Annotated in this window: 107 protein-coding genes and 1 riboswitch (1 of these 108 only partly in view); of the genes, 48 read left to right on the top strand and 59 right to left on the bottom strand. The window is 56.7% G+C overall.

Annotated elements, in window-relative coordinates:
* Positions 1-371: 371 nt before the first annotated feature.
* Positions 372-1046: a DNA repair protein RadC gene (radC, locus tag ABJT94_RS19710; protein WP_348475013.1), complete on the bottom strand. Its 675-nt coding sequence runs from the start codon at positions 1044-1046 to the stop codon at positions 372-374.
* A 157-nt stretch (positions 1047-1203) separates the two neighbouring features.
* On the opposite strand from radC, the gene coaBC reads away from it, so the two are divergent.
* The 5 genes from coaBC (at position 1204) to slmA (ending at position 7315) form a co-directional block, all read left to right on the top strand.
* Positions 1204-2400: a bifunctional phosphopantothenoylcysteine decarboxylase/phosphopantothenate--cysteine ligase CoaBC gene (coaBC, locus tag ABJT94_RS19705; protein ID WP_348475026.1), complete on the top strand. Its 1197-nt coding sequence runs from the start codon at positions 1204-1206 to the stop codon at positions 2398-2400.
* Between the two features lie 43 nt (positions 2401-2443).
* Positions 2444-2902 (top strand): dUTP diphosphatase, encoded by a 459-nt coding sequence (dut, locus tag ABJT94_RS19700; protein WP_348475012.1) that lies wholly within the window; start codon positions 2444-2446, stop codon positions 2900-2902.
* A gap of 149 nt (positions 2903-3051) precedes the next feature.
* A complete protein-coding gene (locus ABJT94_RS19695) occupies positions 3052-5631 on the top strand; it encodes a phosphomannomutase/phosphoglucomutase (protein ID WP_348475011.1) in 2580 nt (859 codons plus the stop codon).
* Between the two features lie 155 nt (positions 5632-5786).
* The gene (gene argB, locus ABJT94_RS19690; protein ID WP_348475010.1) at positions 5787-6719 is read left to right on the top strand and encodes an acetylglutamate kinase; all 933 of its coding nucleotides are present in this window, start codon (positions 5787-5789) and stop codon (positions 6717-6719) included.
* Positions 6716-7315, top strand: a complete 600-nt coding sequence (gene slmA, locus ABJT94_RS19685) for a nucleoid occlusion factor SlmA (protein WP_348475009.1) — start codon at positions 6716-6718, stop codon at positions 7313-7315. The genes argB and slmA overlap by 4 nt, the downstream gene beginning before the upstream one ends.
* 72 nt (positions 7316-7387) lie before the next feature.
* Here slmA and ABJT94_RS19680 read toward each other — a convergent pair whose 3' ends face one another.
* Complete coding sequence (locus ABJT94_RS19680; RefSeq protein WP_348475008.1) at positions 7388-8359, bottom strand: hypothetical protein; 972 nt, start codon at positions 8357-8359, stop codon at positions 7388-7390.
* Positions 8360-8694: 335 nt separating this feature from the next.
* On the opposite strand from ABJT94_RS19680, the gene ABJT94_RS19675 reads away from it, so the two are divergent.
* Positions 8695-9651: a diguanylate cyclase gene (locus ABJT94_RS19675; protein WP_348475007.1), complete on the top strand. Its 957-nt coding sequence runs from the start codon at positions 8695-8697 to the stop codon at positions 9649-9651.
* Here the strand turns inward: ABJT94_RS19675 and ABJT94_RS19670 are convergent.
* The 5 genes from ABJT94_RS19670 to ectA form a co-directional block, all read right to left on the bottom strand.
* A complete protein-coding gene (locus tag ABJT94_RS19670; RefSeq protein ID WP_348475006.1) occupies positions 9648-10556 on the bottom strand; it encodes a hypothetical protein in 909 nt (302 codons plus the stop codon). The genes ABJT94_RS19675 and ABJT94_RS19670 overlap by 4 nt on opposite strands.
* Entirely contained in the window at positions 10544-11980 is a 1437-nt protein-coding gene (locus ABJT94_RS19665) for an aspartate kinase (protein ID WP_213678948.1), read from the bottom strand. The genes ABJT94_RS19670 and ABJT94_RS19665 overlap by 13 nt, the downstream gene beginning before the upstream one ends.
* A 232-nt stretch (positions 11981-12212) precedes the next feature.
* A complete protein-coding gene (locus tag ABJT94_RS19660; RefSeq protein ID WP_127558990.1) occupies positions 12213-12611 on the bottom strand; it encodes an ectoine synthase in 399 nt (132 codons plus the stop codon).
* Positions 12612-12683: 72 nt separating this feature from the next.
* Positions 12684-13961, bottom strand: a complete 1278-nt coding sequence (ectB, locus tag ABJT94_RS19655; RefSeq protein ID WP_348475005.1) for a diaminobutyrate--2-oxoglutarate transaminase — start codon at positions 13959-13961, stop codon at positions 12684-12686.
* 87 nt (positions 13962-14048) lie between these two features.
* Complete coding sequence (gene ectA / locus ABJT94_RS19650) at positions 14049-14534, bottom strand: diaminobutyrate acetyltransferase (RefSeq protein ID WP_348475004.1); 486 nt, start codon at positions 14532-14534, stop codon at positions 14049-14051.
* Positions 14535-14772: 238 nt separating this feature from the next.
* On the opposite strand from ectA, the gene ABJT94_RS19645 reads away from it, so the two are divergent.
* On the top strand, positions 14773-15324 hold the full coding sequence (locus ABJT94_RS19645; RefSeq protein WP_348475003.1) for a MarR family transcriptional regulator: 552 nt from the start codon (positions 14773-14775) through the stop codon (positions 15322-15324).
* Between the two features lie 15 nt (positions 15325-15339).
* Here ABJT94_RS19645 and ABJT94_RS19640 read toward each other — a convergent pair whose 3' ends face one another.
* Positions 15340-15897 carry a GNAT family protein gene (locus ABJT94_RS19640; protein WP_348475002.1) on the bottom strand — a complete coding sequence of 186 codons (558 nt, stop codon included), beginning with the start codon at positions 15895-15897 and terminating at the stop codon, positions 15340-15342.
* A gap of 297 nt (positions 15898-16194) precedes the next feature.
* Positions 16195-17430, bottom strand: coding sequence for a hypothetical protein (locus ABJT94_RS19635; protein ID WP_348475001.1), 1236 nt, complete (start codon positions 17428-17430; stop codon positions 16195-16197).
* Between the two features lie 228 nt (positions 17431-17658).
* Here ABJT94_RS19635 and ABJT94_RS19630 point away from each other — a divergent pair, with 228 nt between their 5' ends.
* On the top strand, positions 17659-18786 hold the full coding sequence (locus tag ABJT94_RS19630; RefSeq protein ID WP_348475000.1) for a GGDEF domain-containing protein: 1128 nt from the start codon (positions 17659-17661) through the stop codon (positions 18784-18786).
* A gap of 12 nt (positions 18787-18798) precedes the next feature.
* Here the strand turns inward: ABJT94_RS19630 and ABJT94_RS19625 are convergent, their stop codons facing one another.
* The 8 genes from ABJT94_RS19625 to gmk all read right to left on the bottom strand — a co-directional run bounded on the left by ABJT94_RS19625 (position 18799) and on the right by gmk (position 26484).
* The gene (locus ABJT94_RS19625; protein WP_348474999.1) at positions 18799-19674 is read right to left on the bottom strand and encodes a pirin family protein; all 876 of its coding nucleotides are present in this window, start codon (positions 19672-19674) and stop codon (positions 18799-18801) included.
* Complete coding sequence (locus ABJT94_RS19620; protein WP_348474998.1) at positions 19658-20326, bottom strand: flagellar brake protein; 669 nt, start codon at positions 20324-20326, stop codon at positions 19658-19660. The genes ABJT94_RS19625 and ABJT94_RS19620 overlap by 17 nt, the downstream gene beginning before the upstream one ends.
* 226 nt (positions 20327-20552) lie before the next feature.
* Positions 20553-21062, bottom strand: a complete 510-nt coding sequence (locus ABJT94_RS19615) for a disulfide bond formation protein B (protein WP_348474997.1) — start codon at positions 21060-21062, stop codon at positions 20553-20555.
* A gap of 90 nt (positions 21063-21152) precedes the next feature.
* On the bottom strand, positions 21153-22031 hold the full coding sequence (locus tag ABJT94_RS19610; protein ID WP_348474996.1) for an endonuclease/exonuclease/phosphatase family protein: 879 nt from the start codon (positions 22029-22031) through the stop codon (positions 21153-21155).
* A 16-nt stretch (positions 22032-22047) separates the two neighbouring features.
* A complete protein-coding gene (speE, locus tag ABJT94_RS19605; protein WP_348474995.1) occupies positions 22048-22911 on the bottom strand; it encodes a polyamine aminopropyltransferase in 864 nt (287 codons plus the stop codon).
* Between the two features lie 330 nt (positions 22912-23241).
* Positions 23242-25356 (bottom strand): bifunctional GTP diphosphokinase/guanosine-3',5'-bis pyrophosphate 3'-pyrophosphohydrolase, encoded by a 2115-nt coding sequence (gene spoT / locus ABJT94_RS19600; protein ID WP_348475025.1) that lies wholly within the window; start codon positions 25354-25356, stop codon positions 23242-23244.
* 156 nt (positions 25357-25512) lie between these two features.
* The gene (gene rpoZ / locus ABJT94_RS19595) at positions 25513-25722 is read right to left on the bottom strand and encodes a DNA-directed RNA polymerase subunit omega (protein WP_028670271.1); all 210 of its coding nucleotides are present in this window, start codon (positions 25720-25722) and stop codon (positions 25513-25515) included.
* A 102-nt stretch (positions 25723-25824) separates the two neighbouring features.
* On the bottom strand, positions 25825-26484 hold the full coding sequence (gmk, locus tag ABJT94_RS19590; RefSeq protein ID WP_348474994.1) for a guanylate kinase: 660 nt from the start codon (positions 26482-26484) through the stop codon (positions 25825-25827).
* A 269-nt stretch (positions 26485-26753) separates the two neighbouring features.
* On the opposite strand from gmk, the gene ABJT94_RS19585 reads away from it, so the two are divergent.
* On the top strand, positions 26754-27776 hold the full coding sequence (locus ABJT94_RS19585; RefSeq protein ID WP_348474993.1) for a CNNM domain-containing protein: 1023 nt from the start codon (positions 26754-26756) through the stop codon (positions 27774-27776).
* Positions 27777-27787: 11 nt separating this feature from the next.
* On the opposite strand, the gene ABJT94_RS19580 is transcribed toward ABJT94_RS19585, so the two are convergent.
* The gene (locus ABJT94_RS19580; protein WP_348474992.1) at positions 27788-28315 is read right to left on the bottom strand and encodes a lipocalin family protein; all 528 of its coding nucleotides are present in this window, start codon (positions 28313-28315) and stop codon (positions 27788-27790) included.
* A 108-nt stretch (positions 28316-28423) separates the two neighbouring features.
* On the opposite strand from ABJT94_RS19580, the gene ABJT94_RS19575 reads away from it, so the two are divergent.
* A complete protein-coding gene (locus ABJT94_RS19575; protein WP_348474991.1) occupies positions 28424-29020 on the top strand; it encodes a uracil-DNA glycosylase family protein in 597 nt (198 codons plus the stop codon).
* Positions 29021-29029: 9 nt separating this feature from the next.
* Here ABJT94_RS19575 and ABJT94_RS19570 read toward each other — a convergent pair whose 3' ends face one another.
* From ABJT94_RS19570 to ABJT94_RS19555, 4 genes are all read right to left on the bottom strand, one after another.
* Positions 29030-29881, bottom strand: a complete 852-nt coding sequence (locus ABJT94_RS19570; RefSeq protein WP_348474990.1) for a hypothetical protein — start codon at positions 29879-29881, stop codon at positions 29030-29032.
* Entirely contained in the window at positions 29878-30741 is an 864-nt protein-coding gene (locus tag ABJT94_RS19565) for a YicC/YloC family endoribonuclease (protein ID WP_348474989.1), read from the bottom strand. Before ABJT94_RS19565 ends, ABJT94_RS19570 begins: the two co-directional genes overlap by 4 nt.
* A 3-nt stretch (positions 30742-30744) precedes the next feature.
* Positions 30745-31467 (bottom strand): ribonuclease PH, encoded by a 723-nt coding sequence (gene rph, locus ABJT94_RS19560; RefSeq protein WP_348474988.1) that lies wholly within the window; start codon positions 31465-31467, stop codon positions 30745-30747.
* 70 nt (positions 31468-31537) lie between these two features.
* Entirely contained in the window at positions 31538-33016 is a 1479-nt protein-coding gene (locus ABJT94_RS19555; RefSeq protein WP_348474987.1) for a hypothetical protein, read from the bottom strand.
* A gap of 97 nt (positions 33017-33113) precedes the next feature.
* On the opposite strand from ABJT94_RS19555, the gene ABJT94_RS19550 reads away from it, so the two are divergent.
* The gene (locus ABJT94_RS19550) at positions 33114-35153 is read left to right on the top strand and encodes a M3 family metallopeptidase (RefSeq protein WP_348474986.1); all 2040 of its coding nucleotides are present in this window, start codon (positions 33114-33116) and stop codon (positions 35151-35153) included.
* Between the two features lie 57 nt (positions 35154-35210).
* On the opposite strand, the gene ABJT94_RS19545 is transcribed toward ABJT94_RS19550, so the two are convergent.
* Positions 35211-35558 carry a HopJ type III effector protein gene (locus ABJT94_RS19545; RefSeq protein ID WP_348474985.1) on the bottom strand — a complete coding sequence of 116 codons (348 nt, stop codon included), beginning with the start codon at positions 35556-35558 and terminating at the stop codon, positions 35211-35213.
* A gap of 156 nt (positions 35559-35714) precedes the next feature.
* Here ABJT94_RS19545 and ABJT94_RS19540 point away from each other — a divergent pair, with 156 nt between their 5' ends.
* The 5 genes from ABJT94_RS19540 to ABJT94_RS19520 are packed head-to-tail and all read left to right on the top strand — an operon-like array spanning position 35715 to position 43585.
* Positions 35715-37793: an EAL domain-containing protein gene (locus tag ABJT94_RS19540; RefSeq protein WP_348474984.1), complete on the top strand. Its 2079-nt coding sequence runs from the start codon at positions 35715-35717 to the stop codon at positions 37791-37793.
* Positions 37790-40042 (top strand): response regulator, encoded by a 2253-nt coding sequence (locus tag ABJT94_RS19535; RefSeq protein WP_348474983.1) that lies wholly within the window; start codon positions 37790-37792, stop codon positions 40040-40042. Before ABJT94_RS19540 ends, ABJT94_RS19535 begins: the two co-directional genes overlap by 4 nt.
* Entirely contained in the window at positions 40039-41262 is a 1224-nt protein-coding gene (locus ABJT94_RS19530) for an HDOD domain-containing protein (RefSeq protein WP_348474982.1), read from the top strand. The genes ABJT94_RS19535 and ABJT94_RS19530 overlap by 4 nt, the downstream gene beginning before the upstream one ends.
* Positions 41263-41294: 32 nt before the next feature.
* Positions 41295-41801 (top strand): hypothetical protein, encoded by a 507-nt coding sequence (locus ABJT94_RS19525; RefSeq protein ID WP_348474981.1) that lies wholly within the window; start codon positions 41295-41297, stop codon positions 41799-41801.
* 2 nt (positions 41802-41803) lie between these two features.
* Positions 41804-43585 (top strand): ATP-binding protein, encoded by a 1782-nt coding sequence (locus ABJT94_RS19520; protein WP_348474980.1) that lies wholly within the window; start codon positions 41804-41806, stop codon positions 43583-43585.
* Positions 43586-43606: 21 nt separating this feature from the next.
* Here ABJT94_RS19520 and ABJT94_RS19515 read toward each other — a convergent pair whose 3' ends face one another.
* Together ABJT94_RS19515 and ABJT94_RS19510 are read right to left on the bottom strand one after the other, a co-directional pair.
* The gene (locus tag ABJT94_RS19515) at positions 43607-44113 is read right to left on the bottom strand and encodes a chemotaxis protein CheX (RefSeq protein ID WP_348474979.1); all 507 of its coding nucleotides are present in this window, start codon (positions 44111-44113) and stop codon (positions 43607-43609) included.
* A gap of 66 nt (positions 44114-44179) precedes the next feature.
* The gene (locus ABJT94_RS19510) at positions 44180-44740 is read right to left on the bottom strand and encodes a response regulator (RefSeq protein WP_348474978.1); all 561 of its coding nucleotides are present in this window, start codon (positions 44738-44740) and stop codon (positions 44180-44182) included.
* A 118-nt stretch (positions 44741-44858) separates the two neighbouring features.
* Between ABJT94_RS19510 and ABJT94_RS19505 the strand changes: the two genes are divergently transcribed.
* Both ABJT94_RS19505 and ABJT94_RS19500 read left to right on the top strand, forming a co-directional pair.
* Positions 44859-46193, top strand: coding sequence for an HD domain-containing phosphohydrolase (locus tag ABJT94_RS19505; protein ID WP_348474977.1), 1335 nt, complete (start codon positions 44859-44861; stop codon positions 46191-46193).
* 15 nt (positions 46194-46208) lie between these two features.
* The gene (locus ABJT94_RS19500) at positions 46209-47417 is read left to right on the top strand and encodes an ATP-binding protein (protein WP_348474976.1); all 1209 of its coding nucleotides are present in this window, start codon (positions 46209-46211) and stop codon (positions 47415-47417) included.
* 171 nt (positions 47418-47588) lie between these two features.
* On the opposite strand, the gene ABJT94_RS19495 is transcribed toward ABJT94_RS19500, so the two are convergent.
* The 4 genes from ABJT94_RS19495 to ABJT94_RS19480 all read right to left on the bottom strand — a co-directional run bounded on the left by ABJT94_RS19495 (position 47589) and on the right by ABJT94_RS19480 (position 53278).
* The gene (locus ABJT94_RS19495; protein WP_348474975.1) at positions 47589-50678 is read right to left on the bottom strand and encodes an efflux RND transporter permease subunit; all 3090 of its coding nucleotides are present in this window, start codon (positions 50676-50678) and stop codon (positions 47589-47591) included.
* Positions 50675-51910, bottom strand: coding sequence for a biotin/lipoyl-binding protein (locus ABJT94_RS19490; protein WP_348474974.1), 1236 nt, complete (start codon positions 51908-51910; stop codon positions 50675-50677). Before ABJT94_RS19490 ends, ABJT94_RS19495 begins: the two co-directional genes overlap by 4 nt.
* A gap of 194 nt (positions 51911-52104) precedes the next feature.
* On the bottom strand, positions 52105-52914 hold the full coding sequence (gene aroE, locus ABJT94_RS19485; protein WP_348474973.1) for a shikimate dehydrogenase: 810 nt from the start codon (positions 52912-52914) through the stop codon (positions 52105-52107).
* 193 nt (positions 52915-53107) lie between these two features.
* Complete coding sequence (locus tag ABJT94_RS19480) at positions 53108-53278, bottom strand: hypothetical protein (protein WP_348474972.1); 171 nt, start codon at positions 53276-53278, stop codon at positions 53108-53110.
* Between the two features lie 228 nt (positions 53279-53506).
* On the opposite strand from ABJT94_RS19480, the gene ABJT94_RS19475 reads away from it, so the two are divergent.
* From ABJT94_RS19475 to ABJT94_RS19465, 3 genes are all read left to right on the top strand, one after another.
* Entirely contained in the window at positions 53507-54085 is a 579-nt protein-coding gene (locus ABJT94_RS19475) for a BLUF domain-containing protein (RefSeq protein WP_348474971.1), read from the top strand.
* 151 nt (positions 54086-54236) lie between these two features.
* Positions 54237-56255 carry a DNA helicase Rep gene (gene rep / locus ABJT94_RS19470; protein WP_348474970.1) on the top strand — a complete coding sequence of 673 codons (2019 nt, stop codon included), beginning with the start codon at positions 54237-54239 and terminating at the stop codon, positions 56253-56255.
* A gap of 52 nt (positions 56256-56307) precedes the next feature.
* Positions 56308-58932 carry an EAL domain-containing protein gene (locus ABJT94_RS19465; RefSeq protein WP_348474969.1) on the top strand — a complete coding sequence of 875 codons (2625 nt, stop codon included), beginning with the start codon at positions 56308-56310 and terminating at the stop codon, positions 58930-58932.
* Between the two features lie 10 nt (positions 58933-58942).
* Here the strand turns inward: ABJT94_RS19465 and ABJT94_RS19460 are convergent, their stop codons facing one another.
* The 5 genes from ABJT94_RS19460 to ABJT94_RS19440 form a co-directional block, all read right to left on the bottom strand.
* On the bottom strand, positions 58943-59569 hold the full coding sequence (locus ABJT94_RS19460) for a LysE family translocator (RefSeq protein WP_348474968.1): 627 nt from the start codon (positions 59567-59569) through the stop codon (positions 58943-58945).
* The gene (locus tag ABJT94_RS19455) at positions 59566-60735 is read right to left on the bottom strand and encodes a sugar efflux transporter (protein WP_348474967.1); all 1170 of its coding nucleotides are present in this window, start codon (positions 60733-60735) and stop codon (positions 59566-59568) included. The genes ABJT94_RS19460 and ABJT94_RS19455 overlap by 4 nt, the downstream gene beginning before the upstream one ends.
* A gap of 336 nt (positions 60736-61071) precedes the next feature.
* Positions 61072-62067: an aldo/keto reductase gene (locus tag ABJT94_RS19450; protein ID WP_348474966.1), complete on the bottom strand. Its 996-nt coding sequence runs from the start codon at positions 62065-62067 to the stop codon at positions 61072-61074.
* Between the two features lie 259 nt (positions 62068-62326).
* Positions 62327-63268 (bottom strand): aldo/keto reductase, encoded by a 942-nt coding sequence (locus ABJT94_RS19445; protein WP_348474965.1) that lies wholly within the window; start codon positions 63266-63268, stop codon positions 62327-62329.
* Positions 63268-64263 (bottom strand): aldo/keto reductase, encoded by a 996-nt coding sequence (locus ABJT94_RS19440; RefSeq protein WP_348474964.1) that lies wholly within the window; start codon positions 64261-64263, stop codon positions 63268-63270. The genes ABJT94_RS19445 and ABJT94_RS19440 overlap by 1 nt, the downstream gene beginning before the upstream one ends.
* A gap of 312 nt (positions 64264-64575) precedes the next feature.
* Between ABJT94_RS19440 and ABJT94_RS19435 the strand changes: the two genes are divergently transcribed.
* Both ABJT94_RS19435 and ABJT94_RS19430 read left to right on the top strand, forming a co-directional pair.
* Positions 64576-65469, top strand: coding sequence for a LysR family transcriptional regulator (locus ABJT94_RS19435; RefSeq protein ID WP_348474963.1), 894 nt, complete (start codon positions 64576-64578; stop codon positions 65467-65469).
* Between the two features lie 87 nt (positions 65470-65556).
* Positions 65557-66183, top strand: coding sequence for a hypothetical protein (locus ABJT94_RS19430; protein WP_348474962.1), 627 nt, complete (start codon positions 65557-65559; stop codon positions 66181-66183).
* Between the two features lie 34 nt (positions 66184-66217).
* Here the strand turns inward: ABJT94_RS19430 and ABJT94_RS19425 are convergent, their stop codons facing one another.
* From ABJT94_RS19425 to ABJT94_RS19400, 6 genes are all read right to left on the bottom strand, one after another.
* Positions 66218-67564 carry an MATE family efflux transporter gene (locus ABJT94_RS19425; RefSeq protein WP_348474961.1) on the bottom strand — a complete coding sequence of 449 codons (1347 nt, stop codon included), beginning with the start codon at positions 67562-67564 and terminating at the stop codon, positions 66218-66220.
* 97 nt (positions 67565-67661) lie between these two features.
* Positions 67662-68363: an SEC-C metal-binding domain-containing protein gene (locus tag ABJT94_RS19420; protein WP_348474960.1), complete on the bottom strand. Its 702-nt coding sequence runs from the start codon at positions 68361-68363 to the stop codon at positions 67662-67664.
* Positions 68356-68652 (bottom strand): DUF1244 domain-containing protein, encoded by a 297-nt coding sequence (locus tag ABJT94_RS19415; RefSeq protein ID WP_348474959.1) that lies wholly within the window; start codon positions 68650-68652, stop codon positions 68356-68358. Before ABJT94_RS19415 ends, ABJT94_RS19420 begins: the two co-directional genes overlap by 8 nt.
* 26 nt (positions 68653-68678) lie before the next feature.
* Positions 68679-69020 carry a translation initiation factor Sui1 gene (locus ABJT94_RS19410; RefSeq protein WP_348474958.1) on the bottom strand — a complete coding sequence of 114 codons (342 nt, stop codon included), beginning with the start codon at positions 69018-69020 and terminating at the stop codon, positions 68679-68681.
* Positions 69021-69079: 59 nt separating this feature from the next.
* Positions 69080-69736, bottom strand: a complete 657-nt coding sequence (locus ABJT94_RS19405; protein ID WP_348474957.1) for a DsbA family oxidoreductase — start codon at positions 69734-69736, stop codon at positions 69080-69082.
* Positions 69737-69788: 52 nt separating this feature from the next.
* Complete coding sequence (locus tag ABJT94_RS19400; protein ID WP_348474956.1) at positions 69789-70775, bottom strand: FAD-dependent oxidoreductase; 987 nt, start codon at positions 70773-70775, stop codon at positions 69789-69791.
* Positions 70776-71106: 331 nt separating this feature from the next.
* Between ABJT94_RS19400 and ribA the strand changes: the two genes are divergently transcribed.
* From ribA to ABJT94_RS19385, 3 genes are all read left to right on the top strand, one after another.
* Positions 71107-71733, top strand: a complete 627-nt coding sequence (gene ribA, locus ABJT94_RS19395) for a GTP cyclohydrolase II (protein ID WP_348474955.1) — start codon at positions 71107-71109, stop codon at positions 71731-71733.
* A 238-nt stretch (positions 71734-71971) separates the two neighbouring features.
* Complete coding sequence (locus ABJT94_RS19390) at positions 71972-72136, top strand: DUF2256 domain-containing protein (protein WP_348474954.1); 165 nt, start codon at positions 71972-71974, stop codon at positions 72134-72136.
* A 71-nt stretch (positions 72137-72207) separates the two neighbouring features.
* Positions 72208-73110, top strand: coding sequence for an alpha/beta fold hydrolase (locus ABJT94_RS19385; protein WP_348474953.1), 903 nt, complete (start codon positions 72208-72210; stop codon positions 73108-73110).
* A 205-nt stretch (positions 73111-73315) separates the two neighbouring features.
* On the opposite strand, the gene mnmE is transcribed toward ABJT94_RS19385, so the two are convergent.
* From mnmE to rpmH, 4 genes are all read right to left on the bottom strand, one after another.
* Entirely contained in the window at positions 73316-74677 is a 1362-nt protein-coding gene (gene mnmE / locus ABJT94_RS19380; protein ID WP_348474952.1) for a tRNA uridine-5-carboxymethylaminomethyl(34) synthesis GTPase MnmE, read from the bottom strand.
* Complete coding sequence (gene yidC, locus ABJT94_RS19375; RefSeq protein WP_348474951.1) at positions 74677-76371, bottom strand: membrane protein insertase YidC; 1695 nt, start codon at positions 76369-76371, stop codon at positions 74677-74679. The genes mnmE and yidC overlap by 1 nt, the downstream gene beginning before the upstream one ends.
* A 244-nt stretch (positions 76372-76615) precedes the next feature.
* Positions 76616-77032: a ribonuclease P protein component gene (rnpA, locus tag ABJT94_RS19370; RefSeq protein WP_348475024.1), complete on the bottom strand. Its 417-nt coding sequence runs from the start codon at positions 77030-77032 to the stop codon at positions 76616-76618.
* Positions 77033-77037: 5 nt separating this feature from the next.
* Positions 77038-77172, bottom strand: coding sequence for a 50S ribosomal protein L34 (rpmH, locus tag ABJT94_RS19365; RefSeq protein WP_028670321.1), 135 nt, complete (start codon positions 77170-77172; stop codon positions 77038-77040).
* 671 nt (positions 77173-77843) lie between these two features.
* On the opposite strand from rpmH, the gene dnaA reads away from it, so the two are divergent.
* Genes dnaA through gyrB form a run of 4 tightly spaced genes read left to right on the top strand, consistent with a single transcriptional unit; the run spans position 77844 to position 83989 of the window.
* Positions 77844-79328, top strand: a complete 1485-nt coding sequence (gene dnaA, locus ABJT94_RS19360; protein ID WP_348474950.1) for a chromosomal replication initiator protein DnaA — start codon at positions 77844-77846, stop codon at positions 79326-79328.
* Positions 79329-79352: 24 nt separating this feature from the next.
* Positions 79353-80459, top strand: a complete 1107-nt coding sequence (gene dnaN, locus ABJT94_RS19355) for a DNA polymerase III subunit beta (protein ID WP_348475023.1) — start codon at positions 79353-79355, stop codon at positions 80457-80459.
* Positions 80460-80484: 25 nt separating this feature from the next.
* Positions 80485-81585, top strand: a complete 1101-nt coding sequence (gene recF / locus ABJT94_RS19350; protein ID WP_348474949.1) for a DNA replication/repair protein RecF — start codon at positions 80485-80487, stop codon at positions 81583-81585.
* Positions 81578-83989, top strand: a complete 2412-nt coding sequence (gene gyrB / locus ABJT94_RS19345) for a DNA topoisomerase (ATP-hydrolyzing) subunit B (protein ID WP_348474948.1) — start codon at positions 81578-81580, stop codon at positions 83987-83989. Before recF ends, gyrB begins: the two co-directional genes overlap by 8 nt.
* 373 nt (positions 83990-84362) lie before the next feature.
* Here the strand turns inward: gyrB and ABJT94_RS19340 are convergent, their stop codons facing one another.
* Entirely contained in the window at positions 84363-84710 is a 348-nt protein-coding gene (locus ABJT94_RS19340; RefSeq protein WP_348474367.1) for an MGMT family protein, read from the bottom strand.
* Positions 84711-84885: 175 nt separating this feature from the next.
* Entirely contained in the window at positions 84886-85380 is a 495-nt protein-coding gene (locus ABJT94_RS19335; protein ID WP_348474366.1) for a peroxiredoxin, read from the bottom strand.
* A gap of 162 nt (positions 85381-85542) precedes the next feature.
* Here ABJT94_RS19335 and ABJT94_RS19330 point away from each other — a divergent pair, with 162 nt between their 5' ends.
* Positions 85543-86073, top strand: coding sequence for a GNAT family N-acetyltransferase (locus tag ABJT94_RS19330; RefSeq protein ID WP_348474365.1), 531 nt, complete (start codon positions 85543-85545; stop codon positions 86071-86073).
* 281 nt (positions 86074-86354) lie between these two features.
* Complete coding sequence (locus tag ABJT94_RS19325) at positions 86355-88640, top strand: 7TM diverse intracellular signaling domain-containing protein (protein ID WP_348474364.1); 2286 nt, start codon at positions 86355-86357, stop codon at positions 88638-88640.
* Between the two features lie 33 nt (positions 88641-88673).
* On the opposite strand, the gene ABJT94_RS19320 is transcribed toward ABJT94_RS19325, so the two are convergent.
* The 4 genes from ABJT94_RS19320 to ABJT94_RS19305 all read right to left on the bottom strand — a co-directional run bounded on the left by ABJT94_RS19320 (position 88674) and on the right by ABJT94_RS19305 (position 92571).
* The gene (locus tag ABJT94_RS19320; protein WP_348474363.1) at positions 88674-90110 is read right to left on the bottom strand and encodes a diguanylate cyclase; all 1437 of its coding nucleotides are present in this window, start codon (positions 90108-90110) and stop codon (positions 88674-88676) included.
* Between the two features lie 97 nt (positions 90111-90207).
* Positions 90208-91023: an endonuclease/exonuclease/phosphatase family protein gene (locus ABJT94_RS19315; RefSeq protein WP_348474362.1), complete on the bottom strand. Its 816-nt coding sequence runs from the start codon at positions 91021-91023 to the stop codon at positions 90208-90210.
* A gap of 121 nt (positions 91024-91144) precedes the next feature.
* Positions 91145-91777: a thiol:disulfide interchange protein DsbA/DsbL gene (locus tag ABJT94_RS19310; RefSeq protein ID WP_348474361.1), complete on the bottom strand. Its 633-nt coding sequence runs from the start codon at positions 91775-91777 to the stop codon at positions 91145-91147.
* A 161-nt stretch (positions 91778-91938) separates the two neighbouring features.
* Entirely contained in the window at positions 91939-92571 is a 633-nt protein-coding gene (locus ABJT94_RS19305; RefSeq protein ID WP_348474360.1) for a c-type cytochrome, read from the bottom strand.
* A 234-nt stretch (positions 92572-92805) separates the two neighbouring features.
* Between ABJT94_RS19305 and yihA the strand changes: the two genes are divergently transcribed.
* The gene (yihA, locus tag ABJT94_RS19300; RefSeq protein ID WP_348474359.1) at positions 92806-93453 is read left to right on the top strand and encodes a ribosome biogenesis GTP-binding protein YihA/YsxC; all 648 of its coding nucleotides are present in this window, start codon (positions 92806-92808) and stop codon (positions 93451-93453) included.
* Between the two features lie 15 nt (positions 93454-93468).
* Here yihA and ABJT94_RS19295 read toward each other — a convergent pair whose 3' ends face one another.
* Entirely contained in the window at positions 93469-94380 is a 912-nt protein-coding gene (locus tag ABJT94_RS19295) for a MaoC/PaaZ C-terminal domain-containing protein (protein ID WP_348474358.1), read from the bottom strand.
* Between the two features lie 206 nt (positions 94381-94586).
* Between ABJT94_RS19295 and ABJT94_RS19290 the strand changes: the two genes are divergently transcribed.
* Genes ABJT94_RS19290 through ABJT94_RS19280 form a run of 3 tightly spaced genes read left to right on the top strand, consistent with a single transcriptional unit; the run spans position 94587 to position 96442 of the window.
* Complete coding sequence (locus ABJT94_RS19290; RefSeq protein WP_348474357.1) at positions 94587-94847, top strand: YheV family putative zinc ribbon protein; 261 nt, start codon at positions 94587-94589, stop codon at positions 94845-94847.
* 35 nt (positions 94848-94882) lie between these two features.
* Positions 94883-95347 carry a 5-(carboxyamino)imidazole ribonucleotide mutase gene (gene purE / locus ABJT94_RS19285; RefSeq protein ID WP_127559544.1) on the top strand — a complete coding sequence of 155 codons (465 nt, stop codon included), beginning with the start codon at positions 94883-94885 and terminating at the stop codon, positions 95345-95347.
* A gap of 3 nt (positions 95348-95350) precedes the next feature.
* Positions 95351-96442 (top strand): 5-(carboxyamino)imidazole ribonucleotide synthase, encoded by a 1092-nt coding sequence (locus ABJT94_RS19280; protein WP_348474356.1) that lies wholly within the window; start codon positions 95351-95353, stop codon positions 96440-96442.
* A 3-nt stretch (positions 96443-96445) separates the two neighbouring features.
* Here ABJT94_RS19280 and ABJT94_RS19275 read toward each other — a convergent pair whose 3' ends face one another.
* Positions 96446-97054 carry a hypothetical protein gene (locus ABJT94_RS19275; protein ID WP_348474355.1) on the bottom strand — a complete coding sequence of 203 codons (609 nt, stop codon included), beginning with the start codon at positions 97052-97054 and terminating at the stop codon, positions 96446-96448.
* Between the two features lie 187 nt (positions 97055-97241).
* Positions 97242-98561, bottom strand: coding sequence for an MATE family efflux transporter (locus ABJT94_RS19270; RefSeq protein WP_348474354.1), 1320 nt, complete (start codon positions 98559-98561; stop codon positions 97242-97244).
* Positions 98562-98901: 340 nt separating this feature from the next.
* Here ABJT94_RS19270 and coxB point away from each other — a divergent pair, with 340 nt between their 5' ends.
* From coxB to ABJT94_RS19250, 4 genes are all read left to right on the top strand, one after another.
* The gene (gene coxB / locus ABJT94_RS19265; protein WP_348474353.1) at positions 98902-100032 is read left to right on the top strand and encodes a cytochrome c oxidase subunit II; all 1131 of its coding nucleotides are present in this window, start codon (positions 98902-98904) and stop codon (positions 100030-100032) included.
* An 11-nt stretch (positions 100033-100043) separates the two neighbouring features.
* Complete coding sequence (gene ctaD, locus ABJT94_RS19260) at positions 100044-101630, top strand: cytochrome c oxidase subunit I (RefSeq protein WP_348474352.1); 1587 nt, start codon at positions 100044-100046, stop codon at positions 101628-101630.
* Positions 101631-101656: 26 nt separating this feature from the next.
* A complete protein-coding gene (locus ABJT94_RS19255; RefSeq protein ID WP_127559136.1) occupies positions 101657-102223 on the top strand; it encodes a cytochrome c oxidase assembly protein in 567 nt (188 codons plus the stop codon).
* An 89-nt stretch (positions 102224-102312) separates the two neighbouring features.
* Complete coding sequence (locus ABJT94_RS19250; protein WP_348474351.1) at positions 102313-103224, top strand: cytochrome c oxidase subunit 3; 912 nt, start codon at positions 102313-102315, stop codon at positions 103222-103224.
* 54 nt (positions 103225-103278) lie between these two features.
* Here ABJT94_RS19250 and ABJT94_RS19245 read toward each other — a convergent pair whose 3' ends face one another.
* Positions 103279-103497: a DUF2909 domain-containing protein gene (locus ABJT94_RS19245; protein ID WP_348474350.1), complete on the bottom strand. Its 219-nt coding sequence runs from the start codon at positions 103495-103497 to the stop codon at positions 103279-103281.
* A gap of 54 nt (positions 103498-103551) precedes the next feature.
* On the opposite strand from ABJT94_RS19245, the gene ABJT94_RS19240 reads away from it, so the two are divergent.
* The 5 genes from ABJT94_RS19240 to ABJT94_RS19220 all read left to right on the top strand — a co-directional run bounded on the left by ABJT94_RS19240 (position 103552) and on the right by ABJT94_RS19220 (position 107545).
* Complete coding sequence (locus tag ABJT94_RS19240; protein ID WP_348474349.1) at positions 103552-104292, top strand: SURF1 family protein; 741 nt, start codon at positions 103552-103554, stop codon at positions 104290-104292.
* A 42-nt stretch (positions 104293-104334) separates the two neighbouring features.
* The gene (locus tag ABJT94_RS19235) at positions 104335-104916 is read left to right on the top strand and encodes a hypothetical protein (RefSeq protein ID WP_348493940.1); all 582 of its coding nucleotides are present in this window, start codon (positions 104335-104337) and stop codon (positions 104914-104916) included.
* A gap of 61 nt (positions 104917-104977) precedes the next feature.
* Complete coding sequence (locus ABJT94_RS19230; RefSeq protein ID WP_348474347.1) at positions 104978-105994, top strand: COX15/CtaA family protein; 1017 nt, start codon at positions 104978-104980, stop codon at positions 105992-105994.
* Complete coding sequence (cyoE, locus tag ABJT94_RS19225; protein ID WP_348474346.1) at positions 105987-106889, top strand: heme o synthase; 903 nt, start codon at positions 105987-105989, stop codon at positions 106887-106889. The genes ABJT94_RS19230 and cyoE overlap by 8 nt, the downstream gene beginning before the upstream one ends.
* Positions 106886-107545, top strand: coding sequence for an SCO family protein (locus tag ABJT94_RS19220; protein WP_348474345.1), 660 nt, complete (start codon positions 106886-106888; stop codon positions 107543-107545). Before cyoE ends, ABJT94_RS19220 begins: the two co-directional genes overlap by 4 nt.
* On the opposite strand, the gene ABJT94_RS19215 is transcribed toward ABJT94_RS19220, so the two are convergent.
* On the bottom strand, positions 107542-108399 hold the full coding sequence (locus ABJT94_RS19215; RefSeq protein ID WP_348474344.1) for a cobalamin-binding protein: 858 nt from the start codon (positions 108397-108399) through the stop codon (positions 107542-107544). The two genes, ABJT94_RS19220 and ABJT94_RS19215, sit on opposite strands and share 4 nt — an antisense overlap.
* Positions 108400-108452: 53 nt before the next feature.
* Positions 108453-108622: riboswitch (cobalamin riboswitch) on the bottom strand.
* Positions 108623-108813: 191 nt separating this feature from the next.
* Between ABJT94_RS19215 and pip the strand changes: the two genes are divergently transcribed.
* From pip to ABJT94_RS19200, 3 genes are all read left to right on the top strand, one after another.
* Positions 108814-109785: a prolyl aminopeptidase gene (pip, locus tag ABJT94_RS19210; RefSeq protein WP_348474343.1), complete on the top strand. Its 972-nt coding sequence runs from the start codon at positions 108814-108816 to the stop codon at positions 109783-109785.
* A gap of 85 nt (positions 109786-109870) precedes the next feature.
* A complete protein-coding gene (gene dtd, locus ABJT94_RS19205) occupies positions 109871-110308 on the top strand; it encodes a D-aminoacyl-tRNA deacylase (protein ID WP_348474342.1) in 438 nt (145 codons plus the stop codon).
* Positions 110309-110454: 146 nt separating this feature from the next.
* Positions 110455-112605, top strand: coding sequence for a diguanylate cyclase (locus tag ABJT94_RS19200; protein WP_348474341.1), 2151 nt, complete (start codon positions 110455-110457; stop codon positions 112603-112605).
* Positions 112606-112615: 10 nt separating this feature from the next.
* On the opposite strand, the gene ABJT94_RS19195 is transcribed toward ABJT94_RS19200, so the two are convergent.
* From ABJT94_RS19195 to ABJT94_RS19180, 4 genes are all read right to left on the bottom strand, one after another.
* Positions 112616-112957 (bottom strand): hypothetical protein, encoded by a 342-nt coding sequence (locus tag ABJT94_RS19195; RefSeq protein WP_127559159.1) that lies wholly within the window; start codon positions 112955-112957, stop codon positions 112616-112618.
* A gap of 72 nt (positions 112958-113029) precedes the next feature.
* Positions 113030-113764: a gamma-glutamyl-gamma-aminobutyrate hydrolase family protein gene (locus ABJT94_RS19190; protein WP_348474340.1), complete on the bottom strand. Its 735-nt coding sequence runs from the start codon at positions 113762-113764 to the stop codon at positions 113030-113032.
* 145 nt (positions 113765-113909) lie between these two features.
* Positions 113910-114587 (bottom strand): OmpA family protein, encoded by a 678-nt coding sequence (locus ABJT94_RS19185; RefSeq protein ID WP_348474339.1) that lies wholly within the window; start codon positions 114585-114587, stop codon positions 113910-113912.
* Between the two features lie 74 nt (positions 114588-114661).
* Positions 114662-114732, bottom strand: the 3' portion of a protein-coding gene (locus ABJT94_RS19180) for a winged helix-turn-helix transcriptional regulator (RefSeq protein WP_127559161.1). The gene runs 460 nt beyond the window's last position; only the last 71 of its 531 coding nucleotides appear in the window; its start codon lies beyond the right edge, outside the window; the stop codon is at positions 114662-114664.

Here is a 114732-nt window from a genome sequence, read left to right as displayed (position 1 = left end):
TGCCACCGAGGTTCAACATAAACCGATCGACCCCCCGACATGTATTGGTTCGGCCGCTTCTAGCCCCCGATCCGCACTTTTAATCCGGGGCCCGGATAAAATGAGGCGCGATTTATACCAGAACACGCCATCAAGCTCAAGAGAAAGCGGCGAATAAATGATCGAAACAGGTAATCGCCGCCTCCCAGGTCCCCGAGTTCAAATTGGCTGCAACGCCCTGAACCCGCGACGGGCAGCAGGGCCACTACTGCGAGGGCGCCGTAAATACCTCCATGTAGGCTTAACTTCGGCATCCATGCCTCAGATACCCTCGCAGAAGCAGCCCTACTACCCGTCGCTAGACGGTTTTGAACCCCCGCAACATGAGGCCCTCAGATCCAGCCCCGTTCGGCAAAGCTGACCACAACACCTGCACCTACCACCATGTGATCCAGCACCCGCACATCAATCGCTCGCAGCGACTCCACCAGCCGGTCGGTAATCTGCCGGTCGGCCTGGCTGGGCTCGGCGACACCACTCGGGTGGTTGTGAGCCAGAATCACCGCCGCGGCGTTGTGCTTCAGGGCGGTGCGCACCACCTCACGCGGGTAGACCGCCGCACCGTCGATGGTGCCCGTGAACAGCGGCTCATACTGCAACACCCGGTGCTGATTATCGAGCCAGATGCAGGCGAACACCTCGTGGGGCAGGCCGCGCATCTGTGCCAGCAGATACTGGCGGGTGTCTGAAGGCGAGGTGAGCGAGGGCGAGGCTTTCAGGTCATCCAGCAAATAACGCCGGCTCATTTCGAGCACCGCCTGCAGTTGCACGAACTTGGCCGAGCCCAGGCCCTTACCCTGGCAAAAGCGGGCCTGGTCGGCCGCCAGTAGCGTGCCCAGACTGCCGTAGTCGGTTAGCAGCTGGCGCGCCAGATCCACCGCGCTGACACCGGGCAGGCCGGTGCGCAGAAAAATGGCCAGTAATTCGGCATCGGTCAGGGCGCTGGCCCCGCGTTGCAGCAGTTTTTCCCGTGGCCGGTCTGAAGCCGGCCAGTCCTTGATTGACATGGTTGCGTCCTTTTTCGGGCAGACACCCTTGTCTGCCGGTCACGAAGCGGCAGTGCCAACTGCGTTGTCACCCGCCCCGCTGTGATGAACACCAATCCCTTATGGTATTCTTGCCATCTATTTTGAGTGGCAGAGCACGAGCATGCAAACCCCGAACCTGGAGACTCTGGCTGGCAAGCGCATCATTGTCGGCATTACCGGTGGCATAGCAGCCTACAAGGCGGCTGAACTGGTGCGCGAGCTGGTACGGGCTGAGGCCGAGGTGCGGGTGGTGATGACCGATGCGGCCCGGGAATTCATAACGCCGCTGACGTTGCAGGCGCTCAGCGGCCACCCGGTGCATCATTCCCTGCTCGATGAAGCCGCCGAAATGGGCATGGGTCATATTGAACTGGCACGCTGGGCTGATTTGTTGCTGATCGCGCCGACCACGGCCGACTTCATTGCGCACCTGGCGGCGGGCTCGGGCCACGACCTGCTCAGCACCCTCTGGCTGGCAACCACGGCGCAGCGTGCACTGGCACCGGCCATGAACGAGAAGATGTGGCTCAATGCCGCCACCCAGGCCAATGTCGCCCGGTTGCAACAGTTGTACCCGACGCTCGCCTGGTTCGGGCCCGATGCCGGTCAGCAGGCCTGTGGCGATATCGGCCCGGGTCGCATGCTCGAACCCCATAATCTGGCCGAACTCGCCGGCGGGTTATTTCATCGTGGCAGCCTGACCGGCAAGCGGGTGGTGATTACCGCCGGTCCCACCCGCGAAGCACTGGACCCGGTACGCTACCTGAGCAATCACAGCAGCGGCAAGATGGGCTTCGCCCTGGCGCAAGCGGCGGCCGAGGCCGGTGCCCGGGTCACCCTGATTGCAGGGCCGGTGCACCTGCCGACACCTGACCGGGTCAGCCGCATTGATGTTGTCAGCGCCCAACAGATGTACGAGGCCGCACTCGGTGAGCTGGGCGATGTTGATCTGTTTATCGGTACGGCTGCCGTCGCCGACTATCGACCTGCGGAAACGGCCAACCAGAAAATGAAAAAGACCCCGGGCTCAGAACAGCTGACGCTGCATCTGGTCCAGAACCCGGACATCATCGCCACGGTGGCCAGCCACGCCAAGCGGCCTGGCTGTGTGGTCGCCTTCGCCGCAGAGACTCAGGATGTGGAAGCCTACGCCCGGGCCAAGCTAGCCCGCAAACAGGTCGACTGGGTTGTGGCCAACGACGTGTCCCGCACCGACATCGCTTTCGGCAGCGACCAGAACGAGATATTGCTGGTCGGGGCCGATCATCATGAAGCCTTCGGGCCTGCCTCGAAAAGCGCGGTGTCACGCTTTATCATCGCGACCATTAGCTGACACCCCTGACCACTAAACCCAAACACCGGAACCTCGACTCTCCATGAAGAAACCGCTGAAGATCAGAAAACTCGATGCCCGTCTGGGCGACACCCTGCCATTGCCACACTACGGCACCGAAGGCTCGGCCGGGCTCGACCTGCGCGCCTGTCTGGATGAGGCACTGACGCTCAAGCCCGGCCAAACCGAACTGATCGGTACCGGGCTCGCCATCTATGTGGAAGACCCGGCCTACGCCGCCATGATCCTGCCGCGCTCGGGCCTGGGCCACAAGCACGGCATCGTGCTGGGCAATCTGGTCGGCCTGATCGACAGCGACTACCAGGGTGAACTGATGGTGTCGTGCTGGAACCGGGGCAACACCGAGTTCACCATTGAGCCTGGCGAACGCATCGCCCAACTGGTGCTGGTTCCGGTCGTACAGGCTGATTTTCAGTGGGTTGAAAGCTTCGAGGAAACCGATCGGGGAGCCGGAGGTTTTGGTCACACCGGTCGACATTAGTCGGAATTGTTCAACAAGGCTTAACCTGTCACTGAGCTTGGGCTAAAGTAGCTGAATGAAGTGAGCAATCACTGCACCCGCCAGTGCGCGGATAGGCCGGTTGCTCAACAGCACGATGTATTCAACCATCCTCGTTTAAGGAATTGTCTGTGGCGTTACTCGGCAACAAGAAGAACAAACCCAAGGCCAGTGAGAAGTCGACTCAGAGCACCACAGGCAATGCGGCCAACCGCAGTGTGTTCACCTATCTGATGGTGCCGATGCTGGCCATTGCCCTGTCGATCGGGGCTTCAGCCTGGTGGGTCATCAACCAGGCCATTGGCCCGGTTAACGAAACCCACCAGCAACAACTGATCAGTCAGGTAGGTGAACAATACGAAGCCTACTTTAATAATGTTCTGAACCAGCACCGCACACTGATGCAGCGCCTGGCCAGTGGCGACCAATTGGTCGACCTGATACAGAACGCCAGCCGGGCCGAACTCGATAACGCCGAGGCTCGTCTGGTCAACAACTTACCCTACGGTCTTGCGGTGCATCTGTTCCCGCTCGGCCAGGCTTCCCAGCAACCCAATGCCATGCCACCGCTGGCGTTCGCCGGCATGGACATGATCAGACGCACCGAACAGGGTCAGAACCTGCCATGGGAAGCCCACCAGCTCAACGGTGAACCATATTTGCATTCAGTCATCGCGGTGCGCAACGCAGCGGGCACCCTGATCGGCACCCTCAGTGTCAGCCAGGACATGGCCTTTCTGGAGGAATCCCTGAACGGTATCGACAGCACTCAGGGCAACGTCGTGGTGGTGCAGCAATTTCAGGGCAGTAGTCAGCAAACACTGCTGACGTACGGCGTAAAAACCTCAAACCCGGTGCGCACCCTGCGTTCGGACAACCCGAACTGGACACTGACCTTCCAGCCCTCCGACGAACTGGCGCAATCGACGGTCTTTGCCGCCACCAACCTCTGGGCCACCTTTGGGTTAATTTTCATCATCGCGCTTGCCTCAATGCTGATCGCCGCCAGCCGGTTGCAGGCCGCCATGCGGCACGATGCGAATCTGTTTGCCCGTTTTATTCAGCGGGTGCTGAGTAATCAGTCGGTCGACAATCAACCTTACCGGCTGGGCCTGTTCAACTCGCTGGCCAAAAGCGTTAACCGCTTGCGCATGGGCAAAGGTGCGCGCCCCAGCGCACCGGCCATGGTGTCTCAGGGCGGCCAGCCGTATGGTCAAACCCCGGCGCCGTTGCCAGTGGCCGAAGAAGCCGATGACGACTTCGATGTCAGCATGCTGGAAAGCGATGACGACCTGCTGGGTATGGATTCTCCGGCACCGATGCAAATGGGACACAGCTCGCCGGTGTCTGCCGACATTTTCCGGGCTTATGACATTCGCGGCATTATGGGCGAAACCCTAGACAGTGACGTCGCCCGCAAGATCGGCCTGGCCATTGGCAGCGAAGCGCTGGACCGCGGCGAACAGACCGTGGTAGTGGCGCGCGACGGTCGCCTGTCGAGCCCGGAACTGAGCAAAGCCCTCATCGCCGGACTGACCGCCAGCGGACGCGATGTCATCGATATCGGCGTGGTACCCACGCCACTGGCCTATTTCGCCACCCACACACTGGGCACGCCTTCCTGCGTGATGGTGACCGGCAGCCATAACCCCAGCAATTACAACGGTTTCAAGATCGTACTGGCGGGCAACACCCTGTCGACCGACGACATTCTGAATCTGCACAGGCGCATAGAGGAAGAACGCTTCCACAGCGGCAACGGCAGCAGCACCAGCAGCGAGATCACTCCCAGCTACATCAATCGGGTCACCGAAGATGTGAAGGTTTCACGGCCGCTGAAAGTGGTCATCGACTGCGGCAACGGGGTGGCTGGCAACATCGCACCCAAACTGATCAAATCACTCGGTTGCCACGTTCTGCCCCTGTATTGCGACGTCGATGGCAATTTCCCGAACCACCACCCGGACCCGAGCGATCCGAAAAACCTGCAAGATCTGGCGCGCACGGTCATCGAAACACGCGCCGACATCGGCCTGGCCTTCGATGGCGATGGCGACCGCATCGGGCTGGTGACCAACTCGGGCAAGATCATTCCGGCCGACCGGCTGCTGATGTTGCTGGCCAAGGACATCATTACCCGCAACCCGGGCGCGACCGTTATTTATGACGTCAAATGCAGCCGGCGCTTGCAGGGGCTGATTGTCGGCTACGGCGGCAAGCCGCTGATGTGGAAAACCGGACACTCGCACATCAAACGCAAGATGAAAGAAGTCGATGCGCTGCTCGCTGGTGAGATGAGTGGTCACATCTTCTACAAGGAACGCTGGTACGGTTTTGACGATGCACTCTACACGGCTTGCCGCCTGCTGGAGATCATCTCCACCCGCAGCGACAGCCTGGACGCATTGTTCGGCAGTTTCCCGGAAGACATCAACACCCCGGAAATGAACATCTCCGCGCCCGACGACCGCAAGTTCCGCATCGTCGAGCAACTGCAGCGCAATGCCGCCTTTCCCGGCGGACGCATCACCGACATCGATGGTTTGCGCGTCGATTTCCCGGATGGCTGGGGCCTGGTGCGCGCCTCCAACACCTCGCCCAAACTGGTATGCCGGTTCGAAGCCGACACCGACCAGGCGATGTCTCGCATTCAGGATGCCTTCCGCTCCCAGCTGCAAGCCGTTGACAGCCAGTTACAGATTCCCTTTTAATGCGGCGTTTTCTGGAAAGCGCCGGGCACCTCAGGTAGCCCGGCGCTAACCTTCCGGGCCGGGCTGGCTGCTATTGCCACGCCGGGCACACCCCATACCGGACAGGTTTCATTTTCCGGTCATCACCGCGCAGACAGTCATTAGTAGGTCATATCATGCCGCTCGATCGTAAAACCGCCCTGAACTTTGTGAACGTCCTGCACGAAGCCCTGCCGTACCTGCAGAAGTTTCAGGGCGCCACCGTCGTCATCAAGTACGGCGGCAACGCCATGGTCGATGACGTACTCAAAGCCAGCTTTGCCCGTGACATCGTTTTGCTCAAAACCGTGGGCATTAACCCGGTGGTTGTGCACGGCGGCGGCCCGCAAATTGGCGAATTGCTGACCAAGCTGAATATCGAGAGCAAGTTCGTCAATGGCATGCGCGTCACCACCAGCGAGACCATGGACGTGGTGGAAATGGTGCTCGGTGGCCTGGTCAACAAAGACATCGTCAACCTGATCAACCAGGCTGGCGGCAAGGCTTTTGGCATTACTGGGAAGGACGGACACACCATTCAGGCCCGCAAGCTCAAGGTCACGCGCAAGACGCCCGATCTAGATACATCGGAGATCATCGACATCGGCCACGTCGGGGAGGTGGATAAAGTCGATACCCGCCTGATCGAACTGATGACCGAAGGCGGCTACATCCCCGTCGTCGCCCCCATCGGCGTCGGTAAAGACGGGGCGTCCTACAACATCAATGCCGACCTCGTTGCCGGCAAGCTGGCCGAAGTGCTCGGTGCCGAAAAACTGATACTGCTGACCAACATCAGCGGTCTGCAGAACAAGGAAGGCCAGGTTCTGACCGGCCTGAGCACTGAGCAGGTGGATGCACTGATTGCGGACGGCACCATATACGGCGGCATGTTGCCGAAAATTCAGTGCGCCCTGGAGGCGATTCACAACGGCGTGACCAGCGCGCACATCATCGACGGCCGGGTAGCGCACGCAACGTTGCTGGAAATCTTTTCGAACGAGGGCGTCGGCACGCTGATCACAAACGACGCCGACATCCTCGACCAGACGCAGATGGAACCCTCATGACCGAAAGTAACACCCAGGAAGGCTTGTCGCGTCGCGATCAAATTCTGCAGGCGCTGGCCCACATGCTGGAAAGCAGCCCGGGCAAAACCATCACCACCGCCCGCCTGGCCAAGGCGGTCGGCGTGTCAGAAGCGGCGCTGTATCGACACTTTCCAAGCAAGGCAAAGATGTTCGAAGGGCTGATTGAGTTCATTGAAGAGACGCTGTTTTCCCGCGTTAGCCGAATTTTGCAGGAAGAAAGTCGGGCCGTGGCCCAATGCGAAGCCGTGCTAACCCTGCTGCTGCATTTCGCCGAACGCAACCCGGGCATGTGCCGCATACTGATCGGCGATGCCCTGGCGGGCGAAGTGGAGCGACTGCGGTCACGCGTCGCCCAGGTATTCGACCGGCTGGAAACCCAGATCAAGCAGATACTGCGCGAAGCCGAACTGCGCGAAGGCCTGCGCACAGAAATGACCGCCACACAGACCGCCAACCTGTTACTGAGCGTTGCCGAAGGGCGCATCAACCAGTTCGTGCGCAGCGAGTTCAAACGCTACCCCACCCAGGACTGGGACGCCCAATGGCGGGTACTGACTCAGGCGATTTTCAAATAGACCAGATCGTGTCAGGTGCCAACGGCACCTGACACTTCTCGTGCGCTCACGTCACACTGTTAGCGGCTCGTTTTAAAACCGAACCCGTAACCCGGTTCCAAACCGCGACGTATTTCCCTCGCTTTCTTCCGGCAGAAACACCTCGGCAAAGTTGTAGGCACTCACCTGGTTCGAGAACCGGATTTCATGCATACCGGCAAACATCAGCTGCGTTTCTTCAATGGTTTCAGCATCGTTTTCCTGAGCGGAATACCCACCCGTTAAACGCAGCCGATTCTGCCAGCGGGTGATGTCCAGCGGCAATTCAGCGAAACCGACAAAACTGGTGCCGTTGAGATCCTGATCCCCGTTACCGGCAAATTGCAGCAAGCCACCCACGGTGATTTCGTTCAAATAGTACTCGCCTACCAGACGAAACAACTGAGTGTTGGTATTTGCACCGTTAACTTCAAACGCACCGGACACACTGAACGCCTGCTGGGCCATGGTTGCCGCCAGTGAGATGCCCGTCTCACCATTGGGGTTCTGGGCGGGCAGCACCGCACCATCGAAACTCAGGCCATTGCCCAGGTCAGCGCTGGTGAAGTTAATGCCGGTGTTGTAGCCTTTGAACTTGGCACCCGTGGGCAAGTCAGCACCTGGTGCCTGCACGCCATCGCCCAGAATATTTGAAAAATTGATGGGGTCTTCATCCATCAGGTTCAGGTAAGACTGGGTCTTGGTCAGCGGTGTCGGGCCGCCAAAGAGACGCACCGTACCAAATTCACCTTCCAGGCCAACATGGCCCCGCAATGCCTGGGGTGCACCAGCCTCAACGATATCGCCATAGAACCGGGCATCGAAGACCGCCGTTATCGACGAATCTATTTCGGTGTCACCACGAAACCCAAAGTGGGACAAGCCACCATCAATGCCCAGACTGGTGCCGTCATCGTTGTTATTCACATAGGTATTGGCATTCGCCGAACCGTAAATCGTGGTCGCGGCCTGGGTAGCAGATGCTACACCCAACGCCAAAACAGGGACTGTCCACAATGTTTTCATAGAAACTCCTCATAAACGGTAGCAACGCACCAGAAGACCTGGTCTTAGGTTGCCGGTTTTCAAGTGTCAGGCGCCGGGTAGACCGATCCGGGGAAGTCCGCAGCAGGGATGCTGCGGCCTAGGCCCCAGGGATGGGTTCACGCCGACCCCGGATCGGTTTACCCGGTGTCTGACACGGCTATGTGACACCGAAAACTGGGTAACCGGTGAATATCTGTTTCTCAGGCTATTGAGCATACTCGCTCACAGTGAATGATTCTGAGAGGCAGGTCAAAGCAGCGAAATCTGTTGATTTAGCTATACTGTCATTACGCTTCCGACCTTAAACTGCTGCTATGGATAACTGGATCAGTCACTATCAACAACTTCCTCATGCCGACCAGCGCACGCAGTTCCTCAGTACCCTGGTGCATCACTACACCGAAGTGTTCGACGCTACCCAGAGCGGCTTCCTGCTGCTGGATGGCCAGTTAAGGGTTCTGTCGCATAATCAGCTGGCTGAAACCCTCTTCGGCTTTGTGCCACGGCCCGGCGACCCAATGCCCCAGCCAGGCGATTTGTTTGAAGTCGACAGCGATGCCGACCCGGACGGGCACGACTGCATACTGACGCGGGCACTGCAGGAAGACCGGCCGCTGTCGACCATTCAAACGGTGCGCCGCGACGGCGAACGCCACTGGCTGCGCCTGACCGCCATTCCCGTCACCCTGATGGCCGATGCGCAGGTGCTGGTCGTTATTCAGGACGTCAGCGCTGAACAGCGATTACAGCAGGATGTAGTGCAACAGCAGCAGGCGCTGGAGCAGGCCCGCACGCGGGACTCGCTGACCGGCCTGTTCAACCGGCGCTACATTCTCGACGAGCTCGGCCAGTTGAATGCCCTCGCCAAGCGCTACCGCTCCCGGTTCTGTATCGCGCTGATCGACCTCGATCACTTCAAAGGGGTTAACGACACCTATGGTCATGCCTTAGCCGACACGGTGCTGCGTACCCTGGGCGAGCTGATTCAGGACGAACTGCGTGACGCCGACATCAGCGCCCGCTACGGCGAGGAGGAGTTTATGGTGCTGATGCCGGAGACGGGCATCGACGCCGGCATCAGCACGCTCGACCGCCTGCGCCGACGTTTCAGTGAAACCCGGGTGCCCGGCATCAAACGCTCACTGACGCTGAGTGCCGGGGTGATTGAATGGCAACCGGGGCTATCGCTTGAGCAACTGGTGTTCAAGACCGACCAGCGCCTGGCCATGGCGAAATACGCCGGTCGTAACCAGGTGTGCGGGGATCTTTAGATCGCCGAGTCGGTGGTCAGCGCCTTGAACTCAGCATTGCGACGCAGGCTCTTGAACGAATCGTCGGTCTTAGCCTCGTCGCGATACGACGGTGTCAGGTTAATCGCCTTTTCCAGAAACTCCATCGCCACCGTCGGCTCATCACTCTGGGCGTAAGCACAGGCCATTTGGTAGTAGGCGTGGGCGTGGTCCGGGTCGATATCCAGAGCCTGCTGGCTGAGGTTGATTGCCCATTTGGTTTCATCGATTTCCAGCGCCGCATCGGCCTTGTAGGTCAAGGCCTCGGTGTCGAACGGGCGCAAGGTCAGAATCTGATCGTAGATCTGGATCTTACTGTGCGGGTTGGTTTCCTGGCTGGCGCGCAGCCACAACGAATGAATCTCGTTGGTCTTTTCGATCTCTTCCCGGTTTTCCTCGATCACCTGCGACTTCTGCTTCAGGTTACGCTCCAGCGCTTTCAGCCGTTTCTCGTAGGAGGCCACCAGCTTGGAGACTTCGCGGTCCGCATAGGTGTGGGCCTTTTCTTTGATGTCGCGAATGTTGGCATAGCCGACCACGACCAGCAGTGAGGTAACCCCGGCGATCAGGTAAAAGAAGTAGGTGACGGTATCGATGGAGTAGGTGACCGACTGGGTGGCCAGCTCCAACTGCTTGGCGTTCAGCTTATCGGAGTACTCGACCCGGAAATTGGCCATATCGAGCCGCAGCTGGCGGACTTCGTCCAGCAAGTAGCGTTCGATAAAGGGGTTGTACATGGCCTCATCGAGGTCTTCGATGGCTTCAACGACGTCGTCTTCAGTGTAGGTATCGGCTGCAGAGGGCAGCCGGTCAGCGGGTTCACCCCAGGCTGGCAGGGCCAGCACTGAGATGATGAGCAAGGGAATTAGCCCAGTCAGGCTACGCATTGGCTTTTGTCCTGTTTGTTCGGTTCGATCAGTGTCTCGTGCAGCAGCTTCAGCGCCGCCTCATACTGATCGTCCTCGACAACAAGACGAATGTCTACCTGTCGCATGCCCTGATGAATGGCCAGCACGCTGATATTGGATTCCGCCAGCGACTGACTGATGCGCGCCAGAATGCCCGGTACGTTCATGTCACTGCCAATGACCGAGACCATGGAGATCTTACGGCTGGAAATATCCGCCCCTGGATAGTAGCGTTCCAGGCGCGATTTGATGCGCTTGATCACCTTCAGGCCAGTATCGAGATACATGGTAACGGTGTTGGCGTTGTGTTCTTTGGCCAGCATCGGCACTTCGAAATCCTGCACCAGCTTCTGGATCTCCAGAAACTGATTCGGTTCGCCGACCATGTCCTGATCGAACACATCCAGTGCAAAAATATGCGGTTTGCCCGCTACGATTTCGACGCACGGCTTTTCACTGCGGTAATCGTTGGTGATCAGCGTACCGTCGTGATCCGGCTCAAAGGTGTTCTTGACCCGCAAGGCAATGCCTTTCTGGCGCAGGCCCTTGGCCGCTTTCGGGTGAATCGCTTCCATCCCGATCAGCGACAGCTGGTCAGCCACGTCGTAGTTGGTGCGACCGATGGGCATGACCTTATCGGCACCGACGACTTTCGGGTCGGCCGTCGACAGGTGGTATTCCTTGTGGATCACCGCTTCACGGGCGTCGGTCAGTTCGGCGACCTTGCTGAACGTAATCTCGCTGTAGCCCCGGTCGAAGGTCTTCATCAGGCCTTCCTTGCACTGGGTATAGCCAGTCACGATCGGCATTTCCTGGCTCAGGTCAAAGCGACTGAAGGTCTTGTGGATTTTCTCATCCATCATCAGGTTGTCCGGCTCGCGCCAGCCCGTCAGGTCGACAAAGCGGGCGTTGATGCCTTCGGCCTGCAGCAGCAGGGCGGTGTTAAAGGCACTGTGTGCCTCGCCGACACCGGCCAGCATTTCACGTACCGTAGCCAGATGCTCTTCGATCTGGAAATGGCCGAATGAACAGACCCGCTGTAAGTCGAGCAGACAGCTGCGGATGCCTTCCATACGCTCGGTAATGAACTGGTCGGCCTGTTTGCGCGAATGCGGCATTTCGAACATGCGGGCATTCACTTCACGCATCGCCTTGGCCGCATCGGTCAGGCGTTCACTCCACTCCCAGTCGGAGTCATCGTTGGCGAACAGGGCGTAGACACCGGGTTCCTTGCTCTTTTTATGCTCGAGCAGCAGGTTGGTAATACCGCCGTAGGCCGATACCACAAAGATGCGCTGGTAGAGCGTTTCCGGATCGCGGTGGATTTGTACAATATTATCGCGCACTGCGACGTAGTCGTTCATCGATGTCCCACCGATTTTCTCGACAGTATGCTGTGCCATTAACCTAAAACCTCCTGAGCTCTCACCGGACCGATCTGCATGCGGCATGTCCTGCCGCGGCTGGTCTGGCTGGCTCTGATTACACTGTATTGATTGCGCGCCGACGGCAGCGCTCTAATAAAACTGACCTGGATCGACCAAAAAACCGACTTCGGGCACTGATTGCTGACACCCAGTGCTCGAAAACGGTCTTGGAAGCCTGCTCGTCGGCAGGCTTCTCGATTATTGCGCCTCAGTCAGTAACGGCGTCCGCTTCGAGCGGGTAGGCACCGTCCGGGCCGTGAGTTTCCTTGCCATTCAACGGCGGGTTGAAGGCACAGGCCAGCTGCAGTTCTTTTTTGGCCTTCAGGATGTGATCGTCATGCTTGTCGAGAATGTAGATCGTTCCCGGCTTGATGTCATGTTCGATGCCGGTGGCCTTATCGAGAATCGACCCTTCACCGGAAATGCAGTACACCGACTCCAGGTGATTCTTGTAGTGAATCGGGGTTTCGGTGTTGGCATAAATGGTAGTGATGTGGAATGAAAAGCCCATGCCATCATCTTTCAGCGACATACGCACGCTTTCCCAGGTATCACTGGCAACACGGCGGTCGGATTTTCGGCATTCTTCAAGGGTACGTACAATCATTGACAATTCTCCTTTGGGCCTGCCCACAGGGCAGGCGAGTGTTTCCGCAACAAATGAGTGGGTAGCGCCGGCTCAGCTGGCTTTAGCGCGAGCTTCCGGCAATACCTTGGCAAAGGCCGACTCGAGAATGTCGATGCCCTTGTTCAGATCATCCAGCGGAATGGTCAGTGGGCACAGGCATTTGACGACCTCATCCCAGGGGCCACTGGTTTCAACGATCAGGCCATTGGCAAAGGCTTCTTTGCAAATCGCACCGGCAATATCACCATCAGCGACCGCGATACCGCGCATCATGCCACGGCCTTTCAGGTGCATTTCAGATTCACCGAAACGTTTGATGATGTCGGTGAAGCGTTTCTCAAGGATGTCAGCACGCTTGGCAATCTCGCCTTCGAAGGCGTTGTCTTTCCAGTACTCTTCCAGCGCGACCCGGGCGGTTACAAAAGCCAGGTTGTTGCCGCGGAAGGTGCCGTTATGTTCACCGGGTTCCCACTGGTCCAGCTCCGGACGCATCAGGGTCACCGCAAATGGCAGGCCATAACCCGACAGTGATTTGGACAGGGTAACGATGTCTGGCTTCACACCCGCCGGTTCAAAGCTGAAGAAGGTACCGGTGCGGCCACAACCCGCCTGAATATCATCAATAATGAACAGCATGTCGTGCTTGCGGCACAGGCTTTCCAGCTCCTGCAGCCAGTCCATGCGAGCGGCGTTCAGGCCACCTTCGCCCTGAACGGTTTCTACGATAACGGCAGCGGGTACTTCAACACCACTGCCCGGGTCGGTCAGCATCTGATCAAGCAACTTCAGACCCATGAAGTCATCGCCTTCATGGCCGTAGTTGTCATAAGGGATACGCGTCACATCGCCCAGCGACACACCGGCACCGCCACGCTGGCCCTTGTTACCCGTTACCGCCTGGGCACCCAGGGTGCAGCCATGATAGCCGTTGGTGAACGAAACAATGCCTGCACGCCCTTTGGCCTTACGGGCAATTTTCAACGCCACTTCAACAGCGTTGGTCCCGGTTGGGCCGGTGAATTGAACCTTATAGTTCATGCCACGCGGCTCCATGATGATGTCCTTAAACGCTTGCAGGAAGCGTTCTTTGGCATCGGTGTACATATCGAGACCGTGGGTTACGCCATCGCTGGCGATGTAGTCGATCAGTGGCTTTTTCAGCAAGTCGTTGTTGTGGCCATAGTTCAAGGTACCGGCGCCCGCCAGAAAATCGATATAGGAATCGCCGTCGCGGTTGGTCAGGCGTGCATTCTTGGCCGTGGTAAACACGGTGGGGAATGACCGGCAGTACGAACGAACTTGTGATTCAACCTGGTTAAAAATATCCATGTTGTGTCTCCAATGCTATGAATTCAAAAAGGGTTTGTTGACTAAACGTTTCAATAAAAGTCTCGAAGCTGCACCAGGCCGCGTGTCTCAGCGACGGATGGGCCCGATGCGATAGAGCTCTTCCGATTCGTGCTTGCCACCAAAATGCTGCTCTTTGTCGAACAGGACACCGACGTCCAGCTCGGCTTCCCACTCCCGGGCCAATGCCTTGAACAACCGCTGCGAGGGTTCGTTGTCCGGGGTGATGGTGGTTTCGAGCCAGCTGACGGCGTTCATTGAGTCGCGCGCCATCAGGTGCTGGATCATTTTCTTGGCCAGACCCTTGCCGCGTGCTGCCTCACCGACCACAACCTGCCACAAAAAGTAGGTATCCGGATTGCCCGGCTTTATATAGCCGGAGACAAACCCTACCAGTTCCCCGTCCAGCTCCGCTGCCACGGCGGTTTCGCCGAAATGCGTGGTCTGCAACAGGTTGCAGTACAGCGAATTGGTGTCCAGCGGCGGGCTTTGCTCTACCAGCCGATGAACGGCCAGACCTTCGTCGGACCGGGGTGTTCTCAATGTGATGCTCATCGTCAGTTGTTCACCTCGTTTGGCGACCCTATGCGGGCCGGGCTGAACGTTAATTATGTATCTAATCTTTAGTATGCGAATCATTTTAACACAATTACTGCCCTAAAGATCAAGCATGATGGCGACATCGTTTTGTGAAACCTTTCGCTTTCTAAAATTTAACTTGTGATGGAATGGGTAAAAAGGCTAATCTATATAGCGTCTCGAAATTGTTTCATTAGAGGACGAACCTTTTATCATGCGATATAATCTGGCCCTGATGGGCGACCAAACACCGTGGGTAAAGGACCAGACAATGAAACGAGTGGATGAAGTACTGGTGTCATTGCGACGAATCATTCGCGCTACAGACATTCATTCGAAGCAGTTAAGCAAGCACAGCGGGCTGACCTCTCCCCAGTTACTGATACTGATGGCTATCAGCAAGCTTGGTGACGTCACCATAGGTACCGTCGCCAAGGACGTGAATCTCAGCCAGGCCACCGTAACGACCATTCTGGATCGACTTGAAAAGCGGGATCTGGTGCGGCGGGTACGCAGTGAGGTCGATCGGCGCCGGGTGCACGCGCAACTGACCGAGGAAGGCAATAAGGTCGTGGAAGACGCTCCCAGCCCATTGCAGGAGAGCTTCGTCGAAAAGTTCGATCAGTTGCCGGAGTGGGAACAGACCATGTTGCTGTCGAGCGTTCAAAAGCTGGCTGAGCTGATGCAGGCGTCCGATATTGACGCGTCGCCTGTGTTGTATGTGGGCGATGTGACGCATCATCTGACGGGCACACAGGGACGGTAAGTCCCTGATGTCCCGTTAGACGGGTTCGCTGTCGGCGCTGTAGTACTCCTCCCGAAGCAATCCATAAAGCACCCCGGTTTCACCGTAATATCGGTCCGTTTCCTCGGTAAAACGCAGACCAATACGCTCCATCACCCGGTGAGAGCGATAATTATCCGTCGTTGCGATTGCCCACACCGCAGGCAGTTCCAATTGCTCGAATCCGTACGCCATCACCTTGCTGGCCGCTTCGGTTGCCACACCCTTGCCCCAGTCCGGCTCCGCCAGGTGCCAGCCAATTTCGATATGTTCCGAAAAAGAGTCGTCACCAAAAGGCAGCGCTTTGAGCAGGATGATGCCCGCCAGTCGGCCGCTGTCTTTCCAGCGGATGGTAAAGGTGCCGGAGCCCGGGGTATGAGCCTCCCAGCGTTCGGCACGATCAACATAGAGTCGGGTCATCAGGCTCAGGTCTGGCGGGTCGATCCAGCCCAGGGGCAGGCGCACGGCCTCTGACTGATACATCGCCTGATGTTCCAGCAAGTCGGTTTCTGGGTTGTAGCGGTTTAACCGAAAGCGTTCGGTATCCAGTTTCATGACCAGGGGCTCCCGTGCTGCACAAGACGGCATCGTGCCATTGCCGTGACGCTGCGTTCCATCCTGTGCATTTTTGTAAGGTGGGCTACCAATTGCGCAGCTCTGAACTACTTTCAACGGTGAGGCTTCGGAACTGAACCGGGCTTCACCTGTGATGGGGGGCTTACCCCTGTATGAGGGCGGTTGGGCTGGCTACTGCCGGGCTTAACGCCGGTGGTACCCACCGCCCCACTTTTCAGTACCTCTCCCAGCATAACTTTAATTGCTATAACCAGGTGCACGCCAATGCGCTCGTGTTTACTGCGGGCGCACGGTTAGCTGCGTACTGCTCAGACGCACCTGCAACCGCACACTGTCGTTGGCGGGCACCGGCAAACTGATGCCTGCCTGGTCGTTGCGATTCTGATCCCAGTGGGACAGATCCAGTACGGCTTCAACCTCATGGCTGTTGCGGTTGGTCAGCACCAGCTCCCATTGCTGCCCGCTTAACGATTCGGTACCCAGCGTCACCATGTCGGATGACCCTAGCGACAAGGTCGTCCGGGTTTCCTGTTCCGGCTGGTAATGCGTTTCAAGCAGGGCGACCTGTTGGTCCCAGACGGCGATCTGCAGCGGTCCGGCAATAGCGGGCAGAGCGTCGTCAGCACTGACGGTCATATGCCACTGGCCCGGCATACTGCCTTGCTGGCGAGTTGACCAGTTAAACCGATACTGGTGATCAACACTGTCCAGTGCCACTTCTTCAACCGGTATCCAGGCATGGCTGTTGGCCGGCATCCGGATAGGCTGGTCGGAGCTCAGGGTGGCCTGGCCGCTGCTGTCACCGGCCTGAGGTCGGCTTACGTCGGCCGACTCTGAGTCTGCCATGGCGTTTCTTGCCATCATCATCACCGGTTGCTGGCTGCTCTGGGCATAGCTGTAGCCCGGTGCATTCAGGTCGTAATCGGCGTCATTGTGAAGCACCAGTTGCTGCAACAGCACCGGGTTTTCAGCGCGATAATCGAGGCTGTAACGAACCTCAGCCGACACCCGATTATCAAACCAGGCATAGGCCAGGTCATTGGTGCGATCGTCTGGCTGATGCACCCGCAACGACAGGCTTTCTTCCTGACTCTGGCCAACAACCCAGCTCAGCCGGTCCCAGGCGGTCTTCGGCAAGGAGCGGCGCACACCGGCCTGCGACAGGATCAGCACATCTTCCGTTACGCTGATGACGGTCCAGGAGCCCGGCCAGTCGCCAACCTGAACCAGCGAGCCGTCGCTGACCCAGGAAGCGGCATCGGTCGATTGCCAGGTCACCTGTAGGTCTGGGTCGGTCGCCGACCACCAGAACGTTCCGGATGATAACTGGTCTACCGGCAGCGGCAGCGGTGTTTCGGCCTGACGCAGGGTGGCCGAGCGGGCCACCCAGCTGCCATTACCGGTCAAATAAAGCCAATCGGCGGCAACGGGCTCCTGGGCTGCCGCAAATGGGGTGGCACTGATCAGGGCGGCACTGAGCAGCCCTGGTCGAGAAATGCTTAACGGATTCATGTTGAATCTCCCTGCAATCCGGCGTAGCGGAAATGGTTCACGGGCGCCGGGTTGACCACGGACACCTCATCCGGTTCAGTGTAAAGCGCGCATTCGGGATTGTCTTCTCCCTTACAGTGATCATACGCCCGGCCCAAGCGCACTGGGTGGTGCATCATCCAATACCTGACAGCGCGGCGCCGTTGTGTTTTGCTTAGCGGGTGTATTCAAACGAGCGCCTGGCACACCGTGACCGACAGTCCGCTTTTCCACTATTCCCAGTTGCTGATCGACCAACTGCCCGAGGGCCTTGAGCTCGGTGTTCACGCCCTGTTCCTGGCCGTCACGGCGCTGGCCTTTTTGTTTCACCGGGTGCACTGGTTTTTGCTGGTGATCCTAGGCTGGGCTCTGTTCACTGTGCATCCCGACGCGCCAGGCACCCCGGTTCCGGTCTGGAGTATGGCGATTCTGTGGCTGGGCTGGCTGAGCGCCCAGTGGCGGGCTGACCATGCCCTGCGCCGCCCGACGATCTGGCTGCCGGGGCTGGTGCTCATCGCCTCCGCCGGAGCACAGGGCCTGTCGCTGCCAGCGGCACTGCTGGCGCCGGACCTCCCCGGGTTCAACCCACTGCCCGGCGTTGGTCTGCCCGGCGTTACGCTGTGCCTGGCGTTTCTGGCCCTGCTGTCCATTCTGTTCCGATATTTTCTGGCGCCCGGGGCCAGTTGGCCATGGCAATTGTTGGGCTGGGCGCTAACGCTGTGGTTGAGCCTGCAGCCTGCGGGTACGCCTCTGGTATGGGCTGGCTGGGCTGCGGTCATTGCGGCCTTGCTGATGACCGATGCCTACTCGGTCGCCTACCGCGACGCCCTGACCGGAATTCCCAACCGCCGGGCCCTGACCCAGATGCAGCGCACCCTTGGCCGGCACTACGCCATTGCCATGGGAGATGTCGACCATTTCAAGTCATTTAACGACACCTGGGGCCACGAGACGGGTGATCAGGTACTGAAGCTGGTGGCGCGGGTCCTGTCGCAGCATCGCTTGCCGGTGAAGGTGTTCCGGTACGGTGGGGAGGAGTTCACCCTGGTGTTCAGGGGGATGACGGCGGATCAGGCGACGCCGGTGCTGGACACCCTGCGCGAGCGCGTTGCCGCCTATCCGTTAACGGTTCGCAAACCCGGCCGACCGGCTTCCGGGCGCAAGGGCAAGCGCCAGCGCGGCCAGCCGAGCCCGGCCAAACAGGTCAGTGTGACGTTGTCATTCGGTGTGACCGATGCCTCCCGGGGGGATGCCGCTCCCGACGCTGCGTTGCAACGGGCTGACAAGGCGCTCTATAAAGCCAAACAGGCGGGGCGTAATTGCGTCAGGGCGGGTTAGTGTCTTGAGCCGCTATGTCTTGGAAGGATAGGGCACGTACCCATCATCGCCGGGTACCGTTTCAAACTGATGGTTTTGCCAGCGCTGCCGGGCGTCGTCGATCAACGCCGGGTCTGTTGCCACAAAATTCCAATCCATCCGTCGCGGGCCCAGGGGTTCGCCACCGAATACCACAAAGTGCGCGCCTGCTTCCCAGGTGATCGTCAGCGATTTACCGGTTACCAGTAACTGGTGTCTATCGATCGGTTGCTGCTGGGCACTGAGTTCACCTTTCAGTAAATAAAGCCCCCATTGCCAGGTTTCCGAGGGTTTCTCCATCGTGATCTGGCCTGCCTGCTGGCTGCGACTGTCGAGCAACACCAGGGGTGAATCAACCTCTGCCGGTGCTCGCCGTGTTTGCCATTCACCGGCCACCAGCACCCAGTCGGCACCGGCTTCCTGCCATTGGGGCAAGTCTTTGCCTGCGACATGTTCGAAGCGGGGCGTGCCGGTTTCAGTGGCTTCAGGCTGGGCGACCCAGAACTGCAGACCCTCTATCGGGCTGTCGATTTGCCGTTCAGATTCCGGGCTGCGTTCGGAGTGCGCGATGCCATGACCTGCGGTCATCCAGTTCAGATCCCCCGGGGCGATGACCTGATCACTGCCGAGAGAATCCTTATGCACCATCTTGCCGGCAAACAGCCAGGTAACCGTCGCCAGACCGATGTGCGGATGAGGGGGGACATCGACGCCCTGGCCTTTGGGCAGAGTGTGCGGGCCCATGTGATCCAGAAACACAAAGGGGCCACAGTGACGCGCAGCCGCCTGGGGCAATACCCGGCGAATGGGCAGGCCCATCAGGTCCTGCTCGCGCGGACGTAATAGAGTCGGTTCAGTGGGGGTTGTCATGAAGCCTCGTCAATACATAGGCTTGCAAGGCGATGGCGTCGTTTTCATCGAGCTTTTGCCATTGCAAACCAATGGTGCTGGTGCCTTTTTCACTGTCGAGCACGAAGGAGCGAACGATGCCCTGCAAGCGCATTACTTTCTCCACCGAGCCCAGATCGAGCTTGGTGATCAGAGTGATCACTTCACCCGGATCAATCGCCTGAACCCGGGCTCGCAGTCGCCCGCCGTCGGTACTGAGATCGATGATCTCAGCGTTATTGCGCTCGCCCTGGTACACCAGGGTCGCATGCACGCTAACCTTGGCGCGCACGGCCTTGCGCACTTCGCCAAGGAACAACTGGTTGGGCATCGCCAGGTGCAAATGCGGGAAGGGCGACACCGACACATGAATGACGTGGGTGCGAAACGCGCAGGCGCCGTTAATCTTGTTGGCGAATAAACGGACGTTCAGATTGGTGTCGAGTTTGACGGAAATCGGATGACCGTGTGCCAGCGGTGTGGTCACAATGACGGATTTACCGGGCCGGTAGCCGACCAGAATGCTTCGGTCACGCTCAGTGGTGTAGCCGTCGATCTCCAGCTGCAGCGGTTGACCGGGTAACAGCTGCAATGATTCGAAGGTCGCGGTCTTGGTTTCGGGTTTGTCTGCCATGAGGGCTCAGAGTCCATGTGCCTTGCCACAGAATAGACACTATTGGCGCCAACCTCTATACCCGTGTATCCCCCAAGGCGCATTCGCGCCCCTCTTTATAGGTTCCTGAAAAAAGCGTCCTGCCTTTTTCAAGACCACGAGAATCAAAAAATGGGATTTTGCTTCTCTCCCAAAACCGATGACCAGGCGGTCATCGGTTTTGCCGTCACATTCCTGTTACGGAAAGCTAGTGGCTTCGGCGCAGCATCAGGACAAATGCCGCCAGGGCAATGGCCAACAACACGGCACTGCCATACGTCAGGCCTTCGACCATGGTCAGGCCGAGAATGAAATTCGGCGAATAGCCACACATAGCCCAGACTTCGAATACGTTCGGAAACCAGACATCGAGCGGCAGCCAGCCGGGGAAGCCCGCATCGAAGTTGCACACGCCCTGATAGGTGCCACGCTCAACCTGCATAGCGCGATAGCTGCGCTCCATCAGTCCAGCGACACTGACGATAACACCCAGCTGGGCGATCAGACGGCCCCAATACAACCGGAACAACACCAGGCCGACACTGCCGGCAATGATGCCGCCAAGCGTCCACACCCGGGCGTGAATACACAGTACGCAAGGCGGTTCATCGAGCACATGCTGGTAAAACAGCGCAACGCCTTCCAGGCCCAGGCCTACAAGCACAATGGCCAGCCAATACCAGGGGGTAAGCAGCAGGCGGTGCAGTCGGTTCAACATCTCAAATCCTTAGTCATTAAATACGGAACGGCCCGTTAGATACTCTGGCCATTCTAACGGCAATTCAGGCGAAATCGGGAGTCTCAACGATCACGGTTTACCGGCCCATGACAGTTCCACCAGCACAGGGTAATGATCGCTGGGGTAAATACCTTGATAGGCGTCATCAAAGCGTTGCAACCGGTCGGCCGGGTTTAACGCCGGGTTGATCAGAATATGGTCAATCGCCGGAATCAGATGCCAGCCCCGGTTGTGGTGAAAGGTGCTGCCCGCCGGCCGCAACAAGTCAAGCCCCTGCTTTTTCAGAAATCCCATGGGTGACCAGAATGACGGGGCGTTGAAATCGCCCAGCACGACCGTGGGCACTCCCGCCTCGAGCCAGGGCTCAATGCGTTCAGCGACCAGCCTGGCCGACAGCCGCCGGTTACGGCCGCTGCCATAATCGAAATGATTATTGACCACCACCAGCCGCTCGCCACTGTCGCGATGCTCCAGATCCACCCAGGTGGTGAACGCCGGGTAGGAATCGTTAAAGGTGCGGCTGTAGATCTCGTCGGGCGTCTCGGAATAGAAAAACCAGCCCTGGTCGCGCAGAACAAACGACTCTGTGCGAAAGAGGATGGGCTGGGTAATCGGAAACTCGGCGGCATCACCGTAAGCACCAACGCTGTATGCGGGGTAATGCTCCAACACCCAGTCGAGCTGAATATTCTCGTCATTGAAATGCCCGCCAACAAAGGTCTCCATTTCCTGGAAGGCAATGATGTCGGCCTGCATTTCACCGATGACCTCACGCACGGCATCGCGCCGCTCATCCCAGACAATGTCGTCCTGGTTCGGCGTGGTGTAGTGGATGTTAAAGGAAGCAACCCGAACGGTTTCAGCCGGTGCCGCCAGCGCCCAGCCCAGTAACAGACATAGCGCCAGAGCGGACTTCGTAGCCCGCCAGTATTGACCAGTCTGAAACATCCGGATCACATACACCCTATCGGTACAGGGTCTTCATGAATTCAGGCACGGCCAGCGCGCCCCGGTGAATGTCGGCGTTGTAGTAACGGGTCTCAAAGGCCTTGTCCCGAGCGGCCTGCTCGCGAAAGTCGGTCACCGTCAGGCCCTTGCTGGCCAGGGTACAGCTCCACCAGCCCGACGGATAAATCGGTTGGGGAAAGGGCAGGGTATGGTGCGATTCAAACCCGGCTGCGCGCATTTCACCGATCATTTCCGCGATCAGATTATCGGTATGGAACAGCGGGCTTTCACTTTGCTGCACCAGCAGACCATCGTCACCCAGAGCGCGCAGGCAATGACCAAAGAATTCCCGGTTGAACAAACCAGCCGCCGGTCCAACCGGGTCGGTTGAATCAACAATAATCAGATCCAGCTCGCCCGGCTGGCAATTCTTGATCCAGGCAATGCCATCTTCAAACAACAGGCTGGCCCGAGGATCGTCGTTGGCTTCACACAGCTCGGGGAAGTGAACTTCCGACAACCGGGTCACCCGTTCATCAATTTCCACCTGCCAGACTTGCTCCAGCCCGGGGTGACGCAAGACTTCGCGCAAGGTACCGCAATCGCCACCGCCAATCACCAGCACCTTTTTCGGATCCGGGTGAGTAAACAACGCCGGGTGCGTCATCATCTCGTGATACAGGAAGTTATCCTTGTCGGTCACCATATAACAGCCATCGAGCACCATCAGCTTGCCCCAGTGCCGGGTCTGATAGATTTCAATGTGCTGAAAAGCGCTTTGCTCTTCATGCAATTTGGCGGTCACTTCCAGCGAGAAGGCCGAGCCTTCCGGTGACCAGACTTCGGTGAACCAGCTTTCGTTTTCGGGCATTACTGACATGAGTGTTCCTGATAACAATGGCCAACCCTAGGGTTGATGAGGATAGAAGAAATTTCCCGGTTTAGCCGAGATTAACTATTCAACTTTCGGAGTTCGCCGAGATGACTAGCAGCGGATGCCGGGGACGTCCCTGTGGGGTAGTCCGCAGCAGGGACTAAAACGCCGGGAGCGTTTTAGTACGAGCGCAGCGAGCCCGAAAGGGTGAATCCCACGGATGGGATTCATATCCTGAGGTCTAGGCTCCATGGACGGATTGAGTGGGCGGCATTCCGCCCGACCCCACAGGAGCACCCCCGGTTTCCGCTGCGGACCAATGCCACTAGCCTACCATTAGCTTTGCACCCGCTCGATTCGACCGACCGGCTTGAGGCTGTGCAGACGGCGAATGACCCGGGCCAGATGCTGTCTGCTGGCGACCGACACCGTCAGGTTCAGGCGGCTGATCGTCGCATCGCGCTCCTGCATTTCGATGCTCTCGATGTTGGCATCAGCCTGGGAGACCGCGTTGGCCACACTGGCCAGCACGCCCCGGGCATTGCGCATCTCGACCCGCAAGTCGACCACAAACTCGCCTTCCATCGATTTTTCCCAGCGCAGGTGCACGCAGCGATCCGGGTCTTTGCGCATGTCGACAATGTTGCGGCAACTGTCGACGTGAATCACCATGCCCTTGCCCTTACTGATAACCCCAACGATGGTGTCACCGGGGATCGGCCGACAGCACTTGCCGTAGCTGATCAGCAGGCCCTCGGTGCCCTTCACAGTCATCGCCTTGTCATGACTTTCACTGCCTTCGGGCGGGGCTTCACGGCTTAACATGCGGCGTGCCACCACATAGGCCACCCGATTGCCCAGGCCAATGTCTTCAAGCAGGCTGTCCATCTTCTCCAGACCGTATTCATGCAACAGCGTCGCCTGCGTTTCCTCGGACAGGGCCTCCAGCTCGGTATCGAAATTCTTCAGAGCGTTGTTCAGCAGCTTGCGACCCAGCGCAATCGAATCGGCTTGCTTCAGATTCTTCAGGAAATGGCGGATGTTCGAGCGCGCCTTGGCGGTAATCACAAAATTCACCCAGGCCGGGTTGGGCCGGGCACCGGGGGCGGTGATCACCTTGATGGTATCGCCGCTTTCCAGCGGCTGGCTCAGCGGCGCGATCTGGCGGTTGATCAGGCAGCCGACACAGCTGTTGCCAATGTCGGTGTGTACCGCATAGGCGAAATCGACCGCCGTGGCGCCCTTGGGCATTTCCAGAATTTTGCCCTTGGGGGTAAAGACGTAAATTTCGTCCGGAAACAGGTCGATCTTGACGTTTTCGATGAACTCGACCGGGTTTCCGGCCCGCTCCTGCATTTCCAGCAGCCCTTTAACCCAGCGACGGGCGCGGGCATGGGTCGGGCTCGATTCGGAGGAATCGTCGTTCTTGTACAGCCAGTGCGCGGCGATGCCGTGGTTGGCCATGTCTTCCATTTCCTGGGTGCGAATCTGGATCTCGATCGGCACGCCGTTCATGCCAATCAGGGTAGTGTGCAGGCTCTGGTAGCCGTTCGCCTTGGGAATGGCAATGTAGTCCTTGAAGCGGTTCGGCACCGGTTTGTAGAAGTTGTGCACAATGCCCAACACCCGGTAACAAGCGTCGACCGAATCGGTAATGATGCGGAAACCATAGACATCGAGAATTTCCTGCAGGGTCTTTCTCTGGTCACGCATCTTGCTGTAGATCGAAAACAGATGCTTTTCCCGACCGACGACCTGCACCGACAACTTTTCGTGCTCAATGCGCTCCTGCAGTGCCTGACGGATCTGCACCAGCAATTCCTTGCGGTGCCCGCGGCTTTGCCGAATCGCCTTGGCAATGCGCTTGGAGCGCAGCGGGTAGAGGGATTCAAAGGCCAGGTTTTCCAGCTCGATGCGCAAATCGTTGATGCCCAGGCGCAGCGCGATGGGGGCGTAAATATCGAGCGTTTCCCGCGCCTTGCGACGCTTTTTCTCGGGCGGCATGGCGCCCAGGGTGCGCATGTTGTGCAGCCGGTCGGCCAGTTTGACCAGAATGACGCGGATGTCCTTCGACATCGCCAGCACCATTTTCTGGAAGTTCTCCGCCTGCTCTTCTTTTTTGGTCTCGAACTCCAGATGGGTCAGCTTGGACACCCCATCCACCAGCTCAGCCACGCCCGGACCAAACTGCTCGCTCAGGGCTTCTTTGGTCACCGCCGTGTCTTCAATGACGTCATGCAGCATGGCCGCCATCAGACTTTGATGGTCCATGTGCATTTCAGAGAGAATGTTCGCCACCGCCAATGGATGGGTAATGTAACGTTCACCACTGCGCCGCATCTGCCCCTCGTGGGCTTGCTCGGCGTAATAATAAGCGCGTTTCACCCGGCGCACCTTTTCCGGTGCCAGGTAAGATTCGAGCCGCTTGGTCAGCGCGTCGACGGTGGGCAAGGCAGGATCGTCCAATAACAGTGATAGAGGCACGGTTTTAAAGGCCTCCGCTGGTTCGAGTGTAATGAAAGCACAAAACACAGCAATAAAAAAACCGGGTCAGAGCCCGGTTTTTTTGCTATCGACCAATAAGGCCGACTGTATTGAGTGTCTAAATCACTCTTCGAGCTCGTCGAGAATCGACGGCGTGATCTTTTTTCCGGCGATTTCACGCAGCGCGATCACCGTCGGTTTGTCGTTCTCGATCGGTACCAGGGGCTCAGCGCCATCGTTGGCAATTTGGCGGGCACGCTTGCTGGCGACCATGATCAGTTCAAAACGATTTGCCACATTTTCCAGGCAATCTTCAACAGTGACTCGAGCCATCAAGGTCTCCTACGGGTGATATAGCCATTACGGACGCGGGATTGTACGCGGATTGAGCAAAAGCTCAAGGGGCATGTACCTGTCTGCCAATACCATCGACAATCACGGGTTGAGCAACTCGATGAACAGACCACCATGGGTTTGCTGCTGCTTCGACAAGGTCATCCGGTTGGCGATGAAAATGGCGCAGAGCTCATCCAGCGACTTATAAAAGTCGTCATTGACCACGACAAAGTCGTACTCGTGGTAATGCGACATTTCGCTGGTGGCATCCTTCATACGCCGGGCAATGACCTCAGTACTGTCCTGAGCACGCTTCTCCAGGCGCTCCTGCAGGGCCTCACGCGAGGGCGGCAGGATGAAAATGCCTTTGGTGTCGGGCATTTGCCGGCGAATTTGCTGGGCGCCCTGCCAGTCGATTTCCAGTATCACATCGTGGCCCAGATCCAGTTGGCTCTGCACCCAGACCTGGCTGGTGCCGTAGTAGTTGTCGAACACCTGGGCGTGTTCGAGGAATTCACTGCGGTTTACGCTCGCCAGAAAAGTCTCCGTCGACACGAAATGGTAATGCTGCCCGTCTTCCTCGCCCGGGCGCATCGGCCGGGTGGTATGGGAGATCGACAGGTACACAAACGGCAGTCGCTTGATCAACGCGTTCACCAGGCTACTCTTGCCCGCACCCGAGGGCGCCGAAATCATGTACAAGGTGCCCGGCGCCACCGTGCGTTTGCCGGTGCCGGAAGTCGGGGAAAGTGAGGTCATTTCGTGCATCTGCCTTATCAAAGCCGGGGATGGGAACAAGGCAACCTATTATAGGGGGTTTTCAGTCAATCAGCATGGTTGATTCCCCGGCCAGTGGCCTGTTACTGACTTACACAGGATTTACCACCTACTGAAAGCCGGATCGGCCAAGGCCTGCAGCGGGAGTCACCCGCTTGTGATAAGACGGCTGTCTGGCTCCGATATAGCTCGGAAGTCAGGCCTGCCATAAACTCTCGACATCCCAGTTATAGAGGTTATACCAGCAACCCATGAGCCTGCTGATCGCGTTTGCCGTGCTGTCCATTGCCGTCTCCTTTATCTGTTCAATTCTGGAGGCGGCGCTGCTGTCGATCACCCCGAGCTACATTGCGCACCAGAAGGGCGAACACCCCGAGTTGCATCAGAAGCTGCGCCAGTTAAAAGAACACATCGACCAACCGCTGGCCGCCATTCTGACCCTGAACACCATTGCGCATACGGTGGGTGCCACCGGCGTCGGCGCCCAGGTTGCCGTGGTCTTCGGCGACGGTTACCTCGCAGTCGCCTCCGCCATCATGACCCTGCTGATCCTGCTATTGTCTGAGATCATTCCAAAAACCGTGGGTGCCCGTTATTGGCCGGCGCTGGCGCCTTATTTGCCGTTCACCCTGCGAATGCTGATTCTGTTGTTCAAACCCTTTATCTGGCTCTCAGACCAGGTGATGAAACTGTTTGGCACCGGCCAGTTCGAAAGCAACGTACGCCAGGAAATCAAGGCACTGGCGGCCCTCGGCCGTGAACACAAAGCCCTGGATGCCGACGAGCAGAGGGTGATATCGAACATTCTGGATCTGCACGACATGAAAGTGCGACAGATACTGACGCCCCGCTCTGTCTGCGTAACCGTGCGACCGGACGAAACCATGGAAGCCTTCGTCGAACGGGTGAAAACCGGCCAGTTTTCCCGCTACCCGGTGCTCGACAAAGCCGAGGAGCCTCTGGGCATCGTCTTCCGCCACGACGTACTCGATTTGAACGGCAAGACCACCGTCGCCGACGTGATGAAACCCATCAGTGTCGTCTCCGACCAGTTATCCGCCGAAAAACTCATGGCCCGGCTGATGGAAGAGCGCCAGCACATGTGCCTGGTGTACGACGAATACGGCACCTGGCTGGGCCTGGTGACGCTGGAGGACATTATCGAAACCATCATCGGCCAGTCGATCATCGACGAAACCGACAACATCCCCGACATGCGTCGCCTGGCCCGACGTCGCTGGAAGCACCGGCTGAAAGACCTGACGGAGAACTGATCTTGGCTGGATCAGTCGTTCCTCGACTGGTCCACCATAATCAACTCCTCCAACTCAAACCCTTCGGCTTCAACGCGCGCCTTGAATTGGTCCCGCGCCTGGTCGCTGATATTGGGCGTTCTGGACAGCAGCCACAAGTAGTCGCGGTTATGCCCGGTTATGTAAGCCCGGGAGTAGTCTTCCCGGTCTAGATCAAACACCACATAGGCGCTGTAGAACGGCCCGAAAAACGACACTTTCAGATGGCCCACGTCGCTGTCGCCTGCAAACACCGCCCGGCCTTCGGCCTCCTGCCATTCACCTTCGGCTTCGTTGTAGCCGCGGTTGAGAACGCGGATGCTGCCATCATCATTCAGGCTGTACTCGGCGGTTACCTGGCTGAGGCCGCGCTCAAACCGGTGGTCGAGCCGGGCGAGTTCGTACCAGGTGCCCAAAAAACGAGCCTGATCGAACCCAGTGACCGGTTCGATGCCTTTGGGGAGGCTTGTGCAGGCCGTTAGCAAGAGGAGTAGGGTTGTCAGCAGTATCAGTGGTTTCATAAGGCGGCGTCCTTGATTTTCATTACTATATAGTGAGCGCCCTGTAAGCGATAACGACGCGCTGGAAAGACCTTTTTAAACGGCTTCAAATCAAACAGGTTCCCTAGCATGGCAGATTCTGAATTCTCCGCATTGATGCAACGCATTCTTGCCTGCCAAACCTGCGCAAAAAACTTGCCTCTGGCCCCCAAACCCATCCTCCAGGCCGACCCGCGCGCCCCCATTCTGATCGCCGGCCAGGCACCCGGGCGTCGCGCTCATGACAGCGGTGTGCCCTTCGATGATGCCAGTGGCGACCGGTTGCGCCGTTGGCTGGGCGTGGATCGGGCTATGTTTTACGACCCGGCCCGTTTTGCCATTGTGCCCATGGGGTTTTGCTACCCCGGCAAGGGAAATGGCGGCGATGCACCGCCCCGGCCGGAATGCGCGGAGCAATGGCATACGCCACTTCTGGAAGCCCTGCCCAATATTCAACTGACCCTGGTGCTTGGCCGCTATGCGCTGGCGTATCACTTGCCGCAGTATCGGCGCAACACAGTCACTGACGCGGTGGAAGATTGGCAGAGCCTATGGCCAAGGTACCTTGCTCTGCCACACCCCAGCCCGAGAAACCAGGCCTGGTTCAAGCGCAACCCTTGGTTCGAGGAGCAGTTTTTGCCCGGTCTTCAGGCGCAGGTCTCTATTCTGCTTGCGAGCGGTTCCTGAGGCGCAGGCCTAATCGGTCTGCGCTTCGCGGTATTCGGTCAGTAACTGCTCCGCAACCTGCCTGTAGTCACCAGAACGAAGCACGTTGTCCATGCGCGTTAGCATCTCGTGTGCTTCGGGGTGGTCTGAGCGAATGCCCACATGAAATGGAATACTGGCGTTGGGTATGAAACGGACCGGTTCAATCGCAATTTGATGTTCATAGCCCAGTTGCTTGGCGATGTGGACCGCCTGTTCAGCCGGCATTACCATGAAATCACCGGTCTGCCGTCGCACCAGCATGTGCATCATGGTTTCGGTATGGCCCAACAAAACGGTATCCAGGGTCGCCGGAATATTATCCCGTTCCCACTCGGCACCCTGCTGGCCGATAAACGTGAGCCCTTGTAAGTCTTCAAAACTGCGAGCTTGCTCAATGCGTTGGCGCTGCGGGTGATCACGGCGGTAGATCAGGAAGCCAAAGTCCATATGAAACAGGGGGGTATTGCTGAACAGCGCATAGGTCTTACGTTCGCTGGACGGATAGGTGACAAACCCGTCGATCTGGCCGGTTTCCACAGAGCGTTGTATCCGAACCCAGGGGCCGGCGGTCATCGTCACTGATTGGCCGGGCAAACTGTCGAACAGCTCAGCCGTTAACTCCGGAATGATGCCTCGCGCCTCGTCGGGCCCACCATCACTGACCGGCGCCTCGTCTTCGGCAAACCCCATCACCCAGTCCTGAGCCATGGCCTGAAAACCCGTCAGCCCCAGACACAGCGCAACACAGGGCCAAACCAACGCTTTGCGACAACGATTGATCCGTCGTAAAACCGGCCCTTTGGGGGCCTTGTTTGAACTGGGCACTGGGCTGCGTTTCATTCGATATTTTGCACCTGCTCACGCATTTGTTCGATCAGTACTTTCAGGTCTACCGATGCCTGTGTCACCCGGCTGTTGGTCGCTTTGGACCCCAGGGTATTGGCTTCGCGATTGAACTCCTGCATCAGAAAGTCGAGCCGCCGCCCAATAGACCCTTTCTGGCTGAGAATGTGCCGAACTTCTCTGGTATGGGTCACGAGGCGATCCAGCTCTTCTGCTACGTCGGCTTTCTGGGCGAGAATCACGACCTCCTGCTCCAGCCGCTCTGGCTCAAGGTCAACCTGCAACTGAACCGCTTTGGCTCTCAGAGAATCCCGGAAACTGGCCACCCAGCCCGGCATTTCCTCGCGCAGCACCTCGACAATGGCGTCGATTTCGTCGAGCCGGTCGCTGATCATCTTGCCCAGCTCCTGGCCTTCACGGCGCCGGTGGGCCATAAAATCGGTGAGGGCGGCGTCGAACAGGGAACGCATGGTGCTGAACACGGCCTCCATATCCACCGCTTCCTCGGCGAGAATGCCGGGGTACTGCAACAGCGCGAGCGCATCCGGCATCGGACTGTCGGCAACGGTATCGCGTACTTTGTGAAGTGCCGCGTTCAGCGCTTGCAATCGTTCGACGTTGACGTCCAGCCCGGCACTGGCCTGGTTCGGATAAAACCGTAACTGAACGTCGACCTTGCCGCGTTTGACCTGCTTTTTCAGCGCCTCACGCAGGGGCATTTCCACCGGTTTCAGGGTGTCTGGCTGGCGAAAGGTCGGTTCCAGGTACCGGTGATTCACCGAACGAATTTCGACCGACAGGGTACCGAAAGCGGTGTCTTCCTCGCGCCGGGCGAAGGCGGTCATGCTGTCGGTCATGGCTCAGGCCTCCGGGTTCAGCGCCGCACGCTGCAGGTCGCAGAGTTCGGCAACGCCTTTGCGGGCCAGGGCCAGCATGGCGTTCAGTTCGTCGGGTTGGAACGGCTCGCCTTCGGCGGTGCCCTGAATTTCGATGAAGCCACCGTCGCCGGTCATGATGACGTTCAAATCGGTATCGCAGGTGCTGTCCTCAGCATAGTCCAGATCCAGCACCGGGGTGTTTTGCCAGATGCCGACCGAGACGGCGGCGATGGGGTGTCGGATCGGGTTGGTCTTGATCATGCCGTTGGCCAGCATGTAATTAACGGCATCGGTCAGGGCGACAAAGGCGCCGGTAATGGCCGCGGTGCGGGTGCCGCCGTCGGCCTGAATCACGTCGCAGTCAAGGGTGATGCTGTGTTCGCCAAGCGCCGTCATATCTACCGCAGCGCGCAACGATCGACCGATTAACCGGCCGATTTCCACGGTTCGGCCACCCTGCTTGCCACGCGCGGCTTCGCGCTGGTTGCGGGAGCCGGTGGCGCGCGGCAGCATGCCGTATTCGGCGGTTACCCAACCCTGGCCCTTGCCCTTCAGAAAACGCGGCATGCTGGTCTCAACGCTGGCGGTCACGATGACCTGGGTGTCCCCGAAACTGACCAGTACCGAGCCTTCGGCGTGCTTGGTGAAACCGCGTTGAATGCTGACGGGGCGAAGTTGATCCGGTGTACGACCGCTTGGGCGCATAGGGTAAAGCCTTTCACTGATTGATGAACCCGACAGTATAGAGGTCGGGCTCGCCTGTGCACACCGTGCATCAGGAACAGCTTTCGGGCGCATCCAGTCGGGTGAAGCGATAACTGTAGGCCGGCTGGGCGTCGCTGTTGTCACGTTGCACCCAGGGCAGTGGCTCTCCGGCATCCCAGTCGAAGGTTTCAGGCCATTGATCCTCCACTTGAACGAACCGGCTATCGAGGGACGGACTGGTGACGGTCAGGGTCGGCCGGGGTTGGTAGTCTGGCAAAATCAGGGTAATTGGCACTGGCTTCAGGTTAACGGTTAGCAGGGTCAGCACGCCGGGGGTTGTGGGGTCGCAATGAGCATAGGCCTGAATCACCGCGCCACTGCCGCGTACCTCAAACCAGCGCGGGCCCATCAGCCGGTTCCACAGCACCTGGGCCCAGTAATCCGGGTTGGGGCTGTAGCGGGTGCGGTGGGCGAGCAAGGCGTAGTCTCCGCCCACCAGCGACTGCCGAATCACGGTGTCCTGCCCGGTCTGAGCGGCCGTTCCCAGCAAGGTCAGCCACCACAGGCTGGAACCAAAGCGATTGGTCAGCTGATCAACACCACCGCACTGCGCCGGGCCGGTCTCGCCCAGCCAGAGTTCTGAGTCAGGCGAATAGCGGTCGACCCAGCCGCGCACCCGCTGAGCCTGGCGGCGGAATTCGTCCACCGCTTCAATGTCTACCAGCGATTCCCACTCGGCCCCCTCGGTGCGAACCCGGCATCGGGATGACTGGGTTGGGTAATAGTGCCAGCTGAAGATAGCCGGGTTGGCACCATTTTCCAGAAAAGAGCGGGAGCTGCCCACCAACGGTCTTAAGGGTTCACCGATGCCGGGCCAGAAGGCATTGGCGGGCCCGGCCAACGGAACTTTGCCGGTCAGTACGCGGGCTCTGGCGAATTCTTCGGTGTACTGATCGAACCCGTATTGATGTCTCAGGCCAAACATCAGCCAGTGGGCACCGGGTTCGTTGCCAAACTCGAGTACGCCGTTGTAATCCTCCGGCAGCCAGCCGAGCAGACGCTGTAATTGACCCGGCTGCCAGTCGCCGCCGTCACGCACCCGGGGGCCCGTGCTGGTGGTGATCATCGCTCGGGCGCCTGCGGCCCGGGTGAATGTCAGAAACCCGGTCAGGTCGTCACGGTCCAGCCATGGCTGGGCGGCGACCGGGTCATCGGGTGACTGCCACCAGAGTTTGTCGGCTTCGGTACCGCCAAGCCGGATCCAGGCGGGCGCCAGAATTCGGGTCCAGCGCTGCAGGTCGGCATCGCTCAGGTCGAGCGGACGGGGCGGTCCATCGAGGTCGGTCCACCAGTCGCCACCGGTCAGCATGGCGGCATCGATGGCGACGCCAACGAAATCCGCACTTGTTTCACCACGCTCGAACCCCACACTCAGGTAAATAGTGGTCGGGGTCCTGACAGGGGCCCATACTAACCCGATCAGGATCAGTACCAGTGCAACGGTGAGCCATCGTGGGTGACGCCATAGGGCGCGGAGCAATGCAGTCATGCGCCGGTTATACGACATTTCTGTGACCGTTTGACGACACCGCCATGACCGCCGGGCACCGTACTGACCCTTCAAGACTCAACAAAAGGACACCACCATGACCAACCCATTGCTTGAACCGCATGAACTGCCGCCTTTTGAGCAATTCAAGGCAGACCAGATCGTCCCGGCCATGACCGAGATCATCGACAGCAGCAAGACACGCATCAATGAACTGGTGGAAACGGTTGCCGAGCCGACCTGGGAATCCCTGATTGAGCCGATCAGCGAACTGGATGAACGCCTCGACAATGCCTGGGCGGTATTTGGCCACCTGACTGGCGTTAAGGATTCGCCCGAACTGCGCGATGCCTACAGCCAGGCTCTGGCATTGCTGACCGATTACCAGAGCTGGCTCGGCCAGCACGATGGCCTGTTCAAAGCTTATCAACAGATCGCAGGGCGGGATGATTTCAGCACCCTGTCTACCGCCCAGAAAGCGGCGATAGAACAGGCATTGCGCGACTTCCGCCTGTCCGGCATCGACTTGAACGAGAACGACAAAAAAGCCTTCGCCACTCTGCAATCGGAGCTGGCCCAGCTGCAACAGCGCTTCAGCGAACACGTGCTCGACGCTACTCAGGCCTGGTCGTTGCACATTACCGATGAAGCGCGTCTGTCCGGCTTGCCCGCCTCAGCCCGGGCCACCCTGGCACAGTATGCCCGCCAGAAAGAGAAAGACGGCTGGCTGGTCACCCTGGAAATGCCTTCGGTGATTCCGGTGCTGACCTACGCCGACGACCGTGAACTGCGCCGCGAGACCTATATGGCCCACGTCACTCGCGCGTCCGATGTTGGCCCATTCGGCGGCGTTTACGACAATGGCCCGGAAATGACCGACATTCTGACCAAGCGCCAGGCCGCTGCCGAGCTGCTGGGGTATACCAACCACGCCGAAGTCTCGCTGGCGACCAAGATGGCCGACTCTCCCGCCGCCGTGCTCGACTTTCTGAACCAACTGGCCGCCAAAGCGGTGCCCCAGGCCAAACGCGAATATGAAGAGCTGGTCGCCTTCGCCCGGGATGAGCTGGGCATGACCGATGAGCTGGAACCCTGGGACATCAGCTACGCCAGTGAAAAGCTCAAAGAACAACGCTATGCCGTCTCGCAGGAAGAACTGAAACCGTATTTCCCGGCGCCACGGGTGATCGAAGGCCTGTTCGAAACCGCACACCGCCTGTTCGATGTCTCGTTTGAACCGGTTGCCGAATTCGAGACGTACCACCCGGACGTTCAACTCTACAATGTGCTGGAAAACGGCGACGTCGTAGCCCGCTTCTACATGGACCTCTATGCCCGCGAAGGCAAACGCGGCGGCGCCTGGATGGACGAATGCCGCAAGCGGGTTCGTATCGGCACCAAACTGCAAAAGCCGGTTGCCTACCTGACTTGCAATTTTACGCCCCCGGTCGATGGCAAACCCTCGCTGCTGACGCACGATGAAGTGACTACGCTGTTCCACGAATTTGGCCACAGCTTGCACCACATGCTGACCCGGGTAGACGTCGGCGATGTCAGCGGCATTAGCGGGGTTGCCTGGGATGCCGTCGAACTGCCCAGTCAGTTCATGGAAAACTGGTGCTGGGAACCCGAGGCACTGGCCTTTATCTCCGGCCATGTCGACACCGGCGAGCCGCTGCCGGCCGATTTGCTCGAAAAAATGCTGGCCGCCAAGAACTTCCAGTCGGCCATGGCTGCGGTGCGTCAGCTGCAGTTCTCGCTGTTCGACATGAAGCTGCACAACAAAACCGAGGCGTTTATGGTGAACGATGTACAGGCGGTACTTGATCAGGTTCGGGATGAAGTATCAGTCATCAAAACCGTGCCGGAAAACCGCTTCCAGCACAGTTTTGGTCACATCTTCGCCGGTGGCTATTCGGCGGGCTACTACAGCTACAAGTGGGCCGAAGTGCTGAGTGCCGATGCCTACAGCCGCTTTGAGGAAGAGGGCATTTTCAACGCTGAAACCGGCAAAGCCTTCCGCGATGTGATTCTGGCCAATGGTGGCAGTGTGCCGGCCGGGGAGTTGTTCAAACAGTTCCGTGGGCGGGAACCGCAAGTGGATGCGTTGCTGCGCCATAGCGGCATAGCCGCCTGATTCAGCGGTGCAGCGCCGAACCCGGCCCGGTAGCAGGGTTCGGCGAGTTTACCCTTCCTACGCTTTTTTCTTCAGCGCAATGGCTGAAAAATGCACGCCTTTCCAGCCATGCTGCATGAACTGACGAATGTTGGCGTGATCCTGCCCGTCGGGATTGCCCAGCACGTCCTTGCGATAATAATCACCAAACAGCGCCAAGGTGGTCGCTTCGGGCAAATTCATCGCATGGGCAAAGGCCAGCAAGCGGCATGATCCCTGGTTGGTACCAGCGGCGTTGTGCTGTTCACCCACCGAAAACGCCACCGGCGTGAACTCGAATTCCCGGTCGATCATGGCAATCGCCTGGTCAAAGTCGATCGTCTCTGGCCGGGTGTATAGCTGGTCGGCAAAGTCGTTTAATGTCATGGCTGGCAAGATCCTCGGAGAACGGGCTACAGGCTATCACAGCCATCGGGGCCAACCGAACCGCCGGGGTCGACCATTACGAATAAATACTGTCCCTTTTGTCTTTATTGTCCTATAATTCCTAATCAATGTTTACTTCTCAAACCAGGAGCCTCAATGTCACTTGAAAATCGACCGCTCCTGCTGGTCATTGAAGATGAGCCAGCCATATCACAGCTCATTTGCCATGCCCTGAACAAACAGGGTTTCGAGACACGGGTAGCCACCTCAGGTGAAGTCGGGCTCGACATCCATCACGATCATCAGCCAGATTTGGTATTACTCGATGTAAACCTGCCGGGAATTGACGGGTTTGAAGTGTGCGCGGCCATCCGGGAAGCGCGTGCCGACCGCACCACGCCCATCATCATGCTAACCGGCGCAGATGACGTCGCCTCAATCAGTCACGCGTTCGAGCTGGGCGCCACGGACTTTTTAACCAAACCCATCAATCTCCCTCTCCTGGTACAACGCGTTCGTTACGCCCTGCGTAATCGAGACAATGAACTTACGCTGCGAAAATCCCTTCATTTCCAGAGTCGTGCCAGTCAATTTGCTCGTATGGGGTATCTCGGCTACCACTTTGGTACCCAGACTTTCCTGCTAAACGCCCTGTCCAAATCACTCTTGCATCTGGAAGACGGTGAGTATGCACAACATAAAATTCTGGACCTGCTTCACCCGGAAGACCGCATACGAATGGAAGTGGTGTTGTCAGAAAAAAGAGAGGCAGACTTGGAGTTGCGCGTGAATCTGCCTGAAGCAGGCCAGCGCATTATTCGCTTCAGCTGCAGCATGGAAGACGCCGACGGGCTGGTCATGCATGGGGCATTTCAGGACATCACTGAACATCGAAGCACGGATGATCTACTGACTTATCTGCGCTTACACGATGACATGACCGGTCTGCCAAACGAGCGAATGTTGCTGCAACAGGTTGGCGAACACCTTCAGTCCATGAAATCCGGAGGTCCCCTTTCCATCCTCGCCCAGGTCAGCCTTTCAGGCTATGGCAGACAGGTTTCCGTCTTTGGCCAGAAAAGGGTCAACGAACTGATCAAACACATTGCCAACGACTTCAAGCGATACCTTCGTCCACTCCAGGGGCAGGTAGAGATTTTCTATATTAACGAGGGCCGGTTTTCGGTTCTGGGTCGTTTCAAGACTGAACAGGCTATGGAGGAGCATCTCAGCGCACTCGTACAACTCAGTGAAACAGACCGGCACATCGACAACGAAATTCTGACCCCAAACAGCTTATGCAGCGCCATGACCCTAACCAAGGCTGACCTGAGCGCCGATTATCATTACCAGCGCTCACGGCTGGGATTGCATCAGGCAGAGTCCAATCCGGGCAAAGGGGTGTATTGGCTTGAAGACTCTGAGCCGGATGAAATCCGTCGGGAGATGCACCTGGAAAGCGAAGTCAAACGCGCTTTGCAAGCCGGCCAATTTGATCTGTACCTGCAACCCCAGCTGTCGATAGACGGGCATGAAACCGTTTGCGGGTTCGAAGCACTGGTGCGTTGGATTGATGACAATGGCCAGATTAGCCATCACTCACCGGCTGAATTTCTACCCGCCATTGAACGGATGGGGCTCATGGTACAACTTGGCAAGCTGATCATTGAACTGGCTTTCAAAAAAGCCAGGGCTCTTAAAGAGGCCGGATTAACCGTGCGGCTCGGGATCAACCTGGCCGCTCAGCAGTTTGCGGACGATCAACTGGTACCCTTTATTTTGTCCACGCTGAACAACTCTGGCCTGAATGCCGAAGATTTTGAGTTTGAAATTACGGAAGGCACCGCCATGGCCGACCCACACGCCACACTGTTAAAGCTGAAAGCGTTGCGACAGGCAGGCTTTCACCTGGCCATAGATGATTTTGGCATCGGTTATTCCTCCATGGAGTATCTGCTGCAGTTCCCACTGACAACCCTGAAAATTGATCGCGCGTTCATCATCGATATCACCCTCAACCCCAAGGTCAGAGCCATTATTCAGGCCATGGTCACCCTGGCCCGAGGGTTGAATTTAACCACCGTTGCCGAAGGAATCGAGTCTGTGCGCCAGCGCGATTACCTGGATGCCCTCGGAATCGATTTACAACAAGGCTTTTACTACGCCAAAGCGCTGCCATTAGAAGAGGCCATCGCCTTTGCTCAGTCTCGCAAAAGCAGGACGGTATCCATATGACGGCCTTAAACGAAGAGCTGCTCACACTACTTAACCGGTCTGTCCCATTTAACCAGTGGGCGGTAGAGGCGACTGAGTTTTGGTGTCGCGTCACCCAAAGCCAGGCCTGTTCTTGGCTACCGTTGAATGACTGGGCAGACCATTGTGACAACCCGACACCGCAGACCCGATATCAATTACCCGATCCAGCCAAACAGACGCTACCGCTCATCATTGATCAGTCTGTGACAGCCTGGCCACTGATGGAAGCCGGATGGCTATTGTGTGAAGGAGCCACTGATCAACCTGAAGGCACTCTGTTGGCACACTGGGATGGTCTGCGACACCAGTGGTTATTGAGAGGGCGCCTGGCCATTGCCGAGCAACGCGCGTCCTTTGGCAGTTGGATGCTCTCTGCAGTCAGCCATGACTTGCGGGCGCCCCTGAATTCGATCATGAGTTTTCTGGAGCTGGCCGAGCAACCGGATTATGACTGGCACGCACGACTGCCCACAGTGCGTCATGATGCAAGCCAACTGAACCGATTGATCAGTCAGATTCTGGATTTTTCCAGATTGCAGGCCAATCGGCTGGTGCTGGTACCTAAGACAACCGATCTGCTTGACTGGGTCGGCGACCTGGTCGAGTTCTGGCGAGGTAAACTGTATTCCAAGCAATTGTCTTTCCGGTTGTATTTGGCCGACGCCTTGCCAGCGAACATAGAGCTGGATTCGGAACGGTTGTCTCAAATTGTTCACAACCTGATGAGTAATGCGTTCAAATATACCGAGCATGGAGGGATAGAGCTGGCGGTAATGCCAGGCAAACAGCCCCATGAACTGGTCATCGAGGTAAGCGACAGTGGAGCGGGTATTGAAGCATCACAACTACCGCTGTTGTTTGACCCTTACACCCAGTCACGCCATCACGATCAATTCAAAGACGGTGGTGTTGGCCTGGGGCTGAACATTGTCAAACAATTATCCGATCTGATGGATGGCCATATTGCGGTGAGCAGTGAACCTGGCCAAGGGTCGGTTTTCAAGCTCCGAGTTCCTTATCAACCCGCGCCAGAGCCAGAGGTGAAAAGCGACAACAAGGTGATGCACCAGCAGTGGGTGCTGGTGATCGATGATGATCAGCGTCGTACCAGCAGCCTGGTGAACATTCTGGTTAATCTTGGCGCTTCCGTTACCTGGGTCCGCACCGGTCCCGAAGCTCTGTTTCATTTGCGGCAACGGGAAGTTGCGCCAGACTGGGTGCTGATTTCTGCAGGTTTGACGGGTATTGGCGCCGAGCAAACACTGGAGCAAATCGTGGCGCAATTGGCATGGTCGGTCCAAACCGCCTCGGACTCCATTTTATGGCTGAACGACCAAAGCCACCAGACTCATTCAACGTATCGATCCATGACGATGCCTGCGTCAGCACAAGAGGTTTACCAGGCGCTCACTTTTTCCGCCCCGGTCGACGCCGTGTCGAACTCCCCCACCATCCTTGTGGTTGATGATACGGACCTGAATCTCCAGATGACACAGATCCAGCTGGAAAAGCTCGGTGTCAAAGTGATTACCGCTGAATCGGGCGAGCTGGCTCTGGCAGCAATAAAGCAATACACCGTCGATCTGGTGTTTATGGACATTATGATGCCCGATATGGATGGTTACGAAACCACAGAACACATTCGCGCCTACGAGGAAGCTCGGGGCCTCAATCCGGTTCCCATTATCGCGCTGACAGCCAATGCCCTGTTTAACGACCCGGCCAAGTGCCGTGATGCCAACATGGATGACTATTTGTCCAAGCCCTACCGGCCGGACCAGCTGAAGTCTGTGGTAAAGCGCTACATTCCGACATTTCGTGAACCCGGCCTACCCCGGTCCGTCGAGGCACAACCGTCAACGGTGATCAAAACAGCGGGCGATAACCTCGTCAACTGGAAACAGGCATTACTCATGGTCGGTGGTGACGAACCCATTCTGCTTACCATTTTGAAACCCTTTGTAGAGGAGCTTCCAGCAACCTATTCGACTCTGGAAAAGGCCTATGAACAAGGGGACTGGCACGCTCTGCAACGCCAGGCGCACAGCCTAAAAGGTATGTTGCGGACGTTCGGTGCCGGCTCTCTGGGTGACGCGGCCTACCAGTTGGAGAGAGCTGCCAGAGATTCGGATGCTGAATCTGCACGACAGGCCTGGGGAGCGTTCAACACCCTTTACCTCGACACGTTGAAACGGCTTAGCACATACCTGGGGGGCAATGACACATGACAACCAACCGTCAATTGCAAGGCCGCCCCGTTCAACCGCCGGCCCACATTGCCCTGCAGCCGATTTGTGACCGGGACTTCCGTCACCGTGCGGATGCGCTTTTGTACCGGCACTCTGCAACCGCTCAACAAGCCGTGATCATTGACCCGACTCATGCTACCGCCAGCGCGGTCTTGCTGGCTATCTACGAGATTGGGATTACACAATTGGTGGGTGACCGGGACTTGCTGATAAAGGCACCCCTGGCCTGGCTAACGGATTCAGACTTACTGCCAACGGCAGATGCACAGTTAATCCTGGAGATAAACGCATCCGACCAGCCAGAACCCAGGCTGCTGAACCAGCTGGTTTTGGCGGGTTATCGGCTCTGCCTGTCGTGCGAGCACTGGCCTTTGAATGACGACATCAGCGTCTTTGACGCCGTCAAAGTACCTGCTGCAATCGTCGAGCACGAAGAAACACGCCTGGCAGCACTGAAAAAACATTTCCCAAACCTGACCTTTATTGCCCATCGGGTCACCGACCTCGATCAGTTTGATCGCTGTCGCAACGCCGGCTTCGATCGGTTTCAGGGCTTTTTCTACTCAGCGCCAACCACCTTGAATAAAATGAGCCAACAGGGCAATGCCAACCGGCAAATCTTGTTGCGCATTTTGCAGGAGTTACACCAAGCAGAGCCCGACGTTCAGAAAGTCACGTCATTGCTAACGCAACTGCCGCAAGCCACCCTCTTGCTCCTAAAACGAACCAATTCAGCCGGTATAGCCCGGGTTCGTCAGATCAGGAATGTGTCTGAAGCACTGATGCGATTGGGCCTGGCCGACATCAAGACGTTAATGGCCAGCCTACTGATTACTGACATGGGCGGCTGCAGCGGATTGTTACTGCCCGATATCCTTACCCGCGCCGCTTTTTGCAGGGCGGTAAGCCAGTCTGATTCAACACTCGACGTTGAAACCGCATTCAGTGTGGGGTTGCTGTCTCACCTGCCCGACATGCTCGGTATATCAACGAATGACATGTTGCAGCAACTGAGCGTCAGTGACGAGATTAACCTGGCACTGAGGCATCGCCAGGGAGCTTATGGCAAGCTGCTGCGTCTGGCAGAAGCCTATGAAGCAGCTGAGTTGTCACCCCAGAATCGGGGCATGATCGCCCGACTTAACCATCTGTATTTACATGCGCGCGCCTGGACACAGGCCTTGCTGAACGTGCTTTAGGCACACCTGTTGCTCAATAGGAGCTCACTTCAATGAAGAAACTGATCGGGTTTATATCCACAACCTTACTGATGCTTTCAAGCTTAACGGCCTTTGCTGACACTTTGCCAGCACCATCCGGGCCCGTCATACTGACGGTCAGTGGAAACATCGAGCACACCAACAATGGTGATGTGGCGGAATTTGACCGGGCCATGCTGATGGCTCTGGAGCAGGGTACCATCCTCACCAGAAACCCATGGGCCGATGGGCTTAATCGCTATCAGGGCCCACTCGGAGCCGCGTTAATGGAGGTTCTGGGTGCCGACGGAGACACGCTGCTGCTTACCGCGCTTAACGACTACAGCTCAGAAATGCCGACGTCCGATTTATCGCAGTTTGGCGTGGTACTCGCCATGAGCATGAACGATCAACAACTGCGCATTCGGGATCGCGGACCCTTATTTGTCATCTACCCCTTTACTGACGAACCGGAACTTAACAGCGAGCTGTACCACAACCGCTCGGTCTGGCAGGTTAACCGGATCGACGTGCGCTAACCATGACCATGCCTGCTGACAACACACCACACCTCGTGCGCCCCCGCTACTGGGGACTGGGGCTGCTACTGGCAACGTGCCTGGCATTGCTGTTGTCGGCAGGTTACCTCTACTGGCAAGCGTCTCAACGCCAGCAAGTATTGGTCAGTACCGTACGCGAAAACCTCCTTTGGGCCAGCATGCAACTGGAACGGGAAACCAAACGATGGAGTCTGTTTCTCGCCGAAGCCACCATTGAGTCAGCATACGACCTTGATGAACTTGAATTACGCTTTGAAATTTTATACAGCCGTTTCATAACACTGGATAACGGTGAGTTAAAGCAACTGATAGAGCAGGATTCAAGGCAGACTCAGCTTTTGGCGGAGTTTGGCGCAGCGCTGAAGGAACTGGAACAGGACGTCTACGACTATTTTTCACAACCGACGGAAGATTTTTCCCGTTTTTCCGAACACACGGACAAACTGACCGCTCTGTCGAATGACTTCATTAACCAGGTTATAACAGTTCGCTCCAAAGATTCTACGACCAGCCGCAATGAGTTACTCGACACCATGTTCTGGCTGTCCGTGTCTGTCCTTCTACTGATTTCAGCGACCATGCTGTTGATTTTTTTGCTGGTACGCAGCCTGATCAAGGAGCAACGCCAGGTAACCGCCCTGTCTCAAATGGCGCAACAGCTTAGAGAGACGGCCGAGCAAGCCAAGGCCGCCAGCAAGGCAAAATCTGCTTTTGTCGCGATGATGAGTCATGAAATACGTACCCCGTTGAATGGCATTTTGGGTATGTTGAACATCCTGACGGAAGAACCCCTTGAAAAAAGAGCACTAGGCTATGCGACCGCCGCTCGTGACTCAGCCAACCACTTACAGGTCATCGTAAGTGACATTCTGGACATGAGCAGCATTGAAACCGATAAGCTAGCGATATCAACAGAGCCCATGTCGCTGACAACCTTACTCGAGGATCTCAACACCGTTGCGCGAGCTGACATTAAGGAAAAACCGATCAACTTCCACCTGTCAATGGAACCCGGTCTTCCTCACTGGATTGAAAGTGATCGGGTTCGACTTCGGCAGGTCATTATGAACCTGGTCAGCAACGCCATTAAGTTTACCGACCGTGGCGAGGTTCGGTTGTCGGCCTACTGGCGATCAATACCCTCAACCGACAACCAGGGATACCTGCGAATAGACGTTAAAGACAGCGGCATTGGCATTGAGTCCCACCAGCAACCCCTGCTGTTTCAAGGGTTTACTCAATTGGATAGCGCAATAAACCGTCGCTTTGGTGGCACCGGCCTTGGACTCAGTATTTGCAAGGAACTTGTTACTCGAATGGGGGGAACGATAGGTCTGTCGAGTGAACCGGGTGAGGGGTCTCTGTTCTGGTTCGAAATACCTGTTAAGTGCCTGCAATCTGCAGTGGAATCTCAGCCGCGTTACATCGCCCACTACGGATTTGATGACCGTGACCGGGAACAAATCGTTCTGGCTGCCCAACACCAGATGCTGGCGACCCGTGAAGTCCAACCGGGCGAACCCATGCCTGAGGGGTGCGTTGCTGTCGTTATTCGTTGGCAGCCACCTTACGACCAACACATAAATGCAATCGCCTCATGGCAGCAGTCTTTGGCAAACAAACCAAATTTTATAGCCGCGGTATCAGCGGATCAGACGACGTCGGCCTATGCCTTCATCAAAGCCGGTGGTCAGTCTTTACTGGTATCCCCTCTGACGGCCTCTCAATTGACGGAGCGCCTGGCTCAGATTGAATCAGTGTAAAACAACCGTGACTAGGACCCATCAGCTAACACGGTTTATCTTGCCAAATGAAAGCTGGGCCTGGGGCAAAATCGACTTCAACCACACCTCAACCCACAAAGACCCTGCCGGCGTTTTAAATGGAATAACCAGGGTTGAGTTCAGAGGCATGCCTTTAAAACTCTGACTTAATTCGATCGTAGGCTGACTCATCTCAAAGTCATACCCTTGTTGCCATAACCGCTTTCTGGCCCCACCTGACACCATATTGGCAAGCTCGCCCGTCATATCCAGACACGCATCACTGGGGAACGTCATCGGTTCCCGAAGCAGTTTCTCGCCGATATTACAGGCTGTACTGGCCTCTAGCGCGAGCACGAAAGCCCCCCGAAAACTGTCACCCTGCAACGGCATCACGGCAACGATATCACCCGGCGTATTCGCCTGATGCTTCAAAAACACAGATTGCCGCTGACAATTCATCTCCGCCATCGTGAGCAAGATGTCAGTCACTGTTTCCATGAAAGGGTTGATGATGTCCGCTTTCATACATCCTCCGGAGTGCCTGTAAAACCGCTATCGCCGATGACGAATCGATCGACTCCTAATCAGGATTTACCTGGACTTTATCAGTCCCGAAATACAGGCCAGCAAGTCGTCGTTATTGAACGGTTTGGCGATAACTGCGGTAGCGCCATTACGGCGGGCTTCTTCAAGTGCCGCCTCCGGTGCCGCAGAAATGACCACGACCGGCACATTCGCAACATCCGCCTGGCTGCGCAGGAAATCAAATACCTGTTCAGACCGTATGCCCGGCATCATCAGGTCAAGCGTGATCAATGCCGGTTTCGAGCGCTCCAGCATTGCCCCGGCAATAAAACTGTTTTCAGCTTCCACAACCTTGTAGTTGGCTTGGCTGAGAACACGCCGCAATGCCCTTCGTACGGGAGCTTCATCGTCAATAACCAAAATCGTTGGTTCGGTGCTTTCATCAAAACGAGCCGGAATTCCATGATCTTTTGCGAATGCAATGAAATCGGACTCAACAACACGATAATCACCTCGGCCAGGCAACTGATGACCTTTGAGTTTTCCACTGGCGATCCAGCGGCTGACCGTACGTTGATGAACATCGCATAGGCGAGCTATCTCACCCGGAGACAATGTCTTGATCATTCCAATAAACCTTTACTTTGAATTAGGGCCACTATACCATCCGAGCAAGACAAAAGCGACATTAAAGACATTTGATACATAGCCAGTATCTGTCTGATTGGAACCAAGGGGTACCGTTATGACAACACTCATGGCCGAAACGAAAACTGCCCATTTTACACCAACCATCCTGTGTGTTGATGATGAAGAGAAGGTGCTCAGCGTGCTCAGACGCGTACTAACCCCGTTGAACGTCCGTATCGAGGCGTTCAGCGAGGCGGCGCGAGCGCTGGAGTATGTCAGGGCCAATACGGTGAGCGTCGTCATCAGTGACATGAGAATGCCATCCATGTCCGGTGCGGAATTTCTTGCAGAGACCTTTCGACTGCAGCCGAACGCCTATCGAATGCTGATTACCGGTTTCTCCGACCTGCCTTCTACGGTATCCGCCGTGAACGACGGCAGAATTCAACGATACCTCTCCAAGCCATGGAACAATGATGCGCTGCTGGCAGCAGTCAAAGAAGGACTGAGCTATCACGAGTTGATTGAGGCCAACTATCGGTTACAGACTGAGATCAAGCGAAAAAATGAAACGCTCGAACAGGAGGTGTCGCTTCGCACCAAGCAGTTGCGCAAAGCCTTGAGAACGCTGCAGGCAGAGTATCACCGCAGTGAAGAAGCGTTTAAAGGAACCATCAACGTGCTGACCAATGCGGTCAGTGTCAATCCGATTGCCGATGGCCATTTGCACCAGAATGTGTCTGAATTGGCCGCCACGCTGGCCTTGAAGATGGAGCTGCCGGACGATCAGGTCGAGCGTATACGACTCGCGGGCCAATTGATTAACCTGGGTTTGCTCGGTGTCGACCCGGAAATTTTGAAAAAAAGCCACGCTCGCCTGACCGTTCAGGAGAAGAATGAACTTAAAAAGCACCCTCAAATTGCCGAGCTCATTCTGTCACCGGCCAGACACTTCGATGAATTGGCGCAGATTCTCGGCAGCCAGAATGAAGCCTTCAACGGTGCGGGTTACCCTCATGGCCTTGTTGGCGACGTCATTCCACTGGGGTCCCGAATCGTTACCGTCGCACGGGACTTTTGGCGATTCGCAGGACAAAGTGACGATGATTTCAGTCTCGCCTACAAAAAAGCGGTTCACCAGCTGAAACAAGGCATGGGCATTCACTACGACCCCGATATCGTGGCGTGTTTATGTGAGCTGGACCTTGAAGAAATCAAACGGTTTGACGAACGTGAGCATGCACTGACACCCAACGACCTTGAGCCTGGAATGGTGTTGCTCGATGACCTTTACAACGCAGCCGGTTTGCTGTTGCTGGCAAAGGACTATGTTCTGACCGATGAGGCCATCTCAAAACTGAGAGACTATCAGGAAGTGGATGGCGATGTACTGTTCATCCGTGCGGAAAAAACGCCAGAATGTGGTGCTACTCTGAACAATACCGAGTAATCCAGCGGAGGCTGAATGGTATCCAAACCACTGACTGTTGCCGTTGTTGATGACGAGCACAACCTGAGAACCTTGCTTCGTGCAATGCTGACTCAAGCGGGTTTTGACGTGATTGAATACGCTGATGCTGAGACAGCCTATCAGGGGTTCATCAACAACAAACCCCACCTTTTGCTAACCGATGTATGGATGCCTGGAGAATCTGGCCATGACCTCTGCCGGAAGATACGACGGGATCTGGACGATATTATTACGCCTATCATAATAATGACGGGCAATGACGATTTGAGCTCCATCGACGAAGCCTTTGAGAGTGGCGCAACCGACTTCTTTCCCAAGCCCATTAATTACCCGCTGCTGGTGCAGCGAATTCGCTACGCACTGAGAAATTCTGAAGCTTGGCACATGCAGACGTCCTACCAGAGTCAGATGTTGCAGTCTGAAAAAATGGCCTCATTGGGACAGCTTGCCGCGGGCATGGCTCACGAAATCAACAATCCGATTGGCTATGTGCTCAGCAACGTTCAAGTGCTGGGGAGCTATACTCAAAGCCTGCTTCAGTACATCGCCCAACTTGAGAGCAATGCACAAACCGACGCTTCACCGGAAGATCGTCAGGCGACTCTCACCTTGATGGACACGTACGATCAGGTGCAGACCATTAAAGCCGATCTTCCAGAGATGCTGACAGACATAGAAGAGGGTCTGGGTCGTATCAGTGAGATCGTAAAAAGCCTCAAGATTTACGCTCATCCCGAGCAGGAAAAGCTGACACCCACCAACTTGATTGAACTGGTGCAGTCCGTTCAAAAGATGATCGTGGGTGACCTCAAATACCGGGCCGACGTAAAAACACGGGTCCCGGAGGCTGCCGTTTGGGTTATGGCCAATCCCTCCAAACTTTATCAGGTATTAATGAACCTGCTCATCAATGCAGTCCAGGCCATTGAACATGATCATGGGCAGGTTTGCATCAAACTCAAAGCGCAGGGAGATCAGGCACTGATCGAGGTGACCGACAACGGCAAGGGCATGGCCAAAGAGGAGTTAACTCGAATTTTCGACCCCTTTTACACAACCAAAGATATTGGCGAGGGCACGGGCCTTGGACTGTCTGTCAGCAAAGCCATCGTTGAAAAGCATGAAGGTCACCTCAGTGTCATCAGTGATGTGCATAAAGGCACCACCTTCACCCTGTCCCTGAGGCAAATCCCAACTCCGTAGGAAACCCTCTGTCGCGCGCGGCACTCGATCAATGAGCCATTCGGTTCACAGTCAGCGCTGGCTTTGCCCATGCGACTGCCGGGCTAATCACCGAATTGCCAGGCAGGCAAAAGTGGCAAACCGTTTCACCTGACTTGGCAGTTGTTACCTGTCCCTGCTTCCCAGCCGCGATCAGAGTGTCACCTCTCGCCCCAGCAACCAGTCTTTCCAGCGCCCCAAGCGCTCCCGACCGTGTTCAACGGCCATCAGCATGGCGGGCACGTAAAACAGGATCAGCAGGGTGGCGAACATCAGGCCAAAGGCGATACCGGCCGCCATCGGGATCAGGAACTGGGCGTCGAACGAGGTTTCAAACAACAGAAAGCCCAGGCCTCCAACCGTCGTCAGCGTGGTGATGATCACCGCACGCAGTCGTCGCACGCTGGCCTCGATGATGGCCTGCTCCATGCGCATGCCATCGTCACGCAACTGGCGGTACACCGTGACCAGCACAATGGCGTTGTTGATCACAATGCCCGACAGGCCGAACAGCCCGTAGATGCTCAGCACGCTCAGTTCCAGCCCCATGATCCAGTGTCCGGCAATGGCGCCGGTCAGCCCGAAGGGAATGGTCGACATCACGGCCAGCGGCCAGCTCCAGCTTTCGAATACCCAGGCGAGGGCAATAAAAATAAGCATCAGCCCAAGTACCGCACCAATCTGAACATCGCGGAAGAAGTCGTTTTGCGATTCCTGGTCGCCTTCCACGCGCAGGCTGACATCACTGAACTGGTCCGCCAGCTCTGCCCGCACCTCGGTGTCGATCAGCCGGTTTACCTCGGTCAGGTTCACGTCTGAGCTGTTTCGCTTGGCCGAGACCTGCACCGACAATTCACCATCTACACGGTTCAATTGCTGAATGGCCCGTTCAGACGTGGGCTCTGCCAGGGCGGACAAAGGCCGCTGAGTGCCGTCCGGCAGCGGCACGGGAAGCTGGGCCAGTCGGGGCCAGGCGTCGACCTCGGATTCCAGCAACCGCAGTTGCACCGGGCGCTCCTCGCCTTCGATTTGCAGGGTTTGCACCGGGTAACCATTGGTCCAGTCGCGCAGGGTGCTTGCCAGTTGCTGTGGTGTCAGCCCTTGTGCCAGAGCCTCAGCCGTCAGGTTCAGGTTCAGTTGTTCAGCGCCCAGTGGCAGGTTGTCTTCAATATCGATCAGCCCCGGAATTTGCCCCAGTCGTTGCCGGGTCCAGTTGGCGGCCTGTTGCAAGCGCGCCAGCTCTTCGCCGACCAGGCGAACTTGAATACCATCAGTCGAGGGGCCCTGCTGGCTTTCAATGAAACTGACTGACACCAGCCCGGCCGGCTCCTCCACACGCTCCCGCCACTGACGGGTGATTTCGCTGTTGGACACCGGGCGCTCGGTACTGTCGTCCAGTTGCACGAACAGCGCGCCGTCTTCCCGGGATTCCCGGTGCGTTTCCATAACGATGGTTTCAACCAGATTCACACCGAACGACTGCTCGATATCGAGCAGGGCGGATTCCATCTCCGTTAGAAAGGCGCGGGTCACGGCCGGGTCGGTCCCTTCGGCAAAGTCGACGTTCATTTGCAATGCCGGCTGCTGAATGGCCGGGAAAAACACGAACTGAACGCGGCCACTGGTCACCAGCGATACCGCTAGCACCAGTGCCACGACTGACAAAGCGAAGGTGGTTCCGCGATAGGCGACGGCCAGGGTAACCGCACGCCGAAAGGGCCCCTGGCGAAACCGCTCAAACCCACTCTCAAAGCCAGCACGCAGCCGACCCGGGGGCTTCAGTTTGCCCTTGCCTACGCTGTGCGCCAGATGGCCGGGCAAAATCAGAAAGCATTCTACCAGTGAGGCGGCAATGGCCATGATCACCACCAGCGGCACGCTCTTGGTGAACACCCCGGCCTGACCGCCCACCAGCAACAGGGGCAGAAAGGCGGCAATGGTGGTCACCGAAGAGGCAACCACCGCCGGTAACATCTGTTGCGCCGCTCGCAATGAGGCCTGGCGAGGCTCCTCTCCCTGCTCCATTCGGCTGTAGGCATTTTCGCCGACCACGATGGCATCGTCGACAATCACCCCCAGTGCCACCAGAAACCCGAACAAACTGATCAGATTGATGGAGTTGCCGCTCAATTCCAGAAAAATGAAGGTACCGAGAAAGGAGATCGGAATCCCCGCGGCGACCCACCAGGCAAGCTTCGGCCTTAAAAACAGGAACAACACCACCAATACAACCAGCAGTCCGCCGACGCCGTTATCCACAATGATGCCGATGCGGGCCTGCACAAACTCGTAGGTTTCGTTGTAGACGTGCAGCTCCATGCCCGCGGGCAGCGTCGGTTCAAATTCGGCTACCCACTCATTCAGAATCTCGGCCATACGCAGGGTGTCTTCCCCCCGGGTGCGGCTGAGCGCGAGTTTCACGGCCGGTTGACCCTGGTAGGACACCCGGGTCTGATCCGGGTCTCGGTCTTCAGTCAGGGTCATGCGCTGGTCGAGACTCAGGATGGCATCGCCCTGGATCAGGGTCTGGCGCCCCAGAGCCGCAGGGTCGCTGGCTTCGGCTGGCACCCGCAACTGCGACTGCAACCGTCCTTCGCCGGTAATGCCGGCTGGCACGTTGAGGTTCCGGGCAGCCAGCTGTTGCCCGAGTTCTGACAGCGAGGCTTCGCCCGACAAATATTCCGCCACCGTCATGCGCAGGTTCAGCTCACGGTCTGGCAGGCCATTTAAATCCACCTTGGCGATACCCGCCGCCTGCAGGCTGGATTCCGCGGCTTCGGCCCAGTATTGCAACTCGTTCAGGGTTACATCGCCATGCAGCAGTACCTCGGCGACGGGCTCATAGAACACCTGACGGGTGACTTCGGGCTCTTCGGCACCGTCGGGCAGCGAGACCGTATCCAGCGCTTTCTCAACCTCGGCCACCGCCTGTTCGATGTCACTGACCGCTTCCTTGAAGGTAATGGTCATGAACGACCCGCCTTCTATGGTCGTGGTGGTCAGCCGGTCGACGTCGGTCAATTGCAGAATGGCTTGTTCGAGCGGAATGGTGACACCGTCCTGAACGTCCTCGGCGCTGGCGCCGGGCCATTCGGTGTTGACCGTGGCAATCTTGAGTTCAAAGTCGGGGAGAAACTGGGTATTGAGGCGATCGAGCGCAATCAGACCCAAAAAAATCACCACGAACATCAGCGCATTGGGGGCGACTCTGTGGTGAGCAAAGGCTCGCAGCAAACCGCTCATTGGTCGGCCACCTTAACCGCCAGGCCCTCGGCCGCCTGTTGTAAACGGGTGGCCAGCAGTCGGTCATCGGGGTTCAACTCTGCCTCAATCAGCCGCCAGACCCGGCCCTGATCGAATTGCTCACCCAACACCCGTATCCGAACACGCTCCAGTCGGTTGTCGACCACGCGGTAGACCGACTCGTTGGCGTAAACACTGTCATCGGGAACCCGGTGCGCCTGAACGGCGGGCAAGTCGAGCCGCAGTGGGTAGGTCCGATTCAGGGTCGCCCGGGGTTGTTGGTTTTCGGTTTCAAAATACAAACGCACGCTGCCCCGGTCGGCGACCGGATCCCGTTGTCTCAGTTCGACCGGAATAGAGCCCGCGTCGGTTTCTACCACCGCCGTCAGTGAAGACAGGGCATCAACCTCCGGCAAAACAGAGGCAGCCACCCAGGCAACCCATTCGGTATCCTGGTCGTTGACCAGCGTTAACAAGGTACTGCCGGCGCCAGCCTCGGTGCCGGGCCGAACCTCCAGGCTGGCAATGCGGCCTGCAAAGGGGGCGGTTATGGTTGCTTCGTTCAGGTTGTCGCGGGCCTGCTCCAGTTGGCTGTCGAGCTGATCCCGCTGTGCGGCGAGTTGTTGTTCAACGTCATCGTAGCGGGCTATGGCAAGCTCCCGCTGCTGCAACGCCAATCGCTGGTTTTGCAGGGTGCGCTCTGCGGCTTCCAGATCGGCAGCCGAACTCAGGTTCTGGCGTGCCAGGTTTTGCAGCCGATCGACACTGCGCTGGGCAATGGCAACCAGATTCTGTTCGATCACCAGCGCCGCCTGGTCACTCTGATACTGGCTTTGCTCCAGTCGGCTGCGCGATGCAAGCTCCGCACGCTGGGCTTCAAGCTGGGTGACCGGGCGTTGCAAGGCATCGGTGTCCAGCTGCAACAACACAGCCCCAGCCTCAACCGACTGACCGATGGCGACCTCAACGGACTCAACATCGGCAGCTACCGGGCTGGTCAGCACCACCGATTGTCGACTCTGATAACGGGGATACAACATCAACTGCGGTGACCAGCGCCCGGTGTCCGGCCTAACCATGGCCACGGTTGGTGCATCGACCAGCGGTTGTGGCTCGGCCTCAGCGGTGTTGTCGGCTGATGGTTCCGACGAGCCATTCATCCACAACGCCCCGGCAACACCGGCGCTCAAAACGACCAGCGGCAAGCTCCATCGTATCCAGCGGCTGCTCATAGGTTTCGACACTCTTTAGACAGGAATTAGCCAGAGGTACGGCTACCTGCCGTCATTGGTTCATACTGACATGACGGTCGGCCGTTCGTCAGGCGCGCATCGAGCCGGTTCAACCGACCGGGCCAGAAGCGCAACCCAAGTAGAGTGTGCAGAGTGTTTTTCAGTTCCGGTTGCCAGCTACAGGCCCGGCAATGTCAGGCAAGCTCTGCCCGCAGTTGCTCCAATACCGGCACCGTGTCCGGGCGGACCCCGCGCCACAATTCAAAACTGACGGCAGCCTGGCCGACCAGCATGCCGAGGCCATCGGCGCACTGGCCCGCGCCCTGCTCACGCGCCCAGCGGTTGAATGCTGTCTCATTCTTGCTGTAAATCATGTCGTAGCAGTGGGTATCGGGCGTAAACAGGCCATCCGGCAAGGGCGGTAAATTGCCGGACAAGCCTGCCGAGGTGCCGTTGATCACCAGATCGAAGCGGCCACTGAGTTCATCGAACGCGCTGGGAGATATTTCCGGAAAATCGTCCGTCAGCTCTTCGGCCTTGGCCAGGGTACGGTTGGCCAGCACCAGGTTGGCCGGGTTACGCGACAACAGCGTTTCCAGCACACCCCGCACCGCACCGCCAGCCCCCAGAATCAGGACGTTGCGATCGGCAATACGCCAGTTCAGCAGGGTTTCAAGATCGAAGACCAGGCCTTCGCCATCGGTGGTATCGCCCAGAATGCGACCATCAGCCTGTTTGACCAGGGTGTTGACGGCCCGGGCCCGCTTGGCCCGTTCGGTCAGATCATCGGCGAAATCATGGGCATCCTGCTTGAACGGCGCGGTAATGTTGAAACCGCGATAGCCATCGCGAAACATTTGCCAGACCCGAGTTTCAAAACTCGTGACCGGCAATTCAATGGCTTCATATTCCAGCGCTTCTCCGGTTTGCCGGGCAAAGGCGGTGTGAATAACCGGAGACAGGCTGTGCTTGATCGGATGGCCCAATACCGCATAACGGTCCATAGATGATCCTTAGTAATGGGTGGAGTTCAAAATCTGGCAAACGCTGGCCGCGCAGATTGAACCGATAATTCAGGGAAAAAACAAGCGCTCCACGCCTTGGTTCAACCCCCCATTGCGGCAGTTCCTGAACTGTCGCTATAAACCAGGGTCACACTAAAAAAACCATAGTCAGCGCTGGGCGGATTGTCTATGGCTAAAACCAGTGTTCCCCAATCAAATGACCGAGTTGCACACCCGCCCACATCCAGAACCCGACCGATACCAGCCAAAGCCCGGCAGTGAGGACGATGCGCCCGGTACCGGCTGGTCGTTTATCGGCCGTGTTATCAGCGTGTGGGCGGGTGTCCGATTCAGTTGGTTTCATCAGGCGGCCAGTGATGGGGTTATTGAGTCCCAAAGCCTGACCTGTCCGACTGGGGGGGTCAATACCACGCCTACTTGAATGTGTGCCCAGTCAGGTTCAAAAGTGATACAAAACCTAGTCATGGCCGTAAACAAGCTGCGAAACGCAGACGGGTTACCCCTGACGGTGACATTGACACTCCGGTGTCTGCTTTTGCACCCATTAACCGCTGAATTCAAGAGTAACATTATGAGCAACCTGATCCAGCTGATGTACATCAGTCGCGCCACCTTCAAACCCACGTCCGCCGTTCAGGGTATTGAGCCGAACGTCGCGCGGATACTGCAGTCGTCCAGAATCAACAACGCGAAAGTTGATGTGGGTGGCGTCCTGTTCTACGGCGACGGACATTTTTTTCAATGCCTGGAGGGCGACAAGGCTGCCGTGCACAAGCTGCTCGAACGGTTGCACCGTGATGACCGCCATACCGATGTAAAAATCGTTTCGGAAAAGCCGGTTCAGGTTCGTCGGTTTGAAGACTGGTCGATGAAATACACCGCCATTAACGACTCAATCAACTTATTACTGGCCAAATTCGGTTTCAAGACCTTCAACCCTTATCAGTTTGACACCCAGCACTTCAACGCACTGATTGACACACTGGAGAGAATGAATCAGCCCGATGAGATCATCGATGGCAACGACCCGAAAAAATCCTCCCGGAAAGCCCCGACCCGAGCCGACAACGAACGCTCCGGCCTAGTTACCATGGGCATTATTGCGCTGATTCTGATCGTCGGTGGGGTGCTGGTTACCCAACTGATGTAAACGGTCAGTTCAGGATCACCGGGGCCCGGCGTGTATGCCACCTTTTGAGAGCAGGTTCCCGGGCTGACCACTGTTCCTTGCTTGGGTCGCCACCGGCGTGCTGGTACACTGCGCCGGCTCGTCTTAGCCCCCCGACAGGACACCCGGCCCAATGGCACAGCTCAACCCCAGACAAGAAGAGTCTGTTAAGTACATCAGCGGTCCGATGCTGGTGCTGGCCGGGGCGGGCAGTGGCAAAACCTCGGTTATTACCCGGAAAATCGCCTATCTGGTCAATGAATGTGGCTACAAGGCGCACACCATTGCGGCCGTGACCTTTACCAACAAGGCCGCGCGGGAAATGAAGGAGCGGGTGGGCAAGCTGATCAAGGGCAAGGCCGCGCGCGGGCTGATCGTGTCAACCTTCCACAACCTGGGGCTGAACATCCTGCGCAAGGAAGCCAGCCACATTAATCTCAAAAGCGGCTTCACTCTGTTCGATGATCACGACTCCAAAGCGCTGATCAAAGACATACTGTTGCGTGAAGTGCCCAACGCCGTCGATGAAATCGACCACTTTCGCAACCTGATCAGCCGCTGGAAAAACGACCTGACCGAACCGGCCGACTTGCGCGGCAAGATGGATGAAGCCCGCGACGCCCTGGCCGTCGAGATTTATGAACAATACAACCGAATGCTCAGCGCCTACAACGCCGTCGATTTTGACGATTTGATCCGGCTGCCAGCACTCCTGTTCATGAGAAACCCCGAGGTACTGGCCAAATGGCAGCGCAAGATTCGCTACCTGCTGGTCGATGAATACCAGGACACCAACTCCTCCCAATACCTGCTGGTGAAACTGCTGGTGGGGGATCAGCCGCGGTTTACGGTTGTAGGTGATGACGACCAGTCGATCTACAGCTGGCGCGGTGCCCGTCCGGAAAACCTGGTGCAGTTACAGACCGACTATCCGCATTTGAAAATCGTCAAACTCGAACAGAATTACCGCTCCACCGGATTGATTCTGAAGGCGGCCAACACCGTTATCGACAACAACCCGCACGTGTTCAAGAAAACGCTGTGGAGCGAAATGGGCTTTGGCGATCCGATTCGCATCATTCGCACGCCGAACGATGAAGCTGAAGCCGAGCGCATTGCCAACGAAATCTTGCACCAGCATTTAATCCGGCGCGGCGAGTACCGCGATTTTGCCGTGCTCTATCGCGGCAACCACCAGGCGCGCATTCTGGAAATCAAACTGCAACAGAACCGCATTCCGTACAAGATCAACGGCGGCACCTCCTTTTTCGCCAAGGCCGAGATCAAAGACATCATGAGTTACCTGCGCCTGCTGGTGAACCCGGACGACGATGCCGCCTTCCTGCGCATCATCAACACGCCGCGTCGCGAAATAGGCCCGGCAACGCTGGAAAAACTCACCGAATACGCCAGTCATCGCAAAGTCAGCTTGAGTGCCGCCTGCCAGGAACTGGGCTTACAGCAACTGCTGCCAGCCAAGGCTGCCGAGCGGTTGCATCGGTTTTCCGACTGGCTGGGTCGCATCATTCACAAACTGCACACCGAGGCCGACCCGGTGATGGTGATTCGTGAGGTGGTGACCGACATCAATTACGAAGCCTGGCTGCGCCAGGACAGTGTCTCCGACCTGCAGGCCGAAAAGCGGCTGGCCAACGTTTACATTCTGATCGACAGCCTGAAATCGATGCTTGAGCGCGGCGATGAAGAGGAAGAGTCGGACCTGCAAATCCAGGATGCCATCGGCAAACTGGTACTGCGCGACATCCTCGACCGTCAGGAGCAGGAAGACGAAACCGATGCGGTGCAACTGATGACATTGCACGCCTCCAAGGGCCTCGAATTTCCACATGTATTCATCATGGGTCTGGAAGAAGAGCTGCTGCCACACCGCAACAGCATTGAAAACGGTGATATCGAAGAAGAACGTCGCCTGATGTACGTCGGCATTACCCGCGCCCAGCGCACCCTGGCACTCACCTTTGCTGCCCGGCGCAAGCAGTTTGGCGAGATCATCGACTGCACGCCCAGCCGCTTTCTGGATGAGCTGCCCGCCGATGACGTCAGTTGGGAAGGGCGCGATGCCGGCAACACCGCCGACAAAGTGAACAGTAAAGAGACCTTCGCCAACCTCCGTGCCATGCTGAACAATTGATCGAAATCGGGTAGGCTCTGGTACTGAACAGGCCAAAACAGACAACAATATCGTGCCGACGTCGAGCAACCCGCCCATTACCTCCGCCAAACTGCTGCTGGACAGCGAGTATCGCCTGATCGCCATTGGTGATGCCCAGGGTTTGCTGACGCCACCACCCGCACAAGGTCAGCCGCTGTCTGACTACTGGGTCAATTTTGAACCCTGGCTGGCTTTATACCGGGCCGTTGACCCGGATCGCAATAACTTCCAGATCTGTATCCCCGGTACCATGGCCAGCCTGACGCCACTGGGTGAGCATCAGCTTATGCATGTCTGGAAACACCTCGATGTGCTGCAAAGCAGTCTGTCGCTGTTGCAGTTCAATGCGCTGGTGTTCGATGCAAATCAGACACTGGTGTATGCCAACACCGCCGCCCAGAGCTTTCTCGCCTCGCTTGGCCTTCGCGACTGGGAAACCCTGCTGCCGGAACGCTGGCACCGGCATTTTACAGACTGGCTGCAGCAGGATGTCGCCGTCAATCTGGAACGGGAGCTAAAGGGCATGTGCCTGCGCTGGGAGATCACCAGCGACCCGAACCAGCAGTTTGTGGTGATGGTGTGTCACCCAATGGAAGAGCACGAAAACTACCGCCGCATTCTGGAATACTCGGTAGACGGCATTTACCAGACAGATGCCCGGGGCGCCGTAATCTACGCCAACTATTCCCTGGCCCGGTTGTTTCTTTACGACTCGCCTGCCGACATGAAAGACCAGGTTCGGCAAGCGGCCCATGACATCTACGTGCACTCCAGAGACAGAACACGCTTTCTCGACGCTCTGGCTCAAAACAATGTGGTGTCGGGGTTTGAATGCCAGATGAAACGCAAGGATGGCGATCGAATCTGGGTACGGCAAAACGCGCGCCGGGTGGTCAATGAACAGGGCGAGCTGGTGCATATCATCGGAACCATTGCCGACATTTCCGAATTAAAACGCTCGGAAGAGGCACGCCGAAATGCCGAAAGCGATTACGAAGACCTGTTCAATACCGCCCAGGCGGGCCTGTACCAATCGACCATTAGTGGCACTTTTATTCGGGTGAATCATTTGTTCGCCCGTACGCTGGGATGCGCCTCGCGAGAAGAGTGCCTCGGCTATTACGATGACATCACCCAGAAGCTGTATGACAGCCCCCGTCAGCGGCTGCGTTTGCTGTCGATGTTGCAGCGTGACCGGACCGTGGTGAATCAACGTGCGCGCATGGTGCGCCGTGACGGCAAACCCATCTGGGTGCTGATGAACGCCCAGTACGTGACCGAACGCCAGACCGGCCGGGAAGTTATTCAGGGGTCGATCATCGACATTACCGAGCAGGTTGATGCCGAAAATGAAATTCGCTACCTGGCCGAACACGACACCCTGACCCAGTTGCCCAATCGCAGCCAGTTTCAACAGCAACTGCAGCAGTCGTACGACCACTGGCAGTTGCATCCACATCATGAATTCACGGTAATCTTTCTCGACCTCGATCATTTCAAGGACATCAACGATACCCTCGGTCATCTGGTGGGTGATGCCCTGCTGGTCGAGCTCGCTCAACGTTTGCAGCAACCGTTGAATGCGCCGTGTAAAACCTTTCGGCTGGGCGGGGATGAATTCGCCGTGCTGGTCGACGGGGCTCTTTCAGAAACCGAGCTGGATATTCTGTGCGTGCAGATTGGTGATCGCGTCAGTCGGGAGTTCCGCTACCAGGAATCAACCCTCAAAGTCACCGCCAGTATGGGTGTCGTGCTGTGTCATCAACTGGATGCCGACCGGTCACATGCCGTCATTGAAGATGTCATGAGTGCAGCAGACCTTGCCCTGTACCGGTGCAAGCGCACCGGTCGTGCTGGCTACCGTCTCTATGAACACCGGATGCGGGTGGATCTGCAATCGGAGAAATCCATGGAACACGAGTTGGCACTGGCGCTGCGAGCCAACCAGTTGATGCTGCATTTTCAGCCGGTTTTTGATGCACAGAGCCGTCGTATCATTGGTGCGGAGGCGCTGATTCGCTGGCCAACCGATTCGGGCTTCATCAGCCCGGCGCAGTTTATTCCGCTGGCAGAGCGATCCGGTCTGATTGCTGATATTGATGTCTGGGTGCTGGAACACATTCTCGATTATTGCGACAAGCTCAGGCAAAACCATTCTGATCTTGTGCTGAGCTTTAACCTCTCAGCCCACCACTTCAACAACCATACCTTCACCGACATTATTCAGCCGTTGCTGCCCCGTATTAAACGCGTTGGCCCACAATTGGCGCTGGAACTAACCGAACGCGTTATGTTCGAACGCACGGAAGGTGTCATAGCCTCGCTGCAGTCGTTGCGCCAATTTGGTGTGCATATTTCACTGGATGATTTCGGCACGGGCTTTTCATCGCTGAGTTACCTCACCCAGTTCCCAATCGACAAGATCAAGATCGACCAGAGCTTTATTAAAACCATGCACAGCAACACCACAGCGCGCGCCGTGGTTCAGGCTGCGGCGCAGATTGGCAAGACGCTGCAATTGATCGTCAACGCAGAAGGCGTGGAAACAGAGGAACAATTAACGGTGGTGCAGCAACTGGGCATTGAGGAGGTGCAGGGTTTTCTGCTCGCCAGACCCATGCCCTTTGAGGCGTTCTTGACGTTGCTGGACGAGTAGCGTGGTGAACTTAGCCCAGTGCCAGCCAAACCCCAACCACCAACATTAATGTACCGGCAATCCGGTTAATCAGCCGCACGTTCTGACCGCGCGATAACACCACACTCAGGGATTTTCCGCCGCTGGCATACATCATCAGCGCCACCCATTCGATCAGCAGCATAATGGCAACCAGCGCCGCCAATTGTGGGGCCAGCGGTTTGCTGTCGTCCAGGAACGGTGGCAACAACACCATGGTAAAGGCCCAGCCTTTGGGATTGGCAACCGCGGTAACAAACCCCTGAATCGCCAGTTGCACCCTGCTGGCACCGGCATGCGCGGAATCGCCCGTTTCCGGTATTGCCAGCTTGCCACGCGACTGCCACATTTGCAGTCCAAGCCACATCAGGTAGAGCCCACCGGCCCATTTGAAAATGGTAAACACCATGGGTGCGCTGAGCATGATCGCAGCAACGCCGATCACTGCCAGTACACTGACCAGACCAACGCCAATGAGTTCACCGATCATCATCCACAGGGTCCGTTTGATGCCAATGGTGATGCCAAGACTCATTGACAGCGTCATGCACATACCCGGCGTCAGTGACACCAACGCAAAGGTAGGAATAAAAGCAGCCAGTAAGGCAGTATTGATCATGATGCGGGTGACTCCTCAGACAACCCAGGTTTTGAACTGATCCAGAAAACGAGCACCGTCGCGGTCGCTGCTAACAAGCCACAGCCTATGAAGACGCCATCGTAGCCGCCCCACTGGGCGACAACCCCACCCAGGCCAGCGCCGGCAAGGCTGCCGATCTTAATCGAGTTGGTATACAGCGTCGAGGCCATCCCGAGCCGGTCTTTCATCAGCGATTGGAAAATGCTGATGCCTATGCCTGCCGCCAGCCCGACCAAACCGGCGTTAAACAGTTGCATCACCAGCAACATGTTGAAGCTGTCGAACCACCAGACGCCGGTATAAAAGATCATGCCACTGATGGCCGCGACCTTGAGTGGAGAAAACAGGTGCCAGCGCCAGGCCTGGGCACCACCAAAGATCATGATCGGAATTTCCAGTCCGGCTGCCAGGCCCATCAACAACCCCGGGGCAATGGTCATCAGCCCGAGTACATCCCGCACATACAAGGGCATATACACAATGTACATGGAGTTGGCTGCAAAGATGGCGATGGTCACCAGCATTAACCCAAGCACACGCGGATCAGTCACCGAGACCTTGCTGACCGAGCCCGACAGCCGCGTGTCTTTCATACCCGGCAACATCAGTAATGTCAGGAAGAAGATGGCTGCGGTAATCATCATCAAAGTCCGAAAACCGAGCCAGTCAAAGAGCAGGTAGGCAAGCGGTGGGCCAGCGATCCAGCTCATCGAAATGGTGGCACGCAACACCGATTGAAATAACGCAGCCTGCTGATCGTTCACCTGTTCACGGGCCAGCGCAAACAGTTGTGGCTGGGCTGTCGATGACAACCCAAACCAGACCATGCCCACCACGAGTAACAACGGATACCAGGTTACAACACCCAGGCCAACTGAGCCGATCATCGACACAATCACCGACACATATAAAATCTTCATCCGACTCATGCCGGCATCCGAACGTTTGGCCAGCCACTGACTGACACCAATACCCGCCAGTGTATTGGCCGCAAAAAACACCCCGATCCACAGCGGCTCAATGCCCAGATTAATCGCCAGGTGCGTACTCAACACCGGAAACACAGACGCACCCGCTGTACCCAGCAACAAACACAGGGCCAGCAGACGCAACACCATCGGTTGTAACCAAAACGCTTTATTCAATTTTCTTCCCAGTGTCTCAATGATAGGTGGTTGCTCTGCAACTGCCACGAGTCGTGGAGGGCGCCGCGTATCACTATTGAGGGTCGCCGTAGACCCATCCATGGGGGCTAGACCGCATGATATGAATCCCATCCATGGGATTCACCCTTCGGGCACGCTTCGCTCATGCAAAAACGCTCCTGGCGTTTTTGTCCATGTTGCGCACTCCCCTCAATAGTGACACCCGGCACCCTCCACTGGATCAATGGTTTCTATCGAATAAAAACCTATCTCTTAAACGATAAAAAACGGGCCTGACATCACACCAGGCCCGCTCCCGTTACAACAACTGTCTGTTTACTGCCCGAATCGCTCAGGCCCCGCTGGCTTATTATCCAGCACAGTATCAATCCGCTCCATCACCGCATCGTCCAACTTATCAGTCGCATCCAGTGACTTCAGGTTATCTTCCAACTGACTCAAACGAGACGCGCCCAGAATCACCGTGCTGACGTTCGGGTTTTTCAAACACCAGGCCAGCGACAGGTGCGTCAGGCTCAGGCCCAGCTCATCGGCGATGGGTTTCAACTGACGAACTTTTTCCAACCGCGCCTTGCCGTCATCGCTGAGCAAGGTGTCCTTCAACCACTCGTAGCCCGGCAGGTTCATGCGGCTGTCATCGGGAATGCCATCCAGGTATTTACCGGTCAGAATGCCCGACGCCAGCGGCGACCAGATGGTAGTACCCAATCCATACTGTTCGTAAATCGGCCGGTACTCACCCTCTACCTTGTCGCGGTTGAACATGTTGTACTGCGGCTGTTCCATCGTCGGTGGCGTCAGATGTTCCTGACGAGCAATGGCGTGGGCTTCCGTGAGCTGCTGCGCATTCCACTCCGACGTGCCCCAGTACATAATTTTACCCTGCATCACCAACTGATGCATGGCACGCACCGTTTCTTCAATGGGGGTATCGACATCGGGACGGTGGCAGAAAAACAAATCGAGGTAGTCGACTTTCAGGCGACGCAGCGCTGCATCACAGGCATCGCGCACGTGCTTGGCCGACAAGCCCAATTGCGTCGGCTTTTCACCACCCCAGAACACTTTGGATGACACGACAAAGGTATCGCGCGGCAAGCCCAATGCATCAATGGCATCACCCATGATTTTTTCCGATTCGCCGGCTTCATACCCTTCAGCGTTATCGAAAAAATTCACGCCGCTGTCGTAGGCGGTTTTCAGTAAGGTTTTGGCATCGTTCAAATCAACCTGCTTGCCAAAGGTAACCCAGGACCCTAATGACAGGGCTGATACTTTCAGGCCGGAACGGCCAAGACGACGATATTCCATGGTGACTCCTATACGACTCGTGGTCGTTTAAATAATTGATCAGGCTTTTTGCTATAAAAAGTGATGCTCAAATAAGACGTTCGCTCCAACACTTAGGGCTGTGGGAGAGTTTCATGGAGCAGCGAGCAGGACGCTCGCGTCCCTGTCAGCGACACAGGGAAGTGTCTCTGACAGGGGCGGAATGAAGCTCACCCTCAGCCCGAACGACTGGCAGAAAAAGCGAACGCCGAACGTCGGGCCAGTGGCACCAAACAAAACCCTACCAGGGCAGCAAATGAGTGCCTTTGTCAGTGAAACCATCCCAGAACGTTTCCAGCCTGGCGCGATCGGCGGCCGACAACCGTTGACCGGTGGCGCCGAAGTTGGCGTCCAGTTGCGCCTGGGAACGAATACCCGGGATCACACTGGACACTTCATCGTAGCTGAGCAAGTAGGCCAGAGATTGTTGGGCCAGGTTCCGATCAGCGGAGGGTAGCCAGGCCAGTTGTTCAACCAGAGCAGCGCGTTGTTCAACGTCTGCCTGGCTCCAGCGTTTGCGTACGCCATCGAAAACGGTTTGGGCGTTATACTTGCCACCGAGCCAGCCACTGTCGAGCGGCACCTTGGTAATGACACCGACGTCGTTGGCGCGCACCTGGTCAAAGGCCAGTCTTACATCCTGGTGCAGCACGTTGAACAGAAGCTCCAGCACCTGGGCATCGGTGGTTTCGAGCGTTTCGCGCACTTCAAAGGCGTAATCGGTACTCGCGCCATAAAAGCGCACCTTGCCTTCGGTTTGCGCTTTTTTCATCGCCTGCCAAATCGGGTGCTGCCCGTTCAATACTTCAAGCGGCGGGCTGTGAACAAGGACCACGTCCAGATAGTCCGTTTTCAAACGCTCCAGCGAACCATGCAGACTTTCCTGAAACGCTACGGCACTGTAATCGGTGCCGCCTTCCGGCTTGTGGCCAAATTTACTGACCAGTACCACCTCTTGCCGCACACCGCGCAGCGTTTCGCCCAACAACCGCTCACTGTTGGTTTTCGCATAATTCGGTGCGGTGTCGAACAGGTTACAGCCCCGGTCGAGTGCTCCGGCCACCAACTGATGGGCGGTGGTGTCATCCATACCGCCCCACTGATCGTTATTGCCCAGTTGCCAGGCGCCAAACCCAATATCGGATACCTTCAGTTCGGTTTTACCCAGTCGACGATAATGCATCAGATTTCTCCCCGAATGTGCTGACGCACACGGTCGTGATAAAAGTGCGACAGCTGGGTGTGCAATTCGTTGTCGAGCGACGGTAACGCAGAAACCGCCGCATTGTCGGCAATCTGCTCGGGCCGGCTGGCGCCGGTTATGACACTGCTGACGCCTTGCTGATCCAACAACCAGCGCAATGACATCTGCGCCAGTGTCATGCCATCCGGTACCAGGCTTTTCAGTTCATGAGCCAGTGCGACGCCGGTTTTATAGGGCAGACCAGCAAAGGTTTCACCCACAAAAAAGGCATCGCCATTCTGATTGAAATTGCGGTGATCCTCTTTGGCAAATTCATGATCAGCCGTCATTTTACCGGAGAGCAATCCACTCGCCAGACCAAGCCGAACGATTACGCCAACCTCTTTCTGATGCGCCAGCGGCAGAATGGATTCGGCCATATCCTGACGTAGAAGATTCACGATTAACTGCAGCGAGGCGACGTCCGTATTTTCGAGGCAGTAGCGGGCATCGTCACAGGTTTCAACACTGGCGCCAAACTGGCGTATCAGACCAGCCTGTTTAAACTCGGCCAGCCATTCAAAGACGTCACCGCGTTTGATCTCGTTGATCGGAATGCAGTGCAACTGAACCATATCAAGCTGCTCGACCTGCAGCCGCTCACGCGATGCCTCAATGGCCGCTTTCAGCCGGTCCCGGCTGTAGCCATCCGGGTACTGTTCGGGAGTGCGGCCCGCCTTGGTGACGATGATGCGGTCAGTTTCAGGATGCGTTTTGTTGAACTCGCCAATAATGCGTTCACTTTCGCCCCCGCCATACACATCCGCGGTATCCCAAAAGGTGACGCCGTTATCGCTGGCGGCTTGCAAAACCGACTCGGCCTGACCCGCTTGCAGGGCACCCCAGTCACCACCCAACTGCCAACAGCCCAGGCCGATTTCAGAGACGGAATAGCCGGTTTTACCGAGGGGTCTGTGTTGAACAATCTGGCTCATAGTCTGCTCCTGGTCGTTTCTTGGAAATGGCTTGCTTAGGTGGCTCGTATGCCAAAAACGAAATTTAGGTTGCCTCTGGTGGCTGAAATACGTGCCAGCTACCGGGTAGACCTGTTCGGGGTCGGCGTAAACCCGTCCATGGGGCCTAGGCTTCGGCATCCATGCCTCAGACTTCCCCGAACAGGTCTACCCGGCAGCCGTCACTTGCGCCAACGCTAACTATGCACTACAAAATATTGAGACCATTATAGTTGCTATCATTCCAGTTATAATCCTGCAAAAATTAACCTTATTCGTTAATGAGACTAACCAATGGATCGTTTTGCCGAGATTGAGGCCTTTCTTGCTGTCTGTGAAGCCGGGAGTTTTACCCGGGCGGCGGAGAAACTGTCGATATCTCGAGGGCGCATCAGTCAGAGAGTGGCCGAGCTGGAAGCCCGGCTGGGGATAACCTTGCTGCATCGTACGACTCGCAGTGTGTCACTCACGCCAGAGGGTGAGCATTTTCGCCTGCGCACCCAGTCGAGCCTGAACCAGATTGATGCGGCCGAGCATAGCCTGAAAATGATGGCTGACCGGTTATCCGGGCCGGTACGCATCAACTCGGTGGGGGGTATTCTGGGCGAGCACTATCTGGCGCGTATGCTGACCGAAGTGGCTGCCCAGCACCCGCAATTGCAGTTCCAAATCGATTTCAGCAGTGCCCGGGTCGACCCGAACCAGGACCCGGTAGATCTGGTACTGCGCGGCGGTGATGACCCGGGCAGCGGGGTGGCCGCCGAACGGGTTGGCCGGCTGCGCCTAATGCTCTGCGCCAGCCCCCGTTATTTGAACCAACATGGGTTTCCGCGTCATCCCGGCGAACTGGGCAACTTCAATTGCATTACCGGCACACCCAAGTCCTGGCAATTCCGACGGGGCAACGACCACCACGTACATTACCCCCAGGGCAGCTGGCATGCGCCCAGCAGCCAGGCCCAGTTACTGGCCGCCGAGCAGGGGCTGGGCATTGCCCGGCTATCAAATCTGGTGCTGCGGGAACCCTTACAGCAGGGTAGGCTGGTACAGGTTTTGCCCGACTGGGAAATCGAAAACACCTTGCTCTGGCTGGTTTGGGCTCAACGCAGTGAATTGCCTAAACGCGTCGCCGTAGTTCGGGACCACCTGATTCGTCGTTTTCATAGCTTTGATCTGGGTGCCATATGATGACCCGGTTCTCATCTGACAACGCCGCCACTGGCCGCATGGCAAGGCTGTGATACACTGATCAGGATAAAAATGAGGAGTTAACCCATGCACCTGCCGCTTCGTCTCAGCTTGCCAATGGCCACACTGGCTGCCCTGGTTATTCATCCAACGGCCTGGGCCGACCCCGGTGCACTGGATCGGTTCGACTGCCACAACGACGCCGTTACCGGCGAATACCATTGTCATGGCGATGAAGCGCTGGCCGATCTGGGCGGTTTTGCCATTGGCGCCGGTGTGCGTTCCTCGGTCTGGATCTACCCGGATGAGAGCGAATACGACGCCTTTATCGGCCCCTCCCTAGATATCGAAGCCGGTATTGGCGCCTTTGCCTTGCAGGGCAGCTATCACTACAAACAAATCGTCACCAGTGATTCCGATGTCTACCTGATCGGCTGGGATATCGGCGCCAAACTGGGCCGCGGTGTGGCCCGCTATGGCACCAAATACTATGGCAGCCTGGGCTATTACAGCGAGTCCGTTGAGCAGGAAGGTTTCGAAGACACCCAAATCAGTGGTTTCTATGTTGGCGGTGGCGGTGGCTACAACTGGGATGAGCTGGGTCTGGATATTCAGGCCGACTGGCATTTCGGCGACAACTACGAAGAATTCTTCAACGGCAACGTCGACGTGCAAACGGTCTCAGTTCGCACGGTTCTCAGTTACCGCTTCTGACCAGCAGCCTCCAAATCACCGGGACTGTAGTTGATCAGCTAGTTGAGACGTCGGAGCCTGGCTTCGACGTCAGATTTCTCAGCCAGTACCCCCGGCCTGTTCGCCACCGGAACAATGCTACTTTACCCAGCTCCTCCAGCACCGTTACTCCAACCACGGCCCACAGTGGCCAGCCCAGCCAGAGCGCGACCAGCGCGGATACCGGTACGGCCAGTAACCAGAGTGAAATAGCTTCAGTCAGTAGCACAAACCGATTATCGCCACCCGCCCGCAGAATACCGATTACCGCCAGCATATTGTGAGTGCGTACCGGCAAGCCAATGCAATACACCAGCCAGACACCGGCCAGCAAATCCCGAACCGGCGCTTCCACAAAGGCGAATGCGCCAACCACCAGCGGTGTCATTAACGCCAGGACAACCGCGAGCAAGGCGGACGCCAGGGTGATTTTATTCAGAAAGAAATAGCACAGCGCCCGGGCTTCATCGTATTCGTGCCGGCCCAGGTGCTGGCCAATCAAAATCGACGCGGCTATGCCAAAGCCGATGAACAGATCGACGATCACGTTCTCCAGCGGCGACATCAGACTCATCGCCGCCAATGGCGCAGCCCCCATGTAGGCATAGACCAGAAAGAAGGCAAAAATACCGGCACTCCAGAGGCCCTCGTTGAGCATCAGCACCCGGCCATAGCGCCAGACTTCCCAGAACCTATCCGCCGACCACACCCAAACCACCTGCAAATGGCGGCGCAACAGAAAGAGCAGCAAGGCCAGCTCCAGCACCCGCGACGCAACCGATGCAAAGGCAACACCGGCCAAGCCAATATTGAGCACCGGGAAAGGCCCAAACAACACCAGATAGTTCAGCAATGTATTGGTCAGCAGCGCCAGGCCGCTGGCCGCCATCGGCCACAGCGTATCGCCGGTGGCGCGTTGCACACTGGCCAGTAGAAAACTGAAGCCAGAGAGGGCGGCAAAGGGAAAGGTCCAGAACCAGTAATTGGCGGCCAGGTTGGCCACGGCGTCATCCGGCGATAACAATCCGGCCATTGGTTGGGTAAAAAACAATGCCATCACTGTCAGCGGCAACATTGCCAGGCCGCACCAGGCAAGACCCGTCCATAAATACCCCAGCACAGCGATGCGATCTGACGCGCCCCAATACTGTGCGACCAGCATCGAAACACCACCGCTCAAACCAATGGCGATCAGCAGCGCAACGAAGTAAACCTTACTGATCAACCCCACGGCAGCAACGGCGGCTGAACCGAGGGAACTGACCATGTAGATATCGACCACGCTCAGCGACGAGGTCAACAAGGCTTGCAAGCTGATGGGTAACGCCAGACTCACAATGCGACGATAGGACAGCGCCAGCATGGTTACACTCCGTTAGCGCCAGAGCAACGGTTACGCTGGCCCCGTCTTTAGCTCTCTCTACCCGAGGTGGAGGGAGGGCAGTCAAGTACAGTGGTTACTATTGCAGACAACAATGCTTGTATTTCTTGCCACTGCCACAGGGGCAGGGGTCGTTACGGCCGACCGACTGCCTGGGTTCGGCCGCCGACTGGGCAACGGCCCCAACCGAGATCGACAGGCGCGAAAACAGATCGGCTGCCTTGGGAAACTGGCCCAATATCTGGTCGGCCAGTTGCTCCGGCCGCAGCGGTGACGAGCGCCGCGCAATGAATTCCCGTGCTTTGTCGGGTGAGGCAAAAAAGCTGAGGGCAAAATACAGGCTGTCGAGTTCCGAACGCAATTCTGCCGGCACCAGCGTCAGCCACAGCGGCCGGGCATGGATAAAGCCAGCCTCAAAACCCAGGCTCCAGTCGTTCATACGATGGCCGGGTTTGATCTGATTAACCGCATCCATACCAGCGGTATCCGGTATCGGATAGTCCTGTTTTTCACACGCCTGTTCAATGTGGCGCTGTAACGACAGTACGGCGTTAAGGGCATTGGACGCGGGTTCAATGTGGCCAAACAGAGGCAACACATCACTCAGCCAGTCACTGGCCGATACCGGTACCGGCGCCTGACTGATGGCAAAGAAAAACCCGTTCAAGCCGTCGAGACTCGGTGGTACCGGGCCCTCGGCATTTTCAGTTGGCAGGTTGTCAGTTACCCACTGACGGGCATCCTGATAACTCAGGCTTTTAACGTTCAGTGACTCAGTCATGCTTCGCCTGTTGTGAGAAAGCGGCCTGTTGAGCGTCGCTGGCTTCGGTCTGGTATTTGGCTTTCCACTGATCGTAGGGCATGCCGTAAACCACTTCACGAGCGCTGTCTTTAGTGATGTCGACGCCTTTTTCGCTGGCCGCTTCCTGGTACCAGCGCGACAGGCAATTGCGACAAAAACCCGCCAGATTCATCAGATCGATGTTCTGCACATCGGTGCGTTCCTGCAAATGCTGCACTAATCGGCGGAACGCCGCCGCTTCAAGTTCAGTCTTGGTAGGGTCTTGCATGGGGAGTACTCCTGAACAGCCGACGATTAACCGCCGGCTTTTTTTACCGTATAGCCTTGCTGGCTTAACTCGGTCACCAGCAGATCACGCTGGTCACCCTGTATCTCGATCACGCCGTCTTTGACGGTGCCGCCCGTGCCGCACTTGGCTTTCAGTTTTTTAGCCAGGGCTTTCAGGTCTTTCTCGGCCAGCGGAATGCCACGAATCAGCGTTACGCCCTTGCCTTTACGGCCCTTGGTCTCGCGGCTGATGCGAACAATGCCATCACCCTCGGGAATCGTCTCCTGAGACGTGCACTGGCATTGCGAGCGGGGTTGCTGGCAATCCGGACAGGTGCGGCCCGATTCAGTGCTGTATACCAGAGCCATGGTCGCCTCTTAAAACCGTTTAATGGGGCGCGCAGTTTACCACAGCCGCCCAATGAATCTCAGGCCGTACTGGCGTTCTCGCTGGCAATCTGGCGCAGTGCCTGAACAAACACCTCAGCCGGCTGACCACCGGTGATGGCGTACTTGCCGTTCACAATAAAGGTCGGCACCGAGCTTACGCCCATCTGCTGATAATGCCCTTCTTCGGCCCGAACCGCCTGCTCATAACGGTCCGAGGCGAGCACCGCTGCTGCGCTGTCCCGGTCGAGTCCGGCTCTTTCGACGGCCTGCAACAACACCTCGGTGTCGTTTACATTGGTCCGGTCGGTAAAATAGGCTTCAAACAGTGCCAGCTTCAGGGCCGTTTGCTGTTCAGTGTCTTTTGCCCAGTGCAACAGTCGGTGGCAATTGAAGGTGTTCTGAGTGCGCATGTCGTCGGTAAAATTGAAGGTAAAACCAACCTGGCTGCCTGCCTCGGTGATGCGCTTGCGGTTCTCTTCGCTCTGCTCAAAACTCATGCCGTATTTCGCCATGATGTGCTCACGCCAGTTTTCGCCTTCGGCCGGTGCATCGGGCCGCAGTTCAAAGGCATGCCAGGCCAGGTCGGCTTCGATCTCACCGTCCAGTGACGCCAGCGCCTGTTCCAGATTTTTATAGCCAATGACGCACCAGGGACAGGCGACATCAGATACGACATCAATACTCAGATTTTTCATGGTTACCTCTTCACTTCGCGGTTCATAGCCGCAACTCTGTGGCCGTTCTGGATCAGGCCCACTGTTCGATCAGGGTTTTTGCCAGGCGGTGGCCGCTGCGCCAGGCGCCTTCGAGGCGGTCTCCCTGGGTCCAGTCTCCGGCCAGACCAATGGCCAGGTTGGTGTCAAAGGCAGCATCCAGACGCGTTTCGGTACCGGACCGGGCATACAACCAGCGATGTTTAAAGCGATCTGAAACTGCTGGCAGTTCCGGTTGACCAAGACGACGCAATGCCGCCAGACACTGCTGTTCCAGCAAGCTGTCCGACGCATCCAGATGATTAGCCGACCACTGGGCGGTAAAGTGCGCAACCCAGGTTTCAGGCTCTGCTGCACGCCCGGGCTTGCTGCTGTCACGGGCCAGCCAGTTCACAACGCCGGTTTTTACAAAGGCCGCATCCGCCTCAATGCCGGTGGGCTCACTGAAGGTGATCGCCAGTGCCCAGCAGGGCAGCATGGCGGTTGTACCGCGCAACGGCACTTCCAGATTTGAGCCCGGCGGCAGTAACGCCAGCGACTGGGCCAATGGCGCCGTCAGCAAAACGGCGTCGAACTGGCCATACTGCTCGCCCTGGTCATCCCACAGACGCCACTGTTTACCGACGCGTTCCAGCCGATCTACCCGGGTTTGCACAAACAGATCAAGCCCCTCGCTCAGGCCTTGCACCATGGCGTTCATTGTTGGCGTACCGACGTATCGCGTCTGCTCATCCGGTGACGACTGAACGCCGTCGCCGTCCAGCACTACCGGCGACACCGGCCAGGGCGCGACCCAGCCCTCAGCCAGCCAGCGATCAACCTCCTGCTGAAACGCCGGATCCCGAACCGTAAAGTATTGCGCGCCATGGTCCGCCTGCCAGCCGTCGCGGCGGCGTGTCGCCAGGCGGCCACCACGGCCACGGCTTTTCTCAAAAACCTGACACCGGTGACCGGCCTGTTCGAGTTCACGCGCCAACGTCATGCCCGACAACCCGGCACCCACGACTGCAAACACTGCCATGATAAGACTCCTGACTTATTCGATGTTGAAATGAAAACGAACTCTGAATCTTACCTTCGAACCTTCGCGGTTTTCCGGTTTGAACTCTGGTTACTTACTATGGGGTTCACCCGGGCTATCCGCAAACCGGTTAACAAAAGAAAATGGTCGAATACCAATCTTGCTGCACCCGGGCGCAGACACTTGACCAAATGCGTTACACTGTAACCTACACGGCAACACCGTTGCCGGATCACCTTTTAATTGGACCCTTTGACCCAACCTTTACGCCAACTTAGCCAAGTACCGCCGGGTCATGACCACAGACCGCTACCGAGTATCAGAGACCGCCATGAGCATCGAACAACGCGCCACTGTCACTATTCCCCTGGGTGAAGCCTCGGTGCCCACCCGTTTTGTCAGTTTTAATGACCTCAGTGACAACAAGGAACATCTGGCCATTCTTTATGGCACGCCCGAACAGGATGATACCCCACTGGTGCGCTTGCACAGCGAATGTCTGACCGGTGATGTCTTTGGATCGCAGCGTTGCGACTGTGGCGAACAGCTGCACGAGGCCCAGCGCCTACTGGCCGATCAGGGCGGTGTTTTACTGTACTTGAGACAGGAGGGCCGCGGTATCGGCCTTTACAATAAACTGGATGCCTACGCCCTTCAGGACAAGGGCATCGATACCTACACCGCCAACGAAATGCTCGGCTTCGCCCACGACATGCGTGATTTCAAACCTGCAGCTGAAATGCTGCTGGCACTGGGCATTAAACGCATTCGCCTACTGTCGAATAATCCGCATAAGGCCAGCCAGTTACAGGACTTCGGTATTGAAGTCGTCGACCGGCAGGATACCGGTGTCTACGTCAACCAGCACAATGCGGCCTACCTGAAAGCCAAGGTCGACCAGCAAGCCCACACCATTCTACTCGACCAGGCCCGCAAACCGGCATCGAACGAGCGGTAATACTCTGTGTATAACCCGGGTATAACCATTGCATGAGCTGGGTATTGGCTGGGGAGAAAATATCAGTTTATGCCAGTTTACCCGGTAAATTAAGGCTGAAATGGCCCTAAACCTGGGGATATCTCTGTGTGTTACCTTTGTGCATAAAAACCCGGCTTGTACGGGTTTTGTGCCCACTGAACCTTTTTCATGCCGAAACCGTAGACGTTGGTTATCATCATTACCCCGGTAATCACCTGTGCCACGGACCCCCGCAAAACACAATCTGCCCGAAAAATACTGCGCCCTCTGCCAGCGCCCCTTTAGCTGGCGTAAAAAATGGGCCGATTGTTGGGATTCCGTCAAATATTGCAGCGAACGTTGTCGAAGATCCCGAAAAAAGAACGCCAATACGGCTGGTTAAACTCCAATACTGGACGTCATACCGGCTGCATGACACTCTGGCAGGGTTAATAACGGTTCAGGGTACAGGTTATGCAATATCTCGAAGAATGGTTAACGGCAAGCGATGGTCACACCATTCCAGTCAAGGTCTGGCGTCCGCGGGCACCCAGAGCAACGCTGGTCATCGCTCATGGTATGGCAGAACACGCCAGCCGTTACGCGCCCCTGGCCGACTGGCTGAATAACCGGGATATCGCAGTCGTGGCGATTGAGCATCGTGGCCACAGCGACGACTGCCCCGAAGCTGATCTCGGCCACTATGCCGATCAGGATGGCTGGAACAAGGTAATTACCGATCTGAATCAGGTCGTCGACTATGCTCGCTCACTGGAACCCGATGCGCCTCTTACTCTCTTCGGCCACAGCATGGGGTCTTTCATTGCCCAGGCGTATGTTCAGCGCTTTGGTGATAAGCTGCAGGGGCTTATCCTCTGTGCCACCAACCGCATCAACCGGCCGCAATTGATCGTCTCCAAACTGCTGGTCGATGCGATCAAAGCCGCAAAAGGCCCCCGTCATCTGAGCCCGCTGGTCACCAAAATGACGTTTGGTGCCTTCAACAAAGCCTTCAAACCCAACCGCACTACCCATGACTGGCTGAGCCGGGATACCGACCAGGTTGATGCCTATCTGGAAGATGCCTATTGCGGCTTCGACTGCACGGTTCAGCTGTGGAGCGATTTCATCGGCGGCTTACTCACAATAGACCCGCGCCAGTGGCCCAAAGACCTGCCGGTGCATGTTATGTCTGGCACCGATGACCCTGTCGGTGAATTCGGCAAGGGTATTGGCAAACATATAGAAGCGATCAAGGCCGCTGGGGTTAATTTGGCCAGCACCCGCCTGTTCGAAGGCGGGCGCCATGAACTGGTGAATGAAATCAATGCGCTGGAGGTGTGGGAGCATCTGGCAGGGTGTGTGGTTAAGAACTAAATGCAGTGGTAACTCCTGTTTCGGAGTTCGATTTGGCTGCATTGCCATGAGTCCGCGCCGGATAGCAGGGCTGCTCTTGCGGGGGCGCTGTGAATACATCCATGTAAGCTTAACTTCGGCATCCATGCCTCAGATACCCCCGCAAGAGCAGCCCTGCCACCCGTCGCTAATCTATGGCGAACTCCAAAACTAGAATAGTTCGTGGCTACTTACCAATGCAGAAACTGGAGAATATCCGCCCGAGCAAGTCATCGGAGGTGAATTCACCGGTGATCTCGTTGAGCGCATTTTGCGCCAGCCGCAAATCTTCGGCCAATAGTTCGCCTGCTGCCGCGCCCAGCAGCTGGGCTTCACCGGATTGCAGAAACGCCTGAGCCTGATGCAAGGCTTCCAAGTGTCGCCGCCGGGCGATGAATCCGCCTTCGCGGGCACTTTCATAGCCCATCAGTTGTTTGAGGTGTAAACGCAGGGCGTCGAGACCGATCTGGTCACGTGCGGATAGCCGGATCACCGGCTGTGACTGCTCTGTGGATAAACCTGGGGATTCTTCTGTAATATCGATTTTGTTACGCACCACGGTGATGGCCGCGTTGGCGGGCAGGCGATGCACAAAATCGGGCCACAACTGAGCCGGATCGGTCGCCTCGGTTTCACTCCCATCCACCATGAGCAGGACTCTGTCGGCCTGTTCAATCTCTTGCCAGGCACGTTCAACACCGATGCGTTCGACGGCATCCGGCGTATCCCGCAAACCAGCGGTATCGATGATGTGTAACGGCATGCCGTCAATGTGGATATGTTCGCGCAGTACATCGCGGGTGGTGCCGGCAATGTCAGTCACAATAGCCCGCTCGTTACCTGCCAGAGCGTTCAGCAGACTGCTTTTACCCGCGTTTGGTCGTCCGGCAATCACCACCGTCATGCCGTCGCGCATCAGGCTGCCCTGATTGGCCGCCTCAGTGACTCTGTCGAGCTGACCAATAATGGCCGCCAAATCCGACTGCACCTTGCCATCGGAGAGGAAATCGATTTCTTCCTCGGGAAAGTCGATCGACGCTTCGACGTAAATACGCAGACTGATCAGTTGTTCAACCAGGCTGTGGATTTCTTTGGAGAAGGCGCCTTGCAGGGAGCGCACGGCAGAGCGGGCGGCTTCGCTGGAAGAGGCGTCGATCAGGTCGGCAATGGCCTCGGCCTGGGCCAGGTCCAGCTTGTCGTTTAGAAAGGCGCGTTCGGAGAATTCGCCAGGTCGCGCCAGGCGCGCGCCAAGTGCCATGACCCGCTGCAGCAGCAAGTCCAGAATGACCGGCCCGCCGTGTCCCTGCAGTTCGAGCACGTCTTCACCGGTAAAGGAGTTGGGATTGGCAAAAAACAGAGCAATGCCTTCGTCCAGTGGTTGCTGGTCGGCATCGAGAAAGGGGCCGTAATGGGCGTTGCGAACCTGGGGGGTGTAACCGAGTACGGCATGAGCGATATCGACTGCGCCCGTTCCGGAAACCCGGATGATGCCAACGCCACCTCGTCCGGGTGGCGTTGCCAGGGCACAGATCGTATCGCGGTCGGACATCAGCTGCCCGATTTGGCCTTGTCGGCTTTCTCAAACTGACGGTTAACGATGTACTGCTGCACAATGGTGGTCACGTTGTTGACGAACCAGTACAGCGTCAGACCCGCCGGGAACCAGAGGAACATGAAGGTGAAGATCACTGGCATGAACTTCATCATCCGCGCCTGCATCGGGTCCATGCTCGGTTGCTGCTGCATCTGCATTTGCACAAACATGGAGGCGCCCATCAGCAGCGGCAGCACGAAGTAGGGGTCTTTGATCGAGAGGTCTTCAATCCAGAAGATAAACGGCGACTGACGCAGCTCAACGGCTTCCATCAGCACCCAGTACAGGGCAATGAAGATCGGCATCTGCACCAGGATCGGCAAACAGCCGCCCATGGGGTTCAGCTTCTCTTTCTTGTACATCTTCATCATTTCCTGACCCAGACGCTGGCGATCGTCGCCGAACTGCTCACGCAGTTGCGTCATCTTCGGCGCAAATTTGCGCATCTTGGCCATGGAACGGTAGCTTGAAGCGGTCAGTGGGTAGAGAACCATCTTGACTGTGAGAGTCATCAGTACAATCGCCCAGCCCCAGTTGCCAACCAGGCCGTGCATGAACTGCAACAGTTTGAACAAAGGCTGGGCCGCCCACCACAACCAGCCGTAATCGACGGTCAGTTCCAGGTGCTCGGCGATGGTTGCCAGGTCGTCCTGATCTTTCGGACCGACGTAGAGTTGGGCCGAGGTGGATGCCGTATCACCCGGTGCCACCGTTAATGCCGGCGACTGAAAACCCGCGTAATAGAGGCCGTTTGCGAGTTGACGCGTATAGTAGCTGTGCGACTGATCGGTCGCAGGTACCCAGGCAGATAGGAAGTAATGCTGCAGAATGGCGATCCAGCCACCGGTCTGGGTGATACGGTAGGTTTCGTCTTCCATATCGCCAAAGGAGATCTTGCGATAACGGTCGTCCGGTGTGGTGATGGCTGCGCCGAGGTAAGACGCCATGCCAATCTGGCCACCGGCGCTTGGATCATCAGAACGGTCACGCTTAAGCTGGGCAAACAGATTGGTGGTGATGGCCTGTTCCGATCCGTTCTGGATTTCGTAACGAATATCGATCAGGTAACTGCCACGGGTCAGCGTGAAAATTTTGTTGACGGTAACGCCCGCGTCGGTTGTATGCGCCAGGGTTACTTCAAGCTGCTCGGTACCCTCGTCCAGCTCGTACTCGTTTTGCTCTACCTGATAGCGCGCACGTTGCTCGCTGTCGATGCCATCAGGCCCGACCAGACCACTCATGGCCGTGTAAGTGCGCTGACGGTTTTCGAGAATACTGAAAGGGACATCTGGCGTATCGGCACGGGCCGGGTATTCAGGCAGAGCCGCATTGATGACGTCACCGCCATTCAGGTCAATGGTCAGATCAAGCACATCTGATGTCAGTCTGACTACATTCCCACTGGCCGCTGATGCAGTCACACTGGTACGCGGTCCGCCCGCTGCTTCGGGCACTTCACTGTCCGGAGCGGCAGCACTGCCGGTGTTCTCCGGAACCTCGGACTGAGGGACTTCCAGGGGAGCCATTTCTGACGAATTGGCGGTTTGCTCTTGCTGCGGCGCACCGGAATAGTCAGACGACCACTGCAGGACCAAGATGTAAGAGACCACGGCTAAACCCGCGATCAGGACAATACGGCGCACATCCATAATCAATTTCCAGTCAGATCATTAACCCTGAACCGATTCCTGACTGTCAAAAACACGCAATATCCAACGCACCAGGGGTCGGATGAAGATGGGAGCAGTCTGTGGTGGCCCGGTTCAGGCTGAGGAAGCTACACGGCAGACGACATCCGCCCGCTTCCTGTGTAAAAAGCGCCGAAATGGTACCTGCACAGGGTGTTTATTGCCAGCCAAATACCGGCCGCAGGGCAAAAACGGTTATCCCGCTTCAGGCTGACTCTGCCGCGGCCTTATGCCAGCGACGTGTCAGGCGTCTGAGCTGTTTATCAATCAGCTCGTGCAACTGCTCATGCGTCAGCAAGCCGAGTTCTTTTCGACCCATCAGGATGATATCGAGCGGTGGCCAGTCAGCGTAATGCAATCGAAAAACTTCGCGGGCACATCGCTTGATGCGGTTTCGGGCTACCGCGGTGCGGATGTTCTTTTTGGCGAGAATAAATCCAAGGCGAGCCGACCCCGATTGTGCCGGGCGGGACAGAAGCAATAATTCGGGGCAGGCCGATTTGACGGCTACCTGATCGAAAACGGCGCGGAAATCCCCGGGGGTCAGCAGACGGTGACTGCGAGGATGTCCGTAACCCGGTGCAGATTCAGTACCGGGTTCCTGGGCGCTTTCCGGAGAAATACCGGTTAAACCGTCAGGGCAGCACGACCACGAGCACGGCGACGAGCCAGAACCTTGCGGCCATTGGCTGTGGCCATACGGGCACGAAAACCGTGGGTACGCTTGCGCTTCAGGACGCTGGGTTGAAAAGTACGTTTCATGGTTGTTCTCACACCGAGTCGGGGGAAGCAGTGCTTCCGGTTAGGCATCGGGTCCGATTTCCCATTTTCTGGAAGAGATCGAACCCCTAAATTTGGACGGCGGATTCTAATCACTTTGACCGTGTAATTCAATGACGATTTTTTAATCAGTGAGTATCCAGCTCACAGGTACTCATCCTGGTTCTCCGTTTTTAAATGGGTGTGATGCTTTTCAGGCTTTTCACTTAAAGAATATATATAGGTATGTAGTGTTTTAGGTTTAGTTCATTGTTGTTACTTATTAGTGCAGCTGGTTTCTGTTTAAAATCCAAAAAAATCGTTATAAAACAATAGGTTAAAGGTTTCTTAAGTCCGGGTTTCCCTGGGTATGGCCTGGGTATGACCGGTCAGCAAGGTGTGTGTAACTTGGCTACTTATGCACAATGATTTATTCACAAAACCGTCCCTGTGGTTACGCACAGCCTTGTGCGCCCGGTTATTCACAGACTTTGCCTGTCTTAGGTTCTTGTCGAAAAATGCTCTGTAAGGCCCGAATAAAGCGGGATTAGTGCAATTTGAGCGGCTATGAATAGAAGTATCGATAGCGCTATTTTCGACAAGACTGCGACTGGCGTGTGGCGTGTGGGCAAGTTAGAATGCGGCTTCTATTTTGATCGTCTTCCGGAGAGTTTGTGCCCGATTCAGCCTGGCAACAGTGTCTTGACCTGCTGCGCGGAGAGGTTCCCTCGCATCAGTTCAATACCTGGATTCGCCCCCTGAGCCATCGACAGGATGGTGAGGCGCTGGTGTTGCTGGCACCCAACCGTTTTGTGGGTAACTGGGTCCGGGATAAGTATCTGCATCGCATTCAGGAACTGATGAATCAGTTTGGTGCGACCGGGGCGGAAGTGCTGGTTGAAGTCAGTGCCCGATCCGGTCGTCCCGCACGGCCAGCGCGGCGTGCACCGGAACCCCAGCAACCAGCCTCTACCGGTAACGACAACAGCGTTCAGACCAGTACCCGGGTAGCTTCGGAATCAGCACAGGCAGATAATGTGCCGCCAACGACAGAGCCCGCTTCCGTTGTGGCTGAACGGCTGAACAATGACCCGATGCCTGTGCAAACAACGGGCTCCCAACGTGGCAAGGGCAAGTTTCAAAGTTACCTGAATCCCGGTTTCAGCTTCGCTTCCTTTGTAGAGGGCAAATCAAACCAACTCGCTCTGGCGGCGAGTCAGCAGGTGGCCGATAACGCCGGTGGTGCCTACAACCCACTGTTCATATACGGGGGCGTTGGTCTGGGTAAAACCCACCTGATGCAGGCAATTGGTAACCACATTGTTGATCAAAACCCAGGTGCCAAGGTGGTTTATTTGCACTCGGAACGGTTTGTGGCGGATATGGTTAAGGCGTTGCAGCTCAATGCCATGGCCGAGTTCAAGCGGTTTTACCGAAGTCTCGATGCACTGTTGATTGACGATATCCAATTTTTCGCCAAGAAAGACCGCTCTCAGGAAGAGTTCTTTCATACCTTTAATGCCTTGCTGGAGGGGAATCAGCAGGTAATTCTTACCTGCGATCGTTACCCCAAGGAAATTGAAGGTCTGGAAGATCGCCTTAAAAGCCGCTTTGGCTGGGGCCTGACCGTCGCAGTGGAACCGCCAGATCTGGAAACCCGGGTGGCGATTCTGATGAAGAAGGCGGAAAAGCAGCGGGTTAAACTGCCGGCCGATGCGGCTTTCTTTATCGCCCAGCGAATCCGTTCGAACGTACGGGAACTCGAGGGTGCGCTGAAACGCGTAGTGGCGAACTCGCAATTTACCGGGGCGGCGATCAATACGGCCTTTGTCAAAGAGTCGTTGAAAGACCTCTTGGCGCTGCAGGACAAACAAGTCAGTATTGATAATATTCAGCGAACGGTGGCTGAGTATTACAAGATCAAGATATCGGATCTGCACAGCAAGCGACGCAGTCGCAGCATTGCACGTCCGCGTCAGGTGGCGATGGCCCTGGCCAAAGAATTGACCCAGCACAGCTTGCCGGAAATTGGCGAAGCCTTTGGTGGTCGCGACCATACAACGGTGTTACACGCCTGTCGCAAGGTCAGGGAATTGCGCGAAACCACCCTGGACATCAACGAAGATTACAACAACCTGTTACGAACGCTGACCACCTGATTAATGGATGGAAACGGACTCATGATTCAATTCTCATTGCCACGAGACACCCTGTTAAAGCCGCTGCAACTGGTGGGGGGTGTTGTTGAAAAACGTCAGACATTGCCGGTACTGTCTAACGTGCTACTGGAGATCGAAGGCAACCAGCTGTCACTCACCGGCACTGACCTCGAAGTCGAGATTCAGGGCCGGGTTGAACTGTCGGAGCCCTCGACCGAGGGTGCTGTCACGGTCCCAGCGCGCAAGCTGCTCGATATCGTCAAGTCACTGCCGGACGACAGTCTGATCAGCCTGGTTCAGAACGATGACCGGGTGGTGGTCACCAGCGGTCGCAGCCGCTTCACGCTGTCCACCTTGCCGGCATCGGACTTCCCGAATGTCGAGGAAGATGAAAACACCCTGAATTTCAATATGCCGCAGAAAACGTTGAAAAAGCTCGTAGATGCCACTTCCTTTGCCATGGCGCAACAGGATGTGCGTTATTATTTGAATGGCATGTTGCTTGAATTGTCGCAGAACAGGGTTCGTACGGTAGCGACTGACGGCCATCGTCTGGCTATGAGCAGCCAGGGTGTCGAGGCGTTGGGTGTTGAGGAACGGCGTCAGGTTATTGTGCCGCGCAAGGGCATCCTTGAATTGAATCGGCTGATGAATGACTCGGATGACTCGGTTGAGATTTCACTGGGCACCAACCATCTGCGTGCCAAAACGGCGGCCTTTACCTTCAGTTCCAAGCTGGTAGACGGCAAGTTTCCGGATTATGAGCGGGTAGTGCCGCGCGGTGGCGACAAAGAAGTGGTCGGCGACCGGCAATCGTTGCGTTCCATTTTCGGTCGTGCAGCCATTCTCTCCAACGAAAAGTACCGTGGCGTCCGTCTCCTGCTCAGTGAGAATAATCTCCAGGTCAGGGCCAATAACCCGGAGCAGGAAGAAGCCGAGGTAAATCAGGAAATTGATTACCAGGGCCCGGAACTCGAAGTTGGCTTCAATGTAACCTACTTGCTCGACGTCATGAACGTAACCCAGGGCGAGCAGGTCAAACTCGTGCTCTCAGACGCCAACAGCAGCGCCCTGCTGAGCGATTTCGACGATGACTCGTCGGTTTATGTTGTGATGCCGATGCGTCTGTAACCGGGCACAGGGTCGTAAGCCCCGCATGTCCATTCGACGTCTGACCATTCAGGGTGTCCGCAACCTCGCGGAGACCCGTTTTGACCCCGGCCCGGGTGTTAATGTGCTGGCCGGGGACAACGGCGCCGGCAAGTCGTCGGTGCTCGAAGCCATTCACCTGCTGGCACTGGCTCGCTCCTTTAAAGTCTCCCGTACCCGGACCCTGATTCGCCAGGGCGTCGACGACGCGACAGTGTTCGCGGAGTTCGCCAACAAGACCCGGGTTGGCGTGCAACGCTCGCGCAATGGGCACCACAGCATTCGCATCAACGGTGAGTCGGTAACCGCAGTGTCTGAACTGGCGCAACGGCTTCCCTTGCAACTGATTCACAGCGACAGTTTCCTGTTACTGGAAGGCTCGCCAGGCCATCGCCGGCAGTTTCTGGACTGGGGTGTGTTCCATCAGGAAGACGCCTTCCACAGTCAGTGGCAAAACGCGCAAAAAAGCCTTAAAAACCGCAACTCCCTGCTTCGATCTGGTAGAATAGAGCGTTCTCAGCTGGCCGTTTGGCAGCGTGAATTTATCACCGCTGCCGAGCAGCTGGATGAATTGAGAAAGCAGTATCTGGAGGGCTTCGTGCCCCGGTTTCACCAGGTGCTGGCTGCCCTGATCGATCTGCCCGATGTTCGGATTCATTATTACCGGGGCTGGGACAAAGCGCGGCCACTGGCTGATGTGCTCGAGCAGCAATGGGAGCGTGATCTTAAGCTGGGGTACACCCAGAGTGGCCCACAACGCGCCGATATGCGCATCAAGGTGGGTAACCAGGCCGCCAGCGATGTGCTGTCGCGAGGCCAGCAAAAGCTGGTGGTGTGCGCACTCAAGGTTGCTCAGAGCCTGCATTTGCAAGACGTTCACCACCGCCCAACGACTTTTCTGGTAGATGATCTGCCAGCGGAGTTGGATCGGCACCATATTCAGAAGTTAGGCGCCCTGATGGAAGGACTGACCGGTCAGGTCTTTATGACCAGTGTCGACCCGTCACTCCTCAAGGATTTTTGGCAAGCGCCGGATCGGGTCCGAGTGTTCCATGTGGAACAGGGCCAGGTACGTCCGGCGAACGATTTGGAGCTACCAGATGAGTAACAGTTACGATTCCTCCAGTATTAAAGTACTTAAGGGACTGGATGCTGTGCGCAAGCGTCCCGGCATGTACATTGGGGATACGGACGATGGCACCGGTTTGCACCACATGGTGTTTGAGGTGGTGGATAACTCCATCGACGAAGCCCTGGCAGGGCACTGCAAAGACATCAAGGTAGTCATTCACCCGGATGAATCAGTCACCGTCAGCGACGATGGCCGGGGCATCCCGACCGACATGCACGAAGAAGGGCAGTCGGCTGCGGAAGTGATCATGACGGTTCTCCACGCCGGTGGTAAGTTCGACGACAACAGCTACAAGGTCTCGGGCGGTTTGCACGGTGTGGGCGTCTCAGTCGTAAACGCCTTGTCTTCTGAAGTGATTCTTACCATTCGCCGTGATGGCAAGGTGCACGAGCAGCGCTATGTGCATGGGGTACCGCAAGAACCGCTCAGAGTAGTAGGCGAGGCTGATTACACCGGGACGACCATTCACTTTAAACCGTCAGCCGAGACGTTTACGTCCATTGAGTATTCTTTTGATATTCTGGCCAAGCGTTTGCGTGAGCTGAGTTTTCTGAACTCCGGAGTTGCGATACATCTGAAAGACGAGCGCAGCGGCAAAGAAGAGTATTTCAAGTATGAAGGCGGCTTGAAGGCGTTCGTTGACTACCTGAACAAGAACAAGCAGACCCTGAACCAGGTGTTTCATTTCTCGTTTCAGCGGGAAGAAGACGGCATCGGCGTGGAAGTGGCCATGCAGTGGAACGACACCTATCAGGAAAACATTCTGTGCTACACCAATAACATTCCCCAGCGAGATGGTGGTAGTCACCTGGCTGGTTTCCGTGCTGCCCTGACGCGCACGCTGAATACCTATATTCAGAATGAAAATCTGCAAAAGAAACACAAGGTGCAGACCACCGGTGATGATGCACGTGAAGGTCTGACGGCCATCATCTCGGTTAAGGTGCCCGATCCGAAGTTCAGCTCCCAGACTAAAGACAAACTGGTTTCCAGCGAAGTTAAACCGGCGGTTGAACAGGAAATGGGCAAGCAATTCGGTGATTTCCTGCTGGAAAACCCGAACGAAGCCAAAATTCTGGTCGGTAAGATGATTGACGCGGCCCGGGCCCGTGAAGCAGCCCGCAAGGCCCGCGACATGACCCGGCGCAAGGGCGCACTGGATATCGCAGGCTTACCCGGGAAACTGGCAGACTGTCAGGAGAAAGATCCGGCGCTGTCTGAACTTTACCTGGTGGAGGGTGATTCAGCCGGTGGCTCTGCCAAGCAGGGGCGCGACCGTCGTACCCAGGCCATTCTGCCGTTAAAAGGCAAAATTCTTAACGTCGAGAAGGCCCGCTTCGATAAGATGCTGCAGTCAGCTGAGGTCGGTACGCTGATCACGGCGCTGGGCTGTGGTATTGGCCGCGAAGAGTTCAATCTGGCCAAGCTGCGCTATCACCAGATCATTATCATGACGGATGCCGACGTCGACGGTTCGCACATTCGTACCTTGTTGTTGACCTTCTTTTTCCGGCAAATGCCGGAGCTGATAGAGAATGGCCACATCTATATTGCCCAGCCGCCCCTGTTCAAGCTCAAGAAGGGTAAGCAGGAACAGTACATCAAGGATGAAAAGACCCTGGAGCAGTACCTGATCTCCCAGGCGCTTGATGGCACGGAGTTGTTTGTGAATGATACAGCCCCGCCGATCCGCGATGCCCAGCTGGAGAATCTGGTTAACCAGTATAAAGACGTAATGAGCCGGATTGACCGCATGAGCCGGGTTTATCCGAAAGCGGTGCTGCAAGAATTGATCTACATGCCGGATCTGACACCGGAGATGTTGTCGAGCCAGGAAGAAGTCGCCGATTGGGTGGATCACCTGAGCGATCGTCTACTGGATACCAACGCCGGCAGCACAACCTATCAGATGTCGATCACAGAAGATAAGGAACGTCACATCTTTGTGCCCAAGGTGCAGGCGATTGCTCATGGCCTGGGAACGGACTACCAGTTCTCTCATACCTTCTTTGAAAGCAAGGAGTACCAGGCCATTGTCGCGTTGCGCAATCAGCTGGATGGCCTGATTGAAGAGGGCGCCTACCTTAAACGAGGCGAGAAGTCCCAACCCATAGCTGAGTTCGAGGAAGTCATCGAATGGATGATGGGTGAGGCCAAGCGCGGCTATAACATTCAACGTTATAAAGGGCTGGGGGAAATGAATCCGGACCAACTGTGGGAAACCACAATGGATCCGGAACAGCGCCGCATGCTGCAAGTGACGATCGAAGACGCCATCGGGGCCGACCAGATCTTCAGCACTCTGATGGGTGATGATGTAGAGCCACGTCGTGCCTTTATCGAGACAAATGCACTGCTGGTGAGCAATCTGGACTACTAGGAGGTTTCTTTTACTATGCTGCCTCTAGTTCGTACTGGCAGCCGGTAGGTCTATCCGGGGTCGGCGTGTATCCATCCCTGGAGCCTAGACCGCAACATCCCTGTTGCGGACTACCCCGGATAGACCTACCGGCCGCCAGCACTTACCTGGGTATCACGGTTAGACTTAAAGACTAGTAATTCGATATTCGACTAAAGGGCCTACTAAGGCCCTTTTTTTAGATTGATATAAAGTTTTTTAACCCATAGAAGTGGTGGTGCCCGCGCCTGGTGCGCACCTAGCTAGTTAGTGCTAGACAATAAAAGGTATTGTTGTCTCGCTCATTGGCTAGCTATTAAGTTCCACGTGGAACATGGTTCAAATTAAGTGATCTTTAATCAGGGTCATCCTGGTGGGTGCTCAAACAATCAGGCCAGTAACGGTCCTTTGGAAAGCGTCCCCGATTGTCTGCCAATAACCCCTCGACCTTTAGCAGGTCATATTGCGTAATTGATCCAGGATGCTCAGTAATCTTCCTTTGGCTATTGATGATCCTGAACCATGGCAGGCCGGATTCTCTCGGCAGTGTTCTAAGCCAAGCTTGTATTTGCCGAACATGAACGCCGCACAGGCTTGCCAGGCGGCCATAGCTGGTGAAATAGCCGGGAGGAATGGCACTCAGGGTCTGGTAGAACGCGGCTTTGGGCGATGTGTGGACGTCATCCTGATGGTTACCTGACATGCCTTCCTACCTGAAACAGAATTGAATAGTCAGTTTAGCCGCTACGGTGAGTTCAGTGAATGGGTGACATCAAGGTTGGAGGGAAAGAGAAGAGGGGATTAAAAGAATTGATTTATTGTGAATGTAAGGGTTTGTTCCACGTGGAACACACCCTTACGAACGACATCTATAGTTATCAGCTCTGGAGTTTGTCCAAGGCGCTAATGACGTGCTCTGAAGAACTGACTTCGAACTGGCCCGGCTCTTCCACTGCTATCCATTCTACGATGCCGTTCTTAGCAATCAGTGCGAAACGGCGCGAGCGAACGCCCATGCCGCGGCCGGTAGCATCCATTTCCAGCCCCAGGGCTTCTGCAAAGTCGGCGTTGCCGTCGGCAATCATATCCAGAGCGTCTGCATTCTGTTGCTTGCCCCAGGCCGCCATAACGAAGGCATCGTTGACGCTGAGACAAACGATTCGGTCGACGCCTTTTGCTTTGAGGGTGTCGGCATTTACCACGAAGCCGGGCAGGTGGGATTGGCTGCAGGTGGGGGTGAAGGCGCCGGGGACCGCAAACAGCACGACCGTCTGGTCGGCAAACAGGTCGTCGGATGACACACTGACGGGGCCGCCTTCGCCCATGCGGTGCAGCAGGACATTGGGCAGGGTTTCTCCAACTTGAATGGTCATAATCTCAGGCTTCTCCGTGGGTTCCAGTTTGTTCAGTTATGATGTTTGATGGCCATGATATACGAAACCGGGCTGACGATGGACTTGATGCGGCTTTATTGAGACATTTACTGGGACGGTGTCGTAAATCGACCAATCACAGACTCTAGGAGCTAACTGGCCATGGTGTCCAAAGGTATTGATGCAACCAGCGCAGGAAAATATACGCTGGCGAGGATTCAGCCCGCTGATAACGCCGCCATGGCGATTGTGATCCGTCAGGGGTTGACTGAATTCGGCGCTAACCGGCCTGGTTTTGCCTGGCAGGACCCGGAGCTCGACGAACTGAGTCGCGCCTACAGCGGCGACACCACGGCTTATTGGGTCATCAGAAGCCGGGAAGGGGTTGTGGGTGGTTGTGGCATAGGCCGTCTGCAAGGAGTGGCGCAATGTTGCGAATTGCAAAAAATGTACGTTCTTGCCGAACACCGTGGTGCCAGACTGGGCGCACGACTGATGGAAGTGGCCCTGGACTTTGCTGCGCGTCATTATCAATGGTGCTATCTTGAAACCCTGAACGGGATGGCTCAGGCAGCGGCGCTGTATCGAAAATCCGGTTTTATTCGTCTGCCTCAACCCATTGGCCAAACCGGTCACAATGCGTGCGATCACTGGTATATTAAGGAGCTCAACAATAATAAGATAAGTGGATAACCTTGGGGCTGTGGTCCATGCGCATCGTTCTGGAAAACGGACAGTGAAGTGACCCGGCTTTTCAAATGGATTACCTCCCGGGTGAGTTGAACGTCTCCCTCGCAGACCAACGTGCGACTGCCTGCCAAAGCCCGGAGCTGACAAATGGATGTTGAGCTGTGCTGTTAAGAATATGCCGGAGTGCGTTACTGAGCCGAATACAACGCATCGCCGGAATCAGGCACTTGTCAGGGCTATTCAGCCTGTCTCCGCTACTGATTGTGTTGCTTGGATGTCTGACAATGCCTGCATTGCGGGCTGAGCCCATAGCACCGCTTATCGAACTGACGCAAACGGATGTCGAGAATCTGGGTCCTCAGGTCTTGCTTCTGGTGGATGACAGCGGGCAATTATCGCCGTTTGATATTCTGCAACCGGAGTACACCGGCAAGTGGACCGAGCACACAGCACAAAGCATCAGCCGCGGCTACGATGATACCCCTTTCTGGATACAGTTCAGACTGGATGCGGCCCAGTCAATTCACAAAGAATGGCACCTGGTTTTGTCCAATGCCCTGCTGGACTACGTGGATGTGTATCAGGTGTTTGGTAACAGCGGGCCCCGACTGATTTACCGCTCCGGTTTGCAACGTCCGAGCCAAAGCCGAATTGAAGATCACCGTTTCTTCATTATTCCCGTTGAGGTCTATGGGCCCACCACCTATCTGATGCGCATTGAAACGTCACCTTCGGCCCTGGTACCGCTGCATGCCTATCCCAGTGATGACTTCTGGTCCCCCTTGCTCAAAGCTGACATCGGCAACTGGCTGTTTTACGGGGTGTTGCTGGCGATGGTTCTGTACAACGGGTTTCTGTACACCACGGTGCGCGATGTCAGCTACCTGTTCTATGTGCTGTTTATTTCCGGTTTCGGGGTGCTGCAGCTGTCACTGGATGGGTATATGGCGCAGTATCTCTGGCCACCGGACCTGATCTATCACTATGAGTACAATTTCTGGATAACCCTGGCGACGATTATCTTTGCCAGTTTCTTCGTTATCCACTTTCTGAATCTACGGAACACCTCTCGTGCCCACCTGTGGGCGCTCTATGGCATGATAGCCTGGCAGTGTGTGGCCGCAGTTCTGCTGGTTACGATCGATCTCGACTGGTTTGCCCGACTGTATGCGCCGACGATCATCGTATTTATGCTTTTGGCGGTGTCGGCCGGTATACGGGCTTGGCGTGTAGGCTTTATAGCCGCCAAGTTTTTTGTACTGGCCTGGGTGTTGTTCGCGGCGGGTAATTCGGTCTTTCTGCTGGGGCGCTTACTGGGTATTGAAGTGCCACTGCCGCCCAACCTGGCGTCAAAGCTGGGGTCTTTTGCTGAGGCCATGTTACTGAGCTTTGCCCTGGCTTACCGGATTCGCTTGCTGAGAGATGAACAGGATCGCCAGCGCATGCGAGTGGAAGCCCAGAGCCAGTTCCTGGCGCAGATCAGTCACGAAATTCGAACGCCGCTAAACGGTGTGCTGGGAATGACGGAAGTGTTGTCCCGAACCCGTTTAGATGAGGAACAGCGTGGTTATGTAGATACCATTCAGGGCTCGGGCAGTTCTCTGCTGGCACTGATCAACGACATTCTGGATTACTCCAAGATCGAAGCGGGGAAAATGGCGTTTCGCCGTGAACCGGTTGATGTACACCGACTGGTGCAACAGCAGGTGAAACTGTTCTTGTCCCAGGCAGAGCATAAGTCATTGGTGCTGACCGGAGACATAGACCCAACAGTGCCGGCCTGGGTAATGTTGGATGCGCAGCATGTGCGTCAGGTACTCTCTAACCTGGTTAGCAATGCCATTAAGTACACAGACCTGGGCTCGGTCAGGCTAACGCTCAGTGTCGACCCCAAGGCACCCCGGCTGCTGGAGTTCAGAGTTGACGACACGGGCATTGGTATTTCCGAGGTCGACCAGATAAACCTGTTCAATCTGTACTCCGATGTTGATCCGGGGCGCCAGCGTAAAGCCGGTGGAACGGGGTTGGGTCTGGCGATCAGTCGTGAGCTGGTGGCGTTAATGGGAGGCACATTAACGGTCAGCAGTGTGCCAAATCAAGGTTCCTGCTTTACCGTGAAGTTGCCGTTTCTGCAGGCTCGTCAGCGTCGCGAAGAAACCAGCCTGGCGGATGAACTGCCCCAGAAAGGTCTGCGCGTGTTGGTGGCGGAAGACAATATGGTCAATCAGCGGGTAATTGAGGGGCTACTGGAGAAACTGGGTCATCAGGTTGTGCTGGCCAGTCACGGTGGAGAAGCACTAGAGGCCCGCCAGTCTGAGGATTTTGAGTGTGATGTCCTGCTCATGGATTGCGAAATGCCTCATATGGATGGCTATGCCTCAACAGAGGCTATCCGGTCCTACGAGAAAAGCCATAATTTGCTCCGACTACCTATAGTAGCGCTGACTGCTCACGCTCTGGAAGATGTTCGGCGTCGCTGCATCGAGTCGGGTATGGATGACTTTCTGACCAAACCCATCAATACCCGCCACCTGGAACGGATACTGGCTCAGTACGTGCGCGAACGGTGAACGCGAGTGAACGGGTTCGGGTTGTCTCTATTCTCAACCATCAGCCGGTGTCGTTCTGTTTCGGCCCGCGTCTTTGCTGGCGTACAGCGCTTCATCGGCACGATGAAGCCATTGATCGGCTGACTCACCGTTACGGTAGGCGGATACTCCGGCAGAAAAGGTTATCTGAACCGGTTTACCCTGAAAATTAAACGGACACTGGCTGATATGCAGTCGCATTTTTTCCACAGCCTGCATGCCCGCATCGATGGGAGTCTGGGGCAGCAACAACACGAATTCTTCACCGCCAAACCGCGCCAGGTAGTCCGACTGCCGCAACTGGCTGCGCATCTCCTTGGCCAGGACTTTGAGCACTTTGTCGCCCGCCAGATGACCGTACTGATCATTGATGGTTTTGAACAGATCAATGTCGATCAGGGCGACACAGCAGGGTTGCTGGTAACGCTCGCTGCGGGCAATTTCCTCGGCGAGCCGGGCATCAAAGCCTTGCCGGTTGGGTAATTGAGTCAGCGGATCGCGCAGTGACAATTCGCGTTCCTGATTCACCTGTTCGATCAGCTTTTGGTTATCGGCCTGCAATGACGTCAGTTGCTCGGTCAGTTCTGCCTGGCGCTGGTGCATGGCTGACAGGCTGGTTTTTACCTGGTCCTGAAACTCGCCTAAAACGCCCAGTAAATCATCCATGGAGTGCGTCATGGCCAGCCGCAAAGCGTGCATATCGGTGGCTGTTTCCAGTTCGGAACGGACGCGCTCCAGTTGGTGGTCGACGTTGGCGTTCAGATTCTCGTTGAGGATCTGCAGATCGGAGACCGCTGACTGGTCTTCACCAATAAGTCGGTTGATGGCAACCAACTTGGCATTTAGTTCATTGAGGTAATACTCGAACTTTCCCTTTTCCTGGTTAAGTCGAGTCTGGATCAACATAATGGTCTCGGCCGCCAGCACATCCAGCGTCGACCAGTCCGGTATTGGTTCCAGTCGGGCGGCCAATGCACGCAAAGCACCGTCTTCATCGCCCAAAATGGCCAGTGTGCGCAACAGGGTGATAAAGCGTGAGCAGAGTTTTTGTCGCAGCCGAATCAGGGTGCTGTTGTCGGCGTCCGGGTCCGCGGGCACAGAGACCAGAGGGTGTATTTGATGTGCCAGTGACAAGGCATCCTGGACGTAGGGGCTGCGTTCGTTGAGATGGCGTATCAGGGAATCTGGTACGCGTTCGTCGTCAGTATCGACTAACAGCTGATAGAGCGAATAGAGCTGGCTGACCCCTTCTTCGGTACGGCTCTCGATCAGGTCAAAGCGTTTATCGGTGGCTTCCAGGGCTTTGCCAAAAGCGTCGACATCCAGGTCGTTGCGTTGGCGCAAAGCCAGTTTAAGCTGGTCCAGCGTTTCATCGAGCTCGCGGTCAATGCCCCGAACCATGAAGGATAAGTCCAAAACGCCGCGCCGCAACAAGTCCTGTATTTCGCTCATTCGTCCCACATACCCATGCCGATGCCTTGCTGAAAATTACCCAAGCTGATGCGAGTATAGCAGCGCTTTGGCGCTGCGCCGATCTGCCACGCCGCTTTTATCGAGCCAGTTCCGGTAATTCTATTTCAAGTGCAACCGGCAGATGATCGGACAGCGGGAAGTCCAGCACACCCATACGCACAATGCGCAGATGACGACTGACCAGAATATGGTCGAGACAGCGATGGGGCTGCCAACTGGGAAACGTAGCCCGGGCATGGGCCGACTTGAGGCCGCATTCGCGCAGGGGAGAGTCGTTAAGCAGTCGCAGGCTGTGGGTGTTCATATCACCCATGACAATCACATGATGGTATTGCTGAATCAGATTGCGAATAAAGCGCAGTTGCTGGTCCTGAGCTTTTTTGCTCAAGGCCAGGTGCAGCATCACAATAACAACCGGGTGTTCGTCGCCAAGCTGAACCACGATGGCACCCCGACCAGGCAAACCGGGCAGCGCGTGGGTGTCGATTCGGTGTGGTTCAAAGCGGGAAATTAACCCATTGCTATGTTGGGCAAAGCGCCCCAGATTCCGGTTTAATTGTTGGTGCCAGTAAGGCTGACCGGATTTCCTGGCCAGGTATTCCACCTGGTTAACAAAGCCGGTGCGAAAACTGCCGCCATCGACTTCCTGCAAGGAGACCACATCAAAGTGGCGTATCAGATCACTGATCCGGTCCAGATTGTGCTGGCGTGACCGGCTGGGCCAGACGTGCTGCCAGGATTTCAAAAAATAATCGGGAAAGTGTCGGGTGTTGATGCCGACCTGAATGTTGAAACTCAGTAGCGTCAGATGGTCGGGGTCGGCCTTGCGATAGAACTCCTTGGGGTCACTCAGGTGAACCGGGAATTCGTAATCAAGGTGGCTCGATCTCATTGACGGGCTCCTGTAGATGGTGACCCGACGGAAGACAAAGAAAAACAGAAGGGCCGGCTGGCTACTCAGTGTAGCGCAACCGGTAAGACGATGTTATCGGGCCGTTGGTTCCGGTGACCCTTTACAGCTGGTCTTCGTTGCGAATCAGCCATTCAGCGACGGTGAACATCCGCTCGTTGCCTCCGGCCATTTGTCCGGAGATCAGGTATTTGCCGTTAACAACCAGGCTGGGTGTGCCCTGAATCTGGCTCATCCGGGTAATTTTCTGTGCCAGGGAAATGCGGGTGTTGACGGCAAAGGAATTGGCCATGTCCATATATTCACTTTCACTGATGTCGAAGCGTTCAAAAATTTCAGCGAAGTCTTCATCGGATGACAGGCGGTTACGGTTAATATGGATTTCGTTGTAAATCGACGGGTGGCTTTGTGCAATCACGTCCAGAAACTGACCGGCATAATAGGCTTTGGCTTCTGGAATCTGGCGGTCATTGAACAGCACTGGCACCGGGGTAAAGCGAATGTCATCGGGCTTGCCCTGTTTCCAGGACGTTACAAAGGGTTCCAGGTTAAAACAGTGAATGCAGCTGTAGCTGAAGATCTCCATGATCTCACCCGCTTCTTCACCCCGGTAGCTGGTCGGCAGTTTTTCCGGCAATACCTGATAATGGGTACCCGCCTGAAATTCTTCTGCAGTAGCGGAACCGGCAGCCAGCACCATCAGTGCCAGCGCGGACAACATCACACGTTTAAACATAGGTTGGATCTCCACAAGAGGACCAGAGTAGGGGAATGGCCGACACTTTGCCTGAAAGCCACCCACAAAAAAAGCGAAGGCCTTGAACCGGTCCTTCGCTTTTCATTGTCTTTACCTCGGGTTAACCGGGCCTGAACGGCTGGTTTAAACCGGGTTTTGGATCAGTGCAAACCGTTGATATAACTGGCCAGCGCTTCGATTTCGAAATCTTTCAGGCGGAAAGCGGTAGACCGCATAACCCGGGATTCGCCATCGTTGGTACGGACTTCGTTGCTGGGTTCAGTGGCGCGATAGCCACGCTGAAACTTGTACAGCTGGCTTTCGATATAGGCGGCGTGCTGGCCAGACAACATCGGGTATCCGGCAGGGGCGTTACCCGCACCGGTGGGAGAGTGACAGCCTGCACAGGAGGGCACGCCGGTTTCCGGGTTGCCACCGCGATACAGCTGTTCACCCAGAGCGACCAGATCCGGATTGGCATTGCCGACGGTCTTATTCTGGCTAGCGTAGTAAGCGGCGATGTCGGCCAACTGGTCTTCATCGAACCCATCGAGCTGTCCGGACATTTGCGTGATCACACGATCGCCATTCTGGACGTCGATCAACTGCTTGAGCAGATAGGCTTCACCCTGGCCTGCCAGTTTTGGAAAGGAGGCGGCAGCGCTGTTGCCGTCGGCTCCGTGGCAAGCGGCACAGGATTCTGTGTATTGTTCGCCGTCTTCAGCATTGCCCTCGGCCATTGCAAAGCCTGAAATGCCGGCCAGCATGGCAAGGCCTACGATCAGTTTTTTCATGTCGCGTCCCGCACGTCAAAGGTGGAAAAGGTCGGTCATCAGAACGGATGTGCACGGATCCGGATTCTGACCACACCGGTAATATGACCGGGCATTATATAGACCCGGGAGGGTGTTGAGAAGAAACCCCGCGCCCTGAGTGGGTATTAATTGAACATGGAGCGATCAACAGCCCAACCTCAGGACCTGATTTCAGGTACACTGCCGGTTTTTAACCCCGTTGAGAGATTCCCAATGTCGGTTTTGCGATTTGATTCCGCCCGATTCCTGACCAGTGCCCAGCATTTGCAACAAAGCCCTCCGGACAGCGGTGCTGAAGTGGCCTTTGCGGGTCGCTCGAATGCGGGTAAAAGCAGTGCAATGAATGCGCTGACGCGCAATTCCAAACTGGCCCGAACCTCAAAAACGCCGGGCCGCACCCAGCTGATCAACTACTTCTCGCTGTCGACCGAGAACTGCCGCCTGGTCGATTTGCCAGGGTACGGTTACGCCAAGGTCAACCGGGACATGAAGGAAGACTGGGAGAAGAACATCGGTGAGTATTTGGCCGATCGCCACAGCCTGAAGGGTATCGTGCTGGTGATGGACGTGCGTCACCCGATGACCGAGTTCGATGAGATGATGGTGCGCTGGGCAATCCAGACACAAATGCCGTTGCGGGCCCTGCTGACCAAGAGCGACAAACTGAAGAAGGGCCCGGCCAAGACCACCCTGATGAAAGTGCGTAGCCAGTTACAGTCGCAAGCCAACTGGCTTTCGGCTCAGTTGTTCAGCTCGCTGAAAAAAGACGGAGTTGCGGAGCTGGAGGGTTGGTTACGGGAACAGATGGAGCCTGAGCCTGCACCGGAAGCGAGTCAGGAAAACCCCGATTCGCAGGTTTAGTACCCACCGGCTTCATCAGCAGATGTAAGAGCCCGTTACCAGAACGCGTTTCTTGCTATCGATCAGACTGAATTGATCAAGGGTGCAGATCAGCGTCAGTTTGGCGGGTTGTGGCACTGGCCGTTTGAATTCCATGGTCAGGCTGCGGACCGAGCGGCGCCAGTGAGTTCCCAGGGTTGCCAGCAGCAGATTGGCGGTGCACAGACCCTGCACAAAGGACCCTGAGTGACCCAGCAATCGAGCCCCGATGCTTGAGATATGAAGCGGGTTCAAATCGCCGGACAGTTTCCCGTACTGACTGCCCAGACGCCGGCCAATGGACACCGGTATCTGATCAGCCACCGGGTTATCGATGGCAATGTCGCTGCGCTCTGCCTGGGGCACTTTTACATGCTCGGACGACAGTTGTGCGACGAAATCTACCGGCAAGCCTCCGACGTACAGTTCGTCTTCAAGCTGCATGATTTCCCGACCCCGAACATCTCGCACTTCAGACCGGAAGATCAGTGCCACAGAGCGGCTTTTTAACGGTCTGGCTCCCATATAGCGGACGTTAGTGGTGTAGTGAGCATTCACTTCAAAGCCATCGGTTGAGGTTAGCAGCAGGTGGCTGCGCAGGTGCATGATGCGGCTGAACTTGATGCCCAGGTCTTCCAGTACCTGCATCAGCGCCCAAACACCGGCCGGAGCGCTGTAGGTAAAGGCCTGGGGCGCCGTGCTCTGGTAATGGAACACCTTGTGCCAGCGTTCGGTGGTTTTCTCGGTCAAATACCAGTTGGTTTTCAGCGGCGCGAGCTGGGCACCGAGGTTCAATGACTCGTCGGCTTTCAGGCTCTGGAACACTTTCATGTAGAACCGGGTGGCGTAACCCAGCGATGAAGAAGAGGTGGGTGTCTGAAACCAGCGGGTTTTTAATTTGTCGGACATGGTGTCACCATCCATGGTTCGGCGAACGGGGTTCTGCAAGGCGACGGGTAATCTGCCCTTGCGCGCCACCCACACAAAAGCACAGGTGACAGCGACTTAGTTTAGCACAGGAACCTCAGTGGCTGACGAGGTGTTTTGACCGAGCGGTCGACAATGACGCTGCTGTGTCACTTCCGTATAATCGCGATTTTAAGAGGCAGTTGACTATGACGGTTCGATTCATCGCCGGTGCGGTGTGCCCCAAATGCGGCACCATGGACACCCTGAAAGCGGGTTACGAGCATGAGGGTGCCATCATGGTGCGCGAGTGCGTCGACTGCGGCTATGTCGATCGCATCAGCCAGACCCATCAGAGTGTTGATGAAATAAAGACCCGGGTCACGCCGCCACCGCCCAAACCGGAGGTTGAAGCAACCCCGGTTAAAATTCTTGATCCCACCTCACCCGCTAAGGATGACTCCCAGTGACGCAAAACGCCCCGGCTGTAACCGTTGGCATCATTATGGGGTCCCAGTCCGACTGGGCCACCATGAGCCACACTGCCGACACCCTGACTCAGTTGGGGATCGCCCACGAATGCAAGGTGGTCTCGGCGCATCGCACGCCTGACTTGCTGTTTGACTACGCGGAATCGGCGTTTGACCGTGGCCTGAAAGTCATCATTGCGGGCGCGGGCGGTGCAGCTCATTTGCCCGGCATGTGTGCCGCCAAGACGCATCTGCCGGTGCTGGGCGTTCCGGTTCAGAGCAGCATGCTCAGTGGTGTCGATTCGCTGCTCAGCATTGTGCAGATGCCGGCCGGCATACCCACCGGTACGCTGGCCATTGGCAAGGCCGGTGCCATTAATGCCGCCCTGTTGGCTGCGAGTATTCTCGCCAATGAAAACGCCAGCGTGCGTGCCGCTTTGCTGAAATTTAGAAGTGACCAGACCGACCGGGTGCTGGCCAATCCGGTTCCGGGGGACTGACGCATGCGCATTGGAGTCATAGGCGGCGGCCAACTGGGCCGCATGATGGCGTTGGCAGCCGTGCCACTGGGCATTCGCATGGCCTTTCTCGACCCGGCCAAAGGCGCTTGTGCTGCTGACCTGGGCCCTCTGGTTGAAGGCGCTTACGATGATCACTATGCCATTCGCGAACTCTTGAAAATGTCGGATCGGGTCACCTTCGAATTTGAAAGCGTGCCGCCCGAAACGGTGGCCTTTATTGCTGACCAAGTTCCGGTTTATCCCTCCGCCAGGGCGCTGGAGACGGCCCGTGATCGCTGGCTGGAAAAGAACCTGTTTCAGCGCCTGGATATTCCCACCGCGCCCATAGCCGACATTACCGATCAGGCGGATCTCGACCGCGCTCTGGATCGGCTTGGCCTGCCCGCCATTCTAAAAACCCGAACGCTCGGCTACGACGGCAAAGGCCAGAAAGTGTTGCGCACGCAAGCGGATGCCGCAGACGCCTTTGCTGAGCTCGGCTCGGTGCCACTGATCTTCGAAGGCTTTGTCGACTTTGATTACGAGGTCTCCTGCCTCGGTGTGCGGTCGGCATCGGGCGAACTCGCCTTTTACCCGCTGGTGCGCAACGAACATCGCCAGGGCATGCTGTACCGGTCGCAACCGGTGGCCGAGCATCCGCTGCAAAGCCAGGCGGAAACCGCGGTCGGCCAGGTGATGGCGGCGCTCGACTACGTTGGCGTGCTGGCTTTTGAGTTTTTTGTGGTCGGTGATCGCTTGCTGGCCAACGAGATTGCGCCCCGGGTTCACAATTCCGGCCACTGGACCATAGAGGGCAGCACCTGCAGCCAGTTTGAAAACCATATTCGTGCCGTGGCTGATCTGCCGCTGGGCCGGTGCCGGGCTTCCCAGCCGGTGGCGCTGTACAACCTGATCGGAGCGCTTCCGGATCGCGCTGCCATTCTGGCGATACCCGGCGCCCACTGGCACGATTACGGCAAAGACCCGCGCCCGGGTCGCAAGATCGGCCATATCACCATCACCGCCCCCAGCGAGGCGCAACTGCAGGAACGCTGCCAGCAGGTGGAAGCCTTGTTGGTCAACGACCTGGGTTAACCACTAGCGACTCCACGACAAACGCACGCCATGTCGGGAGGCCAGGCAGGGGTAGGGTGGTTGCTGCTGCCTGCTCTTGCCCCTGGCGCCGGTGGTGTCAAAAGACGATGGCTGTTTCTCGATGATTTCCATAACGGCAGCATCCAGCTCGTTGGCGTAAGCATCACCTATCAGGGTGTGTACCAGCAGATTCGACAGGGATGTATCCCAGCTAAGCGCGGCGCAATGGGTGTGAAGCCGGCGTCGGTCGTGCCATTCCTCGAGCAGGCGGTGGCCAAAGTACACCTTGTCGAGAATGCCCAGAATGCCAAAGGCCAGACGTCCCGGCTCCAGGCTGGAAAAGAATTCGGCAACCAGGTCGTACAGGGGGTCGAAATCGCCGGCGTTTTTATCGTTGGCGGTGGCGTTCCTGGCTTCTTCCAGCAAGATAGGCAACAAGCGGCAATACTGGATCAGCATGGCGGTCAGTCGCCGTTCGGGCGTACCGTGTTCCACCACCAGCAGTGCCGGATGTTTGCGGTGAAAAACAGCGATAAAACGCTGCAGACTTTGCTCTCCTTCCGTGGCGGCCAATGCTTTATCCAGGGCATTATCAATGCAAGGTGTAGACATGACAGCGGGCCTTGTCGGGTGAATCGGCGAGCGTGCAGGTCTTGGGTGTCGACCGTCAATCCCTACAATGATCGCGTACCGGGAGATAATGTGGCGTGAAACCAGTGTTGGCCCTAGTGTAGCCCAGCCTGTTCATTTTGCCGTAACGGGAGCCGTCGGCAATGCGCCCTGTTGGTTGAATTCCGTTTCAGCGTGTCTGTGTCATCGGGCGTACCGAATGCCAGTAAACGGCCAGCATCCAGAGTGAGCGACCTATAAACAGTAGGCTGAACCCGAGCCAGAGGGCCTGTTGGGTTGCTGGCAGCCACTGGCTTGCCAGCACAAAGCTGAAAAATCCGAACACGACGCCGTTGCGCATCTGGGCGGTGAGGCGGGCACCAATGAACACACCATCGAGCCAGTAGGCCGTTCCAGCCAGTAGGGGCATGGCGACGACCCACGGCAGGTAGGTGCCGGCTTGCTGTTGCAGGTCTGGCTGGCTGGTCAGAATGCCGAGCAGGTTATTACCCAACAGGGCAAACACCAGCGTCAGCGCGAAAGCCAGCCCGAAAGCGCACCAGCCGGTGGTCCACAACACTTCGCGCAGCGCTTGCGGATCGCGTTGCCCGATGGCCAGCCCGACCTGGGCTTCGGCAGCAGCAGCGCTGGCATCCATACTGTTGGAAATCAGCGTCAGAAACGCCAGCAGGATGGCATTGCTGGCCAGAACGGTATCACCGAGAGCCGCACTCAGCCGGTTGAACCAGGCGAAACCCATCAGCAATAGAAAGGTACGAATGAACAAACTGAGGCTGACGCTGAAAATGCCCGCGTAGGCCGCCAGTGCCTTCAGTCGGCCGGCATCCAGACCGGGCGACAGGTGTTTCAGGGTTCGCCTCAGAGTCAGCAGTACCAGAGCCAGTGCCAGGTACTCACTGATGACGGTGCCCAGGGCAATGCCATCGGTCGTCATGCCAAAGCCGTAAACCAGGGTAACGTTCAGCACCAGATTCACCAGTTGCGCCACCGAAACGGTCACCAATGCGATGCGGGTATTTTGCATGCCCACAAAGAAACCCAGCAACATGGAGGTAAAGACCTGAGCTGGCACGCCCCAGATACGAATGCTCAGATACAGGTGCGCCTCAGCGGTAGCCGCCTCCGAGGCCTGCATGAACCCCAGCCCCATTTGAATCAGCACCGATTGTGCGGCCAGCACCGTCGCCGACAGCAAGGCGGCCACCAGGCAGTACTGGGCGAGCTGGGTGCGAATCAGCCGGGCATCATCGGCACCCTTGGCCTGGGAGGTAAAGCCGGACAACCCCATCGACAGAAAGTTGAACCCGAGGAACACAAAGGCGATGAGACTGGCACCCAGCGCGACGCCAGCCAGATAAACGCTGTCGTCGAGATGACCCAACACGGCGGTATCAACCAGCCCCAGTAATGGCAGTGACAGGTTGGCCAGCATCACCGGCCACATCAGTGCCCAGGTGTGGCGCCAGGCGTTATTGGATACACGGATCAAATCAGGCCCACTTCCGGGTAAATTTTTGAAGGGTCATAATTCACCTAAGATGTTGTTTTTACAAATAATTTCGTCTTTTCTGACTGATATTTGAACAACCCTTGGAACGCTTGATGCTTGGGTTTTAAAAATATCCGTGTTTATACTAACTCGACTCAATCTGAATCGGGTGATCCGGGAAACAAGAAAGACTCAATTCGGCACAGACCAGCCTTAGGCCGCTGCTTAGCCCTTCACTCTGAAAGTTGCTAATCAGACGCCAGCAAGCGCAGTAAAATAGGTGATCCGGCCCGACCCTGGAATCCCAATACAATAACAAGTGCAGAGGTGAAGGATGCAGATGAAGCTGCAAAGGGTATTTGTTGCCCTGACGGCGCTGTTGATAAGTTCAGTCGCGCGTGCTGACTGGACGCTCAATATGCCCCGGGGTGTGACAGACATCAGCCAGGAAGTTTACGGGCTCCATATGCTGACCTTTTGGGTGTGTGTGGTCATTGGCGTGCTGGTGTTTGGCGTCATGTTTTATTCTATGTTCAAGCACCGCAAATCCAAGGGCGCGGTATCGTCCAATTTCCACGAAAGCACCAAGGTCGAACTGGCCTGGACGCTGATTCCAGCGGCGGTTATTTTTGCCATTGGCGTGAAGGCGACATACACCCTGGCCGACATGTATAACTTCGAAGAGTCGGAAGTGACGCTTGAAGTGGTTGGTTACCAGTGGCGCTGGCGCTATCGTTACATCGATGAAAATGCCGAACAGGAAGTCAGCTTCTTCTCCAGCATGGCCACCCCGCGTGACGAGATCAACAACCGGCTCGAAAAAAACGAGAACTATCTGCTGGAAGTTGATGAACCCGTGGTGTTGCCAACTGGCACCAAAGTTCGTTTCCTGCTTTCCTCCGCCGACGTGATTCACTCCTGGTGGGTACCGGCGCTGGCCGTCAAGAAAGACGCCATCCCCGGCATCGTCAACGAAGCCTGGACCATCATCAACGAAGAAGGCACCTACCGGGGTCAGTGCACTGAATTGTGCGGCAAGGATCATGGGTTTATGCCTGTTGTCGTAGAAGCCGTCTCTCCGGAAGAATTTGAACAATGGCTGGCCGATAAAGAGCAGGAAGCCATTGAACTGGCCGAATTGAACGACCGCGAGTGGACCTTTGAGGAGCTGATGGAGCGTGGCGAAGAAGTCTATACCTCTGCCTGTGCCTCCTGTCACCAGCCAAATGGTTCCGGTGTTCCGGGTGCTTTCCCGGCACTGGCAAACAGCCCGATTGCGCTTGGCCCGGCCGAGGGGCATCTGAATGTGGTGGTTAACGGGGTTCGTGGCACGGCCATGGCCGCTTATGGCAATCAGCTGAGCGATGCCGATATGGCTGCCGTGATTACCTACGAGCGAAATGCCTGGGGTAACGACGTGGGTGACATGGTCACCCCTGTTGATGTTTACAACTTTAAAGCTGGCGAATAAGGAGGCATGACATGACGACTGCAACCCATGATCATGACCATGATCACGAACACCACGGGCCGGCTAAAGGCCTGACTCGCTGGCTCTATACCACCAACCACAAAGACATCGGTACCATGTACCTGTGGTTCAGTTTCGCGATGTTCCTGTTGGGCGGCTCCTTCGCCATGGTGATTCGCGCCGAGCTGTTCCAGCCCGGTCTGCAACTGGTGCAGCCGGAATTCTTTAACCAGATGACCACGATGCATGGCCTGATCATGGTCTTTGGTGCCGTTATGCCAGCGTTTGTTGGCCTGGCGAACTGGATGATTCCGATGATGGTCGGCGCGCCGGACATGGCGCTGCCGCGTATGAACAACCTGAGTTTCTGGATTCTGCCGTTCGCTTTCGCGATGCTGGCCAGTACGCTGTTCATGGAAGGCGGTGGCCCCAACTTCGGCTGGACATTCTACGCGCCGCTGTCGACCACCTACGCGCCGCCGAGTGTGACCTTCTTCATCTTTGCTGTGCACATCATGGGCGCCAGTTCCATCATGGGGGCCATTAACATTGTTGCCACCATTCTGAACATGCGCGCCCCCGGCATGACGCTGATGAAAATGCCACTGTTCGTCTGGACCTGGCTGATCACCGCCTATCTGCTGATTGCCGTAATGCCGGTTCTGGCCGGTGTGGTCACCATGATGCTGATGGACATTCACTTCGGCACCGCCTTCTTTAACGCGGCCGGTGGTGGTTCGCCCGTTCTGTTCCAGCATATTTTCTGGTTCTTCGGGCACCCTGAAGTCTACATCATGATTCTGCCGGCCTTCGGTATTGTCTCGGCGATCATTCCGGCCTTTGCCCGCAAGCGCCTGTTCGGGTACAGCTCAATGGTGTACGCGACGGCCTCCATTGCGTTTCTGAGCTTTATTGTCTGGGCCCACCACATGTTCACAGTCGGCATCCCCTTCCTGGGTGAGGCCTTCTTTATGTGGGCCACCATGCTGATCGCGGTTCCGACCGGGGTGAAGGTTTTCAACTGGGTAACCACCATGTTCCGGGGCTCGATGACGTTCGAAACCCCGATGCTGTTCGCCATTTGCTTTGTGGTGCTGTTCACCATCGGTGGCTTTTCCGGGCTGATGCTGGCAGTTGCACCGGCTGACTTCCAGTATCACGATACCTATTTTGTGGTGGCTCACTTCCACTACGTGCTGGTGCCGGGAGCCGTGTTCTCGATTATGGCCGGCGTGTACTACTGGCTGCCCAAGTGGAGCGGCAAGATGTACAACGAAACCCTGGGCAAGGTGCATTTCTGGCTGAGCTTCATTGGGGTTAACGTCCTGTTCTTCCCGCAGCACTTCCTGGGTCTGGCCGGCATGCCACGTCGTATTCCGGATTACGCCTTGCAGTTTGCCGATTTCAACATGGTGTCGAGCATCGGCGGTTTCCTCTTTGGTGCCAGCCAGTTGCTGTTCCTCTACATCGTGGTGCACACCATTGTGGCGGGCAAGCCGGCACCGGCGAAACCCTGGGAAGGAGCTGAAGGTCTGGAATGGACGGTCGATTCACCGGCGCCGTATCACACCTTTTCAACGCCGCCAAAAATTGACTGAAGCGGTTTAACACCGGGAGAGCCAGTATGAGTGATGCCGACAACGCACGCCCCAGCCACACTCGCATCATCGTCAAGATGGTGTCGGTCGTGTTTGGTATGCTGGCCTTCGTTTTTGTTGGCCTGGTGCCCATGTACAACCTCATATGCGAGTGGACCGGTATTACCGGTCGCACCAATGAGGCGTCACTGGTGCAGGATTACGTGGTCGATGAAAACCGCAGCATCAAGGTGCAGTTTCTGGCGAACAACAATGCCGACATGCCCTGGCAGTTCCGCCCAATGGTGAAGACCATCACCGCCAAACCCGGTGAAGTGGTTGAAGTCAGTTACTTTGCCAAAAACGCAACCCGACGCGACATGACCGCTCAGGCGATACCGAGCTTGTCACCTTTTGAAGTGACGCCCTATTTTCACAAAACAGAATGCTTCTGCTTTAACCAGCAGCCGCTGACCGCCGGTGAAGATGTGGAGATGGCGCTGGTGTTCCAGATCGACCCGGATCTGCCAGCCTGGGTACAGACCATCAGCCTGAGCTACACCCTGTACGACGTCAGTAGCGAACAGCAATCGGCAGCCGTTACCTTTCAATAAGGCCGCCCACCCAAATAACCGGGAGCGTCAGCCGCCGCTGTGTCGGAGCTGACCAACCCCACAAGAACAAGAACAGGATGGAGAGTGCGATGTCCAGCAATGCCGCGACAAGCAGTACAACCCATGAGCACTATTATGTGCCCGCGCAAAGCCGTTTACCGGTGTGGATGGCCTTTGGCATGTTCCTCACCGTTTTCGGTGCCGGGAATATGATGAACGACATGTCCTCCGGTGCCGAGAGCTCCAGTTCACACTGGTGGTTCTTCGCCGGTGCACTGGTGTTCGCCGTGGTGATGTACAACTGGTTCAGTAAGGTTATTCGCGAAAACCACGCTGGCCTGAACAGTGCCCAGCTGAAGAAATCCTATGTCTGGGGCATGGGCTGGTTCATTTTCTCGGAAGTGATGTTTTTCGCCGCCTTTTTCGGAGCCCTGTTCTACGTTCGCAATTTTGTAGGTCCCTGGCTTGGCGGTGAGGGCGACAAGGGTGTCACCAACTACCTGTACCCGGGCTTTGAGTTCAGCTGGCCAATGCTCAGCAACCCGGACAATGGCCTGTTTCAGGCACCGGAAGCGGTCATTCATGCCTTTGGTCTGCCTCTGATCAACACCATCATCCTAATCGCCTCAAGCATTACGCTTACCGTTGCGCATCACGCTTTGCGTGCCGGACACCGCAAACAACTGAATATCTGGCTCGGTATTACCGTCGCATTGGGGATCATCTTTCTGTTCTTTCAGGCGGAAGAATACATTGAGGCGTATCAGCACCTGGGCTTAACGCTGGAGAGCGGCATCTACGGGTCAACCTTCTTTATGCTGACCGGTTTTCACGGCGCTCACGTGACCATTGGTACCTTCATGTTGGCGGTGCAGCTGGTACGGTCAATTCGGGGTCACTTCAAAGCAGAAGATCATTTCGGGTTTGAGGCATCGGCCTGGTACTGGCACTTTGTCGACGTGGTCTGGCTGTGTCTGTTTGTATTGGTCTACTGGATTTAACGGCAGGCCCGGTTTTCTGACGGAGCCTGTTCCGGGCTCCGTCGATTCACTGCCTCAGTAGCGTCCGCTCCAGGGTGCACCCTGAGTCAGCTCGCCAGTCATATAGCCATACACCAGCACGATGACAATCATGACGGCCAGACTTACCCTGACGGTCAGCAGTTTGACCATTCGTTTTGACTCCGGCTCGTCTTTGAACAAGGCCACCAGGGCACCGCTCAGTGACAGCAACATGGCAATGATCAGCACCACCATGATGACTTTTAGCAACATATTTCTGGCTCCTGATAGATTGGGTTGGTTTGGTTACGGAATTGACGGCACGTTATGACATTCAAGCCCGGTGTGGCGCTTACGATCTTTGTAGCGGTTTTCTTGCCGCTGTTCATTGCGCTGGGGTACTGGCAGCTTAACAGAGCTGAACAGAAAACCCAGCTGGAAGCGCAGTTGCAGGCGCGCACCGTCATTGAACCACTGACAGAAAGCACTCGCCCCGTTGATTACCAGCACTATCGACTGCGCGGCGAACTGGACATCGACAAAGCCTGGCTACTGGATAATCGCACCTGGGAAGGCCGGGTAGGGTACGAAGTCTGGGTGCCACTGGATGCCGGAACCCGCTGGTATCTGGCATCGCTCGGTTGGGTACCGGGGTCGGCCGACCGGCGACAGTTACCTGATCTGACACTGCCACCGGGTACCAGAGACTGGGTCGGGCAATGGCGTCCACTGAGTGACAGCATTGTTCTGGCGGATACCCCACTGACCGATGCGTGGCCCCAGGTTATTCAGGCCATAGCGCCGCAGGCAATGGCGGAAAAAATGCAACGCCAGCCGCCGGCGGGTTTATTACAATTGACCGCAGGTCAGCCGGGTGTTGGTCAGATCAACTGGACACCCTCGGTGATGTCGGCCGATATGCACACCGGCTATGCCCTGCAGTGGTTTGCCATGGCCATTGCGCTGGCAGGCATGTATGGCTTCGCTGGGCTTCACTTTGGCAAGCGACACCGGCAACAACAAACAAACAGTTCGAGCTCTGTCGAGCAGAACTCTACCCCCAAGTGACACCGGCATTCTGATATTCAGAATCGCCGAGCGGAGAAGATGATGACTCAATCCACTCAGATGGCACCGCGCAGCAACGGTTTTAACAAGCTGCAAATGCTGGTGATACTGCTGACGCCCTTGCTGGTGATGGCGTCGTCGACGTTGCTGTATTTTTCCGGCTGGCTGACACCGGATGAACGGGTCAACAAGGGCATTTTGCTGACGCCGGTGCTGCAACTTGAAGACCTGGGTCTGAAGTTGGAGTCGGTCAATCCCGATCGCCAGTGGCTGATGGTGCAGACCTCGGCGAGCTGTCAGGCAGACTGCGAACAGCAGGCCTATCTGCAACGCCAGACGCATGTGGCACTGGGCAAGAATGAACCGCGTATGAAGCGACTGCTGTTATCCCGCACCGCCGGGCTGGAGGGGCTGACTGAACAGTATCCGGGCCTTGAGCTGCACCCGCTGACGGACGTGTCCGACGCATTCCGCGAACAGGTGCCAGCGCAGTTCAGCGACCAGAACTATGTGTTCATTGTGGATCCGCTGGGGAATATCCCGTTGTATTTCACGCCCGGAAACACCTTCAAAGATCAGCTGGATGATCTGAAAAAACTGTTGAAGTTGTCGACGATTGGTTAGTCACTGAGGCCCGGGGCAGGGTGAGGCCCCAGTGCGATCGAACAAGAAAAATGAGGAATGGATGGTGTCTAGTTACGGTGTAAAACCTGGCTTCAAGCTGGCGGCCTTTGCCACCCTTTTTGCTATTTCAGTGGTGGTTCTGGGCTCGTTTACCCGGCTGGTGGATGCGGGTCTGGGCTGTCCCGACTGGCCAACCTGTTACGGCCACGTTTGGGCACCTCAAACCGACGAACAGATCAGTCGCGCCAACGAGGCCTTTCCGGAAATACCGGTCGATCTGGAAAAAACCTGGCCGGAAATGGTGCATCGGTATCTGGCCTCTTTGCTTGGCTTGCTGATTCTGATTCTGGCGGTGGTGTCGTTCCGTCACCGTCACCGGCCAGAGCAACCCTTTAAATTGCCATTATTGCTGCTGTTCATGGTTATTCTGCAAGGCGCCTTTGGCGCCTGGACGGTAACGCTGAAACTCTGGCCCCAGGTGGTGACCGCGCACCTGATGGGTGGCTTTGCCACCTTTACGCTACTCTGGTTGCTGACCCTGCGTTTGCGGGGAGCGCCCACTGGGTTGCGATTCTCAAGCGCTCCGCGTCAGCTACCCAGGGTGTTGGCGGCGCTTACCCTGGCAGTCGTCATCGGGCAGGTGTTTCTCGGCGGCTGGACAACGTCCAACTATGCCGCGCTCGCCTGTCCGGATCTGTTTACCTGTCAGACCCAGTGGTGGCCGGAAGCCGATTATAGTGCGGGGTTTGATCTGGCACATCCCATTGGGCCCAACTACCTGGGCGGGCATCTTGATATCCCGGCCCGTACGGCCATTCATATGGCTCACCGGATTGGGGCTATCATTACCACGGTGATGTGTCTGTGGCTGATCTGGCGACTGGTCGCCATTCGCTTTGCCGGCCTCGCCAGTGCACTCTTGCTGATTCTGGTGGCGCAAGTCACACTGGGCCTGAGCAACATCTTTTTTGGTTTGCCGCTGACGGTGGCGGTGTTACACAATCTGGGCGGGGCGCTGTTGTTAGCAACAGTAGCGACCGTCAATTTCACTTTGTACCGAGAGGCCAAGCATGTCTAAAACAATAACGGCCCCTGTCAGCCCCCGAGCCTGGCATGACTATTACGAGATGACCAAGCCCAAGGTCGTCATGCTGATGCTGATTACCGCCTGGGTAGGGATGGCACTCGCCCCGCAGCAGGGTGCTGCCGGTCTGGTCAACTGGGTGTTTGGCACGCTGGGCATTGCTGCCCTGGCGGCCGCGGGCGCTGCGTTCAACCATCTGGTAGATCACAAAATCGATCAGCTGATGGCCCGTACTCACCGACGCCCGGTCGCCACCGGCCGCGTTAGCCAGCGCAATGGTCTGATCTTTGCGTTTGGTCTGACGCTGACCGGCTTTGCCGTACTGATGGTGTTCGTGAACGCCTTAACGGCCTGGCTTACCCTGGCTTCAATGGTGGGCTATGCGGTGATCTACACCGGCTTTTTGAAGCGGGCCACGCCACAGAACATCGTCATCGGCGGGCTGGCGGGTGCCATGCCACCGTTGCTGGGCTGGACCGCTGTTTCCGGCAGCATTGGCGCCCTGCCGTTGTTGCTGGTGCTGATCATCTTCGCGTGGACACCGCCACACTTCTGGGCTCTGGCAATACATCGCATCAAGGATTACCAGAACGCCGACATCCCGATGATGCCGGTCACCCATGGCATTCAATACACTAAAATCCACGTCTGGCTCTACAGCTGGTTACTGCTGGCGATCAGCCTGTTGCCCTTCGCCACTTTGAACATGGGGCCTGTTTACGCGATTTGTGCGCTGGCACTGGGGTTGCGTTACTTGCAGTGGAACTGGTGGTTGTTGATGGATCGTAAAGTCGATGCTGCCTGGGGCTCGTTCAAGTTTTCGATCACCTATTTGCTGTTACTATTTGTGGCCCTGCTACTGGATCATTCGATCAGGACCTTTCTATGACCACTGAGACCCTGCCAGCGTCGCCCAATCGTCGAATTCTATGGACGTCTCTGGCCTTGTTTGGTCTGGTGGCGGTGGTGTTTGCCGGGTCTATCTACAGAACGGTCAACGCCTCGCCTGATCTCAAAGCCGAGCTTGAGCGACGCGATACCCTCTATTTCGACACAGTGCGCGAGGTGCCGGTGGTTGAGCTGGTCTCGCACCAGGGGGAAGCTTTCTCAACGGCCGATCTCAATGGCCAGTGGCACGTGATCAATTTCGGATACACCTTCTGCCCCGATATCTGCCCGACCAATATGACAGACATGGCCCAGGCATACCGGACGCTCACCGAGCAGGGGCTTTCCGACCAGGTGCGGATGTGGATGGTCACCGTTGACCCGGCGCGCGATACACCGGAAGTGCTGTCTGAGTATGTGCCTTTCTTCCACCCCGAGTTCACCGGCCTCACCGGTGATGTCGCCGACCTGCAAACTCTGGCACAGCAGCTGAATACGCTGTTCTACCCTGAGGGTGAAGGCGAGGTGTATACCGTTGCCCACAGCGACAACATCGCCATAATAAACCCTGAAGGGAAATACCGGGCGCTGCTGCGGCCGCCACATACCCCGAGCCAGATCGCTGAAGTGATGGCCTTGCTGGTCGAATACGACTAGTCCATCCGCTCCCGAACCTGATCCATTGCCGCACAGAGTTTGGTTGCCCCGCTGACCAGGGCGGGGACGGGCCGGTGCATGGTGTCCGGGTCGGTTTCCAGCAAGGCTTGGTTGGCAACCGCCTGCAACTGCGGCCACTGCTGCCAACTGGTGTCATCACCCGAGGTAACAATCACCTCCGGGTTTTTGTCGATCACCGCCTCCAGGCTGACCTGGGGCGAGGGCATCGGCAGATCAGCGAAGACGTTAACCCCACCGCACATCTCGATAATCTGGCTGATAAAGGTTGCTCCATTCAATGTAATCAGCGGGTCGTGCCAGACCTGATAAAACACCTGCAGCGCAGCTTTTTCACCGTACTTCCGGGTCAGGTGTTCGATGTCGGCGCTGAACCGGTCGGCCACCCGGTTGGCGCTCTCTTCCCGGCCGGTCAGCTGGCCAAACTGGCGCAAGGTACGTTCAATATCGGCAAAGGTTTGCGGGTCGGAGGTGAACACCGGATAACCCAGGGCTCGTAACCGGCTGATCTGGTCGCGATTGCCACCGCTGGTAAAGGCGATCAGCAGGTCGGGCTCGAGCGACACGATGGCCTCCGTATTGAGGGCGTTGTAGTCGCCCACCCGGGGCAGTTCCTGTGCCGCAGGCGGGTAGTCGGCATAGGCAACGGTGGCCAGAATCAGATCACCGGCATCAATGTTGTACAACAGCTCGGTGGCATGGGGGACCAGACTGACGATGCGCTGGGCAGGCCGGTCGAGTACCAGGGTGTCGCCAACATCGTCGACGAGTTGGATATCGGCCCATAACCAGGGGGTAAACACCAGCGTCACAAGGCCGGTTACTAACGGTTTCATCAAAGAATGCTCCCTAACGCGAGGATGATGGACAGACCGGTCTGTTAACTGGACCGGCATCTCCTGGCCTGGACGGGCATTCGGGCTTCGACGATACCCAACCATGCGGTTATTTAGCCACTGGCCGATTCGCCTTACCGTTGCGCGACAGCTCCGGATTCTCACCGGATTCCCCCATGTTACGCATCGCTGTGTGGGTTTCGCCCGCAGCGGGCAAAAACCTGGCGATGCCCAGGTGCAGCGATAGTAGGGGATGCGGCTGTGCATCACAATGGCGGTAACCCCGGGGTGCTGTGCAGCCTGAATTGCCTGTGTCATTATTAGTCGCCGGTCAGTGACCGATGCCTGTAGACGCCAACAGGCCTGTTTACCTGGTTGGCCCTGACAACAAAAAACCCGATAAGAGGATGCTGGATGCTGCCGCTATACCCGGAGATTCGACCCTATAACCAAAGCCATCTGGTGGTAAGCGGTGGTCATCAGCTCTATTTTGAAGAATCGGGAACGGCCGATGGTCTGCCGGTGGTGGTTATACACGGTGGCCCGGGGGCCGGGTGTTCCGAGCAGATGCGACGTTTTTTCGACCCTGAACACTACCGCATCATCCTCTACGATCAGCGCGGTGCCGGTCAGTCCGAGCCTCACGCTGAAACCGACAACAACACCTCAGAAGCCCTGGTTGATGACCTTGAACAATTGCGCCAGCACCTGAACGTTGACCGGTGGGTACTGTTCGGTGGCAGTTGGGGCAGCACCCTGGCGTTGCTGTACGCGGAGGTCTACCCAACCCAGGTGTCTGCGATGATATTGCGTGGCATCTTTCTCGGCCGGCAGCAGGATCTCGACTGGCTGTATCGCAGCGGTGCCGGGCGGTATTTTCCGGAAGAGTGGGAGCGCTTTCTGGAGCCAGTTGAAGGGGCAACCGGAACCGACCTGGTCGAAGATTATTATCAGTTGCTGCATGGCAGCAATGACCTGGCGCGGGTCGGGGCCGCCAAAGCCTGGGCTCGCTGGGAGGCCGTCAATGCCTCGCTGCGACCCAGCACCCAGTCGCTCGACTATTTCACTCAGACGCATGTGGCGTTAAGTCTGGCGCGCATTTCGGCGCACTTTTTTCGCGAAAAGTGTTTTCTGGCCGAAAATCAGATTCTAGAAGCGGCCGGAGCGCTGGCCGGCATACCCGGGACCATAGTTCATGGCCGCTACGACATGATCTGCCCGCCCGAGCAAGCCTGGGCCTTGTCGAAACACTGGCCGGACGCCGAACTCGACTTTATTCGCGAAGGCGGCCATTCTGCTTTCGATCCCGCTAATGTCGATGCGCTGGTGCGCGCCACCCAAAAGTGGAGTCACTACCTGCGCCATGACCCGGGGCGGGCAGAATAGGCTCACCTGAGTCGTTTTATTGCCAAACTCGACTATGGTTTCAACACACTTTTATTGAACCTCCCGCCAACTGGACGTTATTGCCATGAAAGCCCTGATTCAGCGTGTCACCCGGGCACAGGTCACTGTCGACAATGCCACTGTCGGTGCGATTGATCAGGGCTTGCTGGTGCTGGTGGGCGTTGATCCGGACGATGGCGCGCCAAACATCGAAAAAATGGCCCATCGCTTGCTAAATTATCGGGTGTTTGCCGATGCGGACGGGCGCATGAACCTGAACGTCCAGCAAATAAGCGGTGGAGTCTTGCTGGTGCCGCAATTTACGCTCTCAGCCGATACCCGCAAGGGCCTGCGGCCCAGTTTTACGTCTGCCGCTGCACCCGAACATGGGGTAGCGGTGTTTACATCCCTGGTAGAGGCGGTGAAACAGCGCCACGCACGGGTCGAAACCGGTCAGTTTGGCGCTAACATGCAAGTGAGCCTGACTAACGATGGGCCGGTTACTTTCTTGCTGGAGCACTGATGGCCAACCAGCAGCGCCGGTGGTGAGCCATCCTTGAAAGGGGGGCGCAAACGATACCTCTGCCATCGCTTGTTGGCACAGAGAGCTTTACAATGATCCATCCTTACCAAATACATCCCGACCGCTTCGATGACTGAGAGTGCACCGTGACCACGGACCAGCCCGACCTGTTTAGCGCCTGCCTGGAGCGGGCTTGGCAAATAATGCTTTCGGATGCAGATTCGGCTCTGGCTATTTTGGCGCAGGCGAAAACAATGGTCGGTCAGGACACATTAAGGGCTTGCCAGCTGTCGTTTCATGAAGGCTGGGGTTACAACTTCGGCGGAGACTATCTGCAAGCGCTTAAACGATTTTCCGAAGCATCAACGCTGGCTGAACAACTGAAAGACCCCGAGGAAATCTGGCGCATCCATAACGGCATGGGAATGGCCTACCAGGGTATGGGGCAGTATGGCGAAGCTCTCTACCATTTTAGCCAGTCGTTGGTAATCTCCCGGTCAGTTGACAACATAAACGGCATCTTTGCCTCCCTGCTGAATTTAGCGCTGCTAAACTACGAAATAGACGATCTGAGCAGTGTTGAAGAGCTGCTCAATCAGATGCTAGGGCTCGACAACTCTAAGGTAACTGCCGAAAACCTCGGCGAAGCCGCCCTGTTACAAGCCCACCTGCATAGCCGACACAGCCGTTTTCAGGATGCGCTGCTCGGTTGCCGTGCCGCACTGGAGTATGCCCGCCAGCTGAATTTCGGCCATCTGGAGATTCAGGCGCTGATCGCGGTTGCCCGCTGCCAGCGCCTGCAGAACCGCCTGGTCGAGGCTGAAACCACCTTGCTGGTGACCATTGATCACCCCGAATTTGATAAAGAAGGCGTCACCGGACTCTACGCCTATATTGAGCTGGCCAAGGTGCTCGCCTCCACCGGACATTTTTCCCGGGCGGTGCATACCCTACGCCAGGGGCTGCGCCGCGAGGGCTTGCCCGAATTCAGTCTGATTCAGCAACGTGCGCTGGAAACCCTGGCGGTGTGTCTGGAGCGGGCTAAAAAATACCGGGCTGCGCACATTGTGCTGCGCCTCGCGCTGGACCTTGAACGCAAGCTGCAACAGCGTGACGTTCGCCGCCAAATCCAGCTGCGTCAATACGAAGCCAAGATGGAAGATGAACGTCTGGCCCGGCAGATCGCGCAGCACGAGAACCGGCAACTTAAGGCGGCCCAGTCCCGGCTGCAACTGATCAACGAGCTGGCGCGCCAGCTGGCCTCGTCGCTGCGCATGGACGATATCGGCCAGAAGCTGTACGACATTGTTCGCCAGCGGCTCGATGTGCACTTTGTCTCGCTGGCGCTGAACCGCCCTGACGTTGAAGCCATCGAATATGTGATGGTCATTGATGACGGCGCCCGGCTACCCGGGTTTTCCATTCCCTATTCATTCGATCAGAGCCGTGCGGTGCAGGCGATTCGTTCCGGCGAACCCTTGCTGATCAGCGGAGAAAAACACCGGGCCAGTTCGCTCAGGCTGGGCGATAACCGCAAATTGCCGCTGTCGCAGCTGTTTGTGCCATTGATTCACAATCAGGCCGTTATCGGCATGGTGTCGCTGCAAAGTTCAGTGGCTGAACGCTTTGGGTCCGATGAGCTGGAGCTACTGAGCTCGCTGGCACCTTTCCTCGCCATTACGCTCAGCAATGCACTCAGCCACCAGCAACTGTATGAAGTAAATACCGCCCTGTCGCACGAGAAAACCCAGATAGAAGCGGCCCAGCAGCGCATTGAGTACATGGCGAACCACGATACCCTGACGCGCTTGCCCAACCGGCGATTGCTTGTGAACTTTGTGGATGAGCGGATCGCGATGGCCAATGAATCCGGCCGGGCCTTTTATCTGGTTTACATCGACCTCGATGGCTTCAAGCCGGTGAACGACCGCCATGGTCACCGCGTGGGCGACTCGGTCTTAATGGCGCTTGCCGGCCGGCTTTCCGATGCCCTGCGAAGGACCGATTTCGCCGCCCGCGTAGGGGGTGACGAGTTTGTGATCATAGTGGATGATTTCGACAACGAACCGGCCATTCACGCCTTTATCAGCCGAATGCTCTCGGTCATAGAAAAGCCGGTGATGTCCAATAGCGAGCAGGTCGCAGTGTCGGCGAGCATTGGCGTGGCACGGTACGGATCGCATGGGCGGGATCTGGACACCCTGATGCACCATGCCGACCAGGCCATGTATGGCATCAAGCGCTCTGGCAAGGGCGGCATCGCCTACGCCGAGCAACATCCGCGCACGCTGTTTTAACCGGCCCGATTCAGGCGCCGGAAAAACTCAGAATCTTGATGGCCAGACTGGCAAACACCAGCAAACTGACCAGCCAACTCCAGAACACCAGGGTTTCCCACAAGTGCCGGGCCCGTTGCCGCAGACCTTTGGGCGGGTCTTTTTCCGGCCGGGTCAGCGCCAGCAGCGCTCCCAGCAACACCAGCCCCAGGCCAGCGACAAAGCCAGTGAAGAGTTCGTCTCCGTTGAGTTCAGGGTGTGCCACCGCCCAGCCGATCATGGCCGGGAACACCAGGGCACCCAGCGTCATTAAAGGCCAGGCCAGTCGACGCATCGGGTAGAGTCGTACGAGGGTTGCGTGTTGCAGGGTCATCAGTTTCATTGAGGAATGGAGTGCACCAGCGGTTGAATGGGCTATCAGTTCGAATCGGGCCCATCCTGCCTGCTATTGGGGGCGGGTGTCCAGAAAGTCGCGCATCCAGCGTGCAATTCGTTCGCCCTGGTGGTCAACCGCCAGGCTCGCGACAACCGCCTGCATCTGCTCGGCGGTAATATCGCCTTCACGGTACCCCAGCAACGCCTGCTGATAGTCTTTGGTAAACTCAGGGTGCCCCTGAAAACACAGTACCCGGCCCGGAATGTGATAAGCCGCGTACTGACAAAAATCGTTGGTGAGCAGGGTTTCAGCACCTGGCGGCAAGGCCAGCACCTGATCGCGATGGCTGATCAGCAAGGATACCGGCTCGGGCTCATCGACAAAGGCGGGCAGTTCGGCCCGGGCCTGTTCATCAAAATCGTAAGTCATTACCCCCAGGCCCCAGCCACGGTCGGCTCGCCCCGCGGTTCCGCCCAGGGCATGCGCCAGTAATTGATGGCCAAAACAAATGCCGATCATGGGCTTTTCAGCCTCATAGACGTCTTTGCAGAAGGCGCGCAACCGGACAATCCAGTCGTCGTCGGCAAAGGCATCGTGCTGACTGCCTGTAATCAGGTAAGCATCGAAGTCGTCGATCGATTCCGGGTACTTTCCGTCAATGACCGGGAAAACCTCGATATTCCCGCTGAAATCGACGCTGTTTAACAGAGTCGTGAACATCCGCCCATAGCTGTGATAGTTCGGTTTCAGTGCGGGTCGCAGCACATCGGTTTCGAGGATGGCCAGTTTCAGGGGTGCTGTCATAGGGGTCGGGCATTCCGCATCAGAAGTCGCAAGGCAGGGTACAGCTGGCCGCAGCAGGGCCAGACCCGGTGTTGGGCCATTATGGTTATGGCGACGCGGATTTCAAGCGGCTCCGGACGGAGCCGCCTGTTAGAACTAAGCCGATTTATTCGGCAACGATGGCCTCAAGGCTGATTTCAACCCGGCGATTGGACGCCCGGCCCGCGGCGGTGCTGTTGTCGGCGATGGGGCGCAGTTCACCGTAGCCTTCAGCGGCAACGCGTTCAAACGCAATGCCCTGGCTCAGCAAGACTTCGGCAACGCTGGCGGCACGACGTTCAGACAACAACTGGTTGTAACTTTCAGCGCCGGTGCTGTCAGTGTGACCCTCAATGGTGACCAGGGTGTTTTCATACTCCTGAACAACCCGGGCAACCGAGTTGAGTGTGTCCATAAAGTCGGGACGCAGCTCTGAGCTGTCGGTATCGAAGGTGATGTTGCCGGGCATGATCAAGTTGATTTCACCCTCTTCGGTGCGCTCAACCTGCACACCGCTGTTGACCAGCTCTTCGCGCAGTTCCGCTTCTTGCCGGTCCATATACAAGCCTACGCCGCCACCGGCGACGCCGCCAATGCCGGCACCGATCAGGGCACGCTTGGCGCGTTCTTCCTTCGGTGCGGTGGCTGCACCCAGAACGGCGCCAATCAGGCCACCCGCGATGGCGCCCTTGGACGCGCCGCTGACCTGTGATTCGCCCGTGTACGCATCAAGCGTTGTACAACCGGTTAACACCGCGCCAGACAGAGCCAGAGGCAGAGCCAGTTTATGCCAGGTATTCATCATAGATTCTCCGTTTCATACATCAGGGTCGGTCAGCAGTGGCTGCCCGAAAAATATTTTGGAAAGGCTAATGCAGATCAGCGCTTAAATCGATGACTGATCAGATCCAGCGGTAAGGCTGACGACTGTTTTGCCTCCTCCATCACAA

The organism is Saccharospirillum sp., from assembly GCF_039982735.1.
GTDB lineage: Bacteria > Pseudomonadota > Gammaproteobacteria > Pseudomonadales > Natronospirillaceae > Saccharospirillum.
Note: the sequence above shows the minus strand (reverse complement) of the source record. Positions and strands in the feature narration are given on the sequence as shown.

Bases quoted from the DNA above. Each gene is read 5' to 3' on its own strand.
- radC (WP_348475013.1), bottom strand. From the start codon at position 1,046: ATGTCAATCAAGGACTGGCCGGCTTCAGACCGGCCACGGGAAAAACTG.
- dut (WP_348475012.1), top strand. From the start codon at position 2,444: ATGAAGAAACCGCTGAAGATCAGAAAACTCGATGCCCGTCTGGGCGAC.
- argB (WP_348475010.1), top strand. From the start codon at position 5,787: ATGCCGCTCGATCGTAAAACCGCCCTGAACTTTGTGAACGTCCTGCAC.
- slmA (WP_348475009.1), top strand. From the start codon at position 6,716: ATGACCGAAAGTAACACCCAGGAAGGCTTGTCGCGTCGCGATCAAATT.
- ABJT94_RS19680 (WP_348475008.1), bottom strand. From the start codon at position 8,359: ATGAAAACATTGTGGACAGTCCCTGTTTTGGCGTTGGGTGTAGCATCT.
- ABJT94_RS19675 (WP_348475007.1), top strand. From the start codon at position 8,695: ATGGATAACTGGATCAGTCACTATCAACAACTTCCTCATGCCGACCAG.
- ABJT94_RS19670 (WP_348475006.1), bottom strand. From the start codon at position 10,556: ATGCGTAGCCTGACTGGGCTAATTCCCTTGCTCATCATCTCAGTGCTG.
- ABJT94_RS19665 (WP_213678948.1), bottom strand. From the start codon at position 11,980: ATGGCACAGCATACTGTCGAGAAAATCGGTGGGACATCGATGAACGAC.
- ABJT94_RS19660 (WP_127558990.1), bottom strand. From the start codon at position 12,611: ATGATTGTACGTACCCTTGAAGAATGCCGAAAATCCGACCGCCGTGTT.
- ectB (WP_348475005.1), bottom strand. From the start codon at position 13,961: ATGGATATTTTTAACCAGGTTGAATCACAAGTTCGTTCGTACTGCCGG.
- ectA (WP_348475004.1), bottom strand. From the start codon at position 14,534: ATGAGCATCACATTGAGAACACCCCGGTCCGACGAAGGTCTGGCCGTT.
- ABJT94_RS19645 (WP_348475003.1), top strand. From the start codon at position 14,773: ATGCGATATAATCTGGCCCTGATGGGCGACCAAACACCGTGGGTAAAG.
- ABJT94_RS19640 (WP_348475002.1), bottom strand. From the start codon at position 15,897: ATGAAACTGGATACCGAACGCTTTCGGTTAAACCGCTACAACCCAGAA.
- ABJT94_RS19635 (WP_348475001.1), bottom strand. From the start codon at position 17,430: ATGAATCCGTTAAGCATTTCTCGACCAGGGCTGCTCAGTGCCGCCCTG.
- ABJT94_RS19625 (WP_348474999.1), bottom strand. From the start codon at position 19,674: ATGACAACCCCCACTGAACCGACTCTATTACGTCCGCGCGAGCAGGAC.
- ABJT94_RS19620 (WP_348474998.1), bottom strand. From the start codon at position 20,326: ATGGCAGACAAACCCGAAACCAAGACCGCGACCTTCGAATCATTGCAG.
- ABJT94_RS19615 (WP_348474997.1), bottom strand. From the start codon at position 21,062: ATGTTGAACCGACTGCACCGCCTGCTGCTTACCCCCTGGTATTGGCTG.
- ABJT94_RS19610 (WP_348474996.1), bottom strand. From the start codon at position 22,031: ATGTTTCAGACTGGTCAATACTGGCGGGCTACGAAGTCCGCTCTGGCG.
- speE (WP_348474995.1), bottom strand. From the start codon at position 22,911: ATGTCAGTAATGCCCGAAAACGAAAGCTGGTTCACCGAAGTCTGGTCA.
- rpoZ (WP_028670271.1), bottom strand. From the start codon at position 25,722: ATGGCTCGAGTCACTGTTGAAGATTGCCTGGAAAATGTGGCAAATCGT.
- gmk (WP_348474994.1), bottom strand. From the start codon at position 26,484: ATGACCTCACTTTCCCCGACTTCCGGCACCGGCAAACGCACGGTGGCG.
- ABJT94_RS19585 (WP_348474993.1), top strand. From the start codon at position 26,754: ATGAGCCTGCTGATCGCGTTTGCCGTGCTGTCCATTGCCGTCTCCTTT.
- ABJT94_RS19580 (WP_348474992.1), bottom strand. From the start codon at position 28,315: ATGAAACCACTGATACTGCTGACAACCCTACTCCTCTTGCTAACGGCC.
- ABJT94_RS19575 (WP_348474991.1), top strand. From the start codon at position 28,424: ATGGCAGATTCTGAATTCTCCGCATTGATGCAACGCATTCTTGCCTGC.
- ABJT94_RS19570 (WP_348474990.1), bottom strand. From the start codon at position 29,881: ATGAAACGCAGCCCAGTGCCCAGTTCAAACAAGGCCCCCAAAGGGCCG.
- ABJT94_RS19565 (WP_348474989.1), bottom strand. From the start codon at position 30,741: ATGACCGACAGCATGACCGCCTTCGCCCGGCGCGAGGAAGACACCGCT.
- rph (WP_348474988.1), bottom strand. From the start codon at position 31,467: ATGCGCCCAAGCGGTCGTACACCGGATCAACTTCGCCCCGTCAGCATT.
- ABJT94_RS19555 (WP_348474987.1), bottom strand. From the start codon at position 33,016: ATGACTGCATTGCTCCGCGCCCTATGGCGTCACCCACGATGGCTCACC.
- ABJT94_RS19550 (WP_348474986.1), top strand. From the start codon at position 33,114: ATGACCAACCCATTGCTTGAACCGCATGAACTGCCGCCTTTTGAGCAA.
- ABJT94_RS19545 (WP_348474985.1), bottom strand. From the start codon at position 35,558: ATGACATTAAACGACTTTGCCGACCAGCTATACACCCGGCCAGAGACG.
- ABJT94_RS19540 (WP_348474984.1), top strand. From the start codon at position 35,715: ATGTCACTTGAAAATCGACCGCTCCTGCTGGTCATTGAAGATGAGCCA.
- ABJT94_RS19535 (WP_348474983.1), top strand. From the start codon at position 37,790: ATGACGGCCTTAAACGAAGAGCTGCTCACACTACTTAACCGGTCTGTC.
- ABJT94_RS19530 (WP_348474982.1), top strand. From the start codon at position 40,039: ATGACAACCAACCGTCAATTGCAAGGCCGCCCCGTTCAACCGCCGGCC.
- ABJT94_RS19525 (WP_348474981.1), top strand. From the start codon at position 41,295: ATGAAGAAACTGATCGGGTTTATATCCACAACCTTACTGATGCTTTCA.
- ABJT94_RS19520 (WP_348474980.1), top strand. From the start codon at position 41,804: ATGACCATGCCTGCTGACAACACACCACACCTCGTGCGCCCCCGCTAC.
- ABJT94_RS19515 (WP_348474979.1), bottom strand. From the start codon at position 44,113: ATGAAAGCGGACATCATCAACCCTTTCATGGAAACAGTGACTGACATC.
- ABJT94_RS19510 (WP_348474978.1), bottom strand. From the start codon at position 44,740: ATGATCAAGACATTGTCTCCGGGTGAGATAGCTCGCCTATGCGATGTT.
- ABJT94_RS19505 (WP_348474977.1), top strand. From the start codon at position 44,859: ATGACAACACTCATGGCCGAAACGAAAACTGCCCATTTTACACCAACC.
- ABJT94_RS19500 (WP_348474976.1), top strand. From the start codon at position 46,209: ATGGTATCCAAACCACTGACTGTTGCCGTTGTTGATGACGAGCACAAC.
- ABJT94_RS19495 (WP_348474975.1), bottom strand. From the start codon at position 50,678: ATGAGCGGTTTGCTGCGAGCCTTTGCTCACCACAGAGTCGCCCCCAAT.
- ABJT94_RS19490 (WP_348474974.1), bottom strand. From the start codon at position 51,910: ATGAGCAGCCGCTGGATACGATGGAGCTTGCCGCTGGTCGTTTTGAGC.
- aroE (WP_348474973.1), bottom strand. From the start codon at position 52,914: ATGGACCGTTATGCGGTATTGGGCCATCCGATCAAGCACAGCCTGTCT.
- ABJT94_RS19480 (WP_348474972.1), bottom strand. From the start codon at position 53,278: ATGAAACCAACTGAATCGGACACCCGCCCACACGCTGATAACACGGCC.
- ABJT94_RS19475 (WP_348474971.1), top strand. From the start codon at position 53,507: ATGAGCAACCTGATCCAGCTGATGTACATCAGTCGCGCCACCTTCAAA.
- rep (WP_348474970.1), top strand. From the start codon at position 54,237: ATGGCACAGCTCAACCCCAGACAAGAAGAGTCTGTTAAGTACATCAGC.
- ABJT94_RS19460 (WP_348474968.1), bottom strand. From the start codon at position 59,569: ATGATCAATACTGCCTTACTGGCTGCTTTTATTCCTACCTTTGCGTTG.
- ABJT94_RS19450 (WP_348474966.1), bottom strand. From the start codon at position 62,067: ATGGAATATCGTCGTCTTGGCCGTTCCGGCCTGAAAGTATCAGCCCTG.
- ABJT94_RS19445 (WP_348474965.1), bottom strand. From the start codon at position 63,268: ATGCATTATCGTCGACTGGGTAAAACCGAACTGAAGGTATCCGATATT.
- ABJT94_RS19440 (WP_348474964.1), bottom strand. From the start codon at position 64,263: ATGAGCCAGATTGTTCAACACAGACCCCTCGGTAAAACCGGCTATTCC.
- ABJT94_RS19435 (WP_348474963.1), top strand. From the start codon at position 64,576: ATGGATCGTTTTGCCGAGATTGAGGCCTTTCTTGCTGTCTGTGAAGCC.
- ABJT94_RS19430 (WP_348474962.1), top strand. From the start codon at position 65,557: ATGCACCTGCCGCTTCGTCTCAGCTTGCCAATGGCCACACTGGCTGCC.
- ABJT94_RS19425 (WP_348474961.1), bottom strand. From the start codon at position 67,564: ATGCTGGCGCTGTCCTATCGTCGCATTGTGAGTCTGGCGTTACCCATC.
- ABJT94_RS19420 (WP_348474960.1), bottom strand. From the start codon at position 68,363: ATGACTGAGTCACTGAACGTTAAAAGCCTGAGTTATCAGGATGCCCGT.
- ABJT94_RS19415 (WP_348474959.1), bottom strand. From the start codon at position 68,652: ATGCAAGACCCTACCAAGACTGAACTTGAAGCGGCGGCGTTCCGCCGA.
- ABJT94_RS19410 (WP_348474958.1), bottom strand. From the start codon at position 69,020: ATGGCTCTGGTATACAGCACTGAATCGGGCCGCACCTGTCCGGATTGC.
- ABJT94_RS19405 (WP_348474957.1), bottom strand. From the start codon at position 69,736: ATGAAAAATCTGAGTATTGATGTCGTATCTGATGTCGCCTGTCCCTGG.
- ABJT94_RS19400 (WP_348474956.1), bottom strand. From the start codon at position 70,775: ATGGCAGTGTTTGCAGTCGTGGGTGCCGGGTTGTCGGGCATGACGTTG.
- ribA (WP_348474955.1), top strand. From the start codon at position 71,107: ATGAGCATCGAACAACGCGCCACTGTCACTATTCCCCTGGGTGAAGCC.
- ABJT94_RS19385 (WP_348474953.1), top strand. From the start codon at position 72,208: ATGCAATATCTCGAAGAATGGTTAACGGCAAGCGATGGTCACACCATT.
- mnmE (WP_348474952.1), bottom strand. From the start codon at position 74,677: ATGTCCGACCGCGATACGATCTGTGCCCTGGCAACGCCACCCGGACGA.
- yidC (WP_348474951.1), bottom strand. From the start codon at position 76,371: ATGGATGTGCGCCGTATTGTCCTGATCGCGGGTTTAGCCGTGGTCTCT.
- rpmH (WP_028670321.1), bottom strand. From the start codon at position 77,172: ATGAAACGTACTTTTCAACCCAGCGTCCTGAAGCGCAAGCGTACCCAC.
- recF (WP_348474949.1), top strand. From the start codon at position 80,485: ATGTCCATTCGACGTCTGACCATTCAGGGTGTCCGCAACCTCGCGGAG.
- gyrB (WP_348474948.1), top strand. From the start codon at position 81,578: ATGAGTAACAGTTACGATTCCTCCAGTATTAAAGTACTTAAGGGACTG.
- ABJT94_RS19340 (WP_348474367.1), bottom strand. From the start codon at position 84,710: ATGTCAGGTAACCATCAGGATGACGTCCACACATCGCCCAAAGCCGCG.
- ABJT94_RS19335 (WP_348474366.1), bottom strand. From the start codon at position 85,380: ATGACCATTCAAGTTGGAGAAACCCTGCCCAATGTCCTGCTGCACCGC.
- ABJT94_RS19330 (WP_348474365.1), top strand. From the start codon at position 85,543: ATGGTGTCCAAAGGTATTGATGCAACCAGCGCAGGAAAATATACGCTG.
- ABJT94_RS19325 (WP_348474364.1), top strand. From the start codon at position 86,355: ATGCCTGCATTGCGGGCTGAGCCCATAGCACCGCTTATCGAACTGACG.
- ABJT94_RS19320 (WP_348474363.1), bottom strand. From the start codon at position 90,110: ATGAGCGAAATACAGGACTTGTTGCGGCGCGGCGTTTTGGACTTATCC.
- ABJT94_RS19315 (WP_348474362.1), bottom strand. From the start codon at position 91,023: ATGAGATCGAGCCACCTTGATTACGAATTCCCGGTTCACCTGAGTGAC.
- ABJT94_RS19310 (WP_348474361.1), bottom strand. From the start codon at position 91,777: ATGTTTAAACGTGTGATGTTGTCCGCGCTGGCACTGATGGTGCTGGCT.
- ABJT94_RS19305 (WP_348474360.1), bottom strand. From the start codon at position 92,571: ATGAAAAAACTGATCGTAGGCCTTGCCATGCTGGCCGGCATTTCAGGC.
- yihA (WP_348474359.1), top strand. From the start codon at position 92,806: ATGTCGGTTTTGCGATTTGATTCCGCCCGATTCCTGACCAGTGCCCAG.
- ABJT94_RS19295 (WP_348474358.1), bottom strand. From the start codon at position 94,380: ATGTCCGACAAATTAAAAACCCGCTGGTTTCAGACACCCACCTCTTCT.
- ABJT94_RS19290 (WP_348474357.1), top strand. From the start codon at position 94,587: ATGACGGTTCGATTCATCGCCGGTGCGGTGTGCCCCAAATGCGGCACC.
- purE (WP_127559544.1), top strand. From the start codon at position 94,883: ATGGGGTCCCAGTCCGACTGGGCCACCATGAGCCACACTGCCGACACC.
- ABJT94_RS19280 (WP_348474356.1), top strand. From the start codon at position 95,351: ATGCGCATTGGAGTCATAGGCGGCGGCCAACTGGGCCGCATGATGGCG.
- ABJT94_RS19275 (WP_348474355.1), bottom strand. From the start codon at position 97,054: ATGTCTACACCTTGCATTGATAATGCCCTGGATAAAGCATTGGCCGCC.
- coxB (WP_348474353.1), top strand. From the start codon at position 98,902: ATGAAGCTGCAAAGGGTATTTGTTGCCCTGACGGCGCTGTTGATAAGT.
- ctaD (WP_348474352.1), top strand. From the start codon at position 100,044: ATGACGACTGCAACCCATGATCATGACCATGATCACGAACACCACGGG.
- ABJT94_RS19255 (WP_127559136.1), top strand. From the start codon at position 101,657: ATGAGTGATGCCGACAACGCACGCCCCAGCCACACTCGCATCATCGTC.
- ABJT94_RS19250 (WP_348474351.1), top strand. From the start codon at position 102,313: ATGTCCAGCAATGCCGCGACAAGCAGTACAACCCATGAGCACTATTAT.
- ABJT94_RS19245 (WP_348474350.1), bottom strand. From the start codon at position 103,497: ATGTTGCTAAAAGTCATCATGGTGGTGCTGATCATTGCCATGTTGCTG.
- ABJT94_RS19240 (WP_348474349.1), top strand. From the start codon at position 103,552: ATGACATTCAAGCCCGGTGTGGCGCTTACGATCTTTGTAGCGGTTTTC.
- ABJT94_RS19235 (WP_348493940.1), top strand. From the start codon at position 104,335: ATGACTCAATCCACTCAGATGGCACCGCGCAGCAACGGTTTTAACAAG.
- ABJT94_RS19230 (WP_348474347.1), top strand. From the start codon at position 104,978: ATGGTGTCTAGTTACGGTGTAAAACCTGGCTTCAAGCTGGCGGCCTTT.
- cyoE (WP_348474346.1), top strand. From the start codon at position 105,987: ATGTCTAAAACAATAACGGCCCCTGTCAGCCCCCGAGCCTGGCATGAC.
- ABJT94_RS19220 (WP_348474345.1), top strand. From the start codon at position 106,886: ATGACCACTGAGACCCTGCCAGCGTCGCCCAATCGTCGAATTCTATGG.
- ABJT94_RS19215 (WP_348474344.1), bottom strand. From the start codon at position 108,399: ATGAAACCGTTAGTAACCGGCCTTGTGACGCTGGTGTTTACCCCCTGG.
- pip (WP_348474343.1), top strand. From the start codon at position 108,814: ATGCTGCCGCTATACCCGGAGATTCGACCCTATAACCAAAGCCATCTG.
- dtd (WP_348474342.1), top strand. From the start codon at position 109,871: ATGAAAGCCCTGATTCAGCGTGTCACCCGGGCACAGGTCACTGTCGAC.
- ABJT94_RS19195 (WP_127559159.1), bottom strand. From the start codon at position 112,957: ATGACCCTGCAACACGCAACCCTCGTACGACTCTACCCGATGCGTCGA.
- ABJT94_RS19190 (WP_348474340.1), bottom strand. From the start codon at position 113,764: ATGACAGCACCCCTGAAACTGGCCATCCTCGAAACCGATGTGCTGCGA.
- ABJT94_RS19185 (WP_348474339.1), bottom strand. From the start codon at position 114,587: ATGATGAATACCTGGCATAAACTGGCTCTGCCTCTGGCTCTGTCTGGC.